This is a genomic window from Cellulophaga sp. (assembly GCF_039943695.1).
GTDB lineage: Bacteria > Bacteroidota > Bacteroidia > Flavobacteriales > Flavobacteriaceae > Cellulophaga.
Window position 1 is genome coordinate 1 of sequence record NZ_JBDVAA010000044.1, and the last position, 82,193, is coordinate 82,193.

The window sequence follows — 82,193 nt, forward strand, 5'->3', positions numbered from 1 at the left end:
AAGGCTCTGTAGGATAAACTTGTTTCTCTAATAAAGACACGCTGGGTGTTTTTAGATTGATAAAAAAATCGCCCTAAAAAAGAAAAGAAAAATAAAGAACATTAAAGTAGCGATAAAATGCTTAAAATTAAAGATTTACACGCCAATGTTGATGGCAAAGAAATACTAAGAGGAATTAATTTAGAGGTTGGTGCTGGTGAGGTACATGCTATTATGGGACCAAACGGTTCTGGTAAAAGTACATTGGCTTCTGTTATAGCTGGTAATGAAACTTACGAGGTTACTGCAGGAGACATCTTTTTAAATGAAGAAAATATTGAAGACCTTTCTCCTGAAGAAAGAGCTCATAATGGTGTTTTCTTATCATTTCAGTACCCTGTAGAAATTCCTGGTGTTTCTGTAACTAACTTTATGAAAACAGCTATTAACGAGTCTCGTAAAGCTAAAGGTCTAGAGGATATGCCTGCCAAAGATATGCTTAAGCTTATTAGAGATAAGTCTGAGTTGTTAGAGATAGACCGTAAGTTCTTATCTCGTTCTTTAAACGAAGGTTTTTCTGGTGGTGAAAAAAAGCGTAACGAGATTTTTCAAATGGCAATGTTAGAGCCTAAACTAGCTATTTTAGATGAAACAGATTCTGGTTTAGATATTGATGCTTTACGTATTGTAGCTAACGGTGTAAACAAACTAAAAAGCAAAGACAATGCTATTGTTGTTATTACACACTACCAACGTTTATTAGATTATATAGTGCCAGATTATGTACACGTACTTTATAATGGTAAAATTGTAAAATCTGGAACTAAAGAGCTTGCTTTAGAGTTAGAGGAGAAAGGATACGATTGGATTAAGCAAGAAGCGGCAGTTTAAAAAAGTATTAAGTTAATTTTTAGGATAATGTAACACTTACATTATTTATTACTTACTACTCAATATTAAAGAATATGGATTTAAAAGATAAATTAGTTTCTTCATTTTTAGCGTTCGAGAACAACGTAGATGTGCACAACCCTGTGCATGATGTACGTACAGAGGCTATTAAAAATTTTGAAACTAAAGGTTTTCCTTCAAAAAAAGAGGAAGCTTGGAAATACACTTCATTAAACAGCTTACAAAAAATAGACTTTAGCATCTTTCCTAAAAAAGAAAGTTCTTTAGAATATAAGGATGTTAAAAAGTACTTTATTCACCAAATAGATACTTACAAAATAGTATTTATAGATGGTGTGTTTAGCTCTAACTTATCTGAAACTACCCATGATGGTGTAGATATTTGTTTAATGAGCTCTGCTTTAACTAAGCCAATGTACAAGGCTGTTATAGATGTTTACTTTAACAAAGTAGCCTCTAAAGACGAGTCTTTAACTACATTAAATACTGCGTTTAGTAGAGAAGGTGCATACATTTACATACCTAAAAATAAAGTGCCTAAAAAGCCTATAGAAATTATACACTTTTCTACAGGTAATGACGCCGCTTTAATGTTACAACCACGTAACTTAATTATTGCTGAAGAAAATTCTGAAATGCAAATTATAGAGCGTCACCAGAGTTTAACTAGCAATGCGGTATTAACAAACTGTGTTACTGAAATCTTTGCAGCTAAAAATGCAATTGTAGATTATTACAAAGTTCAGAATGATGTAGATTCTGCTTCTTTGGTAGACAATACATATATAGACCAAAAAGATGGTAGTCACGTAAAAATACATACATTCTCTTTTGGTGGTAAGTTATTGCGTAACAACCTTAATTTTTATCAAAATGGTGAGCGTATAGATTCTACCATGAAGGGTATTACTATTATTGGAGATAAACAACACGTAGATCACCATACACTAGTGCACCACATAGAGCCAAACTGTGAAAGTCACCAAGATTATAAAGGTATATACGCAGATAGCGCTACAGGTGTATTTAACGGTAAAATTATAGTTGATAAAATTGCTCAGAAAACAAATGCTTTTCAGCAAAACAACAACATATTAATAAGTGATAAAGCTACTATTAACACAAAACCACAATTAGAGATTTTTGCAGATGATGTAAAATGTTCTCACGGTTGTACTATTGGTCAGTTAGATGAAGAAGCTTTATTTTACTTACAATCTAGAGGTATACCTAAAAAAGAAGCAAGAGCATTGCTAATGTATGCTTTTGCAAACAACGTTTTAGAAAGTGTACGTATACCAGAATTAAAAGTTAGAATTAATAAATTAATAGCTAATAAATTAGGTGTTAATTTAGGATTCGATTTGTAAAAATAAATCTGTTAGCTTAAAAATTATGCAGAAAACAACCCTAGATATTCAAACAATACGTAAAGACTTTCCTATTTTAAGTAGAACTGTAAATGGGCAACCTTTAGTGTATTTAGACAATGCAGCAACATCGCAAACACCAAAACAGGTGTTAGATGTTATTGTAGACTATTACAGTGGTTACAATGCAAATATTCATAGAGGTGTACACACACTTTCTCAAGAAGCTACAGATAAATACGAGCAGGCAAGAGCAACAATTCAGCACCATTTTAATGCTAAATTTGCGCATGAAGTAATTTTTACTGCTGGTACAACACACGGTATTAACCTTGTGGCAAACGGTTTTTCATCACTCTTAAAAAAAGGAGATGAGGTTATTGTTTCTGCATTAGAACACCACTCTAATATTGTGCCTTGGCAAATGTTGTGTGAGCGTACTGGTGCGGTTTTAAAAGTAATACCGATGAACCTAAATGGAGAGTTGGAGCTAGATGCTTATTACGAGTTATTGTCTAACAAAACAAAGCTTGTTTTTTGTAATCACGTTTCTAATGCTTTAGGTACGGTTAATCCAATAAAGGAAATTATAAATGCTGCACACAAAGTGGGTGCAGCAGTTTTAATAGATGGCGCACAGGCTGCACCGCATATAAAAGCAGATGTACAGGAGTTAGATGTAGATTTCTACGTAGTTTCTGCTCATAAAGTGTGTGGTCCAACTGGTGCAGGTATGCTATATGGTAAAGAGGAGTGGTTAAATAAATTGCCGCCTTACCAAGGTGGTGGAGAAATGATTGCTGAGGTTACTTTTGATAAAACAACCTATGCAGATTTACCACATAAGTTTGAGGCTGGTACGCCTAACATTTGCGGAGGTATAGCTTTTGGTGCTGCACTAGATTATATGAATACAATTGGTTTTGACGCCATTGCAGGTTACGAGCATGAGCTGCTAGAATATGCAACAGCGCAATTATTAACTGTAGACGGACTTAAAATTTACGGTACAGCGGCAAATAAAACATCGGTTATATCTTTTAACGTAGGTAGTATACACCCTTATGATATTGGTTCTATTTTAGACAAATTAGGTATTGCAGTACGTACAGGTCACCATTGTGCACAACCTATTATGGATTTTTACGGCATTCCTGGTACCGTAAGAGCTAGTTTTAGCTTTTACAATACTACAGCAGAGGTAGATGCCCTAGTTGCAGGTGTAAAAAGAGCTGTAGCAATGCTACAATAAAAATTAATTACTACACGCTAATTTGATAAGCACCTTTGTTATCGTATTTTTGTTTTAAATAAATTCTTCGGTTTTTGTGAAGATTAAAAAGTAACTATGACAATTAAAGAAATACAAGAAGAAATAGTAGACGAGTTTTCTATGTTTGATGATTGGATGCAACGCTACGAGTACATGATAGATCTTGGAAAGTCGTTACCTTTAATAGATGAGCAGTATAAAACTGATGATAATATTATAAAAGGTTGCCAGAGTAAGGTATGGGTACACGCAGATTTAGAAGGTGATACTCTTACATTTACAGCAGATAGTGACGCTATTATTACCAAAGGAATTATAGCTATTTTAATTAGAGTTTATAGTGGTCAGCACCCAAAAGATATTTTAGACGCAGATACCGGTTTTATAGATGAAATTGGTTTAAAAGAACATTTGTCTCCTACTAGAGCAAATGGTTTGGTAAGTATGATAAAGCAAATAAAAATGTACGCCATTGCATACCAAACACAATTAAAATAACAATAAGTATAGTTATACAAGTTATGAGTGAAGCATTAGATACACACAATTTAGGAGAGGAAATTGTAAAGGTTTTAAAAACTATTTATGATCCAGAAATTCCTGTAGATATATATGAGTTAGGTTTAATTTACGATGTTTTTGTAAATGAAGATAACGATGTTAAAATATTAATGACATTAACGTCTCCTAACTGTCCTGTTGCAGAATCTTTACCTGTAGAAATTGAAGAAAAAGTGAAGTCTTTAGATCTTGTTAAAGGTGCAGAAGTAGAGATTACTTTTGATCCGCCTTGGACACAAGAATTAATGAGTGAAGAAGCTAAGTTAGAGCTTGGCCTTTTATAATTAGTACTGGTTTTAAGTAGTTTTAAATTATAGTTTATGGCACAATCCAACGAAATAATTAATAGAGTAGCTAGTTCTAAACTGGTTACTTTTGACTTGGAAGACTACTTTCCAAAAGGAGAAAAAGTGCTTTTAGATATAAAAAATTGGCTTTTTGAAGGCTTTATTTTAAAAGAAAAAGACTTTAGGGAGCACATAGCAAATCATAATTGGGAGCAATACAACAACGCTTATGTAGCTGTATATTGCTCTACAGATGCCATAGTTCCAGGTTGGGCATATATGTTGGTTACTGCTTATTTACAACCACATGCAAAATACATTGTTCAGGGAAATTTGGAGCAGCTGTACTCTTCTGTTTATCAATCTATTATATCAGAATTAGATTTTTCTGTTTATAAAGATAAACCAGTAATTATAAAAGGGTGTAGCAATAAACCTGTGCCGCCAAATGCATACTTATGGGCTACTGCTAAAATGCAATCTTTTGCAAAAAGCATTATGTACGGTGAGGCTTGTTCTTCTGTACCGTTGTACAAGAGAAAATAGAAGTTGGTTTTTATTTTAAAGAACTATGCTTACATTTGCCATTCATTAAACCATAAAATAAACTATAAAATGAAGAAAATTATTTTAACAGCTGCGCTATTATTTGTTGCAACTGTATCTTTTGCGCAAACAGAAGAAGAGTTAAAAGCAGAACAAGCTGTAAAAAAAGATTCTGTAGCGGCTATACAAGCAAGAATTGGAGCTATACAGGCTAAGTTAGATGCTATGCCAGGTTGGAAAATAGGAGCTTTTGGTACTATTGGTGGTACTATCTCTAGTTTTGACAACTGGTATGCGCAAGGAACACCAAACAACAACTCTGGTAACATAGGTTTTACAGTAAATGCTTTTGCTAACCTAAAACAAGATAAATTTTTCTGGAGAAACTCTGCTAACGTAAACCTTGCTTGGGTAAAGTTAGATAATAAAGATAACCCAGCTGATAGTGATAAGTTTGAAGGAACTACAGATGTATTTACATTAACATCTTTGTACGGGCGTAAATTATCAGAGAAATTTGCAATTTCTGGTTTAGCAGAATACAGAACTACAATTTTAAATAACTTTAATAATCCTGGTTATTTAGATTTAGGTGTTGGTGCTACTTGGACTCCAATACAAGATTTAGTAGTAGTTATACACCCATTAAACTACAACTTTGTATTTGCAGATAACGATGCTGTTTTTGAGTCATCTTTAGGTGCTAAAATAGTTGCAGATTATACTAAAAAAATTGGAGCAGTAAACTTTAAGTCTAACTTATCTATGTTTCAAAGCTACAAGAGCTCAGATTTGTCTAACGTAACTTGGACAAACTCTTTTGGGTACACGCTTTGGAAAATGATTGGTGTTGGTTTTGATTTTGGATTAAGAAGTAATAAGCAAGAAGCTTTAAACTATTCTTTAGCTCAAACACCAGCTACAGCAACTTCTTTTGATGATGTAGATAACAAATTACAATCTTTTTGGATGTTAGGTTTAAACTACGCATTTTAATACGTAAAGTAACAATATAAAAAAAGACCGCAATTGCGGTCTTTTTTGTTTTTATACTTAAGCACTCTTTAGGAGTTTATGATGTTCGTCCAAAAAATTTAAGGACCGTAACAAGCTTGCGTAAAAAGCAATACTCCTATCATCTCTTTGTATGCACGACTTTAAAAAATCTTGTAAGTCTAAATAGTAAAAATTAGCTTTAAAAGTAGGTATGTGCATATTTATAGTGTTGGGATTGTAAACAGTATCGTCTATAACCAAATCCATCACTAATCTTTTTCTAAAGTAATCTATAGTAACATCTGTAGCATTATAATGTTTTTTAATAATTGCTATATGTAATGCTCTAGATTGATCGTCTATTCTTTGTGAGCAAGTAGAAGAAATTAAACTATAGATGTTGTTCTCTATCTTCGATTTAATATCTGAATCTTTCATTCTATTTTTTGATTAATTGATACTCCTAAATTACCAAATAATCGTCAAATACCTGTTAATCAACGGCTGTAATTAACATTTGGTCTATGGCTTTGTTGTGAAACGTTAAAAAAGTGTTGTGAAAGTTATTTATATTGATGTGTTAAATTCATAAAATTTAACAGAAATAAGGTTGTGGGAAATTACTTTCTTTCCAATTTGGCTCTTGTTTCTAGTAAATACAGGTGGTTTAAGTCTTTTATTGTTAGCTATTTGAGTATAATATTCTTCTTTTGTAGGATAAAAAGGATATACGGCATTAAAGATTTCGTTCCAGTAGTTTTTTTCAATTATTAGACTAATTATTGATATACAGTCTGTAATATCTATTAGGTTAATAGGATAATTGCCATTGCTTACTTCGTCTTTTTTTACCAAATGATAAATTGGGTGTCTGCCATTACCAATTAAACCTCCAAAACGTATTATGGTAGCTTTTAAGCTGCTATCATTTAAAAACAAATGTTCTATAGCAACTAATTGTTTTGCGGCGCTTGTTGCAGGTTTAGGGGTTGTTTTTTCGGTTATTTCTCCATTTAAATTACCATATACCGATGTACTACTTACAAAAATTACTTTTTTAACGTTTGCAATTTTGCATTGTTTGTGCACAATTTGCATCTTGTTAAGGTAGTTACTTGCATCGCCAGTTTTCATTCTTGGAGGAATATTAATAACAAGCACCTCTACATCGCTTAAAAACAAATCTAATTGTGTTGTAAAATCTTCATCATTTAAATTAACCAAAAAAGGATGTATAGACTGCTCCTCTAGGAGAGCCAATTTATCTTTAGAGGTTGTGCTACCGTTAATTGTATGTCCCTGCTTTTGTAATGTAGTGGCTAAAGGTAAGCCTAACCATCCGCAGCCAAATATTGCTATTTTATTTTTCAAAATTTTACTGTTTTTATAATTAGTATAGCATCGTTTAAAACAAAAGGCATTGGTATTTCATTTTCTGGTCTTGCTGGTATGCTAAAATGTTCATTAGTTAACAAATCATTAGAAGCTTCAAAAAAAGTAAGTTCTAAAGGAGTGTTAGGTTCTAAAATTAGGCTAATTTCTGTATAATTATTATTGCTAATATAATGCGTCATAAATTTGCTAGTGCTATCTAATAAAGAATAGTTTGGTAATGCTACACCATTTACAATTGCTTGCTCTAATGCAACATTGTTTTTGTAAATATCCAAACGGTTTACATTGCGTTGTGGCGTAATGCAAATTTTTAAATGTCTTTTGTTATTTATTAACGTGTCTTGCGTTTTTTCAATTTTTGGTACAGCTACTTTTTTTATGGCAGCATTGGCAACATAATTAAAGCTAGAGTTGTATTTACTGCTAATTGTTGTGTTGGCCAACTCTTTTGGACTTGTTTTGGTATCGTCTACATATTGTGCAGTCCACTCTGTTAAATAACTGTCATAAGTTGCCCATTTAGCAGTGTTGGTGTTTGCATCTAAAACATAAAGTAAACTGCTTGGTTTTGCGTTGTCTTTAGTAAAGCCCGAATTAAAATGCGCCATTGCAAAACCACCTAAACTTAGTATAAATAATAGTAACGCCAATCTATTTTTATGTTTGTAAAAGCCAAATATTGGAGTAATAGCAACAAATAAAAGTGTTGTTAAAACTGTGCTGGCAACTAACATTTTTAAACCTAGTCCTACAGGAAACATTTTTACAAAAGGTGCAAATATAGTTATCACGGGTAGGGTTAAAAAGAACAATAGGTATGGATTTGGCTTTTTTTGGTTACTAACAATTGTAAAAGAAACCAATAGCGCAAACACAGGTACAATAGTATAGCTAGCTCCTTTTAAATATACTGCAGCTAAACCAGAAATTACCAGCCAAATAAAAAGTGGTGCAACTACTAAATTGGGTGTTTTAAGTTTTTTAAACTTATGGTAAATATAAAAACAAATAGCAAGTGCTAATAGGGTAAATGCTGCAATGTATGTGTACCCGTTATAGGTAAATCCGTGTAAAATATCTTTGTATTGCGGATACATAACTTTTAAAAGAGTCCAACTAAAATAACCTACAACACCAGTAGTAAGTATGGAAATAAGTAAAGGTGCAAATCCAACTATGATTTCTTTAGCATCTAGTGTTTTGTTTTTTAAACCAAGTACTGTAATAACAATAAACAGGACTACAGCAATGGCAAACATTGGCCATATCCAACTAAAAGGGTAAGACACTGTTTTAAATACTGGAACGGTAAAATAAATTGCATCTTCATTAGTTTTTAAGGCTGATAAGTCTGTATCTGCAAAGTGATGTAACAACGGCATTAAATAGCTTCCTTGGTGTGCCAAAGTCTTTTTATCTAAACGTTCATAATTATCTTTTTCGGTATGATAGTCAAAGTGATCGTCTATAAAAGCAAAATTGAAACCCTGTATATCTGCATCTTCTCTAAAAACAGTTAAATCTGTATCATTAGGAAGCATTTTATAAATACTATAAGCTAAAGAATTTGCCACAGGATATTCTGGGTTAGCAGTAGTGAATTCTTCAATAAGTTTACCATTACCTTGGTTGGTCTCAATAAGCATATAGCTAGGTCCACCACTACCACGAGCCTCAAAGTTTAATACCAAACCAACGTCTTTTGCCCACGGATGTTTATTTACAAACAGTTCGGCTCCGTTAAGGCCAAGTTCTTCGCCATCAGAAAGTAAAATTATAATATCGTTTGTAGGTGTTTTATTTTCCTCTAGGTATGCACGTATACTTTCTAAAATAGTAGCAACGCCACTGCCTGCATCACTAGCCCCAAGAGATGAATGTGGGTTACTGTCATAATGAGATAGTAATAGCAAAGCCTTATTGCTTGTTTTGCCTTTAATTTTTGCTAAAATATTGCTGGCATAAGATAAGTTACCCCAATCGCCAGCAGTATAGCCTTCTTGTACGGTGGTTTTTAATCCTAATTTTTGTAGTTCTGCTACAATATAATTTTTAACATCTGCGTGTGCTTTAAAACCAACTGCATGTGGTTCTTTGCCAATTTCTGCAACGTGTTTTAATGCTCTGTCTGTAGAAAAATTTGTGAGAGCCGAGTCTTTATCAGCAGAATAGGTTGGCATTATAGCTATAAAACTAAAGTAAATGGCTAGTAGTAAAAGTATTAGAGTTAAAATTCTTGCTATTCTGCTCATTTTGTTGCGTATTTCTGGTTGTATGCCTTAAAATTATACAAATTTGATGCTTTTAACGCAATTTATTTAGATAATTCATTAAAAATCACTAAGTTTAAAATTAACCTAAAACCAAATATTATGGGAATTAAAAGCTTTCAAGGAGTACGGAAGACCTTAAAAAAAGAATTTGAGGCGCCAATATTAGTAGAAGATTATATGACTAAAAAGTTAATAACTTTTAGTCCAGACCAATCTATTTTAGAAGTAATGGAGCTGTTTACCAAGCACAATATTTCTGGTGGACCAGTATTAGATAATAACGGATTTTTAGTTGGTATTATTTCTGAGGCAGATTGTATGAAACAAATATCTGAAAGTCGTTATTTTAACCAGCCAATACTAAACAAAAGTGTAGAAAATTTTATGACTAGAGATGTAGAGTTTATTTCTCCGGACATAAGTATTTTTGATGCAGCAGGTATTTTTGTGCGTCATAACAGGCGTAGGCTTCCTGTGCTTAAAAACGATATTTTAGTAGGGCAATTGAGCCGTAAAGATGTGGTAATAGCAGCTTTAAAATTAAATGGACAAAATTATAAATAGCATACCTTATGATTTCTCTTAATTTATGAATGGTTTCTGTCCCCAGAAACCATTTTTTTTGTTTCATTTTTTGCTATTGCTTTATTTTTAACATAATATTACAAAATATACCTCTGTTATTTAGCAGATAAATTACTATTCTTCTTTTTTGTTGTCATTTTCTCAAATTTTTAGAAAATATTAACAATATTTAAAAAATGCCCTTTGTTTAATTGCCTATTTTGGCACGCAAATTTATAGTTAGGTCTAATTTGTGTATTTCTTGAAATTCTTTAAAAAACATATTGCGTTGTTCTTTTGCTTGCTATTTTTGGTAAGTCAGGCAAGCTATGTATTTCATACATATTTAGAGCCACATAATCATACCCACACAAATAATACATTAGAATTTAGTACGGTAGATTTTACACCTTTGGCTGTAGAGACAGCAGAATTTAGTACCGCTATTTATGACTGTCTTTTATGTCATCAATTTAAGTTAACAAAAGTAATTATAGCTTATGAAAATAAGCTAAAAGTAAAAGAGCCTATTGCAACTCACTACTTAAAAATAGAATATGTAGAACCGTATACATTTTTCTACTTATTAAGCAACAGCTCTCTTAGGGCACCTCCTACTGTAAGTTTAGCAGCATAATTTTTTTAAAAGAATTAATTAAGTGTCTTAGATACAATACATAGCTAGCATAGGTATGTGTTGTATCTAAACACCTAGTATTTATATATGCTATAGTATTCACTAAAGTTACTGCATTGCTATTTTCTTGTCCCATTTTTTTGAAAAAACACACAATTAAAAATTATAAAACCAACAATATTCAAAATGATTAAAACAACTAATTTAACTAAGAAATACGGTGATTTTACCGCTTTAGATAATTTAAATATAGAAATAAAAGAAGGCGAAATTTTATGTCTGCTTGGTGCTAACGGAGCAGGAAAATCTACCACTATTAATTTACTACTTAACTTTATAACACCAACGTCTGGTAACGCTTTTATTAATGGTTTAGATGTGGTGAAAAATCCCAAAAAAACTAAGCCGTTTTTAACATACATACCAGAAAATCTAATGCTTTATCCTACACTAACGGCTATAGAGAATTTAGATTATTTCCTTGGTATAGGTGGTAAAAGTTTTTCAAAAGCAGAGCTAAAAAACTTTTTAGATGAGGCAGGTTTACAACAAGAAGCTTTTAATAAGCGTGTGCAGTTTTTTTCTAAGGGAATGAGGCAAAAAGTAGGTATTGCGCTAGCAATTGCAAAAGGCGCTAAAGTATTGTTGTTAGATGAACCAACCTCTGGTTTGGATCCTAAATCTAGTAATGAGTTTGGTGAATTGCTAAAAAGTATGAAAAATGCCAAAGTAGCTATACTTATGGCTACACACGATATTTTTAGAGCCAAGGAAATAGGTACGCATATTGGTATTATGAAACAAGGCGTTTTAAAGCATCATTTTTCTAATGATGAAATTACACTACAAGATCTAGAAAAAGTGTATTTAGAAACAATGACTTTAACTAACTAAGCTATATGATACGGTATATAATTAAAAAAGAACTAAAAGAAATTTTTAGAGACGGACGTTTTAAAATTTCTGCAGCAATAGTATTTTTATTGGCATTAGTGGCGTTTTTTGTCACTTTTAAACAGTATAAAAATACAGCAGCACAGTATAACGAAGCTAAAGTAAACGAGCGTAAAGTTTGGGAGTCACAAGGAGCTAAAAATCCGCATTCTGCCGCACATTATGGCAATTATGTTTTTAAACCAAAATCTCCTTTATCTTTAATAGACCAAGGTGTAGATAAATATACAGGTGTTTCTGTGTTTTTAGAAGCACATAATAGAAACGAAGCTGCTTTTAGTGATGCTGCAGACCAAACAGCATTGTCTCGGTTTGGAGCATTAACACCAGATTTTATTCTGCTATACATTATACCATTAATAATTATTTTAATTGGTTATAATATTTTTTCAAAAGAGGTTGAAGGAAATACTTTTTTCATTCTAAAAAGTCAAGGTGTAGTAGGCTGGAAATTGTTTGTTGGTAAATGGCTTGCAGCTCTAATACCTACTATGGTCATTGCAACCGTTTTATTTGCCGTAGCTGCTATTACATTAACTAGCTTAAATGATTTTGGTTTGTTTGAGTGGAAAGAGATTTTTGCACTGTATTTTGTGTATTTACTTTACTATTTAATTTTTACTAATGTGGTATTATTTATATCATCAAAAGTAAAAAAATCTGGTATTGCGCTTGTAATTAACCTGGTATTTTGGGTTTTAGCTTGTTTTGTAGCGCCTAAAGTAGCCAGTAATTTGGCAGATGCTAAGTATCCTTACCCTTCTCACCAAGAGTTTAATGAGCAAATTGCAAATGAAAGCAAGCAAGGTTTAGACGGACATAATCCTTGGAATGAGGAATCGCAAAAGTTACGCATACAAATACTAAAAGAATATAAAGTAGATAGTGTACATAAATTACCTTTTAACTTTAATGCGTTTTTAATGCAGAAGAGCGAAGAGTACCAGGCCCAAGTATATGCTAAACATTATGGTCTTTTAAAAGAAAAAGCTAAAAAGCAAGGTGGAGTGTACAAATCTTTATCTGCTATTTCTCCATTTTTACCAACTCGTTTTTTATCTATGGCAATTGCTAATACAGATTATGAGTCTCACTGGGCTTTTACAGAAGCAGCAGAAGAGTATAGAGTAGGTGTACAACGATTTTTAAATGGTACTACAGAAAAAAATGCGAAATATAACGAGCGTTATGTTGCACCAGCAGACACTTGGAGTAAGTTGGAAGAGTTTAGTTATGAGAGTCCAACTTTTACAGAAGTCTACAAGCAAAATACAGGTGTTTTTTCTGTACTTGTAATTTGGTTTGTGCTTACAGCTGCACTATTATTTTTCACTAATAAAAAATATTAAAATGTTTAGATATAATTTTAAATATGAACTAAAGTCATTACTACGTAGTAGGTGGCTTTTACTATTATCATTACTACTTTTAATTGTAGTTTTATTTGCGGGTTATAATGGTAAAGAGAAAGTAAATGAACGCGTAAAACAGTTAGATAAAGTTGTTTTAGAGGCAAATACTAATGATGCTACAATGGCAAAAGTGTTAGACTCTATAGAAAAAGGATTGCAGGTAAGTATTAACCCAAGGAGAATGCCTAATGCTCCAATGAATGTTGCTTATAATTACCCTAGGGTAGCAGCAATACCGGCAGCACCTTTAACATTTATATCTACAGGACAAAGTGATCTTTTTACGCATTTTATAAAGCCAAGTGCGTATGGAGATAGTTTTAGTTTAGATTACTCTGAACTTGCAAATCCTATACAGTTGCTTTTTGGATCTTTTGATTTGTCTTTTGTAATTATTTACATTTTGCCCTTAATTATTATAGCGTTTAGTTACAATATTTTGTCTGAAGAAAAAGAGTATGGATCTTTAAAATTATTGGCGTCACAACCAATATCTATTTACCAATGGATATTGCAAAAAACAGCACTAAGGTTCTTTTGGTTAACCTTAATAACTATGGCTGTTATTACAATTACACTGTTAATTTTTGGGTATAATTTTAGTGCTAATTTTTTAGCGTTTTTACAGCTAGTGTCCTTAGTCTGTGCTTACATACTTTTTTGGTTTACCATTGTGCTGCTTGTTAATTTAGTAATAAATAACTCGGCTAAAAATGCCGTTAGTTTATTGGCAATATGGGTGTTTGTAATTTTAATTGTTCCGGCAGTAGTGGGGCAGTTGGCAAACTCGTTTTACCCAATACCATCTAGAACTAAAATGATTACAGAAGTGAGGGAGTTAAAAGAAGAGTTATCTAGTAAACAAGATAAAATACTAGATAACTTTTTAAGAGACCATCCTGAGTATGCATCAAAAGACGGGAATAACAATTATTCTTTTTGGCATAAATATATTGCATCTCAAGAGCTCGTAGAAGAGGAATTAAAGCCTTTAATAAGCTCTTATGAAGATCAGCTAACAAAACAGCAAGACTGGGTTAGATTGTGGCAGTATAGTTCGCCAGCAATACTTATGCAGCAAAGTTTTAATAATTTAGCGCATACCTCTACAAGTCACTATCAAAGTTACAGAAATCAGGTTTTTAAATTTTCTAAAGAATGGCGTAACTTTTTTAAACCTATGTTGTACGGAAATAAGAATTTTACAACTAAAGATTATAAAGAGCTTCCTAGTTTTAAATACAAGGCTCCTAAAAATAATTTAGTTTTATTTAAGGTGATAGTATTGCTTGTTTTTTCTGTGATATTTATTTTAATTGGTAGGCAAGTATATATCAATAAAATAAAAAAAGGAACAGTAATTTCATAACAAGTTACAATATAGCTTTTATAAAAATAGGTGTGTATTTTAATGCATACCTATTTTTTTTGTTTAAAAAGGAGTAGAGCTACTCGCGTTTCACAATCATATAATAATCATTATCTAAGGGTAAATACCCAAGGTCATACACAAAAAAGTAAGTAGTTCCTTTTTTGGTGGTGTAATTGCTAGTTATAAACTCAAAGTCAAAACCTTTATCTATTAGCTTGGTACGTGTAGTTTTAGTTTTGCCCTCGGTTAAAGTAAAACTATCTAAAATTCGGTAGTTTTTACGCAGCCTATTGTTTATGTTTCTAATTAGGTTTTTACTGTCTTTGTTAATTTTGTTATTGTAGGCATTACGGCAATAGTCTTCACAGAATTTTTTATCTGCTCTGCCAACAAGTTTTTTTCCGCATTCTAGGCAAGTAGTCTCCAAATTTAAAAGTAACTTTTTAATGTTTTTATGCTTAACAAGTTACAAATAAAACTGTTATGTTAAATTTAGCTAATGCTAATTTTATATTTTGTGAGTAAGCCAAACAAACCGTCTTTAGAAAACTTAGCCCCTTTAATTGCATTATCTTCTGGGTCTATACTAAAGTTATAGGCGGTGGTAAAGTCGGTTTTAAGTAATATAGTGTTACTAAAAGCAGTGTTTTTTAAGTTGCAATTATCAAAAACGGACTCTGTTAATGTTGCTTTAGAAAAATCTGCCTGTTCTAAATTACAGTTTTTAAAAAGCATTTTTTTTATAATTAGCTGATAAAAAGATGCTAGTTGTAAATTACAATCATTAAAAGTAAAAGACAATAAAAACGGATTACAGCTAGTAAACTGTACACCTAGTAACTTGCAATTGTTAAATGTAACGGTGTTAAAAGAAGTGTTTTTAGTTTTTGCGTTGGTAAAGTTACACTCTGTAAATGTACATTCTATAAAATTAACATCAGACAGGTAGGCTTCCGTAAAATTACAGTTTACAAAAGTACAGTTATCATACTCTGCAAGAGCCAGCCTGTTTGTTTTGTAGTCTTCCTTAGTAAAGGTTTTGTCAATAACAAGTGCATTCATAGGTTTTGGTTGTTATTATGTATAGTTTCAACTTTGTTTTTAAAGAGCTCTTTGTCTTTATCAGATATTCTATTTAAAGACGAGTTTATTCCTCCTTTAAGCATATTGTATTTATCTAAAGTAAAATTTAACTTTATAATGGTTATAAAAAGTACTTTTTTAGTTTCTACACTTTTTATATCAGAGATAGGAATTGTCTTTTTATTAAGAATGGTTGTTGTTTTTCTTATCCAGATAGTGTAGTCAGTAAAGTATACATTGTTATTGTTAATTGTACATATTATTTTATTTTGTTTAAACTGATTGTAAATCATTAGCACTAAATAAATTGAAATTATTACAGGAGAAAGTAATATTACAGACATAAATACCAAGAAAAATATAGATTTTGCATCAGTTATAGTTTTGCCGTCAAAAAAACTCAAAAACATAGTTACTGTCAGTGTAGATAGCCCTATAAAAATAAGAAGAAGAACAGTTAACACAAGCAATAGTGTAGCTTTTTCCTTTTTAGATTGATAAAAAACAGATGCGTTTTCTGACTTCATATATTGTTACTCACTTTTTAAAACTATTGCCATTGTAAGTGTACTAAAACGAAGAATTTTTAGGAATACTTTTGCTCTTGTTGCTTTAGTCTTTTTTATATTTTTTATGCTCTATTTTCTTTTTTTCTAAAATTGCATAAAATTTTCGGGGAGATATTTTTAGGTCTTTTGTAATTTCACTTACTTTTTTCTTTCGTTTTTTATACAGTTTTAAATTATCGTTTACTTTTTTATTAAAGTAATATTTTTCTAATTTTTCAACTATTTGTAATTCAGTTAAATTAGAATCCTTTGCGTAGTTATCAATTTCTAATTTAATTTTGTTAAGTTTTTCACTCATATTTATGTGTGTTAACGTTGTTGCCATTAGTTATTTTCTCAAATATGTTGATTCATTTGTTTTGTTTACGAATATAATTCCATCATAAGCATTCAGTAATTTTTCTTTTTCAACCATTTTTGGACTATAAGTAGAACCAATTCCTCTATACTTTATTTTTGTATTCAAAAATTCATTCATTAATTTATTTTTGGAAATAGAATTAAAATCAAAAAAAAATATTCTTAAATTACTTTTGCTAAATAATTCACTACTTGTATTTTTCAGTGGTTTTTTAATAGTGTATTTTTCTATTTTATTTTTTTTAGGATTTATAGCATAAAAATTGCCCGTTGCAAAATCAAAACCAATACTGTAATATTTTTCTCCATATTTTTCTTTTAAAAAATGACCCATTGAAAAATCGTTTGTATAAGTTATTTTATTCTTTTTTACGTGGAAATTATGTGTCCAAACAAAAACTTTGCTATTATTTTCAGATGTATTTATTATTTGGCTAACGTTTTCAGACATTCCTTTATCTCTGTTTTCCTGATTAAAATCTAAACGAAAATTTATATATTGAATTAAAGAGTTTTGTATTCCTAAATATAATTTTTTACTCTGAATATTAGTTTTTATGATGTATTGTTTTAATTCAAACATTATTTCTAAATGTTTTTTTAATTCTTCCTTTTTTAAATTTTCAGATTTTTTTCTCGATTGGTAATGAACTAAAGTATTTAAATAACCCTCATTGTTTTTGATATTATTTTTTTTGACTAAATCAAACATTAGTTTCGCTGAATTAGTTGCATCCATAATATCTACTCCATAAAAATTAAGTTGTTCGGATTTCTTTTTACCAATATTATATTTTTTCATCCATTCAATTAGCGATAAAACCTCTTCGTTATTCCAAATCCAATAGCCCATTTTACGTATTAATTTTCTTGGGTCAGCATCTTTTCCTTTTATGAAATTATCTATCTCAATGCAATTTCCAAAACTTGCTTCAATTGCGAAATTTTTCACCCCTTGGTTTTTTACTAAATATTTAAAGAACTTAATTTTTAAGTCAAAAAATTCTTTAGTTCCGTGAGTTGCCTCACCAAATCCAAATATTCTCACATTCTCAAAAATACTATCCAATTTATCACTTTTATTAAATTCGATTTTAGGGTTTGTTTCCTGAATTTCAAAAGCATTTTCGTCTAATATTTCGACAATAGAATTTTCTTGTCCAAAAACCGTAGAGTTTGAAAAAGTAATAAATATAATCGTTAGAATAATGTTCTTCATAATTAATGGCAACGTATTTATATAGTTTAAGTACTAAAGTTAACAAATAAATAATATGCAAAAAATCCGCAAGTCCCTACGCTTCGGGATTCTAAAGGAGGGGAGCACTAGTAATTAATTACATACGGTATTAGCAAACGTTATTCGCTAAATGTTCCATCTCCATTCCATTTTAAAATTTTTGTAGGTGTATCAAAGAATGGTCCAGAATCACTTTCTGATTTTTGATTTTCATATTTGATTTCTATATTTTTTCCTTTTCTGGGTAATGAAAAAGTAAGTGAAGGATGAAGAGATTCGTATTCTAAAATTTGTTTACGAGTCATTTTAGAATAAAAATCAGTAATTATTAACCTTTTTGTTACCTCTAAATTTGGATAATACTCTTTGAATATAGGTTTGTCTGAAATTTTTAGGTCATTATCATAGGTAAAAAATTTAAAATCACTTTGACCATAACTATATGTTCTTGTATTTCCACCATAAGTAGAGATAGCAATCAGTTTTTTATTTTCAAAATTCCAGTAACACATTTCAAATCTAATTTCTGTATTAATATTGGAATCGAAAGAAGTCTTTATTGATAAATAACCATTTTTTTTATCAATAAAGATATTTTGATTCATCTTACCATCCGATATTTTTTTATTTTTCACTAAAGATTTTCGTTCTTGTTTACCTATAATTGTATATTCTTCAGGTAACATATAAAATAGGTCTACTATATTTTGGCTATACGAACAAAAACTACACAATAGAAATAATGTAAGTATGTTTAATCTTCTTCTTTTCATTTTTTTTAATATTTGCTAACCTATTTGTATTTGGTTAGTAGAGAGGTTAAGCGCCTAATGTAGGACATGAATACAATGGAATATTTTAAAAAGAATTAGAGCTTTCCTTAGATACGTTTTCATGAAGCTCTTTTAGTAATTCATAAACTAGTGTTTGATTCTTTTCTTTATACCTTCTTATCCAAAATGAATAAACAAAAAACACTCTGTGGCTTAATTTACTCTCTTGGTCTTTATTAGGAGAGTAATTTTCATCAGACAAAATACCTTTAACCTCTTCGCTAGCAAAATCATTAATTGTATTCTCAATTTCTTCATATACATCCCAATAATTATCTGCATATTGGACTTGAGAGTACATTTTATTGGTTAAGTCGTTTTCGTACCTAATAGATTCATTATTTTCAACTTCAGTATAAGCAGTTAATAAGGCTTTTACTATTGACGACGCACCTGAGTCTTTGTATAAATTGTTGTTTTTAAATATTAAATAAAGTACTTGTTTTTCTTTAGGTGTTATAAGTTTTTTTAAGTTTTCTGGACTCCTATCTATACTACTCCAAATGTAATTTATAATAGAAAATTCGTCTAGTGCTAACCTTGGTTTTCCAAATTGTTTGCTGTTTATAAATGCTCCACTCCACCATATACTTGACATAATATTTGTATGATCAAGATTATGAGATTTAAAAGCAAATTTTATAAAGTTTTTGGTATTTATAATTGGAGTAGATTCATCAGTAAAACTAATTAGAGTTTCTGCATTAATTTGGTTTTCTAAAGTTAAAATTTCAGCGCTACTATTTTCAATTTTATGGTTCGATTTGTCTAAATCCCCAGATATAACATTAATAATAGAGTCTTTTGCTGTTAATTGTCTTTGTAAATTATTAATTTGAAGTTGTTGTTCTTCAGTTTTATTATTGCAAGAGTATAAAGCAAATAAAAGAACTATTAAATATAGTTTTGATATGTGTTTTCTAAAATTCATATTTTTAGCTTTTAAATTGTTCTAACTTTTATTATTTACTGTGTTTTAATTAGGATTGTCGTCTGTTAAATAACCATTAAAAACGTAACCTTCAGTAGCATATGTACTGTTTGTATTTAATTTTATACACACCCAGTTTCCAGTAATGTATTCATTTATATCCTCATTATAAATTGTTAATTCTTTATTTGTTCTTCGGATAACGTTAACAGCTTCTCCGTAACTTAATGTATGAATTACTTTTCCTTTTTTTCCAGGTTGATCTCTACAATAAAGACCTTTTTTTGCAGATACGTATTTCCAATGGTTTGTTCTTGTAAAGTTGAACTTGATATCGTTGGTTGATATATAATCAAGATTTAATGAATTTTTAAGATAAATAACTATTCCTCTACTGCTAATAGTATCTGATAGTTTTCCGTAAGCATCAGAAGAGTATTTTTCAATTATAATACCATCACCTCTATTAGAATAAAAGGTTTTGCTTTGGGAAGGTATTATGTATTTACTTGTAGAAGTTAAAGAATCTGTAGCTATTAGTTCTTTCCCGTTATTTCTTAAGAATAAAATTTTTGACTTATAAAATGAATTGTCTGAGTTATTTTTAAACCCCCAAAACACTAGTGCATCTAAAAAATTATCATGACCAAAATCAAATGTAACTATATGCTTACTCATAATAGATACTCCTTTTGAAGATATTATGTCTAAATCTACTGTGTTTTTTGTTGCTGTTTTGGCCGCACTAATTATAGAGGCTTCATCGTTTGCTAATATTTTTGTTTCATTGCTAGTTTGGTCTTTCTGTGGGCTAATGGCTTTTTTACAAGAAAAACAAGCAAATAAGAACACTAGGCTTAATATGTGAGTACTCTTAATCATAACTGTATTCTTTTCAAATTTTTTACAGTCTAAATATTAAGATTATTTAATACTAAAGTAACCACCAATATATATTCGTGGTTTTTCAATTTATATTCGGTGTTAAAAAATTAACTGATAGGAGAGTTAGGGAGTAAGGCCTGAGGTTAGTATTGTTTGTAGGTTTTATAAGTAAATGTTATTTTATTTTAAATTGGTCTGAAATCCACTTTTTAAGTAATTCAATCTTAGGGTTTTTCGCGATATAAAATTTTTCATTGATATTAATTATTATTTTATCCTCGTTTGGATTAAAAATTATTTTAAAATAATTTGAATCTTCATTTTTTCCTTTTATAAAATAAATAATGTAAATATTAGAACTTTCATTTAAAACATAACCTTTTTCAGTTTGATATTTTAACTCTTTGAGATTTTCAACAAATTTTGGAGCTCTTTTTTCTTTATAATAAGAGCTAGAAATTAAAGTTTTAAATTTATCGGTTATTATAATGTTAGCTTGTGTAGATTCATTTTCCTTAAAATAGGAATTAAAATAATTATTTAAACTGAAATCCTTTTTAAGATAGTTATTGATTATTGTAATATCTTTTATTTTGGAATCATATTCTATACACTTTGAGGAATTCCATGTATTACAATCTTTATCCAAATAAGTTTCATATGATAATTCTATAATATGCCCAGCTTTAAAGTAATCTGAATATTTTGGACTAAACTTGTATCTAATAGTACTAGATTTTTTTGTCATTTTAATTGAGTCACTTGTAATAGATTTACTTAGGTTTTTAATTATAACAAGACTATCTGTATTTATTTTATATATTTCTTTGTAATGCTCAATACTGTCAAGTTTTTGTTTTAAGTTTTTTATTTTTTTATTTTGAAATTGAGAATACTTTTTGACATTTCTGTAGTCGTTTGAAAATATGTATTTAGTAATTAAATGTGTGCTAATTTTTTCCTGACTGAATATGTTTTGAAAGACTAGAATTAGTATTGAAATTAGAAACGTTTTTTTTAGAGTCATTTTATAATTTTTGCTAACGGTTTTGTGTATGAACAGTACGGGTTTGTATGCAAGGAATTTCTGAAGGAAATTTAGACGTTACAAAATTGCACTAACCTTTGATTAAGCACTAAATTACGCATTATTTTATCCGATTTTGGTAACTGAACTTTGTGTTTATCTTGTTTCTATCAATTCATTGTTTTTAATAAAAACTTCTTTTAGATTATTTATCCTAAAGGGGATATTTAGTATTGTGTCTTTTTTATTAATTATTAAGGATGATATTTTTAAAATTCCTCCCTTATTTTTTAAGTGTTTTTTTATTCTATTAATATTTCCAGGAATTAACGGAATGTCCATACTAAATGAAATATTCATTGAGTGTTTAGGCAAAATATGATAGGATTGTTTAAACGATTTAATATAGTCTCTTTTGTAAGGAGTTAATTCAAATAAGGTATCATTTATAGCAAGAAAATCATTATTTGCTTCATTATTGTAATATTCAAAACTATTTTTGTTTCCTATGATAATGGTACTATCACTATTATTTTTTATTTTAATGTTAAAGGCAATATTACTTAATAAATGCGTCTTAACTTGCTGAACATATTTCTGTGTGTATTCATAATATATCAATTCATTACTTTTTATCTCTATGCTGTTTTTATTTGATTTACACCCAAGAATCAGTATTAATAGAACAAAAGCGTATTTATACATTATAATTATTTTTTTTCGATAACGGTTTGGAAACTTGGCACCCAAAACAAAGTCTTCCCTGTGAGTCTCTCATATCTATTGAACATTTCATTTTTTTTGGCTAGAACTTAAATAAGGTTTACTTTGATATTTTGCCTTTATAGCGTTTGTTAAATATCTTCTAAAGTTTTTCTCTGTTATGTGTTTGAAGCCGTCACTGGTTTCGTATGTGTATACCCTTTTTCAATATACTTTAGAAAATCACTGTCCGGTTTTCTGATTCTTATACTGTCTTTTTTAACCTTTAGATATTCTTCAATTATATTTTGTCCATTGGTTTTTAAAAATGAAAATTCTTACAGAAACATAAGTATTGATTTTATTCCAATTTTCATCATTTAGTTCTTTTTGGTTACTATACTTAGAATTAAGCCTAACGTGTATGTATATGGTTAGTGGCGTGTTTAAACACCCAATTTAGTAAATAATTACCAACCAAAAGAGTCCGCAAGTACTTTGGTAAGTAGGCTAAAACCTAGCAATAAATTATATAATTTGTTGTGGTACGTTTTTATTTTTCACTTTTTGTAATTCGGTCGAATTTTTCTTTTAACCTTATATAATCTTCTCCATTTAAATTCGTGGTTTCAAATTCTAATTTGTTCAGTTTCTTTCTAACATCGTTAGTTTCGTCCGTTTCATAAATATTCATTTTTCGGATAAATTTTATTCCTTCAGTTTCCGTTTTAAAATATGTTCTTGAGTCAACTAATGTTGCATAAGGTTCATTTTCCAAACGTTTTCTTTTATAAAGCAAAGCATTTTTTCCTCTAATTATTTCTCCTAATATAAAACCGTTTTTTTCGTAGAAATTCAGTTCAATATCCATTAATTCGGTGTGAGTGAATTCTACCTTTATTTTTTTGCTTTCTCCTGCTTTATATTCTGTCGTTGTAGATTTTCCTTCTTTTTCTTCTGCTATTTTAGAGTCAATCAAAACAGCGTTTTCATCAGTTTCAGATATCGATTTTTTAGTTTCGTTCAGCCAATCAGTTTGAAGTCCAAAAATGATAAATATTACAATTAAAATTTTGTTCATAATGCTGGTTTAAAATTACCTACAACGTTTAATATATGTGTCGCAGCAAGGCAAAAAGTTACCTTGTTTTTCGATTTTTCTTGCGCATTGATTGCTAACTTTTACCTTTTGCAAGCATTGCGCCTTACCAAAAATACAACAACCATTCGATTAGTCACTTAGTTGCTATGATCATATATATGGTGTTGTGTGTTGTTTTATTTTTGATTTAATACTTCTCCATAAAAGGGAAAAACCAATTACGGTTAATATAATTCCGCTTATTAGAGCAGAGGAGGTTTTAATATCAGTGAAAAGGCCACCAATCGAATTGAATATTGAATTAAACAAACCTCCGTTGAAAAAGCCAAATGGGAAAAGAGCGAAAACAAATATAATTGCTAAAACAGAATCGATAATTGACTGTTTTAGTTTCCATTTTAGAATTCCAATAATTAGCCCTGCAAATATTAATGTTCCGATACCCCAAAGAGCCGATTCCATTAGAAAATAAACAATACTTTCAGATGTCAATTTATCCGTTTCTTGATTTAAAATTGGTTGGGTGCTAAAATAAAAACGTTTAACTCCGGAGATTAATAATATTAATCCTAGAGATTCAATTATTACAGTTTTCCAGCTTAGATTTATACTTTTTTTCATGTACTTCATTTTAATAACACACAACGGCTCGGCTATGATTAGTACGGGAATTAAAAGTAGTGAACTTTCGATTAAGCACTTAGCCAAAACTTTTTATTTTGTTTTATCTTTTTCTTTATAAAGCCAAATCAAAAAGATTTGGCGGACTTGGTTAAAAGCACTAAACATTGGGTTAAGCACCAAATCCCGTATTAATTATAGCCCTTGTTGGCAGTAGTTTTTTATATTTTCTTCAGTTCATATGTTAATAATTCTTCTTTCGGATAATCTCCTAGTTTATTCCAAATTTCCACACAATCTATTATTCCGTTGGAAAAGTGAACTGTTAAATCAGCCAATACATTCTCATTTTTATTAATGAGCTCAAACTTGGTTAATTCGTGATTATGTTCTCCAAACATCTGTTCAAGTTGTGATTTAGACAATCTATGCTCTTCAATTCCATTTTCAGGTTTTAGATAAACATACAAACCAACACGAGTATGTTCAGATTCTTTTTCCGTTAATAGTTCTATTTGTTCAAGTAATTGACTTTCAAATTTTTCGGATTCGACAGTCAATTCTATTATTGTAGATATGAGTTCAGATTTTATCATTTAATAATCAGTCGCAATTATCAAATTCGGTTTTTCTCCGACTTCTATTTTTCTATAATTTATAAAAGCTCCACATTCCAAAATTGCGTTAAATAATTCAGGTTCGTTTTCTTTCAAGTATTTTCCGTTATCAATTTGTAAAATAGTTGGTTCGTCGGTCAGTTCATCAACACAGTCAATCCAAGCATTCATATTTTCTCCATAATAATCCGGAAAGTTCATTTCTTTCTTAAATTCAGAGTGGAATGTCTTCCAATTTTTTAATCTTTTTCCTTTGATTCTGAATGTTTGCATTTCGGTGTTTAAATTACTGCCAACGGTCTTGTATATGAAAAGTAGCGGGTTTTAAGCACTAACTTTTCGGTTTACAACTGACCTCTATTTTATTGTTTATCTTTTGTTTAAGCACTTAAGCCACTATTTTTTATATACTTTGTTAGGTGCAGTTATTATTCTTAGAATCTCATTCGTTTATTTGAATCATAAAAACCTTTTATATTTTTCCCTGTGTCAGACAGTAATTTTTCTATCAACCCCTCTTTTATTCCTAAAGTTCTATAAACATTAATTTTAATAATTGTTTCAATAAATATAGAAGCATATAGCAAATCAAATTTTTCAAATACTTTTTTATTGGAACTTCTGTGAACTAAGTAATTACGTGTTTTTACAATCCTAGTTATATATTCTTCTACGTTCCAATCTGAAGGTAGTAGTTTAGAAAAATCAGATTGAAAATCGTACAATCTTTTTTTAAAATTGGGCTCATTTATGTGAGCCAAATTATTTCCAATTAGTTCCTTAATATCACTTTTTTCGATGGACTCCAATATCCCTTCTTTTATTGATTTAAATTCAACTTTGTCAAATAACTTGTAGTTTTTAAAACGTCTATGAAATGTTTCTATAGAGAAACAATTATTTAAAAAATAATTTTCCCGACTTAGTTTGTTGTTAATTGACTTTTCTAAAACTAACTCCACACTTGTGTGTAGGTCTTTGTTTTCAAACCAATTATGAATTATATTACTCAAGTCAGGTTTAATATCTTCAAAATTAATTCTTGGATTCATTGGAGACGGGGCGCCTAAAGAATTATTACCAAACCAATATAATTTAACGGGTGGTTCCTTTCCTTTATAAAAATTTGTTTTATCAATATGAGTATTTCTATTGCTAAAAATAAATAGTATTTTTTTTAATTCTTTGATTAGATGTAAATAGTCCCAAATATTTATATTACAATTCTGGGATTTGATTTTAAACCCAACATTTTCTTTAATGGTTATTTGATTATTTTCACGCTTAAAATTTATATTGTTCGAAGAGAAAATTTCTATCGATAAATCATCAGATTTATAAATCTCAATAATGTCAATATCTTCAATTGTTAATACCTTATCGGTGAAAAGGTTATTATTTATTGACGAAATTTTTGTCCAATCCAATAATCCGGACATTTCGATATTTACTCTGTCAAAATAATAAGATTCTGGATTGTTGATGAATTCACCTTTAAACAAATATTCAGCACTATATTTTTTAACGTCAGCACCTGCTCCAGTTGACATTCCAATATTTTGGCAGTTTACTAATGTAACTTTTCCAAAACCATTGAAAACTCCAATTATAGTTTTTATATTACTGTGGCTTCGCTTACTTGAAGAGAATTCAATTTCTATTATTTCATTAGATATAGAAAGTCGAACAAAATCAATGGACTCATTTTCGTTAAAAGGTGAAACTATTTTTCCTATATAATTTTCCATTAATTTTTATACAATATTGCTAATATTATTCTCTTTTCAATTTTTCTTTAATCCATCCAATTCTATCCTCTGTTGGTGGTATAAATGACACCTTATTTTCGCCTTCTGATTTCCAGTATAAATGTTCATCTATGTAAGGAAAAAAGGTTAATTCTACTGTAATTCTTAAAATCATAATTGTCATTCCGATAATTCCAATAGTTACTTCGACTGGAACTTCTTCTTTATCTGTATACTCTTTTAATGGATACCAATCTGCGTGTAGAGAGTTTATATGAATTTGTTTTTTACTTAATATTCCCCAGGCTTTTCCAAAAAGTGGCACTTGCTTATTCGCTACAGATATTGAATATGTTGACTTAATCTTATCATTTTTAAAGTCATCCAGTGTTTTTGGGTCTGAAATTAAATGAGTAACAGTAGCACACATTTCTATTACACTTCTTAATAATATACCACTTTGTAACCTAAAACCACACCTTAATGTTTGAACAGAACTAATAACAGTATTTGAAGCGTTTCTTAATAAATCTCCACAAGTAATAAAAAGTTCTTCATTGTCGTTAAGGGCTTGTTTATGACCAATAAATAGTAAAGGCATAATTTCACTCAAATCAGAACTCATATTTTTGAATTCGTCTGCATAGATTTTATCAAAAGATTGATTAATTTGAGGTCCAATTCTTTGTAATTGATTTATAAGTTGATTTCTTTTAAAAATCATCCTTTCTCCTTTTTCTTCATCAGTATAAATACCAGCGATATCCTCTTTTGGAATTCCACTTTCTTTTGCAATCAGTTCTAAGTATTCATCTTTGTTCATAGTTTTTTTCGTAATTGCACCTAACGGTTAGTATAAAACACGTAGGGCAGAGGATAAGCACTACATTTGGGGTTTAACACTTAGCCTAATATAATATTTTGCTTTTATTTTTTTATTGAAAACGTCAAATTTTATATTTGGCGGACTTAGAAAGTAAACACAGAACTTTGGAGTTAACACGGAAGCCCTATGTTTTTTATACATTGTTAGCAAATGTTTATAGGTCATCATAGTTTTTAAATAAGCTCATATAGAAATATGCCATTTCTCTTGAATTTGTTATGTTCGTTACTATTCCAGGTGAGAAAATTAGAAATTCTTTTTTATTAATTACTATTTTTTTAAAAACTTTATAGATAGATTCCGTTTCATAATCTCTTTTTAAAATTATAGTTGATTCGTCTTTAAATTCTATTTTAAAATCTTCTAATTCTACTTCAAACAAATTTTCATTAGAGAGTGTAATAACTGAAGACATTTGCCTTAATAGAGAAGAATTAAATGGTTCTTTTGAGTTGATTTTTGTGTTTTTAGGAGTGTCATTTATTGCTGTCCATATTGCTTTTCCTTCTTCTCCTATATTAAAAAGAGAAATTAAGGAATAATTACCTTCTATATATGGTGTAAACGCAGTGTCTTTATGTATTGTATCTGTTGAGCTTAATATGGATTTAAAAATATTTATAAAAACTTTTCTATCAATAGAATGTAATGAGTTCTTGTATTTTTCCCAATTTAATAAGTCTGTCTCTGTCTTTTTTTTGTTAAAATTCTTCGCCATTCTTAATTGCACTATGGCAATATCTATTAATTCTTCTTTAGAAGGGTTGTATTTGTATCCGTGCGAATTATTTTCTTTATAATAAATAAAGTAAGCTTTTTCTTTTTTATTGTATTTAAAATATAAGACTGCTATTTGGTTTGTATTTGTTCTATATATGATACTTTCATTATCTTTATAGTATATTTTAGTGTAATTTTCTGAATGTAATTTTTCAAATTTTTCAATACTAACAGCAGTTGAATCGTTTGTTTTTACAATATGAAGTTTACCTTCATCTCCAAAAAAACCTTTATAAGGAATATTATCTTCAAAACCATATACATTATAGTTTGATAAATAACTGTCAATTATTAAATCACACAATTTCCAATTAAAAGTATAATTCCCTTGGTATGTTTTTTTGGAATATTTTAAAGAAACATTAAATGGTAATTGAATTTTTTTATTATCAATCTGTATTAAGTAATTAGGTGTTTTAATATGTAATTTTGTTTTTATTTCTTTCCAATCAATTACTGAATCGTTCTGTTGTATAATAGTTGTGTTTTTTTGTGTAATTTTTTTTGGTGCTTTCTTATTTGAATCTCCACAAGAAATAGTTATAATACTTAAAATTAAAATTAATAGTTTCATTTTTTTTTGTAATATTTGCTAACTAGTTAATAAACGCAATTTATTGCGTTTATTCGTCCATATTGGTGGTATAAACACACGTTTTCCATTTTTAGTTACTATTTTTCTTACAATATAAAAACATTTTTTATACTACAATTACAGAAATACGTAATTTCTAATTTTTTAATTAAATAATTACATAACACAAAAAAAGCCTCTAAAAAGAGGCTTCTTTATATTACTTATTATTCTCTATTGTGGGTTATTCGTTTAGGTTCATAATTTTTAAATTGTTCTTACAACGCATTACTCTTCAACAAACAAATAATTTAATTTTAGGTTGTTAAAGGCAGCATTAAAAGCAGTAATTTCATCATCTAACACCTTATTAAAAGCAGTTAGTTGTGTATTAATTTTTGCTGTAAGTTCATTTTTAACAGCAATATCTTGGTCTGTTGGTGGAAAATCGTCCAAACCAATTAAACTATTTATATGCGCTAATTTGTTGGTGAGTTTTATAGGGAAATTAAGCGGATCTTGGTTACTTCTGTTTTTTGTTTGGTACAGCTCTTTCTCTATATTTTCTAACTTTTCTCGCATTGCCTTGGCTTTTTTTACCAGTTCTTTTGTTGCTTCAGTATCTTTATATTGTTTTTCAAAAGCAGCAAGTTGTGCCGTAATTTTGCGCATTTTTTTAATTGAAGTATGTGCTTTATTTACCGTTTCATTTACTTCAGTTATAAAATTGTATTGTTTTTGCATATCTGCAACACTAGCTTCTGCTCTTGGGTCTGGCACAATAGTAAAATCTTTGCTTTGTGTAGCGCCATTAACCACTAATTGTACGTTGTAATCTCCAGGTACTGCTTTTGGTCCGTTAAAACTAGCCCACCAAAAAATCATACCTTTAAGTTTCTCGGCTCCCTTTCCGCGCGTGTCCCACACAAAGGTGTTGCCTCCTTTTTTAACTTTTAATTTCTTGTTTTTTTCTTTGGCCTTATTACTAAACGTAGCTAAAGTATCTCCTTTTTTATTAAAGTAGATAAGCTTAACACTGTCTTTTTCTTCTACTTTGTTTAAGTAAAAATGTGTAATTACACCGTTTGGATGGTTGCTTCCTGCTAATTTAGACGGTCTGCTACTGCTACCACCTTTTGTTCTATAAGTATCTTTTGGTTTGTATAATATTGATGTAGCATTTTTTGTATTTTCATTTAACTGATGCAATACAGATAAATCATCTAAAATCCATAAGCTTCTACCTTGCGTAGCAACAATTAAATTGTTGTTTTTAATTGTTAAATCTGTTATGGGTACAATTGGTAGGTTTAACTGAAAAGGTTTCCAACTGCCACCATCATTAAAAGAAATATACATTCCTGTTTCTGTACCAGCGTACAATAATCCTTTTTGTTTAGGATCCTCGCGCACCACACGTGTAAAGTGCTCATTGTTTATACCGTTGGTAATTTTTGTCCACGTTTGTCCGTAATCTGTAGTTTTGTATAAGTAAGGAGCAAAGTCGCCCAACTTGTATTTTGTAGCAGCTACATAACAGGTACCTTCATTAAAAGCAGAAGGTTCTATACTGTTTACCATAGACCATTCGGGCATATTTTTAGGTGTAACATTCTCCCAAGTTTCACCTCCGTTTTTAGATACGTGTATTAAACCATCATCACTACCAACCCAAAGCAAACCTTCTTTAAGCGGACTCTCATTAGCTGCAAAAATAGTACAGTAGTATTCTACACTTGTATTGTCTTGTGTAATTGGTCCGCCACTAGAAACTAGCTTATCAGCATCATTACGAGTTAAATCATCACTTAATAATTTCCAAGACTGACCTTCATTTTCTGTAACGTGTACGTGATTAGAGAAGGTGTATAGTTTTTTAGGGTTGTGCCTGCTAAATAGTATAGGAAAGTTCCATTGAAAACGATATTTCATACCATCTGCACCATAACCCATTGGGTTGTCTGGCCATACGTTTATAGCTCTTGTAGTACCTGTTTTATGGTTTTTTCTAGTTAAAAATCCGCCATAACTGCCACCATAAACAATATCATTATTTGTTGGGTCTACCGCAATATGTGCAGACTCGCCACCAGCGGTTTCCTCCCAGTCGTTATCACTAATAGAACGCCCGTCACTTCTGTGGTTTATACGTATGGTAGAATTGTCTTGCTGGGCAGCATAAATTCTGTACGGAAAAGCATTATCTGTTGTAACTCTGTAAAACTGTGCAGTAGGCTGGTTGCTGTACGTGCTCCAAGTAGCGCCACCATCATAAGTAATTTGCGCACCACCATCATCACCAATAATCATTCTCTTTGGGTTTTCTGGAGCTATCCATAAATCATGATGGTCTCCGTGTGGTGCATTAAAAGTGCTAAATGTTTTACCGCCATTTGTAGATTTGTGGTATTGTACATTTAGTACATAAACAGTGTTTACATCTTCTGTGTCTGCATACAAACGCGTATAATACCAAGCACGTTGGCGTAATTTACGCTCAGCATTTACCTGAGTCCATTTTTTACCGCCATCATCACTACGGTACAGGCCACCTTTATTTTTGTTTTCTACAATTGCCCAAACACGTTCCGAGTTTTTAGGCGAAACAGTAACACCAATAATACCTAATGTGTCTTTTGGAAAACCTTCGTTTTTAGAGATCTCTGTCCAGCTTTCTCCGCTATCTGTACTTTTCCATAAAGCAGAACCATCTCCGCCACTGCTTAAGCTATATGGTGTTCTTTTTGCACGCCACGTAGATGCGTACAAAACACGTGGGTTATTAGGATCTAGCATTAAATCTACTGCGCCTGCATTGCTATTAACAAATAGGGTTTTGCGCCACGTTTTACCGCCATCTGTACTTTTGTAAACACCACGTTCTTCTGTAGGTTTGTATATGTTACCTAAAACTGCTGCGTAAACAATGTTAGGGTTTTTAGGGTGAATTTTTATACGTGGTATATGTCTGCTTTTGCTTAAGCCAGCAGAGCTCCAAGTTTTACCGCCATCTTCGGTTTTCCAAACACCATAACCTGAAGATACATTACCACGTAATGTTTTTTCGCCACCACCTACGTAAATAATATTAGGATCACTTTGTGCAACTTCTATAGCGCCAATACTACCGCCAAAAAAGCCGTCAGAAATATTTCCCCAGCTTCTGCCACCATCTTCGGTTTTCCAAACACCACCACCTGTGGCACCAAAATAAAATAAGTTTGGTTTATTTGGTACACCAGTTACAGCTGCAGATCTGCCACCTCTAAAAGGGCCAATTAAACGGTATTGCATACTGCTATATAAGGCTTCTGGGTACTGGTCTGTTGTAGATTTTTGTTTTCTTTTTTGAGCAAAAGAAATCTGAGAAATGCATAAAAGCAGCAACAAAAACGTGCTGTTTTTTAAGTGATTGAGTTTCATAATGTTCTTGGTTGTAATTAGTCTCTCTAAAAATAGGTAAAAACTACAAGCCAAGGAAATTAAATAAAACGAGTGTTTTATGCGTTCGGGTTTTTATTTCTAATGCGTTTGTATAGTTTTATGCCTAGCATTAAAAGTAGTGCCAATGTAAAAATGCCTAGTACACCGTAAACCCAGTTAATAGCGCTCCTTACAATAACTAAAAACACCACAGAAAAAAGAATAAGCGTAGAGGCTTCATTCCAAATACGCATAAATTTAGAGCTGTACCTTATTTGGTCTTTTTGTAATTGGTTAACTATTTGATGATTTTTTAAATGATATAAAATCAATAAAAAAACAAACCCAAGTTTTATGTGCATCCAAGGCAGTTGTAAAAACGATGGGTTAATTATAAGTAGTAATACAGCAAATAACACAGCTAAAATTGCAGATGGCCAGGTAATAATGTACCACAAGCGCTTAGTCATTAATTTAAACTGTGTTGTTAGTATTTCTTTTTCTGGAGATGGTTTAAAGCTAGCTTCAATATGGTAAATAAATAACCTTGGTATATAAAACAAACCAGCAAACCACGTAATTACAAAAATTAAGTGAAGCGATTTTATATACAGGTAATACTTATCCATTAGTACAATAGTTTTATTTAGCCTGGTAAGCTACCATCTTTTTCCCAATTATTAACCCATTCTGCCATAACAGCAACCCAGTTTTCATCTGTGTTTAAACAAGGTATATGTTTGTACTCTACACCACCAGCTTCTGTAAATTGCTCTTTACCTTCCATAGCAATTTCTTCTAAAGTCTCTAAGCAATCTGCAACAAAGGCAGGTGTAATTACGGCTAAGTTTTTTTTGCCTTCTTTAGGAAAACGTTCAAACTCAAAATCTGTATAAGGTTTTAACCAAGGGTCGTTTGGCAAACGAGATTGGAATGATACACTTATTTTATCTTCTGGTATACCTAAAAGGGCAGTAACTCTTTTTGTAGTCTCATAACATTGGTGACGGTAACACGTATTGTGTGCAACAGAGTTTGTGCTACAACAAGAGCCATCTATTTTACAATGAAATTTAGTTGGGTCAGATTTTTTTATGTGACGTTCTGGAATACCGTGGTAAGAGAACAATATATGATCGTAATTAAAACCTTCTAAGTTTTTAGCAATACTATCAGATAGTACTTTTAAATAGGCTTCATTTTTATAAAAAGCCTGTAATGTAGTAATTTTCATTTCAGGAAAATGCTTCTCTTTTTCTTCCATCGTTTTAACCACAACGGTTTCAAAAGAAGACATTGCATACTGTGGATACAAAGGAACTAACAATACCTCGTCTACGCCTTTGTCTTTAAGTTCTTGCAATCCGTTTTTAATAGTCATACTACCATAACGCATACCCAAGGCAACAGGCATTTTGGTGTGTTCTTTTACTTTTTTTGTAAAACGTTCTGATATTACCACAAGCGGAGAACCTTCTTCCCACCAGATTTTTTTGTAGGCTTCGGCAGATTTTTTAGGTCTGGTACGTAAAATAATTCCGCGTACAATAATATTACGTAACCAATTAGGTACATCTATAACTCTTTCATCCATTAAAAACTCATCTAAATATGGTTTAACATCTTTAGCTGTTGGACTATCTGGTGACCCTAAATTTACTAATAAAACTCCTTTCACAATTGTATCTTTTTAGAAATGCAAAAATAGGGCTTGTAACTCAACTTTAACACTTTTGACTATAATTTATACTTATTCTTTAATAACTAGAATCGTTTTTTAAAAGTTTAGTATCTTCATAATGTAATGTTAACTAAGCCATATTTTTTTTGCGATAATTTTTTTTAGTGCAACTTACAACTAATTTTTTCGTTGTTATTTAATAAAAAAACAAATGTTTATGCGCATTTTTATTGGTTCTGTTTTGCTGTTCTTTTCTTGCTTAGGCTTTGCTCAAGAAAAAAACAGTTTGCTTTGGGAGATTTCTGGCAATGGCTTAAAGCAAACATCTTACCTATACGGAACAATGCACGTAAGTAAAAAAATAGCTTTTAGGTTAGACGATGTTTTTTATGAGTCGCTATTAAAGAGTGATGTTGTTGCGTTGGAGTCTGACCCTGCTACTTGGTTAGAGGATGATATAAACCAGACTTCTGCACGTTTTAACTATGTGCCAAAAGGTTTTTATGCAAGCTCTTTTTTAATGAATAATCCACAGGTTGAAGAAGTAAGTTCTTACTTGGCTTTTGAGGATCGTATTTTAAATGGATTACTATATAGAACCAACTCTTTTAGTCAGGATTTTGAAGAAGAAACATACTTAGATATGTTTATATACCAAGCGGGACAAAAGTTTGATAAAAAAATAGTTGCTTTAGAAGGTTTAGAAGAATCTAGAATTTTAGTAGGTAGGGCAAACTTAAACTCTATGAAAGATAAGCCAGATGATTGGTTGCTTAAAAAAATGCAGCAAAAAGGAATGGATTTTCTGTTGCAAGATGCTTACAGAGAACGAAATATAAATTTAATTGATTCTTTAGATTCTGGTATGCATACAGAGCACTATTTAAAAAATATGCTCTACATACGTAATCACAATATGGTTGTAAAGTTAGATTCTCTATTGCAAAACAATAAAGTGTTTACGGGTATTGGCGCAGCACATTTACCAGGAAATAAAGGTGTAATTGCACTTTTACGTAATAAGGGGTATACTGTTAAACCTCTAACATCTAAAGTTGGTTCTAAAGGCAAACAGCTAAAAGAAAAAATAGTTAAAACATTTAAGCAAAACAGGTACAAGGAGCAGTCTCCAGATGATAATGCTTTTACGGTTTTGTTACCTAATAAATTATATCCAGTAACAGATAGTAACAATACAAGTTATATAGTGCCAGATTTGGCAAATGGTAGTTATGTGATGATTACCCGCATACCCACTTTTTCTTATTTAAAAAATGATAGAACTTTTGATTTTAAAAAGATTGATGAGTTGCTTTTTGAGAATATTCCGGGTAAAATTTTAGAGAAAAATAAGAAAGAAAAAGACGGAGTCCCGTTTTTAGAAATTAAAAACTTGCTTAAAAATGGAGATCACCAGCGGTACCAAATTTACATTACACCATTAGAAATTATTATTTTTAAAATGGGTGGTGAGGGTAGTTATGTGCAACAATATTCAGATACTATTTTTAATACTATTACATTAAAAAAGGATCTTTTAAAAAATGTTAAGATAACTTCTGGTTTTAAAGATTTTTCTGTACAAATGCCATCAAACCATACGTTTACTAATAAATACAGGAAAGGAAATCGTTTTGTACAGGGCGTAAATACAAAAACAGATGACTATTATTTTCTTAAAAAGGTTAGTCAAAACGATTTGCGTTTTATAGAGGAAGATACGTTTGAGCTAAAACAAATTCAAAAGCGTTTTTATCAGCAATTAAAAGTAAAACCAGTTTACAAGAACTTTAAAAATAATATGCTAACTTCTAGTGCAGTTTTAGATTCTGTTTCTGGTAAAAAACTTTTTTTAAAATCTGCCATAAACGGAGTTAATTACTATTTGTTGGGTGTTGTTAGTAAAGACTCTGCTGTTGCAAACACTTATTTTAATTCTTTTAAAATAAATGCACCAACGTATAAAAAAGAGTTTACTATTGTAAAAGATACGGCACTGTATTTTACCACTAAATCTACTGTAAAACCACCAAGTTTCTCCGTTAACAATTACCGTTTTAATACCGGTAGAAAAAAGCCAAAAGCATACAACCCATACACAAAAACAAATCTTTACCAGAATGCTAATGGAGAAATTATTAGCGTTGCAGTAAATAAAGCACACGATTTTCTAATGCTGCCAAGTGTAGATTCTCTTTGGATAATGCGTAAAAAAATATACCAAAAAAAGAGTTTTATTTTGTACAAAGAGCAGCAATCTAAAACGCCAGAAGGGTATGAGCAGTTAAATATAATTTTAACAGACACTGCAAGTACAAGAGGTATTTTTGTTAGAAACATAGCAAAAGATGGTTTGCTGTATGAGATTAAAGCGGTTGTGGACACGGTGCAAAAATCTAGCGATTTTGTAACTGCTTTTATAAATAATTTTACGCCAAAAGATACCGTTATTGGTAAATCGTTTTTAGAAGATAAAACACCTTTGTTTTTTGATGCATTGCGTAAAAATGATAGTATAGCACTTAACGGATATCGGTTTTTAAATTTTGAAGCAAAACACTTAGACTCGCTTACGCATTATGTAACTAGTTTTGATTTTAGCGATAGTCAAAAGAAAATACAATCTTATTTAATTGAAGAAATGGGTAAGCTTAAAAGTAACAGGGTTACACCTTTTTTTACTTCTTTTTATGAGGATTCTTACAACAACTCTAATGCGCAAACAAAAATACTGCAAGCTGTGGCATCAAAAGCAAATGAGAAATCTGTTCATACGCTACTAGATTTAATGTCTAAAGATTTGCCACTAGTTAGTAACGACTATGAAATTAATTCTATTTTTAAACCGTATCTGGATAGTCTTCCTTTAGCAAAACATTTGTTTCCTAAAATTTTAGAATATAGTGCTATTGAAGAATACAAAGCACCTATATTTTCTATTTTAGCACGCTTGCAATTGCATTCCCATATAAAATCTAACAGCTATAAAAAATATAAAAAACAGATTTTAAACGATGCTAAAATTCAGCTTAAAAGGCATTTAGGAAAAGATAATAAAAATGGTATACCAAGAGGATTTGGATCTAGAAATGTAGCTTATAATACATTAGAAGATTACGCAATTTTACTTTTTCCTTTTAGAAAAGAAAAAGAAGTGCAGTGGTTTTATACTAAACTTTTATTAAGTAATGATGCCGCTGTTAAAACAACGTATGCTGCTTTGTTAGCTAGGTCTAATTCATATATACCAAATGGTATTTTGGACTCTTTGGCTGCTAATCCAGAAAGCAGAAAACTCTTGTATGATAAACTTAAAGTCGCAAAAAAAACAAGTGTTTTTCCAAAAGCATATAATACACAAGAAAGTTTAGGTGAAAGCTTAGTATACTTTAGAAATAAATATAATACCAATAAGTATAAAGTAAGTTTTATAACTAAAAAAGGCATATACTATAATGGAGTGCCTTACGTAGGTTATTATTATAAGTATAAAATAAAAACGACTTATGATGATATTTCTAAATTATACCTAATAGTATATCCTAAAAGCAATAAAATAGGAGGTCAGCCTTTTTATCAGAATAACGGAAGAAACTTAGATGATGTTTATACTCAAGATGAGGTTATGGATATGGTCACAGAGGAGTTTATTTTAAAAGATAGAGAGCGTGCTGCTATCTACAGACCTAATGCTTACAATACTCAGTTTATGAACTACAACTATTAATTTTTAATTACTTTTGATGATGATGAAAAAACAATTAATAGTACTGTGTACTCTTTTATTTTCGATAGTTTCTTTTGCGCAACATATTACCTGCTCACCAAAAGATAGTATTGCTTTTAATGACAAAATTAAACAGATAAAGGCCTTGCCAAAATCTAATACTTTTGGAGATAGTTTAACGGCTATAGGAAAAACTTTTTTAGAAATTCCGTATGTTGCAAAAACGCTAGAAATTGGAAAAAAAGAATCTTTAGTTGTTAATTTACAAGGTTTAGATTGTACCACTTTTGTAGAAAACGTTTTAGCTTTTGGATTAATTTCTAGAGCAGATAATTTACAGTTTTTAGACTTTACTAATGCCTTAAAAAAAATTAGATATAGAGATGGTAATTTAGATGGTTATGGCTCTAGACTGCATTACTTTACAGAGTGGATTTCTAATAATGAAACCAAAGGCTTGGTTAAAAATATAACAAACGACCTTGGAGGTAAAATTGTTAAAAAGGAAATTAACTTTATGGGTACACACAGAGATTTGTATCCGTTTTTAAAAGATGATGCTAATTATAATACTATTTTAGAGTCTGAAGAAGTACTAAAGCAAAACGAGTTTTGTGTATTATCTGCAGATGATATTGCAGCTAATGAGCACTTAATACAAACTGGTGATATTATTGCGTTGGCAACCTCTATTAAAGGATTAGACGTTACGCATACAGGTATTGCTATACGTGCTCAAGATGGGCGCATACATATGTTGCACGCCTCTACAGGGTCTATGCAAGTAGAGATAACAAAATTATCATTGGTAGATTATCTTAAAAAGATAAAAAGTAATATGGGTATTATGGTTGCAAGGCCAATTTAAATTAGCCATTAGTTAAAGACATTAAATACTTTTTGGGTGTTGTACCATATTTCTTTTTAAAGGCGGCAATAAAGTGACTGGCTGTACTGTAACCTACCTTTAAACCAACCTCGTTTACATTATGCTGGCCCGTTTCTAACATTTTGCGTGCATAATCCATTTTATGTTCAAACAAAAAACTGTAGACAGAGTCGCCATAAATTTGTTTAAAACCTTCTTTTAACTTTTTTAAAGACAAGCCAATTTCATCAGACAATTCTGCTAACGTTGGTGGTTCTGCCATTCTTGCAATAATAATTTCTTTTGCTTTTTTAATTCGCTGTACGTTATCTTCATCAACCAAAAACGGACATTGTTCTATATCTGCATCTTCACTCATATTAAAATATAGAGCTATAAGTTCATAAACCTTTGCTTTTATATATAAACTTTTAATAGACGAGTGTAGGTTGTAGTTCATAATCTGACTAAGAACAATTGCTGTAGCCGGACTCACATTTTCTTGTGAGTAGTATTTTTTGTCTTTAAAATCGGAACTCAAAAAAGGGATATATTCTGCTTCTTTAGAAAATAAAGAATGAAACTTACGTATTGTCATTACCACAGAAACCATCCAAGAGTTAGGGCTTAGCTCTAAATTTAAAGGTAAATCTTTTTGTGTGTTGTATAGTAAAAGAGAGTTTTCTTCAGAAACCTCTAAAGCATAGCTACTGTCATTAAAAATAAACTTTCCGTTGCCTTTTAAACAGTAATGAAACTGTATGAAAGAACTGTCTATTTCACGTTCAACTTTTTGATTTTCAATACTATCGTTTTGTATTTTAAGTACGTAAAACCCGTCTTCAATCAGTACTTCTTCAAATGAACCTTTAGCGGCATTTTTTGCTTCCATATTAAAAATTATTACAACTTACACCTATTTAGAAAGGTTCTAAATAGAAATCTTAAAATCATTGTTATAGCAACAAATATAAGCATTTAGCACCTTTTTAGCGTAAATGTTGGTGTAAAAAGCGGTTATCGATACTTATTGTTCCTCTAGCGTTACTTTTATTGTAATGCTAGAATTATTTTTGTAACCGATTTGAAAAATTCCCAATGAAGAATTATCATATTTCTAAACATAACTCTTTTTACACTATAGGTCTTAATTACGAAAAGGCAGATGCAGTTGTAAGAGGTAAATTTAGTTTAGATGAAAAAGCAATGAATGCATTGCTAGTAGAGGCAGCAGAGGAAGGTATAGATGGCTTATTGGTAACCTCTACGTGTAACAGAACAGAATTACACGGTTTTGCAAAGCATCCATTTCAATTAATAAAATTGTTGTGCGATAATGCTTTGGGTACGGTTGAAGAGTTTCAGGAAGTAGCATATGTATATAAAAATAACGATGCTATTAGTCACTTATTTAAAGTAGGTACAGGTTTAGATAGTCAAATTCTAGGCGATTTTGAAATTATAAGTCAACTTAAGCAAAGTTTTGTTCGTTCTAAAAAACACAATTTAGCAAACCCGTTTATAGAACGTTTGTGCAATGCAGTTATACGTGCAAGTAAACGTATCAAAAACGAAACAGAAATATCTAGCGGAGCAACATCTGTAGCTTTTGCATCTGTACAGTACATTATTAAAAACGTTCCTAATATATCAGATAAAAATATTTTACTTTTTGGTACTGGTAAAATAGGACGTAATACGTGTGAAAATTTAATAAAACACACACAAAACTCTCACATAACTTTAATAAACAGAACCAAAGACAAGGCAGAAAAAGTTGCTGGCAAGTTTAATTTAGTAGTTAAGGATTACGGAGATTTACAGGCCGAAATTAGAAATACAGACGTATTAATAGTTGCTACTGGCGCTGCACAACCTACTATTTCTAAAGAGTTAATTTATACTAAAAAGCCACTTTTAATTTTAGATCTTTCTATTCCTAAAAACGTGGCAGATAATGTAGAGGAGTTAGACAATGTATCTTTAATTCATTTAGATCATTTATCGCAAATGACAGATGAAACTTTAGAAAAAAGAAAACAGTTTATACCACAGGCAGAAGCTATTAACGATGAAATTAAAACCGAGTTTATAAAGTGGTTAGAGACCCGCAAATTTGCTCCGGTAATTAAAGCATTAAAGCAAAAGCTTAATACAATTAAAGAAGAAGAGCTAGATTTTCATAGCAAAAAGGCTGCTAACTTTAACTTAGAAGAAGCAGATATTATAACAGACCGTATTATACAAAAAATTACAAAACAGTTTGCTAATCATTTAAAAGATGAAAATACAGATGCAAACAATAGTTTAGATTTAATACAGAAAGTTTTTCAATTAGAATTGAATTCAACAAAATGAGCAAAATAATACGCATTGGTACCAGAGATAGTGAACTTGCACTTTACCAGGCAAACAGAGTAAAATCTGAACTAGAAAAATTAGGTCACAAAGCAAAAATTGTTGCTGTAAAATCTACAGGAGACTTAGAGTTAGATAAGCCACTTTACGAGTTAGGAATTACAGGTATTTTTACAAGAACTTTAGACATAGCAATGTTAAAAGGAGATGTAGATATTGCCGTGCACTCTTTAAAAGATGTGCCAACTGTTCTACCAAAAGGTATTGTACAAGCTGCTGTTTTAGAACGTGGTAATGTAAAAGATACGTTGGTTTACAAAAACAACGAAGAATTTTTAGGTGCACGAGATGGTGTTATTGCTACCAGCAGTTTACGCCGTAAAGCACAGTGGTTAAACCGTTACCCTACGCATAGGGTTGAAGATATACGTGGTAATGTAAACACACGTTTGCAAAAGCTAGAGGATTCAGAAACTTGGCACGGAGCTATATTTGCTGCTGCTGGTATTGGTCGTTTAGATTTAAGGCCAGAAGAAGCTGTAAATTTAGATTGGATGGTGCCTGCTCCAGGTCAAGGCGCAATAATGGTTGCCGCTAGGGAAATAGATGAGGATATTTTGGCTATTTGCTCAGAAATTAATCATGAAGAAACAGAAATATGTACTACAATAGAGCGTACATTTTTAAATAAATTAGAAGGTGGTTGTACTGCACCAATTGGTGCATTGGCTTATATAAAGAACGAGCAAGTAGTTTTTAGAGTTGTGCTTTTAAGTCCTGACGGATCTAAAAAAATTGAAACAGACAGAGTTGTGAAACTAGGTAAACATCAAGACCTGGCAGAGACTATTGCAGAGTTTGTTTTAGAGCGTGGTGGTAAATATATAATGGAAGGACTACATAGTGAGGATAAAAAGACCACTGTTTACTCTACCAAATTGCTAACCAACGACCAAAAAGATAGATTTACAAGCGGAATAACTGTAGAAAGTAACGATTTTATAAAAATTAACTCTAATAGAATTGCGCCTCGTTTTTTTAAAAATGAAATTGAAAACGTTGTTTTTACAAGTAAAAATGCGGTAGAATCTGTAATTACAAATTATGCGGGTTCAGAATTACAATTTAAAAATATTTACTGTGTTGGCCGTAAAACAAGACGTTTTATAAAAAATAATATTGGTCCTGTTGCACATTTTGAAAAAAGCGCAACAGAATTAGCACATTATTTAGCAGATAACTTAGATACAAAGGAAGTAACTTATTTCTCGGGAAATTTAAGATTAGATGATTTGCCTACAATCTTAGAAAAAAACAATATTAAGATTAATGAGATTGAAGCATACCAAACAAAGTTTGATACTAAAAAAGCACCAGATAGCGTAGAGTCAGTGTTATTTTATAGTCCGTCTGGTATAGAAAGCTTTTTAAAAGAAAATAAAGCCAATGCAATTGCTTTTTGTATTGGAGATACAACTGCTGCAGAGGCAAAAAAGCATTTTTCAGATGTTAGAGTAGCAAATCTACCAACTGTAGAAAGTGTTATAGATTTAGTAAATGAGCATTATAGCTAACTTTTAACCTTGGCTGTTGGCTATTGGTTTTTAGCTTTTGTTTGTTATAAAGTTGAGTTTAAGTTAAACAAATTCCTTCTGTTATAAAGAAGGTTAGGGAGAGGATATGATAAAAAACGATTTATTTTTAAGAGCCTTAAAAGGAGAAACTGTAGACAGACCACCGGTTTGGATGATGCGTCAGGCTGGTAGATACTTGCCAGAGTTTATGGAAATCAAAAAGAAATACGATTTCTTTACACGTTGTCAGACACCAGAATTGGCATCAGAAATAACAGTGCAACCTATACGCAGATATGGTATGGATGCAGCTATTTTATTTTCTGATATTTTAGTTATTCCACAGGCAATGAATATTGAGGTAGAAATGAAGCCAAATTTTGGTCCGTATTTACCAAATCCTATTCGTACCTCTAAAGATTTAGAATCTGTTATTGTACCAGACATAAATAGCACACTTGGTTATGTTATGGATGCTATTAAAATGACAAAAGAGAAACTAAATGATGATATTCCTTTAATAGGTTTTGCTGGTTCTCCTTGGACAATTTTATGTTACTGTGTACAAGGTCAGGGAAGCAAAAATTTTGATAAAGCAAAGGAGTTTTGTTTTACAAACCCTATTGGAGCTCACCAATTATTACAAAAAATTACAGACACTACTATTGCTTACTTAAAAGAGAAAGTTAAGGCAGGTGTTAATGCAGTTCAGGTTTTTGACTCTTGGGGTGGTATGCTATCTCCAACAGATTATCAAGAGTTTTCTTGGCAGTATATACAGCAAATTATAGATGCTTTAAAAGATGAAGCACCTGTAATTGCTTTTGGTAAAGGGTGTTGGTTTGCTTTAGGTGATATGGCTAAATCTGGTGCATCTGCATTAGGTGTAGACTGGACTTGCTCTGCACGTAATGCACGCTACTTAACAGGTGGTAATATTACGTTGCAAGGTAATTTTGATCCATCTAGACTATTGTCACCGCCAGCAGAGATTAAAAAAATGGTACACCAAATGATTAATGATTTTGGTAAAGACAAATACATAGTAAATCTTGGTCACGGTATTTTACCAAACATACCGCTAGAAAATGCAAAAGCATTTATAGATGCTGTAAAAGAGTATAAGGCTAACTAGTGAAAATCTGGACCAGAATAAAAAGTTTAAGCATAAGACAGTTTTTTAAACTGTCTTTGCTGTTTTTTAAACATCCATTGTTGTTGGTTCCTAGTATAAAGGCTACAAAACAAACATTTGCACTTTGCAATACGTATTACCCAGGAGGTCATAGTAAAAGTAATAAAGGCAATGCATTTAGGCACGCAGTGTGGAATGCTCTTTTGTGCTCTTATTCATTAAAACGAACCAAAAACAAGCAAAAAAGTGTGTTTTGGGCTCAAAAAGTTACCAATTTGTATGAGAAAGTTACTAATAATAATGAGTTAGATGAGCTTATGGATTTGCAAAATAGTGCAGTAGGCAGATTATATTTCTTCAATTTTATTGATAAGGACCAAGTAGAATTAATAGACTTTATTTTTGAAAAAAGTAAGGTTGCAGAAAAAATAGTAAGTGCAAAAGATATAAAACTATACCCTGCAAATATGGTATATATTGTACCTTAGTTTACTAAGAATTTTAAAACAAAAAAAATGCTCAAAAATATCTTAAAAGGAATAAAAGCCTATACAGGTACTTTTGCTCTAATTTCTAAGTTAAAACTTTGGAAATATTTTCTTGTACCTATACTAATTAGTGTATTAACGGCAGCTATAGTTGTGTTGTTAGCTATTTGGTTGTCTGGTAGTATTGGTGGCTTTATAGCTCAAATATGGATTTGGGATTGGGGTAAAGAGGTTTTTACTACAGTATCTAATTTTTTAGGTGCAACCATAATTGTTGTAATAGGTTTATTGCTATACAAGCATATTGTAATGGCATTGTCTGCTCCGTTTATGAGTCCGGTATCAGAAAAAATTGAAGCACACTTAACGGGTGTACCAGCACATAGTCATACAAACACGTCTTTTAGTGAGCAATTATGGAGAGGCATACGCATAAATGTAAGAAACTTGGTTAAAGAAATTTTATTTACCATACCAATTCTACTACTTGGCCTTATACCAGTTGTTGGTATAGCTTCAACCATATTGTTATTTTTAATGCAAACATATTACGCAGGTTTTGGTAATATGGACTATACTTTAGAACGTCATTTAAAATATAAAGAAAGTATTGTTCTGGTGCGTAAAAATAGAGGTTTAGCAATTGGTAATGGTATCATTTTTATGCTGTTTTTATTTGTGCCATTAGTAGGTATTATTCTTGTTTTACCTTTGTCTGTAACTGCAGCAACGGTAAAAACAATAGAAATTTTAAAGAAAGACACTTTAACTGTTAAAAAATAATTAGTATGCCACACTTTGTTATAGATTGTTCTAGTGATATTTTAAAACTGCAAAGTCCAACAGAGGTTTTAGAGTCAATACATACTGTAGCAGTAGCTTCTAATTTGTTTGATGAAGCAGATATAAAAGTACGTTTAAATCCTTTTAAAAAACACTATTTGGTAGGGGGCAAGCACGAGCCTTTTATTCACGTTTTTGCTAATATTATGGAAGGCAGAACTAAAGAGCAAAAAGCAAACTTATCAAAAGAAATAACACGAAAATTATACCAATTATTCCCAGAAGTCCCTTTTATAGCTATTAATATTAGAGATTTTGAAAAGGAAACTTATTGTAATAAATCAATGATTTAAAATGAAAGACAAATTTTATACATACATACAAGAACTGCAAGATACTATTACCGCTAAGTTAGAGGCTGTAGATGGTGTTGCTAAATTTAAGGAAGACATTTGGAAACGCCCAGAAGGTGGAGGTGGTAGAACTAGAGTTATAGAAAATGGCGCTGTTTTTGAAAAAGGTGGTGTAAATATTTCTGGTGTACATGGTGAGTTGCCACAGAGTATGCAACAGTATTTTGGTGTTAAAGATGCTAATTTTTTTGCGTGTGGATTAAGCTTAGTATTGCATCCTAAAAACCCAATGGTACCTACTGTACATGCAAATTGGCGCTATTTTGAAATGTATGACAAAGAGGGTAACATTGTAGACCAGTGGTTTGGTGGTGGACAAGATTTAACGCCATATTATTTGTTTAATGAAGATGCTACTCATTTTCATAACGTATGTAAAACTGCTTGTGATAAACACAATCCAGAGTTTTACGCCAAGTACAAAGCTCGTTGTGATGAGTATTTTTGGAACGCTCATAGAGATGAAGCGCGTGGTATTGGAGGCTTATTTTTTGATTACTGTAAGGCAACAGACGCTATGTCTATGCAAGATTGGTACAATTATGTAACCGAGGTTGGTAACAGCTTTTTAACGTGTTATGTGCCCATTGTAGAAAAAAGAAAAGAATTGCCTTATACGAAAGAACAAAGAGATTGGCAGGAGATTAGACGTGGCCGTTATGTAGAATTTAATTTGGTGCACGATAAAGGAACGTTGTTTGGACTAAAAACTAACGGACGTATAGAGAGTATTTTAATGAGTTTGCCTCCGCACGTACAATGGGTTTATGATCATACCCCAGAGAAAGGTAGTGAAGAAGAAAAATTGCTTCAGGTTTTAAAAACACCTAAAGAGTGGGTTTAGAATAAGAATAACAAAGAAAAAGGTGTCTAATATAATTTTAGACACCTTTTTACATTTGGGGAACAATCAATCAAACTAATAAAAAACTATTTCATTGGTAAAACTACAGTGTCTACTACGTGTATAACACCGTTAGACTGGTTTACATCTGCAATTGTAACTGTAGAGACGTTACCAGCAACATCTTTTAACTGTACTTTTCCTTTAGTAACCATTGCAGTTAATTTTTCGCCAGCAACAGTTGTAAATTCTGCTTTTCCTTTACCCATTTTTATTGCTTTCATTATATCTGCAGCAGAATATTTACCTGCAACAACGTGGTAAGTAAGTACCTTTTGTAATGTAGTTTTGCTTTTTGGCATTAATAAAGTTTCTACAGTACCTTTTGGTAATTTATCAAAAGCCATATTTGTTGGAGCAAAAACAGTAAAAGGACCTTCTCCTTGTAACGTTTTTACTAAATCTGCAGCTTTAACGGCACCAACAAGGGTTGTGTGATCTTTAGAGTTTACGGCGTTAGATACAATATCTTTTGATGGGTACATTTCTGCGCCACCAACCATTTTTGTTTCAGCTTTCATCATTTTATCTTGTGCAAATGTGTTTGCTCCAATTAAAAGAACAATAGCTAGTGAAGTCGATTTTAATAATTTTGATAATTTCATTTTTGTGTGTTTTAATATGTGATTACGACCTTACCTACGGCAAAAACTAAAAGAGGGTTTTAAAAAAAAGTCAGTTTTTTTAGATTGATGCAAAAATTGTTCTGAGCAAACCATATAATTTGTTGTATAAATACTTTTAAAGCAAAAAAAACGCCCCCAAAGGAGCGTTTTAATAATTAAGAAAGAATGTATTTTATTTATTCTAATACTTCTTTTAAGTTATCACTAGACTTACGATCTATTAATTTATTGTATGGATCTATACCAGCTTTTTCAGGCTTTTTATCTGTTACAATTGTAAATGTATTGTCTCCTGGAGCTAACCATTTTAGTTCAAAATAATATGGATCTTTAATGGTTACGTTCTCATCATTTTTAACATCAGGTCCAAAAAGTCCAATATCAACTAAATTCATATTAGTATCTGTTTCTCTTTCTTTTCCTTTGTCATCGTAATAAATTTTAGAAGAATTTACAGTAAACGTGGTTTCCCATTTGCCGTTATCTAATTTTTTAGTTTTAGCTTCAGTAACTTTATTTTCGTACAAAACAATTTCTTTAAAACCGTCTGTAACCTTATACTTTAAAGAGTCTGGTGCAACTTTGTAAATAGCATCATATAAATTCTCTGATGTTGCATAAACACCTTTGTTAAAGTATTTATACTCGTTTAAAAATTGTTTTAAAGCGCTGTTAATTTTGTCTTCGCCAATAACATCTTGTAGCTCATACATTACCATAGAACCTTTACGGTACCAAATATGCTGACCAGTTTCTACATTTAGTAAAGAACGTTCTGGTTTAAAGCTAAACTGGCGAGCACTTAAGTAAGAGTCTAATGAATTTTTTAAGAACGATTTTATTCCGTTTTCTCCATATTCATTTTTCATTGTCATTAAAGACACGTACTCTGCAAGAGTTTCAGAAATAATATTAGATCCAGATGTTTTACTTGGTGTTACAATATGTCCCCACCACTGGTGTGCTACCTCATGAGATGTTACTCTAAATGCATAATTAAAATCTTCAGCTTTTGAAAAATCGGCCACAAAACCAAAATCTTCAGAATAAGGTATTGTTGTAGCAAAAGATTGAGCAAAAGTTGAGTAAGCAGGGAATTCTACTATTCTAATAATAGAATAAGGATACTCATAAAAGTTTTTAGAGTTATAATCTAAAGATACTTTTATACCGTTTATAAAATGCTCTAAGTTTCTTTTATGTTTAGGAGAATGATAAATTTCTATAGCTACCTTTTTACCACTTGGGGCTGTCCAACTATCCTCTTTAACATCATAAGCGGCAGAAGCAAAGTTGAAAAAGTAATCTGTTTTTTCTCCTAATTTATAGGTAAAATAACTTCTATTGTCTTTGTCCCACTTTTTAATAAGCTTACCAGGTGCAATTGCTGTTTGTCCTTTAGAGGTGCTTACTGTGGCTTCAAAATTCATATAGTTTGCATCTTCATTAAATAAGTTTTTACGCAATGCAACACTATCTGTTCTAGGAGACAATAGATAATCCATTTCCTCTAAATCGTACTTTTTACGAGTGCCATTGTCATTTAAGGCAATTTCATAATGAAAAGAAGGAAAAATATCATCTCTAAAAAATGTACCGTTATTTAATACATTTGTTTCTAATCCGTTGGCAAAACCTTTGGTAATTGCTCTGGTGTTTATAACTAAAGAAGCAGTATCTTTTGGTTGCAAAGGTTTTGGTAGTTTGTATATAAATAACCTGTAAATACTATCCTTTAAAAAGGGTTGTAGTTCTTTTCCGTTATAAACTACTTTAGTTATTTTAGTATCTGCAACACCAAATTTTACTTCCATTAAGAGTGTATCTATTGGAGTGTCAAAATTATTTACGGCAGTAAAATTACCTTCTGCATAAACGTCTCTTTCTTCTGGGTAAATATCTACTTTAGCCTTTAGGTCTACAATTTGTATGTGTGGTTTGTTAATGTATTTAGCATATTTTTTTTCTGCATCTGCCGCAATTTTATTGCTATAATCTGCACTTCCTATACTGTTAAGTACTTGTAAGTTGTAATAACTATAAGCGCCAACTGCTATAAATGCAATAGTAAAAACCAAAAATGCAGCCGTTGTTTTTCCTTTAAAACGACTAGCAGCTAAGCGTAACCTTTCTTTAAATGAAGAGTAAAACCCTCTGTTCCAAAAAACGTAACCAACTACAGCTAAAATACAGCTAAATAATATCCAGTATAAGTTTAACCAAAATCCGCCAATTAAATAATGGCCAAACCCATTTAAATCGCTTAAAAAACTACTAGGCACACCACCATATATAAATAATGGGTTGTTCACTTTAAAAACTAATGCAATTAGTATAGGTAAACCTAAAGAAATTACAATAACTAAAAAGTGCCCTAAAAATTTATTGTTTGCCAATATGTGAATAAAAAAGGCAAGTAATACCGTTGTTATGTAAGCCGGAAATATGTTTGCAAAATTAAATGTAAGATACATTCCTACTTCATAATTAAAATAGCCATTGTATGTTTGGTATAACATACCAACCAATATGGTAATTAATGTAAGTACTACAGAAACACCTATTAAAGCAATAATTTTAGAGATATAAAGTGTAGCGTTTGTTACCGGTAGGGCATCATAAAACTCAAATGTTTTATTGTTTCTTGTTCTATGCACGGCTTCACCAGCATAAATAACTAATATTATAATAGAAAAAACAAGTAATCCAGAGCTTAACTCTTTTACCATAAAGCGAGTTAATGGTAGAGATGGTGTGCCATATGTTTGTGTAGACTGTGTAGCTATAAATACAGAGAAAATAATACCAATTAGAATAAGAATTCTAAAAGCATTTTCTTTAACAATAGATAAAAATTCAATTTTACTTAAAGACCATAAGTTACCCCAATTGGCTTTTTTAGAAAACACTTGTTTTATATTGTCAATAGCTACAGAAGTTTGTGGTGCTATAGTATCTTCTTTTAGTTTTTTTGCCTTTTTAGGAATTAAAAAACTTGGATATGAAAATTTGAATAACGTAAAAACAAAAATCCCAATACTTACTGCAAACCACATAATACGGTTTAGTAAAAACTCACCATAAATAGGTAGGTATAACGTATTAACTTCGTTAATTGACCAATATTTTTTTATAAATCTATACGCTTGTGATCCAAACGGATCTAAATAAATACTTAGCCATTGGCTATCTAAATCTCCTAATAATGTGCCAGCCACATTGCTTAAAATAAAGATTAAAATTCCGCCTAGATATAAAATAGACATTCTTTTAAAAAACGTCATCAAACTAAAAAACAACGCGCCAATAAAAAGCGAATTAAGCGTTAGAAAAAATATAAATGGAAGTAAGTATGCTGTAAAGTCAAAGTCTGTATACGTACCATAATCTGGTCTGTTTAGCATTGCACCAATAGTAAAACCAATCATTGCACCAAGTATAGCGCCAATGTTCATAATAGTAACTATGGTAAAACTACCCCAAAAGCGGCCTAAAATGTAATTTTTCTCTGTTATAGGAAAAGAAAAATAAGTCTGTGCGGTTTTGTGCTCTTCGTCTCTGTACACTGGTACGCCCATAATTGCAGCATAAAAAAACAAACCAAGAATGCTTAAGCCACCTAAAACGCCAGCAATTGCATTAGGACTGTTAGTAAATTGAGCTGTTCCAGAATCCTCAAAAACGGAAATTAACAGCGGAATTATAAACATTAAAAAAATGTAAATGTATGTTACCGGTCTGCGTAGTCTGTATTTAAGTTCAAATAAAAATATCTCTTTCATAATTACACAGTTTGTTTAGCCTTTTGGTTAATACTGTAAAAATAAAAGTCTTCTAAAGTGTTACTTATAACCTCAAAACCTTCTCCAGGGTTATTGTCTGCATATACATTTATATTTAGGTTTCCACCACGTAAATAAGACGATAAAACAGTGTAGTTTTCTTCGTAAGTAGCAATTTCTTCTTTCTTAATACTTTTTCTAAATACCTTGCCATTTAAAGAGTTTGTAAGCTCCATAGGATGACCTTGTACTAGCACTTGCCCTTCATTAAAAACAGCCATATTTGTACAAAGATTAATAACATCATCTACAATATGTGTAGATAAAATAACAACAGCCTCTTCTCCTAACTCACTTAATAGGTTATGAAAACGGTTACGCTCTAGCGGATCTAAACCAGCAGTAGGCTCATCTACAATTATTAATTTTGGATTGCCAATAAGTGCTTGTGCAATACCAAATCGCTGACGCATACCACCAGAGTAATCTCCTAAATTTCTTTTCCTAAACTTGTATAGGTTTACTTTGTTTAGCAAGTCTGCTACATATGCTTTGCGTTCACCACTATTTTGTATTCCTTTTATTTTTGCAATATGATTTAGCATCATCTCAGCAGAAACTTTAGGGTATACACCAAAATCTTGGGGTAAATAACCTAAGACTTTACGTAATTCTTCAGGCTTGCTAAATACATCTGTACCGTTAAACTCTATACTGCCACTATCTGCTAATTGTAATGTAGCAATAGTACGCATTAAGCTAGATTTACCAGCGCCATTTGGACCTAAAAGACCAAACATACCTTTGCTAATTTCTAAATTTACATTGTTCAACGCTTTTGTTCCGTTAGGATACGTTTTGTTAAGGTCTTTAATAGATAGCATATGTATTTTTTTAATTTTTAGTGATGTTGTTAGGTTAGTAACCAGATTTGTTAAATTGTTACACTTTTGTGTAGTTATTTTAAGAAATCTCTTACTATTTTTTTATCTCCAGGTAATAGCTTTTTTAGATGCGTCTTTAAATTGATACACAATATGGGCTAGCCTTGCTTTAATTAACTGTTCTCTGCCGTATTTTGTTCTGGTGTATATTAAGGCAGAATTACCAACAAACTCTTTCCAATAAAAATGAAATCTTTTAGCTTCTGCTTTACGTTTACAAAAAATGGTAGGCACAACGTAATAGGTTCGTAAATTCCACTTTCTTTTTAACCAAGAACTACTGTCTATTAAGTATTTTGGATTTTCTACTGGAGCAATAATTTCTTCTAGTGCAGTAATAAATAAAGAGCTCTCATTAGTAGTTGCACCTGTTATGTAAAATGCAAAAACACCATTGCTATAGCGGTCGGTTTCTAGTTTTATGTTGTCTAATGGTGTTGTTATTTTATGTAATGCTGCTAAAGAGTGTAATACTGCTTGTGCTATTTTCTGTGTTTTACGCTCCATATTTCCAAACAAAAAGTAGAGCTTAATCGCTTTATATGCTTTAGGTACAAAACCTAAAAAAACAGCTCCAAAAAATAACGATATAAACTGCATTACGCCCTTGCTTAAGAGTATGCCAACATTTTTTAAAATAAACTCTGGTATTATAGCAAATGTGCCAATTAATACTTCTAAAACAAGATATTTAGTAGCGTTTACACTTTTTAATTTTTTCTGTTTTGTATAAGGTTCTTTATATGGGTATAAAATGTTTAACTCTCTAATAAAAACATCGCCTTTACCAATTGCTTTTTTCCATCTTTTAGTAATTAAATCTCTTTGAGTTGCAATAGCAAAAGTGTCCTTGTTTAATTGTTCTATGTCTATTTCTGATGAATACTGCAAAGGCAAGCCTAACCTGTCTAAGCCATTAACAATATAGGGCTCTCCTTTTAAGGAAACACCCATAAAAGCATTAAACCTACGGGTTAATTTTTCTAAATCTTTACCGCCTTCTGGATCTGTAGGATCTATGCAGGCTAAGTGCCAAATATTGCCTGTTTTATTTTTATTAGTAGCTTGGGTTCTAATGGCTCTGCCACGCATTTGGTTGGACGATACAAACGAGCCAACGTAAGAGGCCAATACCAATGTGTTAATTGCAGGAGCATCCCAACCCTCTCCAAGTAATGCTTTTGTGCCAATTAATATTTTTACGGTTCCGTTTTCAAAAAGAGCCGTAACTGCAGAAACTACAGTGTTTTTTCCTTTGGCAAAAGAAGTTATAGTAACAAAATCTTCATCAATTTCTAGGGGTTTAGTTGTAAATTCTGTTTGGTTTACTATTTTTTTTAGATTGATTACAGCACTTTTATGTAAAATTACAATAGAGCCAGTTAAAACACCTAGTTGTTCTTTGTGCTCACTTTTTATACGTAAGTATTGAAAAATAGAAACAACACCTAATTTATTTAATTCTTCAAGCTTAGTACTATTAAAAGAAAGAAACTCTTTTCGTATAAAATCTGTTAAAACAACAGCTCTTAAATTCTCTTTTAAACTGTTGCTTTCTTCAGTAATAATAGCATTTATACTTTTTAATTTACTGGGGCTGTTAGCTAATGTTCTGTATAAGTCTTCAACACCAACAAAATCTACCCGCTTTTTCTCAAAAACACCAATTTTTCGTAAATCTTTTTCAATGGTGTGTAGTTTTTCTTCAAAAGGTAAAAGTAATTCTCGTTCTACAACAAGTAGTTCTTGTAATAGTATTTGTAGCCAGTTATAGTTTAAGTTTGGAAACTCAATTTTATCATCCTTAAAACCTAAAATTGCTATTTTTTCTTTTGGGACAGTTATTTTTGCGGCATTTAAAAATATAATTATAGCGGAATAAAATAGTGGTTTACTGTAAATATTTTCAAGCTCTTCTTCTGTATTTTTGTAAAACGGATGTTCTTGTAAAATGTTGGTAAAAACAGTATCTTCTACAAGTGTATTTATAAAGTTTAAAATGTTTTCGCGGTAAGTAACAATGTGTTTTATTTGTTCTTTGTCTGGTTTAGAAAAATGTACATAATCTTGGTGCGGACATAAATCTCCGTTTTTAACTAAATCCGGAACCACAATTTCATCATCTATTGGTCCGCATAAATCAAAATACTTTTTTACCTCACTAGCTTCACTATCGTAAGGTGGCGTTGCGGTTAATGATATTACTGTAATATCTTCAGCCTTTTTAATTTCAAACAAGCATTTCCACCATTCATTTTTTAAGTGATGAGCCTCATCTAAAACAATGGTTTTAATGTTATTCTTCTTTATATAATTTATTAGAGTTTCAGGATTGTCTGCTTTTTTAAAATCTTTATGTAAAGCGTGCAAAGCCTGGTAGGTTGTAAAGGTAATTTGCTTTGGTTTTTTTATGTTTAAAGAGTAATTAGTATAATTAGTGTCTTCTAAAAAAAAGCTAAGCATCCTGTCTTTCCACTGATTTCTAATAGTTAAAGAAGGTGATAATACTAAAGTAGTTTGGTTTACCCGTTTTAACATTTCTAGCCCCAAAATAGTTTTTCCAGACCCAGGAGGAGCAACCACATGTAGGTGTTTGTCACTAATGTGCGTGTCAAAATTATCTAAGAATTTTTGTTGATAAGTACGCCAAGTAAATTTAAATTGTAAAATGTTGTTAATAGAACTCAATTGAAGGCTATGGTTTCTTGATTTTTGGTTGATATTAAGTAACTTTGACTCTACTAAAGTAAACAATAATTATGTATCCAATTATTAGAAACAGAAGATTACGTAGTAACAAGGCAATACGTTCTTTGGTTCGTGAAACCATTATATCTCCAGACGATTTTTTAGTGCCACTTTTTGTGGTAGAAGGTAAAGGTGTAAAAGACGAAATACCATCTATGCCAAATTATTTTAGGTATAGTTTAGATTTGTTAGAGAAAGAAGTTAAAGAGCTTTGGAAAATGGGCTTAAAGTCGGTTTTGCTTTTTGCAAAAGTTCCAGATAACTTAAAAGATAATAAAGGAACAGAGGCTTTAAATCCAGACGGATTAATGCAGCGTGCTGTAAAAACAGTAAAAAACGCATGTCCGGCTATGTTGGTAATGACAGATGTTGCTTTAGACCCTTACTCTTCTTATGGTCATGATGGTATTATAGAAGATGGTTTAGTTTTAAACGATGAATCTGTTGAGGTATTAACAGAAATGAGTGTATCGCATGCAGAAGCAGGCGCAGATTTTGTTGCGCCTAGTGATATGATGGATGGTCGTATTTTAAGCATACGTGAAGCTTTAGAGGATGACGGTTTCCATAACACAGGTATTATGAGTTATAGTGCTAAATATGCCTCTGCTTTTTACGGCCCTTTTAGAGATGCTTTAGATTCTGCTCCAGTAGACGTAAAAGACATACCTAAGGATAAAAAAACATACCAGATGGATTATGCCAACCGTTTTGAAGCAATTAGAGAAACGGAAATGGATATAGATGAAGGTGCAGATATTGTAATGGTAAAACCAGGACTTTGTTACCTAGATATTGTACGCGAAATTAAAAACGAAGTAGATGTGCCAGTGGCAGTTTACCAAGTTAGTGGTGAGTATGCAATGGTAAAAGCAGCAGCAGAAAAAGGATGGTTAGACCATGATGCAGTAGTTATAGAGCAACTTACTGCAATAAAAAGAGCAGGTGCAAATATTATTGCCAGTTACTTTGCTAAAGATGCAATTCGTATTTTAGGATAAAATTACACCCTTTATGAAAAAACAACAGCAGACTAAAATAGTGTTAACAATACTACTTTTTAGTGTGCTGTTTTCATTTGCACAAGAGTTACCTAAAGTTAGTATAACTAAGGTGGGTTTAGATTCGGTTTTAGTTTATAAAAAGGTCGACTCTATTATGAAACTAGGAATTAAGAATACCGCCTTTCCTGGAGCACAACTTTTAGTAGCAAAAGATTCTAAAATTATTTTTCATAAAGCATATGGTTACCATACGTATGATAGTTTGCAAAAAGTGCAGCTAACAGATATTTATGATGTTGCTTCGGTAACTAAAATTACAGCTGCTTTGCCAGCTTTAATGAAGCTGTATGATGAGGGTAAGATAGATTTAGATGTGCCCTTTAGTACTTATTGGAAGCCTTGGAGGCATAAAGCAAATAAAAAACATATTACTTTAAGAGAAATACTAGCGCACCAAGCAGGTTTAGATCCCTATATTGTTTTTTTAAATGATGTTTTAAAGAAAAACGGGAAGCTAAAACATAGGTTTGTTAAAAATAAACCAAGCAAAAAATTCTCTAGAGAAGCATACAACGGTTTGTACGTAAAAGATAGATTTAAGTACAAAATGTACCGTAAAATAAACAGGTCTAAAGTATCAAAAGAAAAAAAGTACAAGTATTCTGGACTTACTTTTCTGCTGTATCCAGAATTGGTAAAACAAATAACTGGTGTAGATTATAACACATATTTACAGCAAAATTTTTATACACCCTTAGGGCTAAATACAATGGGTTTTCTGCCTAAAAACAAGAAGTATACTAATGCAATTGTACCTACAGAAATAGATACAGTTTTTAGAAAAGAACTTACTCGTAATTTTGTTCATGATGAAAATGCAGCGCTTTTAGGCGGTATATCTGGTAATGCAGGTTTGTTTGCTTCTGCAACAGATTTGGCTAAAATTATGCAGATGTATTTGAATTACGGAGTGTATAATGGCAAGCGCTATTTTTCTAATGCTACAGTTAAAGAATTTACACGCGTACAGTATCCAGAAAATAATAATAAAAGAGGTTTAGGTTTTGATAAGCCTACATTGGGCAATGATACATTGCCGTTGGCAAAAGCATATCCGGCACCAGAGGTTAGTAAAGAGAGTTTTGGACACGCAGGTTTTACAGGAACATTTGTTTGGGTAGATCCTAAAAATAATATGGTTTTTATTTTCTTGTCAAACAGAGTGTACCCAACCAGAACCAACAGAAACTTATATACACTAAATATTAGACCAGCACTACAGCAGGTTTTTTATACTTCAAAAAAAGGGACAAATTAGTCTGTTTTAACTTTAAAAAATACTTGCGTTTACAACGAATAAAGGTTCAAGTCTACCAGAAATACATACACACTGTAGTATTCTACAAATATTATATAGTTTAGTTTTATAAATAACCTATTAACCAAACTATATATGATACAGTTTTTAAGAAACATTCTAGGACTTGGCCCTGCAGAACCAACAAAATTGCGTAAAAAGCCAGAAGAACCAGTAGTTAAATCTGTAGTGAAGGAGATGGCTAATGATGAGTTGAAAGTGGATTACACTATGGTTTATCCGTATTTGGTTTCTCAAAAAACACAAGAGCTAGATTTGGTAGACGAATTAGTCTCAGTTTTTCATAAAACAGAAGATATTTATGCTCCTATTGTACAAGCTTTTGTAATAATTGATAAAAATAAAGAGGGCGCAAACGGAGAAATAGATATTTTTCATTTAAAAACAAGTGATAAAACTGAAGAAGATTACGAAATGTTTGATAAGCATAGTCTAATCAATTTAGATAATTTAGAATTACCTTTTGTGTTTTGGGATTTCTCTGATGAAAAAATAGAGTATGATATTTTATCAGTTAAAATAGCTGCACTTGCTAGTGAAAAAATATTAAGTAAAAAACACATGTTAGAGGCACATAAAATGCTAAATTCTAATGAGCTATTGGTTTCAATACCAAGAAAAGGGCTCATTTTTGTGTGCTCTAATTTACTAGATAAAGAGCATATTACACATTTTATGAATTTACATGCATACGCTATCTTATCTGATAAACAGGGCTTTGAAGTATTGTGTGAAGATCTTTTTGTGGTTGAAGAAGGAGAGGTAATCAATGTTATGGGCATTACTCAATTATCTGATGTTCTTAGAGAAGGGAACTCTTAATAATCCCGTTAAACAGGGTATAATTGTATAAACTATTCTTTTAATTTTGCACTTTACTGCATCAACCTTAAAAATTATCTATGAAAAAAATACTACTACTATTAATTGTGATACTGTTTAATAGTTGTTTTGGTGGAGATAAAACAGATGAAGAACTATTGGCTATAGACAAAGAAACGCTAGTTGAAAGTATAGATTCTGATAAAGTCTTGACTTATAAATTTGCTAAAATTTTAATTAGGGCTTCAGCAGGAGAAAGTGATATTAGTCCTGAGTACGCCGAATTTAAGTCAGATTTAGATAGAATTTTTGATAAGGTTTCTAAGTATGACGCTAAAGATTCAGAAAGCTTAACTGTTTTAGATTATATATCTATTTACAGAGATTATAAAAAGATGGAGAAATTTATAATGGAGACTGATGAAGATGAGTTTCCTACTTTGTTAGAGGTTTTTGCTAGGGCAAATGCGAAGCAAGGAACATCTAATCAAGAGTTTTTACAAGGAGAGGATAAAGATTATGTACAAAATATAGAGCACTCAGTTTTAAGTGCAATTGTAGTTTTAAGTAGAGATATAGGTAAAGAGGTGTCTTTATATGAGTGCTCTAAAACTAAGCCAGAACTACTGCCAGATTCAGAAATAAAAGCACTTTTGCAATACTATAGAGGTTTTTTGTTTTTTGAGAAAAAACTGTATTATTTATCTGAAGATGAAATATCTAGAAACATAGATTGGTTAAATGCTAACCCAGATATAGACTTACCATACACAAGAGCAATGTTTGAGTGGGGAAACTTAAATAATGAGCAAACTCATATTGGTTTTCATTCGTTAAATCATTTGTTTAGGGGTTTTGATAGGTTAATGATGGACCGTGATATTGATGAGGAACGTGCACTAGAAGATTTTGAAATGTTTTTAGAAGATTCTAAAAAAATAGGATTAGATAATGAAATTATTTGGTCTATTGAATCTTATTTATATCTAAAAAAAGAGAAAAATGATAAGGCAATTGCTGCATTAAAAAAATTAAAAGGAAGTGACTTGCTTTCTTCTGACGAAAAAGCAAGATTGGGAGAGTCTATAGAATACGTAGCAAATAGAGAGCCTGGAAAAGTTTTAAACGGATTCTATGATAAATATTTTTTAAGTAAAATAGCAACTAAGTATATGTTCTCTTTACTGGCTAAGGTAGATTGGCAAAAAATAATGGAGGAGCAAAACGTACCATATACTAAGGAAATGTTTGCTACCGTAGATAATTTTAAAAGCTTTATAGAAAACTACAATAAATATACTAGCTCAGAAAACTTAGAAAAAGCAGGAGATGAACTAATGAAACAAGGAGAAGGACTTTGGAGTAAAACCAAAGGTTTGTTAGATTAGAATTACTTAAAACCTGTTTTGTAAATGTCCAAATTGACTTAAAAAGTTTAATTTGGACATTTGTCATTTCATGAAAGTATCAATATATCGCATAATTTACTAATTTTTTAATTGTTAAAATTTTTACATTCGTTGTTGACTAATAATTGAAGTTATTGGTGTTTAAAATATTGAAACAATGAAATTTACATTTATAAAGTACATTGCTTTAACTGCATTTTTGTTTACTTTTTACAAAGCATTTTTACCAGCATCATCAACTTCAACTACTTTTAACACTAAAAATACAACACACACTACAGAGTCTAATACTATAGATTTTGACCCCAATTTTCATATTTATTTATGTTTTGGACAGTCTAATATGGAAGGCTCTGCAACAATAGAAGAAGAGGATTTAAAAGAGGCCAGCCGTTTTAAAGTATTACAGTCTTTAGATTGTGATAATCTTAAAAGAAAAAAAGGGGAATGGTATACGGCTGTACCTCCTTTAACCCAATGCTACACAGGTTTGTCTCCTGCAGATTATTTTGGTAAAACAATGATTAAAAATTTACCAGACAGTATCTCTGTAGGTTTGGTTAGTGTTGCTATTGGTGGTTGTGATATTAGATTATTTGATAAAGATATGTATACCAATTTTGATGATACTTACAAAGAAGATTGGTTTACAGATAAAGTAAAAGCATATGGTAGTAACCCCTATAAACACTTAATAAAACTTGCCAAAGAAGCTCAAAAAAAAGGTGTAATAAAAGGTATTCTCTTACACCAAGGAGAAAGTAATACAGGTGATAAACAGTGGCCGTCTTACGTAGCAACCATCTACAACAATATGTTAGCAGACCTTAATTTAGATGTTACTAAAGTTCCTTTGCTTGCTGGTGAAATGGTACATGAAGAGCAAGGTGGTAAGTGTGCAAGTATGAACCCTATAGTAAATACTTTGCCACAAACAATACCAACATCTTACGTAATATCTTCTAAAGGGTGTGAGGTTCGTAAAGATAGTGTGCATTTTAATTCTAATGGAGTTAGAGAGCTAGGAAAACGATATGCGTTAAAAATGTTATCTTTAAAACGATAGTAATTCTATTAAAGAAGTAAGTTTGTTCTTGTATTTAATTTTAAATGTTTAAGCTAAAAAATAATTAGCATACATTTGAGTTTTTAGATTAAGAGATAAACAATTGGCTTCAGATATTCAAAAACACGGATTTAAGGAGGGTTTGCCGCACGAGTTTGAGTTGGTAAACCTAGCAGACTTGTATAATAATTTTTTTGATGAATTAATAGTGCCTCATAGGGCAGATTTTTATCAAATTATATGGTTTAAAAAGGGCAGTCCGCGTCATATGGTAGATTTTAATCCTATAGACATTAAGCCAAACTCTATCTTATTTGTAGATAAAAACAGTGTACAGTGTTTTGATGAGGATGTGGCGGTAGAGGGTGTAGTTTTACTGTTTACAGATAATTTTTTTTGTAAGACAGATGAGGACACTAAGTTTTTACGAAGTAATATGCTTTTTAACGACCTGTATTCTATCTCTACCATACAGGTTAATAAACTAACACCTATTTACACTGGTCTTTTTCAGTTTATTGAAGAAGAACTACAGACGGCTATAGATAATTACCAGTCTGATATACTTAGAAATTACCTTCAAAATATTTTACTTTTATCAGAAAGAGAAAGGCAAAATCAGCATAGTAAAAAAATAAATAAAGGTCCAGATATAGATTGTGTAATTAAGTTTAGAGACTTGTTAGATAAAAATTTTATCAATCAAAAATCTGTAAGTAAATATGCCGACCAATTAAACGTAACTCAAAAACGTTTAAATGCAGCTACTTTAAAAGTTATGGATATTACACCAAAGCAAATGATAGACGCTAGAGTAATATTAGAAGCTAAACGACTATTAGTACATACAGAAGATAGTGTAAAAGAAATAGGTTACGGAATTGGTTTTGAGGAGCCTACAAATTTTGTAAAATATTTTAAAAAGCATCAAGGCTTTACGCCAACCGAATTTAGAAAAAAAATACTACTGGCGTAAAATTACCATTTTTAGCCGTATTTGTATCATAATACATAACTCCTGATAGCGCAAATTTGCTTCATAATTTAACCCCAATAAATGAAACAAATTAGTAAAAATGAAATTGTTAATTGATGTATTAGGTTGGTCAGGTTCTGGCTTTTTAATCCTTGCTTACGGGATTACACTTATAGAAAATAATAAGTACGTTAACTATGCTAAGTACTTAAATCTTTTTGGAGCACTATTAATAGCCATAAACTGTTATTATTATAATGCCATACCATCATTTGTTTCTAATTTAATTTGGTGTGTAATGGCTTCATTAACCATATACAAAACTAAAAAAAGAGAACGCTATTTTGTTAAGCCAAAACTAAAAGTATAATCACTTTTTAATATAGGACAAAAATTACCATCTTTTGGATTTTTTGTATCACTTTAAAGCAATTTACTGGTTGCATCTTTGCATAAAAAATTAATTAATTATGAAAAAATCAATTTTATATGCAACTGTAGCTCTTGGGCTTACAGCAATATCTTGTAATGGTCAAGATGACGATGCAACAAAACAAATCTCTAACAAAGATAAAGTAGTTGCTCTGCTAAAATCTATAGAAACAGGAGATCAAAAACCGGCAACTTACATTAATCCCAGTAATTATAAACAACATAATTTAGATGTTGCAGATGGGTTAAATGGCTTTGTAGAAACCTTAAAGGCGTTACCTGCTAATTCTGCAAAAGTAAATACTGTGCGTGCTTTTGAAGATGGAAATTTTGTTTTTACGCACACAGATTATAATTTTTTTGGCCCTAAAATTGGGTTTGATATTTTTAGATTTGAAGACGGATTAATAGTTGAGCATTGGGATAATTTGCAAGTAACGGCAGCGCAACCAAACCCTAGTGGACGTACAATGATAGATGGTGCCACTGAAATTAAGGATTTAGATAAAACGGAAGAAAATAAGGAGCTTGTTGCTAAATTTGTTACAGATATACTTGTTAATGGAGATATGAGCAAATTAGCTCAGTATTTTGATGGTGACAATTATATACAGCATAACCCTAACATTGGAGATAAGTTATCTGGATTAGGTGCGGCTCTAGAGTCTATGGCCCAACAAGGTATTTTTATGAAGTATAGTAAAATACATATGGTTTTAGGGCAAGGTAATTTTGTGCTTACTGTGAGTGAAGGTAATTTAGGAGAAGAACATAATGCTTTTTATGATCTATTTAGAATTGAAGAAGGAAAAATAGCAGAACACTGGGATGTTATTCAGAATATACCTGCTAAAGCAGATTGGAAAAATGAAAATGGGAAATTTTAATTACCTATCTAAATAAATAAAAAAAAAGGCTGCCATTTGGTAGCCTTTTTTTATCTATTTAATCTTCAAAAATAAACTCACCCTTAGTCTCTGCAGCGTGTAAGCCCCATTCTACTATTAAGTTCAAAATAGGCGTAAGGGTTTGTCCAAATTCGGTAAGTCTGTATTCCACTTTTAAAGGAGGCTTTTTAGTAAAAACCTTTCTGCTTACAATACCATCAGCTTCTAGCTGCTTTAGTTGTAAGCTTAGTGTACGTTCTGTAATACCAGGAATTTCTTTACGTAATTCGTTATACCGTTTTTTATCTCCAATTAAATGTGTAAGTATAACGCTTTTCCATTTTCCGCCAATAAGTTCCATTGCAGCACTCGTAGGGCAAAAAGATATTTTATCGTTAATCTTAATCTTAGGTTTCTTTTTAAACAGTTCTTTTCTGTCCATTTTTAAAAATTTATTAAAGTGTAAAATTAAAGAGCTTTAGTTTAGTATGCAACTATATTTTTTATAGTAAATATTTTTTGTTATATTTAATTGATTATCAAATATTTGGCATTTTGTTTTTATACTATACTTCTTGACCGTTATTGTGCAGTTGTTATACTATACATACTTTTGTCACTATACAAATGATAGTATTGTAAATCAATAACATAAAAAGTTATATTATGAAAAGCACTATAGTAAAATTTACGGCAAAACCAGAACATAGAGATTCATTTGCTAAAACATTAAAGGAAGCGCAAGAGGCTACAAAAAAAGAAACTGGTAACATTGAGATAAGAGTCTATGTTTCTAAAGATGATGAAAACATTTTCTTTGTTTATGAACGATGGGCAGATAAAGCTGCAATTACATCTCACGACAATGAGCCACACACCAAAAAACTTATGGAGGTAGGTAATACTGCCTTAAAGACTGAACCTGATTTTTATTTCCTAGGTGATACACATCCATTGCCAGACCACTCAAAATCTGCAAACCCAGAAGATGATGTGTTTATAATCTTCTTCATTTTCAAATTAAAAACAGCATTTAGAAGTCAACTTTTAAATCAGTTTGAAGACCACATTACACATACCAGAAAAGAGGAAAAAGGAAACATTCTTTTTGACTTATACACAGTAGATGATCAAGAAGACACGTTGGCTGTTTATGAGCATTGGAGAAAAGAATCTGATGTTTGGGACATTCACTTTAATCAACCATATGCAGTTAAAACAGGTAAACTTATGGAAGAAGCTGTTGTTGGTGACTTAAAGCAGTATATGAATTTTGTGAAAGAAATTTAAGAGAAATTAATAATCAACTAAGAAGCACTATTATGAAAAAAATAATTCTATTATTTTCCCTAGCTTTTATAGCAAGTTGCGGAAATCAGACAAAAAAAGAAGTAGTTTCAACTTCTGAACATGGACACTCTCACGATAAAGATGGCAATCATTTAGCCCCACATACAGAAAACACCATTCACCAATACGCGCCAACTGTTGCCTTATTAAATAGTATTTACGAAGGCGATATAACTCCACAACAAATGGTGCAGCAAGGTACTATTGGTATTGGAACAGTAAATCATTTGGCAGGCGAATTGGTTGCTGTAGATGGTGTTGTTTACACTATTGATGCCGAAGGCGGAATAGCTGAAGCTCCAAATGACTTAGAATCTCCAAATATGACAATGATAAATTTTCAGCCGAAAAAAACAGTTATCGTTGAAAATATTACGTCTTATGAAGATTTAACTAAAGAACTTCAAAAATATTCAACTTCTAAAAATAGCTTTTATGCTTACCGTATTAAAGGAGAATTTAAGTATTTAAAAATGGCATCTGCTCATAAAGTAGAAAACGAAGATGTGTCATTATTTGAATATTTAGACACTCGTGTAATGTACACAAGAGAAAATATAAAAGGGACTTTAGTTGGTTTGTTTACACCAGATTATCTAGGAAATATAGTAATACCGGGAATGCATTTTCACTTTTTATCAGAAGATATAACGCTTGGCGGACATTTAGAAGATATTAAGTTTGATAAGCTAGAAGTTGAAATTCAGGAAGTAAACCAAGTAAATCTTCAGCTTCCGGAAACCGAAAAATTTAGAAATAAAGACTTAAAGCAAGGTGCAGCACCAAAAGCTACAGCTAAACAAAACGGAAAATAAACAAATTAAAAAAATATATAAAAATGAAAGCAGTATTATTAAAACAAGCAGGCGGACCAGAGAATCTTTATGTAGATAATATTGATAAGCCAAGTATAAAAGAAAACGAAGTATTGGTTGCCGTAAAAGCAATTTCGTTAAATCCGGCAGATGTTAAACCAAAATACAACGATGAAATGTTGGGTATGATGTATGGTGAAGAGCGACCAATAATTTTAGGTTGGGACATTGCTGGTACAGTTACAGAAGTTGGTACGGCAGTTACCAATTTTAAGGTAGGAGATAATGTCTTTGGTATGGTCAATTTTCCTGGTGTTGGTAATGCATATGCAGAATTTGTTGCAGCTCCAGAAACACATTTGGCTGTAATGCCTAGCAATGTCTCTTTTACAGAGGCTGCTGCAACAACGCTAGCAGCATTAACCGCATTACAAATTTTATCAGGAAAAATAAATAAAGGAAATAAAGTGTTAATTCAAGCTGGTTCTGGTGGTGTTGGTCATTTTGCTATTCAAATTGCAAAAGCTATGGGAGCATATGTAATTACAACTGCTTCAGCAAAAAACAAAGATTTTGTTATGTCTATAGGTGCAGATGAGGCTATTGATTATCATACTCAAAATTTTGAAGATATTTTAACTGATTTAGATTTTGTGTTAGACACGCAAGGCGGAAAAGTTTTAGAAAATTCAGTTGATGTTTTAAGAAAAGGAGGAACAGTTATTACTACTGTAGCTCCAGATTTATCAGATAAAAAGAAAGCTTTAGCTGAAAAAGAAAATAAAACGGTTTCTAATATTCTAGTGCATTCTAGTGACCAAGATATGAATACATTAAAAGGGATGCTTGAAAACAGAGAAATAAAACCTCATATATATAAAACATTTCCTTTTGAAAAGATGGCAGATGCACATACCGAAGTAGAAAAAGGAAGAACCGTGGGAAAAGTAGTTGTAACCCTATAAAACTAATTTTATGAAAAATTCACTCCAGTTTATATTAATTCTTTTTGTGGTCATTCTTTCTGGATTCAAAGACGGAACGACCTCAAAAGTAACGAGCCTTACTTCTGCAAATGAAGCTGCAGATGTTGTTACAAGCGATTTTTCAGTAGCGGTAAAATGGGAGCTAGACGGTTTTAAAATGCCAGAATCCGTATATGCATCGCCAAATCATAAGTGGTTGTATGTCTCCAACACTAATGGTGCAGAACCTGGTTTTATAAGTCGTGTTTCTAAAGACGGAGTAATTGATAACTTAAATTGGGTTACAGGGTTGACAGCTCCTACAGGCTCTGATATTTACAAGAACACGTTATACGTTGCCGATCAAAAGCAGGTACATCTTATAAATCTGGATAACGGAAACATCACAAAGAGTTATACCGCAAATGAAGCTGGTTCTTTAAACGATTTGACAATTAATCAGAAAACCGGACAAGTATTTATTTCTGATGTACCCGGTGGTAAAATTTATACTATTGAAAATGATAAGTTGGTAGTATGGTTACAGTCTGATAAAATTCCGTTTCCAAATGGTGTTCTAGTGGAGGGTAACACCTTGGTTGTGGCTAATTACGGGCTTAAAAATGGCGAAGGTTTATTAAGAAAAGAATGGAAGCCTAAAGACTTTGGGGCATTGTACAATATCGACATTACTTCTAAAAAGGTAGAACTAATTACTTCTTCCGATAAAAAAGGGGTATTTGATGGTGTTACTTCTATAAATGGAACGTTACTGGCAAGTAGTAATCCAACCGGACAATTATTCACCTTTACCGATTCCGAAAGCTATTTAATAGATACCTCTATTAAGGGTTTAGCAGATATAAACTCTGACGGTACAACTATATATGCGCCCTATTTTTATGATAACAAGCTGGTAGCTTTTACACCTGTTCCGTGGGATAGAATTACCACAAAGGAAGAGTATATATTAAAAGGCGCAGACAACTACTATGGTGATGCAGGAGGCGAATCTATTGCTACAAGTGATGGGATTATTATGGGGAATTTTGGTGGACAAGAGCTATCTGGAACTTGGGACTGGCAAGGTGAATATTTTTGCAGAACAAGTACCCTAGGAACAATGGATTTAGGCTCTGATTGTATTCAAATTGATGTTACCCCTACTAAAATGCGTTTAATTTTAAATAAAGGAACAGGAATGTCTGTGGTTTATGATAAGAAGAAAGACCCACAAATCACCATTTTATCATCCTTTAAGATTAAACCTGAGAAAATAGATTTCTTCAAAAAGAAAATGCTTGCAAATCAAGACGTGGTCAGAAAGGAGAAAGGAACGTTAGAAATGAAATTATATCAAGACCAGAATACCCCGGGCAATTTTATAGTATTTGGTATAAAAGAGAGTAAAAAAACATTGCAATCACATACCAAAGCTGTTGACAAAAGAGGCATAGCAGACCAAGTGGAATCTGCTTTGGTAGAAGCTCCTAAAACATTGTTTTTAACTAATAAAAAACCGTTGCCGACTTATAATTTTAGTAAAACTGATGTAAATAATAATGAAGTTATACTGTTTTCCATTTTCAATGTAAAAGAAGAGTATAAGGAAGAATTTATAGCACAATTAACCAAGCATACAGAGTTAACTAGAGCAGAAGAAGGCAATATTAGATTTGATTTTTATAGTACAAAGGATAATGAATTTGTGCTTCAAGAACATTGGAAAAACAAAGAAGCCGGTGCGTTTCACAGAAAACAAGAATACGCACAAGAAACCAATAGCATAATGAAAAAGGCTGTTATTGATGGTACGCAGCAAGTCTTTTTTGTAAATGAGATTGAGAACTAGAATTAAAAAATAGCATTAAAAATTTAAAACACGATATATGAAAACACAAGAAGAATTACCAAATTACACAAAGCATATTTTTGTTGCAGGAAATTGGAAAGACGGAAGTGGACCCGCTATAAAAAATATAAACCCTTGGAATCAAGAAGAAATTTTTACATTACCAAGTGCAACTACAGATGATGTTAATGAAGCTTTTGAGCAAGCAGCAATCGCCCAAAAAAAATGGGCTGCCGTATTGCCACCTGAAAAAAGTAGAATGATGCAAAAACTTGCCGAAGTGGTGAGAAACCGAAAAAAAGAATTTGCAGAATGGGCAAGAAAAGAGGTAGGTGCAACACTTGCCAAAGGTTATTTTGAAGCAGAGCTAGTGGCAAGTGTTTTTGAAAGTACAGTACATTTACCATTACTGGTAGAAGGCAAAATACTACCACGAGATATAGAAGGCAAAGAATCACTTGCAGTAAGACAACCATTGGGAGTGATAGGACTAATTTCACCTTGGAATTTTCCGGGACAGTTAACCGCCCGTACTTTGGGTCCTGCGTTAGCGGTTGGTAATGCAGTGGTTTTAAAACCCGCATCTACATCTATTGTAACAGGAGGTTTAATTTTTGCTTCCTTTCTTGAAGAAGCAGGTTTCCCCAAAGGTTTATTAAGTGTTTTACCAGGAGGAGGAAGCACAATTGGTACGGCAATTACCAAGCATCCTATTTCAAAGTTAATTTCGTTTACAGGGTCAACACCGGTAGGTAGAGAAGTAGGTAAAAATGCAATAGATGCTGATATAATTAAAAATGTTGAATTAGAATTAGGCGGTAATAGTCCGTTTGTAGTGCTTGAAGATGCAGATATAGACCAAGCTGTAGAAGCAGCTGCTTGGGGTAAATTTATGAACCAAGGTCAGATTTGTATGGCTATAAACAGAATTATTGTTGAAGATAAAGTCTATGATGAATTCACGGAAAAGTTTATAACTAAAGTGAAAGGCTTAAAACGTCTGGATATGAACGACCCGGATACTTTTATAGGTCCAATAATAGATCAAAATCAATTTGACACCGTAAAGGGCTTAATAGACGATGCAAAAGAGCAAGGTTACAAAATGGCATTAGGAGGTGAAGCTGAAGGATTGCATATGCCTCCACATATTTTTGTTGATGTAGATGAAAACTGCCCACTGTTTAAAAATGAAATCTTTGGACCTGCAGTTTCTATAGCAAGAGCAAAAGACACCGATGATGCTTTGCGCTTAGCAAATGCTACGGATTACGGCTTGTCCAGTTCTGTATTTACTCAAGACGAAGCAAAAGGTATGACCTTTGCCAAAGGAATTGAAGCTGGTATGACCCACATAAATGACCAGCCCGTTAATGATAGTGCCTATGCACCTTTTGGAGGAGTCAAAAACTCAGGTTTAGGAAGATTTAATGGGCAATGGGGTGTAAAATCATTTACGTCTGCACATTGGATTACCATTCAAAAAACACCAAGAAAATACCCTTTTAAGGCATCGGATTTTGAGTAATATTATTTAGTTTACTCATTAATTTCTGTATGTTAAGGTTAGCTTTTTTAGTTAATTTTAGCATACAGATTTTGTTTGTGGTAACTATCAATCCTAATAAAGCAAAGAGAAATCAGTGTGCAATTAACTTTTAATATCTTAGAACTGCTAACTTTTTGCTATTTTCGTACTTTAAATATATACTATGGGTTTATTATTATTTTACGCATTTATTTCAGTTTTCTTTTCTTTTTTATGCTCTATTCTTGAGGCTGTTTTGTTAAGTGTTACTACTACATTTATAAACGTTAAAAAGAAAGAAGGTAAAAGCTTTGCTACAGAATTAGAGGCATTAAAAAAAGATGTAGATAAGCCGTTAATTGCAATTTTAACACTAAACACTATTGCGCATACCGTTGGTGCAATTTTAGTAGGTGTACAGGCAAAAGTTGCTTATGCAGAAATGTATGGTAGTGCCACAACAAGTGTATTAGGAGTTACTTTTACAGAAGATTTAATGGTTGGTATTGTGTCTACTTTAATGACAGTTTTAATATTAGTAGCATCAGAAATTATACCTAAAACTATTGGTGCAACTTATTGGAAACAACTTGCAAATTTTACAACAAAGGCATTAAATATAATGGTCTTAATTTTAAAATATACAGGCTTACTTTGGTTGTTACAAGTGTTTACTAAACTGGTTGGTAGTAAAGAACACCACGGTAGTGTATTAAGTAGAGAGGACTTTACAACAATGGCAGATATTGCACATGAAGAGGGTGTTTTTCAGGAATCTGAATCTAAAATTATTCGTAATTTATTAGAGTTTGATGAAATTTTAGCCAAACACATCATGACGCCACGTACAGTTTTAAAATCTGCTGCAGAAACAGCAACAATAGGGGAGTTTTATAACGCTAACCCTAAAATGCGATTTTCTAGAATTCCAATATACAGTGGCTCCTTAGATAATATAACGGGTTTTGTACTAAAAGATAATATATTAGAAGAAGTTATTAATAAAAATGGGAGTTCTCCGTTATCCAGCATAAAAAGAGAAATTTTAGCAACAGAGCGTAATACTCCAATTCCGCAACTATTTGAAACTTTTATAAAGAAAAGAGAACATGTTGCTTTGGTTGTAGATGAGTATGGTTCTGTTAGTGGTTTGGTTACTATGGAAGATGTTATAGAAACCTTGCTAGGAATGGAGATTATGGATGAAAGTGACCATATAGCCGACCTACAATCTTTAGCCAGAAAAAACTGGGAAAATAGAGCTAAAAAAATGGGGTTAATTGTTGAAGAAGAAGGTAAAATTGATACTTCTGAAACAAAACCAGATGCTGCAGAAGATATAAAATGATAGAAGCAGCTTACATAAAGACTCCGTTAGGTATTGCTAAATTAGAAGGCGATGAAGACGGACTTTCTGTAATTTCTGTTTTAGATGATGGTGAAATAACGGAAGTAATTCCAGAAGTGCTTGAAGATGCAGTTTACCAACTACAAGAATATTTTAGAGGAGAACGTACAAAGTTTAGTTTAACTCTAAATCCAACAGGTACAGAGTTTCAAAAAAAGGTATGGGATGCACTATTACAAATACCATATGGTAAAACGTATTCTTATTTAGAATTATCTAAAGTTCTGGGAGATCCTAAAGCCATACGAGCTGTTGCGGCTGCAAATGGTAAAAATCCATTGTGGATTATGGTTCCCTGCCACAGAGTTATAGGTAGTGATGGCTCTTTAACTGGTTACGCAGGTGGCTTGCACCGTAAAAAGTGGTTGCTAGAACATGAGAGCCCAGTTACGCAAACATCTTTATTTTAAAAACATAAAAAAATCCGATTTAGTACTAAATCGGATTTTACTTTTTATTGAGGTGAAAATAGTTTAGTTTTTACACGTAATTTCACTAGATTTCATATCGTCAGCAATAGCGTCAGATTGTTTAATTGTATCTTTAAAAAGAACAAATTTATCTATAGCGTGCCCAGAAGACCTTGCAGATATTTCCATAGTATAAACCCCGGCTTTATCAAAAGTTACAAAAACAGGGTGACTATCGTTGTCTGATGTGCTTGCTTGCCATTTAAAATCTAAATCGTTACCACTTCTGTATATTTTAAACCAACCGTCTTTAGATGACCCGTTAGGATTTGGTGTTTTTCCTGTGTCTTTTGGGTATACTGTACTACCTTCTTTTTCTCCAAAAAAATCATCAGCATCTGCAAAACGCAACCATGAGTCGTTATGCTCAGATCCACTGTTTCCTTTTTTAACAGCAGACTTCCACATAAAGCGATAAGTTCCTGGGCTATTTATTTTAATGCTATACGTAGCTAAGCCTTCTCCCGGCTTATTTAAATATTGGGCTCCATCCCAAACCATATAGCCTTTTCCTGTAGCATTGTTGTCATCTTTTTTTAATTTCCATAAGTCATTAAAAACAGCATTTTCAAACTCAACGCTAACTAGCCCATCTTTTTCAACAAAGACAAAGTTTTCTACTTTATCACAGCTTGCAGTTTGTTCTTCAGATTTTTCAGGATCATCTACATTGTTGTCATTTTCACTGTCATCACTACTAGAGCAAGAAAATAAAGTAACGGCAATTAATGCTAATGGTAATAATTTTAATTTCATAGTATGTAAATTGTTTTTATAACAAACTGTATTTGTAAGATTTTATTGGTTGTATATGTTGTATTTCGATAAACGGTAATTTATACTTATATTCATTTTTCTTATAGTACACTAAACCAATATTATGCTACATAAAATTAATTTAGAACATATTCTTTTTTTAGATATTGAAACAGTCCCTGAGTATGAGTTATATAGCCATATGACCAATGAAAAGAAAGAATTATGGGCAGGTAAAACAGCTTATAAAAGAAAAGAAGATTTTACGCCAGAAGAATTTTATGATAGAGCAGGTATTTGGGCAGAATTTGGTAAAATTGTTTGTATTTCTGTAGGGTATTTTAACACAAAAGGAGATGTGCGTAATTTTAGAGTCACTACTTTTTTTGGAGAAGAAGATATATTATTAAAAGAGTTTAAAAACCTTTTAACTACACACTTTGCATCACCTAAATATGTATTATGTGCACACAATGGTAAGGAGTTTGATTTTCCTTATATAGCTCGTCGTATGGTAATTAACCGTATAGATTTACCTCCAAAACTTAATTTGTTTGGCAAAAAGCCTTGGGAAGTTCCGCATATAGACACTATGGAGCTCTGGAAATTTGGCGACTTTAAACACTACACCTCGTTAAAATTAATGGCTAATGTACTTGGTATACCTTCCCCTAAAGAAGATATAGACGGTAGTATGGTTAGAGATGTTTTTTATATTGATAACGATATAGACCGTATTGTAAAGTATTGCGAATTAGATGTTATTGCAATAGCCCAAGTTTTTCTTAGGTTACGCAATGAAGAGTTGTTAGATGCCGATGAAATTAAGAGGGTGTAATTTTGGTGCTACTCGTTATATTTAAATTGTAAAAACACAGGAAAATGGTCACTGTAACCACCAACATATTTACGACCAACATAGGTTCTAAACGGTGTGCCTTTAAACTTGCCATCAAACTCGGTTAAAAAATGTTCATCAAAAATATTTGCCTCTACAAAACTGTGTGTACCTTTCTCATAATTTAAAAAGCTATGAGATATAATTATTTGATCAAACAAACTCCATTTTCTTTTGTAACTAGCACTACCTTTTTCAAAGGTTAATAAGTGGTCACTAGGGTTATAAAATTTATTAGTATCCATTAGTACTTTTATACTATCAGATTTAGGGCTGTCATTAAAATCACCCATAATAATATAGTTAGGGTTAGGGTGTTTTTCTTCAAGCTTTTCAATAAAATTTACAAGTACTTTGGCGGCTTCAATTCTTTTGTAATCTGTAGATATTTTTCCTTCTCTTTTAGATGGCCAATGGTTTACAAAAACGTGTACTTCTTCGCCATTTAACTTACCGTGTACATAAAGTATATCTCTGGTATAATCTTTTTCGCCATTAGTATTAATAATATGTACGTGTATAGGCTCAGAGTGTATAACTGTAAAATGGTCTTTGTGGTAAATTAAACCAGTATCTATACCGCGCTCATCAGGAGAATCATAATGTACATAAGCATAATTTATATTCTCTGTATTAGCAGTATTAAGAAGGTCTATTACTACGGTCTCATTCTCTACTTCTGCTATACCAACAAGTGCTGGCGGATTGTCAGAATTATGAGTTCCTATCTGCGACATAGTGCTAGATAGTTTAAAAAGCTTTTTCTTGTACCTATTATTTGTCCACCTTTTTACGCCTTTAGGAGTATAATCATCATCTAAAGTTGTGGGGTCATCAATAGTGTCAAATAGGTTTTCTAAATTATAAAAGGCAATTGTAACCAAATTAATCTTATTTTATTATTTTAAGGTAGTAAAAAAAGTGCTCACTTTTTAATATTAGATGCTAAAATACAAAAATAGCTTAGCAAGTATTGATTAGATTTGCATTATAAATTAAACATATGCTAGAGAAGATAGTCGTAGAATATGAAAAAGCTGTTCTTATAGGAGTTATAAGCAGCACACAAACAGAGGAAAAGGTAACAGAATACTTAGATGAGTTAGAGTTTTTAACCTATACTGCTGGTGGCGAAGTTTACAAACGATTTGTACAAAAAATAGACAAACCAAATCCTAAGACATATATAGGAAGCGGTAAAATGGATGAAGTTGCACTTTATGTTGAGGAAAATGAAATAGGTTCAGTTATTTTTGATGATGAACTTACTCCAGGACAGCAACGTAACATAGAACGCCATTTAAAGTGTAAAATAGTAGATAGGACAACACTTATTCTAGATATTTTTGCGCAGCGTGCACAGACAAGTTACTCACGTACGCAGGTAGAGTTAGCACAGTATCAATATCTATTACCAAGATTAACTGGTTTATGGACCCACTTAGAGCGCCAAAAAGGTGGTATTGGTATGCGTGGACCTGGTGAAACAGAAATAGAAACAGATAGGCGTATTGTACGTGACCGTATTACATTACTTAAAAAGAAGTTATCTAAAATAGATAGGCAAATGGAAACCCAGCGTGGTAACCGTGGTGCTCTAGTTAGGGTTGCTTTAGTAGGATATACCAATGTTGGTAAGTCTACATTAATGAATGTGGTTAGTAAAAGCGAAGTTTTTGCAGAAGATAAATTATTTGCAACATTAGATACTACTGTACGTAAAGTTGTTTTAGGTAATTTGCCATTTTTATTAAGTGATACTGTAGGTTTTATTAGAAAACTGCCAACACAACTGGTAGAGAGTTTTAAAAGTACTTTAGATGAGGTAAGAGAAGCAGACTTATTATTACATATAGTAGATATATCACATCCTAATTTTGAAGATCACATAGCATCTGTTCAGAAGATTTTAGAAGAAATTAAGGCAGACGATAAAAAAACTATAATTGTTTTTAATAAAATAGACCAGTTTACACACGAGACTATAGATGAAGATGATTTGGTAACTGAAAAAACCGAAATACACTTTACTTTAGATGAGTGGAAAAAAACGTGGATGCAGAAAGTAGGAGATAGAGCTTTGTTTATTTCAGCATTAAATAATGAGAACTTAGATACGTTTAGAAAAAGAGTTTATGATGAGGTTAGAGACATACACGTAACGCGTTTTCCTTATAATAACTTTTTATACCCAGAGCATTTAGACGAGTACTAAATGTTAGCGGTAATAAATTACTATTTATCTAGAAAAGCGCACTTTATCGAAGAAAATGAACCGCTTATTTTTTATACAACAGAATAAGGCAGGTTCACAACATAAATTGCCAGACTTTTAAGGTTCGCCATATATTTACACTGTAATTAAGAAACAAGGGTTGTAAAAATCTAAATGAATTAATTACACAAACGATATAAAACGCCTTTTTTCCCAAATCTGGCCTTTTTCATAAAAATGATATAAAAAGATCCCAAATCTTATTATCAAATTTAACCTATAAGCCCTCTTTAGAGGGCTTTTTTTGTATTATAACCCTCCTTGTTTATTTTTTTACTGTTTACTTGAATTATTTTTATAGTTTTGAGTCACTAAAATTATGAGAATGAAACAGATAATTATTGCAGTTGTGTTACTTTGTACAGTAAGTATGACTGCGCAAAAAAAAAGCGACTTGTTAACGCATTATGAAGCGTATTATAAGCAAATGAAAGCACAAGGAGATACTCAAGGAATAATTAATGCTATAACACATTTAAACGTTTTAGCACCAAGTGAGTCTCGTAAAGATACGTTAGCATTTATGTATGCAAACAGCAACCAAAATATGCAGGCATTGCGTGTTATTGGTGTAGAAACAAAAGATAGTGACTCTAACCTTGCTGTACAAGTAAGAGCCTTAGCATTAAAAGCTCTTGGAGACGTAAAAAGAGCTATTGCACAATTTGAGATTTTAAACAAAAGAACTCCTAACGCTTTTTTAGCGTATGAGTTAGCAGATTTAAAAATACAAACAGGAGATAAAGCTGGTGCAATTACAAATATTGAGTATGGTTTGGCTAATGCTAAGGATGGTATGAAGTATGCTTTTTACGAGAGACAACAACCTTATGAAGTACCTCTTAAAGCAGCTTTTTTACACTTAAAAGCATTAATAGAATTTAATAACAACCAGACTAACCCAGAAGCGGCTTTAGCGTTAATTAATGAAGCATTGGCAATTGCTCCTAATTTTAATTTAGCTGGTTTAAGCAAACAAGCTATAGAGGCAAGAAAAGCAGAAGAAACGGCTCCAAAAAAATAAGAGTTAGTTTGTTATAAATAAAAAAAGGAGCGCTTTAGCGCTCCTTTTTTAGTTTTGTTTTAATTCTTTTTTTAGCTGTATGTCTTTTTCTTTTTTAAGAGCAACAACTTTGTCTACATCCTCATTTGGTATGGCAATAGATAAAACATAATGTGCTATTTTCCATTCGCCTTTTACTTTTTTTAAAATACCAGAACCACGGCATATTTCCATTTGGGTATCTAGTAACTCATCAAACCAAGCAATTTTTTTAGATTTATCTACATAAACATTTCGTTCTAAAGCAGTAAAACTCCAAGCCTTTCCCTTATCAAAATAAGGTTTAGAAAAAGCTTTAAAATCTTTGTTCTGCCAATTTTCTGCAGCATCTGTGCCAATAAAAACACCATCTTTTGTCATTAAGCCAAAGTAAGCGTCAAAATCTGCATCGGCAGCAGCCTTATGCCAAGCATCTACAACCGTATTAATTTCAGTTTTTTGCGCTGTAACTTGTAAAGTTGCAACTAGCATAATAAGTAATAATAGCTTGTTATTCATTTTCTAAAATTAAATTAGTGTCTAAAGTATTGTTAGCAATTATGTTAAACTGGTTTCTAAAATTGTTATAAGCAGTAATTAACTCAGTCGCAGGTTCTAAAACATCTAAACTATACTCTATAGCACCTTTAGTTTTTAAAGTATATGTTTTTATAACAGTTTGCCTGCTCTTTATATGTGGTTTGTTAAACTCTTCAGGGTAAGTAGATTTTTCTAGCTTTTTTTGAGTGTCAATAATTTGGTCTAGCGTTAAACGTAAGTCTTCATCGTTTTCAGCCTTATACATACCATCTATAGCAGTATTAAAGTCTTTGTATTCTTGCCAGTTTTCTAAAACAGTAACTACTTTTGGATCTAGTTTTATCTTCTTTGGTAGCTTTTTAGCATTAAAAGTAATTTTGTCTGCAACTTGCTCTTCTTTTACGGTTTCTTTCTTGTTGTTAGAGCAAGAAATCACGCTAAAAATCAAAATAAAAAAAAGGAAAAATCTCTTCATAGGGCGAAAGTATAAAAAAAGAATAAGATAAGAAGTTTGTTCACTTTCAATTCATTTATAAATTTAGTTAAATAAGTAGTAAATATGTAATTACGACTAAAGTTAATTTAATAAATATATCTTTGTGGCTTAACTTTAGAACACCAATTATTGTGCAAAAATCTATCTTAATTATAGGTGCCTGTGGGCAAATAGGTACAGAGCTAACTTTAGCTCTAAGAGAAAAACACGGTAACGATAATGTAGTTGCTAGTGATATTAGAGAGGGCGGTGAAGATCTTATGGCTAGTGGTCCCTTTGAGCTTTTAGATGCTACAGATTATAAGGCTATAGAAAATGTTGTAATGCATTATGAGATAGATGAGGTTTATTTAATGGCAGCTATGTTAAGTGCAACTGCAGAAAAATTTCCTATGCGTGCTTGGGACTTAAATATGGGGTCCCTTTTTAATGTTTTAAACTTAGCAAAAGATAAAAAAATTAGTAAAATATTTTGGCCATCAAGTATTGCTGTTTTTGGACCTAATACTCCTAAAGAAAACACGCCACAAAATACAATTATGGAGCCAAGTACTGTTTATGGTATTAGTAAACAATCTGGTGAACGTTGGTGTAGTTATTACCATAATAAATATGGAGTAGATGTACGTAGTTTACGTTACCCAGGTTTAATTAGTTGGAAAACACAGCCAGGTGGTGGTACAACAGATTATGCTGTAGAAATTTACCATAAAGCATTAGAGAATAAGGCATACACTTGTTTTTTATCTGAAAACACAAAACTACCAATGATGTTTATGAATGATGCTATTAGAGCTACAGTGTCTATTATGGAAACTGAGGCTGAAAACATAAAAGAGCGCTCATCATACAACTTAGCTGCAATGAGTTTTACTCCAACAGAAATTGCTGCAAGCATACAAAAACAAATACCAGAGTTTAAAATTGATTATAATGTAGATTTTAGACAAGAAATAGCAGATTCATGGCCGCAAAGTATAGATGCTTCTACAGCAGAAAAAGATTGGGGTTGGAAAGCAGAATTTGATCTAGAAAAAACTACAGAAACAATGCTGAAGAATTTAGCAAACTAAATTAATTCTCATTATTATGTAATGAAATGTCTGGGATGGCTGTGGGGTCATCATCTTTAAAATCCTCATAGTCGTCCTCGTCATAATTCTCCATAGTGTACTCTAACTTTGCACTAATTTTTACAAGGTATTTAGTGTCTTGTGTAAGTACTTCTACTGCCTCAATAGTTTCATTTTTAGCATTTTTAAACACTATAATGTCACTATCGCCATACCCAGCAGGATAGCGATCTACTAGTAGTTTTAAAACTTCTGGAGTAAGTTTTTTAAAATCTACAATTACTCGTTTAAGGTTATCCATAGCAGCTATTTTTTAGAGAATTGTAATACACGCAATATGCGAGTTATTAAAATTAGTTTATTCTCTTAAAAACGCAAACCCCCTAAAGTTAATTGCTTGTAAAATATAAAAAGTAATATTTTACTTATTGGTAATATCAGATTTACCACCTGTTTTCTTCAAAAGCTTTATATGGTGTATTTCTATGCCTTTGTCTATGGGTTTTAGCATATCGTACATATTTAAGGCAACAATACTTGCTCCGTGCATAGCTTCTACCTCTACACCGGTTTTGTAGTTTGTTTTTACGGTAATTAAAACTGTTATTTCTAAGTCGTTAATTTGGTACGTAATATCTGTAAATTCAATTGGTAAAGGGTGGCAGTCTGGTAATAAATCTGGTGTTTTTTTTACACCAAGTAAACCAGCAGCTTTACTCATGGCAAAAACATCTCCTTTAGGAACAGTTTTATTGTTTATGGCATCTATAGTGGCTTGTGTACTTACCTTTACAACGGCTTGTGCAATTGCAGTTCTTAACGTAATTGCTTTTTGTGTAATATCTACCATTGTTATTTATTTACTTTCCATTGATATGAGCTGTCTTCAAAAACCTCTTTTCCAAAAACAGGTACTTGTGCCTTTATTTCTTCTACAACATAATTAAGCGCATCAAAAACTACTTGTCTGTGTGGTGCAGAAACAAAAACAAATAAACATATTTCACCTATGTTTACAATACCTTTACTATGGTAAATGTGCATGCAAGTAATATCAAACTTAGAAAATGTAGTTTCTTTTATCTCGTGAAACTTAAGGTTTGCCATTTCTTCATAAGCGGTATACTCTATAGCTTTTACAATTTTGTCATCTATTTTATCTGCTCTAACCTGACCTAAAAATATATTGTGAGCGCCAATTTGTGTTTTACTTTGGTGTTTGGCAATAGCTTCACCAATAAAAGCACTAGAGATAGCGCCTTCTTTAAACACATTTTTTATTTTATCATTCTTCATAAATCTAACCTAAAAAGTATTTGTTGCTTAAAAAGTAAAAATACTATTTTTAAAGATAATATAGATTTATTAGATCTTGGGTGTTATTAAACATCATTGAAAATATTTTAGTGAAACCTAATGATTTGCCTGCAAAAATGTATTTAACATAGTAAATGAAGCTTTATTTTATCTTTTTGTTATTTTTGTATGGATACTAATTAACAATTTAAAAAACTCAACAATGAAAATTACTAACAAATCACTACTGGTAGTTGGTTTGGCTGGTGCTCTTGCTATTACCTCATGTAAAGATGGTAAAGAAGCTAAAAAAGAGGACGTTGTAGCCCAAGCCGAAGTAGAAAAAATTCCTGGTATTGTACTAGAGAATATGGACACTTTAGTAAATCCTAAAGCAGATTTTTACAACTACGTTAACGGTAGTTGGATGAAGAATACAGATATTCCTGATGACAGATCTAGTTGGGGTGGTTTCTCTGTGTTACGCCAGTCTACAGATGCAGATGTTTTAGAAATTATTGCAGAAGCTAAAGAAAGTGGCAAATATGGTGCAGACACAGACCAAGCAAAAGCACTTGCTATTTTTGAAACTAAGTTAGATACAACTGCAAGAAACAAAGCAGGTTTAACACCTATAGAGCCAGCTTTAAAAGCAATAGCAGAGGTTAAAAGTTTATCAGACTTACAAACAGTTTTAGCTAAAAATCCAGCGGTTTCTTCTCCGTTTATTGGTTTTAGTGTACGTGCAGACTTAAATAACTCTGCAATGAATGCTGTTTATATGGGTGGTGCTGGTCTTGGTTTACCAGACCGTGATTATTACTTAGAGCAAGATAGTAAGTCTAAAGAAATTAGAGAACAGTATAAAAAATACATCTCTAAAATGTTACAAATGTTAGGAGATTCTAAAGAAGTTGCTAATAAGGCAGCTATAACTATTTTAGATCTAGAAACTAAATTAGCAGAACCACGTTTAGACAAAGTACAAAGTCGTGATGCAAGAAATTTTAATAATCCTAAAACAGTTGCAGAAGCAGATGCTATGCTTTCTTCTTTAGATGTTAAAAAAATGATTGCTGATTTAGGAATGACTAAAAAGTTTGATACTATTTTGGTAACACAACTAAAATATACAGCAGCTTTAGATAAGTTATTAAAAAATACACCTATTGAAGATTTAAAAACTCTTGTAAAATGGGATACTTTTAACGGAGCAACTGGTAGGTTAACTACAGCTACAGAAACAGCTAGTTGGGAGTTTTACAGCAAATATTTAAGAGGTGCTAAAAAACAACGTCCTGCAGATGAGCGTGCTCTAGCAACAGTAAACGGTACAGTTGGTGAGGCTTTGGGTAAATTGTATGTAGATGCTAAGTTTCCGCCAGAAGCTAAAGTAAAAGCAGAAAAAATGATTGCTAATGTAATTACAGCTTACAAAAACCGAATTAAGAAATTAGATTGGATGAGTGAGGATACAAAAGTTAAAGCAATTGAAAAGTTAGACAAATTTACTGTTAAAATAGCTTATCCAGATTCTTGGGAAGATTACTCTAATATGGAAGTAGCAGCAGACAAGTCTTATTTTGATAATATGACGGCTGTTGGTAAATGGGGTAGAGCAAAAAACTTTGCAGAAATTGGAGAGCCAGTAGATAAGAGCGAGTGGGGAATGTCTCCGCAAACGGTTAACGCATATTTTAACCCAATGAACAACGAGATTGTTTTTCCTGCTGCAATTTTACAACCTCCTTTTTATAACTATACTGCAGATGATGCTGTAAACTATGGTGGTATTGGAGCTGTAATTGGACACGAAATTTCTCATGCTTTTGATGATAGTGGTGCTCGTTTTGATGCTGAAGGTAACCTTAAAAACTGGTGGACAGATGAAGATTTGGCTGCTTTTACAGAAAGAGGCGATGCTTTAGCAGCACAGTACAGTAATTTAGAAGTTTTAGATAGCGTTTACGTAAACGGTAAATTTACTTTAGGTGAAAACATTGGTGATTTAGGTGGCGTTTTAGGTGCTTATGACGGTTTACAATTGTTATTTGAAGAAAATGGAAGACCAGAAGATATTGATGGTTTTACAGCAGAACAACGTTTCTTTATGTCTTGGGCTACAGTTTGGAGAACTAAGTCTAGAGATGAAGCTCTACGTAACCAAGTAAAAACAGATCCACACTCTCCAGGAATGATTAGAGCGGTACAACCTTTATTAAATATTGATGCTTTTTACGATGCTTTTGATATTAAAGAAGGAGATCCTATGTATGTTGCACCAGAAAAAAGAGTGCGTATTTGGTAGTTTTAAACTAGCAATAACATAATTTTATAAGTAAAGGCTACTCCTAAAAGAGTAGCCTTTACTCGTTTTTAGAAGTTTAAAACTGCTATTTTAGTTTGTTAACTATAAAAATAGTTGTGTAACTAAAAAAATAGGATTAAGTTTGGTTTCTGATAAAAACGAGTTGTAATAGATACAAAATGAAAAAGTTAACAAACAAAGAGGAAGAAGTACTTAAGATTTTGTGGAAGCTAGAAAAAGCTTTTGTTAAAGATGTCTTGGCAGAATTTAAAGAAGATAAGCCACATTACAATACGTTATCTACTATGATTAGAAATTTAGAGGAAAAAGGATATGTTAGTCATACTGCATATGGCAATACTCATCAATATTACCCAATAGTAGAAAAAGAAGTGTACAGAAAAGGATTTATGAGCAGGGCAATTACAGACTTTTACAGCAACTCATACAAGAGTTTGGTGTCTAACTTTGTTAATGAAGATAAAATTAGTGTAGATGAGCTAAAAGAGATTATTAACCATATAGAAAACAATAAGTAATGGAGTATTTAATTTTTATTGCTAAAAGCAGCTTGGTTATAGCATTGTTTTTTATTTGTTTTCAGATGTTTTTACGTAACGAAACATTTTTTAAAGCGAATAGGTTGTTTTTGCTAGCAGGAATATTTGTAGCAATGGTATTTCCTTTTTTAATTATAACCAAAGTGGTTTTTATTAATGCTCCTATTGTAGATTTTAATAAATTAAGTAATACTGTTGTCAATAATTCATCAATAGAAAATATAAATTGGTGGTTGGTAGTTTTGACTGTTTACGTTGTGGGTTGTGTATTTTTCTTAGGTAGATTTTTAGTGCAATTGGCGTCTTTATTTAGTTTAATTAATAAAGGGGCAAGCACAAGAGTAGGTAGGTATAAAATGGTTGAGGTTACTGCGGATACCAGTGCGTTTTCATTTTTTAATTTCATTGTGTATAATCCTAATTTACATACGGCAAATGAGCTTAAAACAATTATTAAGCATGAAGAGTTACACGCCAGGCAAAAACACTCTCTAGATATGTTACTTACACATTTGTTATGTGTATTGCAATGGGCAAACCCGTTTGCGTGGTGGTACAAAAAAATGGTTTCTGTAAACTTAGAGTACCTTGTTGATGATGCAATAGTATCGCATCAAAATAAAAAAGAATATCAGTATTTGTTA

General features: G+C 31.5%; 78 protein-coding genes and 1 pseudogene. 43 read left to right on the forward strand and 36 right to left on the reverse strand.

Annotation, left to right across the window (positions count from 1 at the left end; translation table 11 throughout):
- Positions 1 to 117 precede the first annotated feature (117 nt).
- The 7 genes from sufC (at position 118) to ABJD66_RS03190 (ending at position 5,924) form a co-directional block, all read left to right on the forward strand.
- Positions 118 to 870 carry a Fe-S cluster assembly ATPase SufC gene (gene sufC / locus ABJD66_RS03160; RefSeq protein ID WP_303539921.1) on the forward strand — a complete coding sequence of 251 codons (753 nt, stop codon included), beginning with the start codon at positions 118 to 120 and terminating at the stop codon, positions 868 to 870.
- A 74-nt stretch (positions 871 to 944) separates the two neighbouring features.
- Positions 945 to 2,261: a Fe-S cluster assembly protein SufD gene (gene sufD, locus ABJD66_RS03165; RefSeq protein ID WP_100894229.1), complete on the forward strand. Its 1,317-nt coding sequence runs from the start codon at positions 945 to 947 to the stop codon at positions 2,259 to 2,261.
- A 25-nt stretch (positions 2,262 to 2,286) separates the two neighbouring features.
- Positions 2,287 to 3,513 (forward strand): cysteine desulfurase, encoded by a 1,227-nt coding sequence (locus ABJD66_RS03170; RefSeq protein ID WP_348128140.1) that lies wholly within the window; start codon positions 2,287 to 2,289, stop codon positions 3,511 to 3,513.
- Between the two features lie 96 nt (positions 3,514 to 3,609).
- Positions 3,610 to 4,032, forward strand: coding sequence for a SufE family protein (locus tag ABJD66_RS03175; protein WP_348128143.1), 423 nt, complete (start codon positions 3,610 to 3,612; stop codon positions 4,030 to 4,032).
- 23 nt (positions 4,033 to 4,055) lie between these two features.
- Positions 4,056 to 4,379 carry a DUF59 domain-containing protein gene (locus ABJD66_RS03180; RefSeq protein ID WP_303539929.1) on the forward strand — a complete coding sequence of 108 codons (324 nt, stop codon included), beginning with the start codon at positions 4,056 to 4,058 and terminating at the stop codon, positions 4,377 to 4,379.
- A gap of 36 nt (positions 4,380 to 4,415) precedes the next feature.
- Positions 4,416 to 4,928: a DUF2480 family protein gene (locus tag ABJD66_RS03185; RefSeq protein WP_348128145.1), complete on the forward strand. Its 513-nt coding sequence runs from the start codon at positions 4,416 to 4,418 to the stop codon at positions 4,926 to 4,928.
- Between the two features lie 69 nt (positions 4,929 to 4,997).
- Positions 4,998 to 5,924, forward strand: a complete 927-nt coding sequence (locus ABJD66_RS03190) for a DUF3078 domain-containing protein (protein ID WP_100894224.1) — start codon at positions 4,998 to 5,000, stop codon at positions 5,922 to 5,924.
- A 57-nt stretch (positions 5,925 to 5,981) separates the two neighbouring features.
- On the opposite strand, the gene ABJD66_RS03195 is transcribed toward ABJD66_RS03190, so the two are convergent.
- From ABJD66_RS03195 to ABJD66_RS03205, 3 genes are all read right to left on the reverse strand, one after another.
- On the reverse strand, positions 5,982 to 6,362 hold the full coding sequence (locus tag ABJD66_RS03195; protein ID WP_100894223.1) for a hypothetical protein: 381 nt from the start codon (positions 6,360 to 6,362) through the stop codon (positions 5,982 to 5,984).
- 129 nt (positions 6,363 to 6,491) lie between these two features.
- Positions 6,492 to 7,295, reverse strand: coding sequence for an NAD(P)H-binding protein (locus ABJD66_RS03200; RefSeq protein WP_348128150.1), 804 nt, complete (start codon positions 7,293 to 7,295; stop codon positions 6,492 to 6,494).
- Positions 7,292 to 9,571 carry a M28 family peptidase gene (locus tag ABJD66_RS03205; RefSeq protein ID WP_348128153.1) on the reverse strand — a complete coding sequence of 760 codons (2,280 nt, stop codon included), beginning with the start codon at positions 9,569 to 9,571 and terminating at the stop codon, positions 7,292 to 7,294. Before ABJD66_RS03205 ends, ABJD66_RS03200 begins: the two co-directional genes overlap by 4 nt.
- Before the next feature lie 120 nt (positions 9,572 to 9,691).
- Between ABJD66_RS03205 and ABJD66_RS03210 the strand changes: the two genes are divergently transcribed.
- The 5 genes from ABJD66_RS03210 to ABJD66_RS03230 all read left to right on the forward strand — a co-directional run bounded on the left by ABJD66_RS03210 (position 9,692) and on the right by ABJD66_RS03230 (position 14,528).
- Positions 9,692 to 10,156, forward strand: a complete 465-nt coding sequence (locus tag ABJD66_RS03210; protein ID WP_100896789.1) for a CBS domain-containing protein — start codon at positions 9,692 to 9,694, stop codon at positions 10,154 to 10,156.
- Between the two features lie 310 nt (positions 10,157 to 10,466).
- Entirely contained in the window at positions 10,467 to 10,793 is a 327-nt protein-coding gene (locus tag ABJD66_RS03215) for a hypothetical protein (RefSeq protein WP_348128158.1), read from the forward strand.
- A gap of 186 nt (positions 10,794 to 10,979) precedes the next feature.
- On the forward strand, positions 10,980 to 11,687 hold the full coding sequence (locus tag ABJD66_RS03220; protein ID WP_100894219.1) for an ATP-binding cassette domain-containing protein: 708 nt from the start codon (positions 10,980 to 10,982) through the stop codon (positions 11,685 to 11,687).
- Between the two features lie 5 nt (positions 11,688 to 11,692).
- Positions 11,693 to 13,096: a DUF3526 domain-containing protein gene (locus tag ABJD66_RS03225; RefSeq protein ID WP_348128162.1), complete on the forward strand. Its 1,404-nt coding sequence runs from the start codon at positions 11,693 to 11,695 to the stop codon at positions 13,094 to 13,096.
- Between the two features lies 1 nt (position 13,097).
- Entirely contained in the window at positions 13,098 to 14,528 is a 1,431-nt protein-coding gene (locus tag ABJD66_RS03230; protein WP_348128165.1) for a DUF3526 domain-containing protein, read from the forward strand.
- A 79-nt stretch (positions 14,529 to 14,607) separates the two neighbouring features.
- Here ABJD66_RS03230 and ABJD66_RS03235 read toward each other — a convergent pair whose 3' ends face one another.
- The 20 genes from ABJD66_RS03235 to hemH form a co-directional block, all read right to left on the reverse strand.
- Complete coding sequence (locus ABJD66_RS03235; protein ID WP_303539950.1) at positions 14,608 to 14,958, reverse strand: hypothetical protein; 351 nt, start codon at positions 14,956 to 14,958, stop codon at positions 14,608 to 14,610.
- A 65-nt stretch (positions 14,959 to 15,023) separates the two neighbouring features.
- Positions 15,024 to 15,593: a pentapeptide repeat-containing protein gene (locus ABJD66_RS03240; protein WP_348128169.1), complete on the reverse strand. Its 570-nt coding sequence runs from the start codon at positions 15,591 to 15,593 to the stop codon at positions 15,024 to 15,026.
- Entirely contained in the window at positions 15,590 to 16,141 is a 552-nt protein-coding gene (locus tag ABJD66_RS03245; protein WP_348128172.1) for a hypothetical protein, read from the reverse strand. Before ABJD66_RS03245 ends, ABJD66_RS03240 begins: the two co-directional genes overlap by 4 nt.
- A gap of 85 nt (positions 16,142 to 16,226) precedes the next feature.
- Positions 16,227 to 16,481 (reverse strand): hypothetical protein, encoded by a 255-nt coding sequence (locus ABJD66_RS03250; protein WP_100894213.1) that lies wholly within the window; start codon positions 16,479 to 16,481, stop codon positions 16,227 to 16,229.
- Positions 16,482 to 16,511: 30 nt separating this feature from the next.
- Positions 16,512 to 17,762, reverse strand: coding sequence for an erythromycin esterase family protein (locus ABJD66_RS03255; protein WP_348128175.1), 1,251 nt, complete (start codon positions 17,760 to 17,762; stop codon positions 16,512 to 16,514).
- A gap of 140 nt (positions 17,763 to 17,902) precedes the next feature.
- Entirely contained in the window at positions 17,903 to 18,556 is a 654-nt protein-coding gene (locus tag ABJD66_RS03260; RefSeq protein ID WP_348128177.1) for a hypothetical protein, read from the reverse strand.
- A gap of 85 nt (positions 18,557 to 18,641) precedes the next feature.
- Positions 18,642 to 19,547, reverse strand: a complete 906-nt coding sequence (locus ABJD66_RS03265; protein ID WP_348128179.1) for a hypothetical protein — start codon at positions 19,545 to 19,547, stop codon at positions 18,642 to 18,644.
- A gap of 45 nt (positions 19,548 to 19,592) precedes the next feature.
- Positions 19,593 to 20,429, reverse strand: coding sequence for an SH3 domain-containing protein (locus ABJD66_RS03270; RefSeq protein WP_348128182.1), 837 nt, complete (start codon positions 20,427 to 20,429; stop codon positions 19,593 to 19,595).
- A 178-nt stretch (positions 20,430 to 20,607) separates the two neighbouring features.
- A complete protein-coding gene (locus tag ABJD66_RS03275; RefSeq protein WP_348128185.1) occupies positions 20,608 to 21,459 on the reverse strand; it encodes a hypothetical protein in 852 nt (283 codons plus the stop codon).
- Positions 21,460 to 21,615: 156 nt separating this feature from the next.
- Positions 21,616 to 22,164, reverse strand: a complete 549-nt coding sequence (locus ABJD66_RS03280) for a hypothetical protein (RefSeq protein ID WP_348128187.1) — start codon at positions 22,162 to 22,164, stop codon at positions 21,616 to 21,618.
- Between the two features lie 550 nt (positions 22,165 to 22,714).
- Complete coding sequence (locus ABJD66_RS03285) at positions 22,715 to 23,242, reverse strand: hypothetical protein (RefSeq protein ID WP_348128190.1); 528 nt, start codon at positions 23,240 to 23,242, stop codon at positions 22,715 to 22,717.
- Between the two features lie 171 nt (positions 23,243 to 23,413).
- Positions 23,414 to 23,884 (reverse strand): hypothetical protein, encoded by a 471-nt coding sequence (locus tag ABJD66_RS03290; protein ID WP_348128193.1) that lies wholly within the window; start codon positions 23,882 to 23,884, stop codon positions 23,414 to 23,416.
- A 221-nt stretch (positions 23,885 to 24,105) separates the two neighbouring features.
- Entirely contained in the window at positions 24,106 to 24,480 is a 375-nt protein-coding gene (locus ABJD66_RS03295) for a hypothetical protein (protein WP_348128196.1), read from the reverse strand.
- Complete coding sequence (locus tag ABJD66_RS03300) at positions 24,481 to 24,774, reverse strand: barstar family protein (protein ID WP_348128199.1); 294 nt, start codon at positions 24,772 to 24,774, stop codon at positions 24,481 to 24,483.
- A gap of 161 nt (positions 24,775 to 24,935) precedes the next feature.
- Complete coding sequence (locus tag ABJD66_RS03305) at positions 24,936 to 26,249, reverse strand: HEPN domain-containing protein (RefSeq protein ID WP_348128202.1); 1,314 nt, start codon at positions 26,247 to 26,249, stop codon at positions 24,936 to 24,938.
- 25 nt (positions 26,250 to 26,274) lie between these two features.
- Entirely contained in the window at positions 26,275 to 27,072 is a 798-nt protein-coding gene (locus tag ABJD66_RS03310) for a hypothetical protein (RefSeq protein ID WP_348128205.1), read from the reverse strand.
- A 217-nt stretch (positions 27,073 to 27,289) separates the two neighbouring features.
- A complete protein-coding gene (locus tag ABJD66_RS03315; protein ID WP_348128208.1) occupies positions 27,290 to 28,489 on the reverse strand; it encodes a hypothetical protein in 1,200 nt (399 codons plus the stop codon).
- Between the two features lie 288 nt (positions 28,490 to 28,777).
- Entirely contained in the window at positions 28,778 to 31,912 is a 3,135-nt protein-coding gene (locus tag ABJD66_RS03320; protein ID WP_348128211.1) for a glycosyl hydrolase, read from the reverse strand.
- 77 nt (positions 31,913 to 31,989) lie between these two features.
- Positions 31,990 to 32,541, reverse strand: coding sequence for a CopD family protein (locus ABJD66_RS03325; RefSeq protein ID WP_348128214.1), 552 nt, complete (start codon positions 32,539 to 32,541; stop codon positions 31,990 to 31,992).
- Positions 32,542 to 32,558: 17 nt separating this feature from the next.
- Positions 32,559 to 33,590: a ferrochelatase gene (gene hemH, locus ABJD66_RS03330; protein WP_348128217.1), complete on the reverse strand. Its 1,032-nt coding sequence runs from the start codon at positions 33,588 to 33,590 to the stop codon at positions 32,559 to 32,561.
- A 220-nt stretch (positions 33,591 to 33,810) separates the two neighbouring features.
- Here hemH and ABJD66_RS03335 point away from each other — a divergent pair, with 220 nt between their 5' ends.
- Positions 33,811 to 37,320, forward strand: coding sequence for a TraB/GumN family protein (locus tag ABJD66_RS03335; protein WP_348128220.1), 3,510 nt, complete (start codon positions 33,811 to 33,813; stop codon positions 37,318 to 37,320).
- A gap of 16 nt (positions 37,321 to 37,336) precedes the next feature.
- Positions 37,337 to 38,188, forward strand: a complete 852-nt coding sequence (locus ABJD66_RS03340) for an N-acetylmuramoyl-L-alanine amidase-like domain-containing protein (protein ID WP_348128224.1) — start codon at positions 37,337 to 37,339, stop codon at positions 38,186 to 38,188.
- Position 38,189: 1 nt separating this feature from the next.
- On the opposite strand, the gene ABJD66_RS03345 is transcribed toward ABJD66_RS03340, so the two are convergent.
- The gene (locus tag ABJD66_RS03345) at positions 38,190 to 39,080 is read right to left on the reverse strand and encodes an AraC family transcriptional regulator (RefSeq protein WP_100894198.1); all 891 of its coding nucleotides are present in this window, start codon (positions 39,078 to 39,080) and stop codon (positions 38,190 to 38,192) included.
- 206 nt (positions 39,081 to 39,286) lie between these two features.
- Here ABJD66_RS03345 and hemA point away from each other — a divergent pair, with 206 nt between their 5' ends.
- The 7 genes from hemA (at position 39,287) to hemF (ending at position 45,783) form a co-directional block, all read left to right on the forward strand.
- Positions 39,287 to 40,546, forward strand: coding sequence for a glutamyl-tRNA reductase (hemA, locus tag ABJD66_RS03350; RefSeq protein WP_100894197.1), 1,260 nt, complete (start codon positions 39,287 to 39,289; stop codon positions 40,544 to 40,546).
- Positions 40,543 to 42,120: a hydroxymethylbilane synthase gene (hemC, locus tag ABJD66_RS03355; protein WP_348128229.1), complete on the forward strand. Its 1,578-nt coding sequence runs from the start codon at positions 40,543 to 40,545 to the stop codon at positions 42,118 to 42,120. Before hemA ends, hemC begins: the two co-directional genes overlap by 4 nt.
- Before the next feature lie 106 nt (positions 42,121 to 42,226).
- The gene (gene hemE, locus ABJD66_RS03360; RefSeq protein WP_348128232.1) at positions 42,227 to 43,255 is read left to right on the forward strand and encodes a uroporphyrinogen decarboxylase; all 1,029 of its coding nucleotides are present in this window, start codon (positions 42,227 to 42,229) and stop codon (positions 43,253 to 43,255) included.
- Positions 43,255 to 43,743: a hypothetical protein gene (locus ABJD66_RS03365; protein ID WP_348128235.1), complete on the forward strand. Its 489-nt coding sequence runs from the start codon at positions 43,255 to 43,257 to the stop codon at positions 43,741 to 43,743. The genes hemE and ABJD66_RS03365 overlap by 1 nt, the downstream gene beginning before the upstream one ends.
- A gap of 27 nt (positions 43,744 to 43,770) precedes the next feature.
- On the forward strand, positions 43,771 to 44,526 hold the full coding sequence (locus tag ABJD66_RS03370; protein ID WP_348128238.1) for an EI24 domain-containing protein: 756 nt from the start codon (positions 43,771 to 43,773) through the stop codon (positions 44,524 to 44,526).
- 5 nt (positions 44,527 to 44,531) lie between these two features.
- On the forward strand, positions 44,532 to 44,879 hold the full coding sequence (locus tag ABJD66_RS03375; protein WP_348128241.1) for a 5-carboxymethyl-2-hydroxymuconate Delta-isomerase: 348 nt from the start codon (positions 44,532 to 44,534) through the stop codon (positions 44,877 to 44,879).
- Position 44,880: 1 nt separating this feature from the next.
- Positions 44,881 to 45,783, forward strand: coding sequence for an oxygen-dependent coproporphyrinogen oxidase (gene hemF / locus ABJD66_RS03380; RefSeq protein ID WP_348128244.1), 903 nt, complete (start codon positions 44,881 to 44,883; stop codon positions 45,781 to 45,783).
- 86 nt (positions 45,784 to 45,869) lie between these two features.
- Here the strand turns inward: hemF and ABJD66_RS03385 are convergent, their stop codons facing one another.
- The 4 genes from ABJD66_RS03385 to ABJD66_RS03400 form a co-directional block, all read right to left on the reverse strand.
- Positions 45,870 to 46,448 (reverse strand): fasciclin domain-containing protein, encoded by a 579-nt coding sequence (locus ABJD66_RS03385; protein ID WP_348128247.1) that lies wholly within the window; start codon positions 46,446 to 46,448, stop codon positions 45,870 to 45,872.
- 197 nt (positions 46,449 to 46,645) lie between these two features.
- Positions 46,646 to 50,251 carry a M1 family aminopeptidase gene (locus ABJD66_RS03390; RefSeq protein ID WP_348128250.1) on the reverse strand — a complete coding sequence of 1,202 codons (3,606 nt, stop codon included), beginning with the start codon at positions 50,249 to 50,251 and terminating at the stop codon, positions 46,646 to 46,648.
- A 2-nt stretch (positions 50,252 to 50,253) separates the two neighbouring features.
- Positions 50,254 to 51,135, reverse strand: a complete 882-nt coding sequence (locus tag ABJD66_RS03395) for an ABC transporter ATP-binding protein (protein ID WP_100894188.1) — start codon at positions 51,133 to 51,135, stop codon at positions 50,254 to 50,256.
- A 102-nt stretch (positions 51,136 to 51,237) separates the two neighbouring features.
- Positions 51,238 to 53,883 carry a DEAD/DEAH box helicase family protein gene (locus ABJD66_RS03400; RefSeq protein WP_348128254.1) on the reverse strand — a complete coding sequence of 882 codons (2,646 nt, stop codon included), beginning with the start codon at positions 53,881 to 53,883 and terminating at the stop codon, positions 51,238 to 51,240.
- Positions 53,884 to 53,954: 71 nt separating this feature from the next.
- Here ABJD66_RS03400 and hemB point away from each other — a divergent pair, with 71 nt between their 5' ends.
- The 8 genes from hemB to ABJD66_RS03440 all read left to right on the forward strand — a co-directional run bounded on the left by hemB (position 53,955) and on the right by ABJD66_RS03440 (position 61,917).
- Positions 53,955 to 54,944, forward strand: a complete 990-nt coding sequence (hemB, locus tag ABJD66_RS03405; RefSeq protein ID WP_100894187.1) for a porphobilinogen synthase — start codon at positions 53,955 to 53,957, stop codon at positions 54,942 to 54,944.
- 13 nt (positions 54,945 to 54,957) lie between these two features.
- Positions 54,958 to 56,265: a serine hydrolase gene (locus tag ABJD66_RS03410; RefSeq protein ID WP_348128258.1), complete on the forward strand. Its 1,308-nt coding sequence runs from the start codon at positions 54,958 to 54,960 to the stop codon at positions 56,263 to 56,265.
- Positions 56,266 to 56,400: 135 nt separating this feature from the next.
- Positions 56,401 to 57,147: a hypothetical protein gene (locus tag ABJD66_RS03415; protein WP_348128261.1), complete on the forward strand. Its 747-nt coding sequence runs from the start codon at positions 56,401 to 56,403 to the stop codon at positions 57,145 to 57,147.
- A gap of 80 nt (positions 57,148 to 57,227) precedes the next feature.
- Entirely contained in the window at positions 57,228 to 58,535 is a 1,308-nt protein-coding gene (locus ABJD66_RS03420) for a short-chain dehydrogenase (protein ID WP_348128264.1), read from the forward strand.
- A gap of 178 nt (positions 58,536 to 58,713) precedes the next feature.
- Positions 58,714 to 59,622: a sialate O-acetylesterase gene (locus tag ABJD66_RS03425; RefSeq protein WP_348128267.1), complete on the forward strand. Its 909-nt coding sequence runs from the start codon at positions 58,714 to 58,716 to the stop codon at positions 59,620 to 59,622.
- Between the two features lie 103 nt (positions 59,623 to 59,725).
- Positions 59,726 to 60,598 (forward strand): AraC family transcriptional regulator, encoded by an 873-nt coding sequence (locus ABJD66_RS03430; RefSeq protein WP_303540008.1) that lies wholly within the window; start codon positions 59,726 to 59,728, stop codon positions 60,596 to 60,598.
- A 100-nt stretch (positions 60,599 to 60,698) separates the two neighbouring features.
- Complete coding sequence (locus tag ABJD66_RS03435) at positions 60,699 to 60,968, forward strand: hypothetical protein (RefSeq protein ID WP_100894181.1); 270 nt, start codon at positions 60,699 to 60,701, stop codon at positions 60,966 to 60,968.
- Between the two features lie 100 nt (positions 60,969 to 61,068).
- Complete coding sequence (locus tag ABJD66_RS03440) at positions 61,069 to 61,917, forward strand: nuclear transport factor 2 family protein (protein WP_100894180.1); 849 nt, start codon at positions 61,069 to 61,071, stop codon at positions 61,915 to 61,917.
- A gap of 58 nt (positions 61,918 to 61,975) precedes the next feature.
- On the opposite strand, the gene ABJD66_RS03445 is transcribed toward ABJD66_RS03440, so the two are convergent.
- Positions 61,976 to 62,359 (reverse strand): helix-turn-helix domain-containing protein, encoded by a 384-nt coding sequence (locus ABJD66_RS03445; protein ID WP_100894179.1) that lies wholly within the window; start codon positions 62,357 to 62,359, stop codon positions 61,976 to 61,978.
- A gap of 224 nt (positions 62,360 to 62,583) precedes the next feature.
- Between ABJD66_RS03445 and ABJD66_RS03450 the strand changes: the two genes are divergently transcribed.
- The 7 genes from ABJD66_RS03450 (at position 62,584) to ABJD66_RS03480 (ending at position 70,245) form a co-directional block, all read left to right on the forward strand.
- On the forward strand, positions 62,584 to 63,207 hold the full coding sequence (locus ABJD66_RS03450; RefSeq protein ID WP_100894178.1) for an antibiotic biosynthesis monooxygenase: 624 nt from the start codon (positions 62,584 to 62,586) through the stop codon (positions 63,205 to 63,207).
- A 32-nt stretch (positions 63,208 to 63,239) separates the two neighbouring features.
- On the forward strand, positions 63,240 to 64,082 hold the full coding sequence (budA, locus tag ABJD66_RS03455) for an acetolactate decarboxylase (protein ID WP_303540016.1): 843 nt from the start codon (positions 63,240 to 63,242) through the stop codon (positions 64,080 to 64,082).
- Between the two features lie 23 nt (positions 64,083 to 64,105).
- Positions 64,106 to 65,047 carry an NADP-dependent oxidoreductase gene (locus ABJD66_RS03460; protein WP_348128276.1) on the forward strand — a complete coding sequence of 314 codons (942 nt, stop codon included), beginning with the start codon at positions 64,106 to 64,108 and terminating at the stop codon, positions 65,045 to 65,047.
- A gap of 10 nt (positions 65,048 to 65,057) precedes the next feature.
- Positions 65,058 to 66,899 carry an antibiotic biosynthesis monooxygenase gene (locus tag ABJD66_RS03465; RefSeq protein ID WP_348128279.1) on the forward strand — a complete coding sequence of 614 codons (1,842 nt, stop codon included), beginning with the start codon at positions 65,058 to 65,060 and terminating at the stop codon, positions 66,897 to 66,899.
- A 37-nt stretch (positions 66,900 to 66,936) separates the two neighbouring features.
- Positions 66,937 to 68,427 (forward strand): aldehyde dehydrogenase family protein, encoded by a 1,491-nt coding sequence (locus ABJD66_RS03470; RefSeq protein WP_348128282.1) that lies wholly within the window; start codon positions 66,937 to 66,939, stop codon positions 68,425 to 68,427.
- A gap of 184 nt (positions 68,428 to 68,611) precedes the next feature.
- A complete protein-coding gene (locus tag ABJD66_RS03475; protein ID WP_100894173.1) occupies positions 68,612 to 69,775 on the forward strand; it encodes a hemolysin family protein in 1,164 nt (387 codons plus the stop codon).
- A complete protein-coding gene (locus ABJD66_RS03480; protein ID WP_100896786.1) occupies positions 69,775 to 70,245 on the forward strand; it encodes a methylated-DNA--[protein]-cysteine S-methyltransferase in 471 nt (156 codons plus the stop codon). The genes ABJD66_RS03475 and ABJD66_RS03480 overlap by 1 nt, the downstream gene beginning before the upstream one ends.
- A 63-nt stretch (positions 70,246 to 70,308) precedes the next feature.
- On the opposite strand, the gene ABJD66_RS03485 is transcribed toward ABJD66_RS03480, so the two are convergent.
- Entirely contained in the window at positions 70,309 to 71,061 is a 753-nt protein-coding gene (locus tag ABJD66_RS03485) for a hypothetical protein (RefSeq protein ID WP_348128285.1), read from the reverse strand.
- 124 nt (positions 71,062 to 71,185) lie between these two features.
- Between ABJD66_RS03485 and ABJD66_RS03490 the strand changes: the two genes are divergently transcribed.
- A complete protein-coding gene (locus tag ABJD66_RS03490; RefSeq protein ID WP_348128288.1) occupies positions 71,186 to 71,899 on the forward strand; it encodes a 3'-5' exonuclease in 714 nt (237 codons plus the stop codon).
- An 8-nt stretch (positions 71,900 to 71,907) separates the two neighbouring features.
- Here ABJD66_RS03490 and ABJD66_RS03495 read toward each other — a convergent pair whose 3' ends face one another.
- Positions 71,908 to 72,843, reverse strand: coding sequence for an endonuclease (locus tag ABJD66_RS03495; RefSeq protein WP_303540027.1), 936 nt, complete (start codon positions 72,841 to 72,843; stop codon positions 71,908 to 71,910).
- Positions 72,844 to 72,962: 119 nt separating this feature from the next.
- On the opposite strand from ABJD66_RS03495, the gene hflX reads away from it, so the two are divergent.
- Both hflX and ABJD66_RS03505 read left to right on the forward strand, forming a co-directional pair.
- Positions 72,963 to 74,174: a GTPase HflX gene (hflX, locus tag ABJD66_RS03500; protein ID WP_100894169.1), complete on the forward strand. Its 1,212-nt coding sequence runs from the start codon at positions 72,963 to 72,965 to the stop codon at positions 74,172 to 74,174.
- Positions 74,175 to 74,559: 385 nt separating this feature from the next.
- Entirely contained in the window at positions 74,560 to 75,258 is a 699-nt protein-coding gene (locus ABJD66_RS03505; protein WP_348128293.1) for a hypothetical protein, read from the forward strand.
- A gap of 48 nt (positions 75,259 to 75,306) precedes the next feature.
- Here the strand turns inward: ABJD66_RS03505 and ABJD66_RS03510 are convergent, their stop codons facing one another.
- Both ABJD66_RS03510 and ABJD66_RS03515 read right to left on the reverse strand, forming a co-directional pair.
- The gene (locus tag ABJD66_RS03510; protein WP_348128296.1) at positions 75,307 to 75,795 is read right to left on the reverse strand and encodes a nuclear transport factor 2 family protein; all 489 of its coding nucleotides are present in this window, start codon (positions 75,793 to 75,795) and stop codon (positions 75,307 to 75,309) included.
- The gene (locus ABJD66_RS03515; RefSeq protein ID WP_157811066.1) at positions 75,788 to 76,291 is read right to left on the reverse strand and encodes a hypothetical protein; all 504 of its coding nucleotides are present in this window, start codon (positions 76,289 to 76,291) and stop codon (positions 75,788 to 75,790) included. The genes ABJD66_RS03510 and ABJD66_RS03515 overlap by 8 nt, the downstream gene beginning before the upstream one ends.
- Before the next feature lie 152 nt (positions 76,292 to 76,443).
- Between ABJD66_RS03515 and ABJD66_RS03520 the strand changes: the two genes are divergently transcribed.
- Positions 76,444 to 77,385 carry an NAD-dependent epimerase/dehydratase family protein gene (locus ABJD66_RS03520; RefSeq protein ID WP_100894165.1) on the forward strand — a complete coding sequence of 314 codons (942 nt, stop codon included), beginning with the start codon at positions 76,444 to 76,446 and terminating at the stop codon, positions 77,383 to 77,385.
- Between the two features lies 1 nt (position 77,386).
- Here the strand turns inward: ABJD66_RS03520 and ABJD66_RS03525 are convergent, their stop codons facing one another.
- The 3 genes from ABJD66_RS03525 to ABJD66_RS03535 form a co-directional block, all read right to left on the reverse strand.
- Entirely contained in the window at positions 77,387 to 77,686 is a 300-nt protein-coding gene (locus tag ABJD66_RS03525; RefSeq protein ID WP_100894164.1) for a hypothetical protein, read from the reverse strand.
- Positions 77,687 to 77,806: 120 nt separating this feature from the next.
- Complete coding sequence (gene moaC, locus ABJD66_RS03530) at positions 77,807 to 78,235, reverse strand: cyclic pyranopterin monophosphate synthase MoaC (protein WP_348128302.1); 429 nt, start codon at positions 78,233 to 78,235, stop codon at positions 77,807 to 77,809.
- 2 nt (positions 78,236 to 78,237) lie between these two features.
- A complete protein-coding gene (locus ABJD66_RS03535) occupies positions 78,238 to 78,681 on the reverse strand; it encodes a molybdenum cofactor biosynthesis protein MoaE (RefSeq protein WP_198519398.1) in 444 nt (147 codons plus the stop codon).
- A 223-nt stretch (positions 78,682 to 78,904) separates the two neighbouring features.
- Between ABJD66_RS03535 and ABJD66_RS03540 the strand changes: the two genes are divergently transcribed.
- The 3 genes and pseudogenes from ABJD66_RS03540 to ABJD66_RS03550 form a co-directional block, all read left to right on the forward strand.
- The gene (locus ABJD66_RS03540; RefSeq protein ID WP_303540042.1) at positions 78,905 to 80,989 is read left to right on the forward strand and encodes a M13 family metallopeptidase; all 2,085 of its coding nucleotides are present in this window, start codon (positions 78,905 to 78,907) and stop codon (positions 80,987 to 80,989) included.
- 179 nt (positions 80,990 to 81,168) lie between these two features.
- Positions 81,169 to 81,528, forward strand: a complete 360-nt coding sequence (locus tag ABJD66_RS03545; RefSeq protein WP_013621148.1) for a BlaI/MecI/CopY family transcriptional regulator — start codon at positions 81,169 to 81,171, stop codon at positions 81,526 to 81,528.
- Positions 81,528 to 82,193: pseudogene (locus tag ABJD66_RS03550) on the forward strand (M56 family peptidase); the annotation flags it as partial. The gene ABJD66_RS03545 and the pseudogene ABJD66_RS03550, both read left to right, overlap by 1 nt.

Excerpts from the sequence above, each read along its gene's own strand:
- ABJD66_RS03175 (WP_348128143.1), top strand. The coding sequence starts at position 3,610 with ATGACAATTAAAGAAATACAAGAAGAAATAGTAGACGAGTTTTCTATG.
- ABJD66_RS03190 (WP_100894224.1), top strand. The coding sequence starts at position 4,998 with ATGAAGAAAATTATTTTAACAGCTGCGCTATTATTTGTTGCAACTGTA.
- ABJD66_RS03505 (WP_348128293.1), top strand. The coding sequence starts at position 74,560 with ATGAAACAGATAATTATTGCAGTTGTGTTACTTTGTACAGTAAGTATG.
- ABJD66_RS03195 (WP_100894223.1), bottom strand. The coding sequence starts at position 6,362 with ATGAAAGATTCAGATATTAAATCGAAGATAGAGAACAACATCTATAGT.
- ABJD66_RS03535 (WP_198519398.1), bottom strand. The coding sequence starts at position 78,681 with ATGAAGAATGATAAAATAAAAAATGTGTTTAAAGAAGGCGCTATCTCT.
- ABJD66_RS03275 (WP_348128185.1), bottom strand. The coding sequence starts at position 21,459 with ATGACTCTAAAAAAAACGTTTCTAATTTCAATACTAATTCTAGTCTTT.
- ABJD66_RS03285 (WP_348128190.1), bottom strand. The coding sequence starts at position 23,242 with ATGAACAAAATTTTAATTGTAATATTTATCATTTTTGGACTTCAAACT.
- ABJD66_RS03435 (WP_100894181.1), top strand. The coding sequence starts at position 60,699 with ATGAAATTGTTAATTGATGTATTAGGTTGGTCAGGTTCTGGCTTTTTA.
- ABJD66_RS03245 (WP_348128172.1), bottom strand. The coding sequence starts at position 16,141 with ATGAAGTCAGAAAACGCATCTGTTTTTTATCAATCTAAAAAGGAAAAA.
- ABJD66_RS03255 (WP_348128175.1), bottom strand. The coding sequence starts at position 17,762 with ATGAAGAACATTATTCTAACGATTATATTTATTACTTTTTCAAACTCT.
- ABJD66_RS03515 (WP_157811066.1), bottom strand. The coding sequence starts at position 76,291 with ATGAAGAGATTTTTCCTTTTTTTTATTTTGATTTTTAGCGTGATTTCT.
- ABJD66_RS03320 (WP_348128211.1), bottom strand. The coding sequence starts at position 31,912 with ATGAAACTCAATCACTTAAAAAACAGCACGTTTTTGTTGCTGCTTTTA.
- ABJD66_RS03240 (WP_348128169.1), bottom strand. The coding sequence starts at position 15,593 with ATGAATGCACTTGTTATTGACAAAACCTTTACTAAGGAAGACTACAAA.
- ABJD66_RS03210 (WP_100896789.1), top strand. The coding sequence starts at position 9,692 with ATGGGAATTAAAAGCTTTCAAGGAGTACGGAAGACCTTAAAAAAAGAA.
- ABJD66_RS03445 (WP_100894179.1), bottom strand. The coding sequence starts at position 62,359 with ATGGACAGAAAAGAACTGTTTAAAAAGAAACCTAAGATTAAGATTAAC.
- moaC (WP_348128302.1), bottom strand. The coding sequence starts at position 78,235 with ATGGTAGATATTACACAAAAAGCAATTACGTTAAGAACTGCAATTGCA.
- ABJD66_RS03220 (WP_100894219.1), top strand. The coding sequence starts at position 10,980 with ATGATTAAAACAACTAATTTAACTAAGAAATACGGTGATTTTACCGCT.
- ABJD66_RS03415 (WP_348128261.1), top strand. The coding sequence starts at position 56,401 with ATGATACAGTTTTTAAGAAACATTCTAGGACTTGGCCCTGCAGAACCA.
- hemE (WP_348128232.1), top strand. The coding sequence starts at position 42,227 with ATGATAAAAAACGATTTATTTTTAAGAGCCTTAAAAGGAGAAACTGTA.
- ABJD66_RS03205 (WP_348128153.1), bottom strand. The coding sequence starts at position 9,571 with ATGAGCAGAATAGCAAGAATTTTAACTCTAATACTTTTACTACTAGCC.
- ABJD66_RS03250 (WP_100894213.1), bottom strand. The coding sequence starts at position 16,481 with ATGAGTGAAAAACTTAACAAAATTAAATTAGAAATTGATAACTACGCA.
- ABJD66_RS03225 (WP_348128162.1), top strand. The coding sequence starts at position 11,693 with ATGATACGGTATATAATTAAAAAAGAACTAAAAGAAATTTTTAGAGAC.
- ABJD66_RS03295 (WP_348128196.1), bottom strand. The coding sequence starts at position 24,480 with ATGATAAAATCTGAACTCATATCTACAATAATAGAATTGACTGTCGAA.
- ABJD66_RS03390 (WP_348128250.1), bottom strand. The coding sequence starts at position 50,251 with ATGAAAGAGATATTTTTATTTGAACTTAAATACAGACTACGCAGACCG.
- ABJD66_RS03540 (WP_303540042.1), top strand. The coding sequence starts at position 78,905 with ATGAAAATTACTAACAAATCACTACTGGTAGTTGGTTTGGCTGGTGCT.
- hemC (WP_348128229.1), top strand. The coding sequence starts at position 40,543 with ATGAGCAAAATAATACGCATTGGTACCAGAGATAGTGAACTTGCACTT.
- ABJD66_RS03345 (WP_100894198.1), bottom strand. The coding sequence starts at position 39,080 with ATGGAAGCAAAAAATGCCGCTAAAGGTTCATTTGAAGAAGTACTGATT.
- hemF (WP_348128244.1), top strand. The coding sequence starts at position 44,881 with ATGAAAGACAAATTTTATACATACATACAAGAACTGCAAGATACTATT.
- sufD (WP_100894229.1), top strand. The coding sequence starts at position 945 with ATGGATTTAAAAGATAAATTAGTTTCTTCATTTTTAGCGTTCGAGAAC.
- ABJD66_RS03420 (WP_348128264.1), top strand. The coding sequence starts at position 57,228 with ATGAAAAAAATACTACTACTATTAATTGTGATACTGTTTAATAGTTGT.
- ABJD66_RS03265 (WP_348128179.1), bottom strand. The coding sequence starts at position 19,547 with ATGAATTTTAGAAAACACATATCAAAACTATATTTAATAGTTCTTTTA.
- ABJD66_RS03180 (WP_303539929.1), top strand. The coding sequence starts at position 4,056 with ATGAGTGAAGCATTAGATACACACAATTTAGGAGAGGAAATTGTAAAG.
- ABJD66_RS03395 (WP_100894188.1), bottom strand. The coding sequence starts at position 51,135 with ATGCTATCTATTAAAGACCTTAACAAAACGTATCCTAACGGAACAAAA.
- budA (WP_303540016.1), top strand. The coding sequence starts at position 63,240 with ATGAAAAAAATAATTCTATTATTTTCCCTAGCTTTTATAGCAAGTTGC.
- ABJD66_RS03290 (WP_348128193.1), bottom strand. The coding sequence starts at position 23,884 with ATGAAAAAAAGTATAAATCTAAGCTGGAAAACTGTAATAATTGAATCT.
- ABJD66_RS03280 (WP_348128187.1), bottom strand. The coding sequence starts at position 22,164 with ATGTATAAATACGCTTTTGTTCTATTAATACTGATTCTTGGGTGTAAA.
- ABJD66_RS03510 (WP_348128296.1), bottom strand. The coding sequence starts at position 75,795 with ATGAATAACAAGCTATTATTACTTATTATGCTAGTTGCAACTTTACAA.
- hemA (WP_100894197.1), top strand. The coding sequence starts at position 39,287 with ATGAAGAATTATCATATTTCTAAACATAACTCTTTTTACACTATAGGT.
- ABJD66_RS03230 (WP_348128165.1), top strand. The coding sequence starts at position 13,098 with ATGTTTAGATATAATTTTAAATATGAACTAAAGTCATTACTACGTAGT.
- ABJD66_RS03305 (WP_348128202.1), bottom strand. The coding sequence starts at position 26,249 with ATGGAAAATTATATAGGAAAAATAGTTTCACCTTTTAACGAAAATGAG.
- ABJD66_RS03450 (WP_100894178.1), top strand. The coding sequence starts at position 62,584 with ATGAAAAGCACTATAGTAAAATTTACGGCAAAACCAGAACATAGAGAT.
- ABJD66_RS03370 (WP_348128238.1), top strand. The coding sequence starts at position 43,771 with ATGCTCAAAAATATCTTAAAAGGAATAAAAGCCTATACAGGTACTTTT.
- ABJD66_RS03470 (WP_348128282.1), top strand. The coding sequence starts at position 66,937 with ATGAAAACACAAGAAGAATTACCAAATTACACAAAGCATATTTTTGTT.
- ABJD66_RS03375 (WP_348128241.1), top strand. The coding sequence starts at position 44,532 with ATGCCACACTTTGTTATAGATTGTTCTAGTGATATTTTAAAACTGCAA.
- ABJD66_RS03300 (WP_348128199.1), bottom strand. The coding sequence starts at position 24,774 with ATGCAAACATTCAGAATCAAAGGAAAAAGATTAAAAAATTGGAAGACA.
- ABJD66_RS03270 (WP_348128182.1), bottom strand. The coding sequence starts at position 20,429 with ATGATTAAGAGTACTCACATATTAAGCCTAGTGTTCTTATTTGCTTGT.
- ABJD66_RS03385 (WP_348128247.1), bottom strand. The coding sequence starts at position 46,448 with ATGAAATTATCAAAATTATTAAAATCGACTTCACTAGCTATTGTTCTT.
- ABJD66_RS03545 (WP_013621148.1), top strand. The coding sequence starts at position 81,169 with ATGAAAAAGTTAACAAACAAAGAGGAAGAAGTACTTAAGATTTTGTGG.
- sufC (WP_303539921.1), top strand. The coding sequence starts at position 118 with ATGCTTAAAATTAAAGATTTACACGCCAATGTTGATGGCAAAGAAATA.
- ABJD66_RS03440 (WP_100894180.1), top strand. The coding sequence starts at position 61,069 with ATGAAAAAATCAATTTTATATGCAACTGTAGCTCTTGGGCTTACAGCA.
- ABJD66_RS03335 (WP_348128220.1), top strand. The coding sequence starts at position 33,811 with ATGCGCATTTTTATTGGTTCTGTTTTGCTGTTCTTTTCTTGCTTAGGC.
- ABJD66_RS03525 (WP_100894164.1), bottom strand. The coding sequence starts at position 77,686 with ATGGATAACCTTAAACGAGTAATTGTAGATTTTAAAAAACTTACTCCA.
- hflX (WP_100894169.1), top strand. The coding sequence starts at position 72,963 with ATGCTAGAGAAGATAGTCGTAGAATATGAAAAAGCTGTTCTTATAGGA.
- ABJD66_RS03460 (WP_348128276.1), top strand. The coding sequence starts at position 64,106 with ATGAAAGCAGTATTATTAAAACAAGCAGGCGGACCAGAGAATCTTTAT.
- ABJD66_RS03490 (WP_348128288.1), top strand. The coding sequence starts at position 71,186 with ATGCTACATAAAATTAATTTAGAACATATTCTTTTTTTAGATATTGAA.
- ABJD66_RS03340 (WP_348128224.1), top strand. The coding sequence starts at position 37,337 with ATGATGATGAAAAAACAATTAATAGTACTGTGTACTCTTTTATTTTCG.
- ABJD66_RS03485 (WP_348128285.1), bottom strand. The coding sequence starts at position 71,061 with ATGAAATTAAAATTATTACCATTAGCATTAATTGCCGTTACTTTATTT.
- ABJD66_RS03325 (WP_348128214.1), bottom strand. The coding sequence starts at position 32,541 with ATGGATAAGTATTACCTGTATATAAAATCGCTTCACTTAATTTTTGTA.
- ABJD66_RS03260 (WP_348128177.1), bottom strand. The coding sequence starts at position 18,556 with ATGAAAAGAAGAAGATTAAACATACTTACATTATTTCTATTGTGTAGT.
- ABJD66_RS03475 (WP_100894173.1), top strand. The coding sequence starts at position 68,612 with ATGGGTTTATTATTATTTTACGCATTTATTTCAGTTTTCTTTTCTTTT.
- ABJD66_RS03185 (WP_348128145.1), top strand. The coding sequence starts at position 4,416 with ATGGCACAATCCAACGAAATAATTAATAGAGTAGCTAGTTCTAAACTG.
- ABJD66_RS03465 (WP_348128279.1), top strand. The coding sequence starts at position 65,058 with ATGAAAAATTCACTCCAGTTTATATTAATTCTTTTTGTGGTCATTCTT.
- ABJD66_RS03315 (WP_348128208.1), bottom strand. The coding sequence starts at position 28,489 with ATGAAACTATTAATTTTAATTTTAAGTATTATAACTATTTCTTGTGGA.
- ABJD66_RS03170 (WP_348128140.1), top strand. The coding sequence starts at position 2,287 with ATGCAGAAAACAACCCTAGATATTCAAACAATACGTAAAGACTTTCCT.
- ABJD66_RS03425 (WP_348128267.1), top strand. The coding sequence starts at position 58,714 with ATGAAATTTACATTTATAAAGTACATTGCTTTAACTGCATTTTTGTTT.
- hemB (WP_100894187.1), top strand. The coding sequence starts at position 53,955 with ATGTATCCAATTATTAGAAACAGAAGATTACGTAGTAACAAGGCAATA.
- ABJD66_RS03310 (WP_348128205.1), bottom strand. The coding sequence starts at position 27,072 with ATGAACAAAGATGAATACTTAGAACTGATTGCAAAAGAAAGTGGAATT.
- ABJD66_RS03410 (WP_348128258.1), top strand. The coding sequence starts at position 54,958 with ATGAAAAAACAACAGCAGACTAAAATAGTGTTAACAATACTACTTTTT.